General features: G+C 71.8%; 69 protein-coding genes (1 of these 69 running past the window's edge). 21 read left to right on the top strand and 48 right to left on the bottom strand.

Annotated features, from left to right (window positions below; all coding sequences use genetic code 11):
• Positions 1-207: 207 nt before the first annotated feature.
• The 4 genes from ACFWP2_RS24385 to ACFWP2_RS24370 all read right to left on the bottom strand — a co-directional run bounded on the left by ACFWP2_RS24385 (position 208) and on the right by ACFWP2_RS24370 (position 6,729).
• Positions 208-2,448, bottom strand: a complete 2,241-nt coding sequence (locus ACFWP2_RS24385; protein ID WP_380454860.1) for an RICIN domain-containing protein — start codon at positions 2,446-2,448, stop codon at positions 208-210.
• A gap of 376 nt (positions 2,449-2,824) precedes the next feature.
• Positions 2,825-5,023, bottom strand: coding sequence for a M4 family metallopeptidase (locus ACFWP2_RS24380; RefSeq protein WP_380454868.1), 2,199 nt, complete (start codon positions 5,021-5,023; stop codon positions 2,825-2,827).
• 430 nt (positions 5,024-5,453) lie between these two features.
• Positions 5,454-5,741 carry an antibiotic biosynthesis monooxygenase family protein gene (locus ACFWP2_RS24375; protein ID WP_380454858.1) on the bottom strand — a complete coding sequence of 96 codons (288 nt, stop codon included), beginning with the start codon at positions 5,739-5,741 and terminating at the stop codon, positions 5,454-5,456.
• Between the two features lie 61 nt (positions 5,742-5,802).
• Positions 5,803-6,729 carry an NADP-dependent oxidoreductase gene (locus ACFWP2_RS24370; RefSeq protein WP_380454856.1) on the bottom strand — a complete coding sequence of 309 codons (927 nt, stop codon included), beginning with the start codon at positions 6,727-6,729 and terminating at the stop codon, positions 5,803-5,805.
• A 233-nt stretch (positions 6,730-6,962) separates the two neighbouring features.
• On the opposite strand from ACFWP2_RS24370, the gene ACFWP2_RS24365 reads away from it, so the two are divergent.
• The gene (locus ACFWP2_RS24365) at positions 6,963-8,762 is read left to right on the top strand and encodes an amidohydrolase (protein ID WP_380454854.1); all 1,800 of its coding nucleotides are present in this window, start codon (positions 6,963-6,965) and stop codon (positions 8,760-8,762) included.
• Between the two features lie 195 nt (positions 8,763-8,957).
• On the opposite strand, the gene ACFWP2_RS24360 is transcribed toward ACFWP2_RS24365, so the two are convergent.
• Together ACFWP2_RS24360 and ACFWP2_RS24355 are read right to left on the bottom strand one after the other, a co-directional pair.
• Positions 8,958-9,953, bottom strand: coding sequence for a TauD/TfdA family dioxygenase (locus ACFWP2_RS24360; RefSeq protein ID WP_380454852.1), 996 nt, complete (start codon positions 9,951-9,953; stop codon positions 8,958-8,960).
• Between the two features lie 40 nt (positions 9,954-9,993).
• On the bottom strand, positions 9,994-10,980 hold the full coding sequence (locus ACFWP2_RS24355; RefSeq protein ID WP_380454850.1) for a hypothetical protein: 987 nt from the start codon (positions 10,978-10,980) through the stop codon (positions 9,994-9,996).
• 872 nt (positions 10,981-11,852) lie between these two features.
• Between ACFWP2_RS24355 and ACFWP2_RS24350 the strand changes: the two genes are divergently transcribed.
• Positions 11,853-12,905: a hypothetical protein gene (locus tag ACFWP2_RS24350; protein ID WP_380454848.1), complete on the top strand. Its 1,053-nt coding sequence runs from the start codon at positions 11,853-11,855 to the stop codon at positions 12,903-12,905.
• Positions 12,906-12,972: 67 nt separating this feature from the next.
• On the opposite strand, the gene ACFWP2_RS24345 is transcribed toward ACFWP2_RS24350, so the two are convergent.
• The 4 genes from ACFWP2_RS24345 to ACFWP2_RS24330 form a co-directional block, all read right to left on the bottom strand.
• Complete coding sequence (locus ACFWP2_RS24345; protein WP_380454846.1) at positions 12,973-14,805, bottom strand: alpha-keto acid decarboxylase family protein; 1,833 nt, start codon at positions 14,803-14,805, stop codon at positions 12,973-12,975.
• Positions 14,802-16,919, bottom strand: coding sequence for a flavin monoamine oxidase family protein (locus ACFWP2_RS24340; protein ID WP_380454844.1), 2,118 nt, complete (start codon positions 16,917-16,919; stop codon positions 14,802-14,804). The genes ACFWP2_RS24345 and ACFWP2_RS24340 overlap by 4 nt, the downstream gene beginning before the upstream one ends.
• A 16-nt stretch (positions 16,920-16,935) precedes the next feature.
• Positions 16,936-17,106 carry a hypothetical protein gene (locus ACFWP2_RS24335; protein ID WP_380454842.1) on the bottom strand — a complete coding sequence of 57 codons (171 nt, stop codon included), beginning with the start codon at positions 17,104-17,106 and terminating at the stop codon, positions 16,936-16,938.
• 225 nt (positions 17,107-17,331) lie between these two features.
• Positions 17,332-18,564, bottom strand: coding sequence for a LuxR C-terminal-related transcriptional regulator (locus ACFWP2_RS24330; protein ID WP_380454840.1), 1,233 nt, complete (start codon positions 18,562-18,564; stop codon positions 17,332-17,334).
• 670 nt (positions 18,565-19,234) lie between these two features.
• Here ACFWP2_RS24330 and ACFWP2_RS24325 point away from each other — a divergent pair.
• A complete protein-coding gene (locus ACFWP2_RS24325; RefSeq protein WP_380454838.1) occupies positions 19,235-20,023 on the top strand; it encodes an SDR family oxidoreductase in 789 nt (262 codons plus the stop codon).
• Positions 20,024-20,095: 72 nt separating this feature from the next.
• Here ACFWP2_RS24325 and ACFWP2_RS24320 read toward each other — a convergent pair whose 3' ends face one another.
• Positions 20,096-20,881, bottom strand: coding sequence for an SDR family oxidoreductase (locus ACFWP2_RS24320; RefSeq protein WP_380454836.1), 786 nt, complete (start codon positions 20,879-20,881; stop codon positions 20,096-20,098).
• 188 nt (positions 20,882-21,069) lie between these two features.
• On the opposite strand from ACFWP2_RS24320, the gene ACFWP2_RS24315 reads away from it, so the two are divergent.
• From ACFWP2_RS24315 to ACFWP2_RS24285, 7 genes are all read left to right on the top strand, one after another.
• A complete protein-coding gene (locus ACFWP2_RS24315) occupies positions 21,070-21,573 on the top strand; it encodes a nuclear transport factor 2 family protein (RefSeq protein ID WP_380454834.1) in 504 nt (167 codons plus the stop codon).
• A gap of 181 nt (positions 21,574-21,754) precedes the next feature.
• Positions 21,755-22,201, top strand: a complete 447-nt coding sequence (locus tag ACFWP2_RS24310; RefSeq protein WP_380454832.1) for an RrF2 family transcriptional regulator — start codon at positions 21,755-21,757, stop codon at positions 22,199-22,201.
• Between the two features lie 85 nt (positions 22,202-22,286).
• Positions 22,287-23,783, top strand: a complete 1,497-nt coding sequence (locus ACFWP2_RS24305; protein ID WP_380454830.1) for an MFS transporter — start codon at positions 22,287-22,289, stop codon at positions 23,781-23,783.
• 79 nt (positions 23,784-23,862) lie between these two features.
• Positions 23,863-24,606: a class I SAM-dependent methyltransferase gene (locus ACFWP2_RS24300; RefSeq protein ID WP_380454828.1), complete on the top strand. Its 744-nt coding sequence runs from the start codon at positions 23,863-23,865 to the stop codon at positions 24,604-24,606.
• 150 nt (positions 24,607-24,756) lie between these two features.
• Positions 24,757-25,335, top strand: coding sequence for a TetR/AcrR family transcriptional regulator (locus ACFWP2_RS24295; protein ID WP_380454826.1), 579 nt, complete (start codon positions 24,757-24,759; stop codon positions 25,333-25,335).
• 132 nt (positions 25,336-25,467) lie between these two features.
• The gene (locus ACFWP2_RS24290; RefSeq protein WP_380454824.1) at positions 25,468-26,307 is read left to right on the top strand and encodes an SDR family NAD(P)-dependent oxidoreductase; all 840 of its coding nucleotides are present in this window, start codon (positions 25,468-25,470) and stop codon (positions 26,305-26,307) included.
• 70 nt (positions 26,308-26,377) lie between these two features.
• Positions 26,378-27,574 (top strand): cytochrome P450, encoded by a 1,197-nt coding sequence (locus ACFWP2_RS24285; RefSeq protein WP_380454822.1) that lies wholly within the window; start codon positions 26,378-26,380, stop codon positions 27,572-27,574.
• Between the two features lie 125 nt (positions 27,575-27,699).
• Here the strand turns inward: ACFWP2_RS24285 and ACFWP2_RS24280 are convergent, their stop codons facing one another.
• From ACFWP2_RS24280 to ACFWP2_RS24210, 15 genes are all read right to left on the bottom strand, one after another.
• On the bottom strand, positions 27,700-27,912 hold the full coding sequence (locus tag ACFWP2_RS24280; RefSeq protein WP_380454866.1) for a ferredoxin: 213 nt from the start codon (positions 27,910-27,912) through the stop codon (positions 27,700-27,702).
• A gap of 8 nt (positions 27,913-27,920) precedes the next feature.
• Positions 27,921-29,171 carry an MFS transporter gene (locus tag ACFWP2_RS24275; protein WP_380454820.1) on the bottom strand — a complete coding sequence of 417 codons (1,251 nt, stop codon included), beginning with the start codon at positions 29,169-29,171 and terminating at the stop codon, positions 27,921-27,923.
• Positions 29,164-30,192, bottom strand: a complete 1,029-nt coding sequence (locus ACFWP2_RS24270) for an LLM class flavin-dependent oxidoreductase (protein WP_380454818.1) — start codon at positions 30,190-30,192, stop codon at positions 29,164-29,166. The genes ACFWP2_RS24275 and ACFWP2_RS24270 overlap by 8 nt, the downstream gene beginning before the upstream one ends.
• Before the next feature lie 33 nt (positions 30,193-30,225).
• Positions 30,226-30,450, bottom strand: a complete 225-nt coding sequence (locus tag ACFWP2_RS24265) for an acyl-CoA carboxylase subunit epsilon (RefSeq protein WP_380454816.1) — start codon at positions 30,448-30,450, stop codon at positions 30,226-30,228.
• A complete protein-coding gene (locus ACFWP2_RS24260; protein ID WP_380454813.1) occupies positions 30,447-32,021 on the bottom strand; it encodes an acyl-CoA carboxylase subunit beta in 1,575 nt (524 codons plus the stop codon). Before ACFWP2_RS24260 ends, ACFWP2_RS24265 begins: the two co-directional genes overlap by 4 nt.
• A gap of 25 nt (positions 32,022-32,046) precedes the next feature.
• On the bottom strand, positions 32,047-34,077 hold the full coding sequence (locus tag ACFWP2_RS24255) for an SDR family oxidoreductase (RefSeq protein ID WP_380454811.1): 2,031 nt from the start codon (positions 34,075-34,077) through the stop codon (positions 32,047-32,049).
• Positions 34,078-34,080: 3 nt separating this feature from the next.
• Positions 34,081-35,019, bottom strand: coding sequence for an aromatase/cyclase (locus ACFWP2_RS24250; RefSeq protein WP_380454809.1), 939 nt, complete (start codon positions 35,017-35,019; stop codon positions 34,081-34,083).
• Positions 35,020-35,050: 31 nt separating this feature from the next.
• Positions 35,051-35,839, bottom strand: a complete 789-nt coding sequence (locus ACFWP2_RS24245; RefSeq protein ID WP_380454806.1) for an SDR family NAD(P)-dependent oxidoreductase — start codon at positions 35,837-35,839, stop codon at positions 35,051-35,053.
• Between the two features lie 13 nt (positions 35,840-35,852).
• Positions 35,853-36,122 (bottom strand): acyl carrier protein, encoded by a 270-nt coding sequence (locus tag ACFWP2_RS24240; RefSeq protein WP_380454804.1) that lies wholly within the window; start codon positions 36,120-36,122, stop codon positions 35,853-35,855.
• A gap of 13 nt (positions 36,123-36,135) precedes the next feature.
• The gene (locus ACFWP2_RS24235) at positions 36,136-37,356 is read right to left on the bottom strand and encodes a ketosynthase chain-length factor (RefSeq protein WP_380454802.1); all 1,221 of its coding nucleotides are present in this window, start codon (positions 37,354-37,356) and stop codon (positions 36,136-36,138) included.
• Complete coding sequence (locus tag ACFWP2_RS24230; RefSeq protein WP_380454800.1) at positions 37,353-38,636, bottom strand: beta-ketoacyl-[acyl-carrier-protein] synthase family protein; 1,284 nt, start codon at positions 38,634-38,636, stop codon at positions 37,353-37,355. Before ACFWP2_RS24230 ends, ACFWP2_RS24235 begins: the two co-directional genes overlap by 4 nt.
• Entirely contained in the window at positions 38,636-38,959 is a 324-nt protein-coding gene (locus tag ACFWP2_RS24225) for a TcmI family type II polyketide cyclase (RefSeq protein ID WP_380454798.1), read from the bottom strand. The genes ACFWP2_RS24230 and ACFWP2_RS24225 overlap by 1 nt, the downstream gene beginning before the upstream one ends.
• Positions 38,960-38,966: 7 nt before the next feature.
• Entirely contained in the window at positions 38,967-40,442 is a 1,476-nt protein-coding gene (locus tag ACFWP2_RS24220; protein ID WP_380454796.1) for an FAD-dependent monooxygenase, read from the bottom strand.
• Positions 40,443-40,500: 58 nt separating this feature from the next.
• Positions 40,501-40,926 (bottom strand): MarR family winged helix-turn-helix transcriptional regulator, encoded by a 426-nt coding sequence (locus tag ACFWP2_RS24215; RefSeq protein ID WP_380454794.1) that lies wholly within the window; start codon positions 40,924-40,926, stop codon positions 40,501-40,503.
• 324 nt (positions 40,927-41,250) lie between these two features.
• A complete protein-coding gene (locus ACFWP2_RS24210) occupies positions 41,251-42,678 on the bottom strand; it encodes a LuxR C-terminal-related transcriptional regulator (RefSeq protein WP_380454792.1) in 1,428 nt (475 codons plus the stop codon).
• Positions 42,679-43,343: 665 nt separating this feature from the next.
• Here ACFWP2_RS24210 and ACFWP2_RS24205 point away from each other — a divergent pair.
• From ACFWP2_RS24205 to ACFWP2_RS24165, 9 genes are all read left to right on the top strand, one after another.
• Positions 43,344-44,834, top strand: coding sequence for an APC family permease (locus ACFWP2_RS24205; RefSeq protein ID WP_380454790.1), 1,491 nt, complete (start codon positions 43,344-43,346; stop codon positions 44,832-44,834).
• Complete coding sequence (locus tag ACFWP2_RS24200) at positions 44,831-45,268, top strand: hypothetical protein (protein WP_380454788.1); 438 nt, start codon at positions 44,831-44,833, stop codon at positions 45,266-45,268. The genes ACFWP2_RS24205 and ACFWP2_RS24200 overlap by 4 nt, the downstream gene beginning before the upstream one ends.
• Complete coding sequence (locus ACFWP2_RS24195; RefSeq protein WP_380454786.1) at positions 45,261-46,637, top strand: dipeptidase; 1,377 nt, start codon at positions 45,261-45,263, stop codon at positions 46,635-46,637. Before ACFWP2_RS24200 ends, ACFWP2_RS24195 begins: the two co-directional genes overlap by 8 nt.
• Before the next feature lie 339 nt (positions 46,638-46,976).
• Complete coding sequence (locus ACFWP2_RS24190) at positions 46,977-47,228, top strand: phosphopantetheine-binding protein (protein WP_380454784.1); 252 nt, start codon at positions 46,977-46,979, stop codon at positions 47,226-47,228.
• Positions 47,222-50,464, top strand: coding sequence for an amino acid adenylation domain-containing protein (locus tag ACFWP2_RS24185; protein WP_380454782.1), 3,243 nt, complete (start codon positions 47,222-47,224; stop codon positions 50,462-50,464). The genes ACFWP2_RS24190 and ACFWP2_RS24185 overlap by 7 nt, the downstream gene beginning before the upstream one ends.
• Positions 50,461-51,177 (top strand): alpha/beta fold hydrolase, encoded by a 717-nt coding sequence (locus ACFWP2_RS24180; protein ID WP_380454780.1) that lies wholly within the window; start codon positions 50,461-50,463, stop codon positions 51,175-51,177. Before ACFWP2_RS24185 ends, ACFWP2_RS24180 begins: the two co-directional genes overlap by 4 nt.
• Positions 51,174-51,947, top strand: a complete 774-nt coding sequence (locus tag ACFWP2_RS24175) for an SDR family NAD(P)-dependent oxidoreductase (RefSeq protein WP_380454778.1) — start codon at positions 51,174-51,176, stop codon at positions 51,945-51,947. The genes ACFWP2_RS24180 and ACFWP2_RS24175 overlap by 4 nt, the downstream gene beginning before the upstream one ends.
• A gap of 70 nt (positions 51,948-52,017) precedes the next feature.
• A complete protein-coding gene (locus ACFWP2_RS24170) occupies positions 52,018-53,592 on the top strand; it encodes an AMP-binding protein (protein WP_380454776.1) in 1,575 nt (524 codons plus the stop codon).
• A 115-nt stretch (positions 53,593-53,707) separates the two neighbouring features.
• Positions 53,708-55,057 (top strand): condensation domain-containing protein, encoded by a 1,350-nt coding sequence (locus ACFWP2_RS24165; RefSeq protein WP_380454774.1) that lies wholly within the window; start codon positions 53,708-53,710, stop codon positions 55,055-55,057.
• A 121-nt stretch (positions 55,058-55,178) separates the two neighbouring features.
• Here the strand turns inward: ACFWP2_RS24165 and ACFWP2_RS24160 are convergent, their stop codons facing one another.
• The 15 genes from ACFWP2_RS24160 to ACFWP2_RS24090 form a co-directional block, all read right to left on the bottom strand.
• A complete protein-coding gene (locus ACFWP2_RS24160; RefSeq protein WP_380454772.1) occupies positions 55,179-57,263 on the bottom strand; it encodes a BTAD domain-containing putative transcriptional regulator in 2,085 nt (694 codons plus the stop codon).
• A gap of 17 nt (positions 57,264-57,280) precedes the next feature.
• A complete protein-coding gene (locus ACFWP2_RS24155; protein ID WP_380454770.1) occupies positions 57,281-58,627 on the bottom strand; it encodes a lysine N(6)-hydroxylase/L-ornithine N(5)-oxygenase family protein in 1,347 nt (448 codons plus the stop codon).
• 78 nt (positions 58,628-58,705) lie between these two features.
• Entirely contained in the window at positions 58,706-60,754 is a 2,049-nt protein-coding gene (locus tag ACFWP2_RS24150) for an FAD-dependent oxidoreductase (protein WP_380454768.1), read from the bottom strand.
• Positions 60,747-62,339 (bottom strand): methionine--tRNA ligase, encoded by a 1,593-nt coding sequence (locus tag ACFWP2_RS24145; protein ID WP_380454766.1) that lies wholly within the window; start codon positions 62,337-62,339, stop codon positions 60,747-60,749. The genes ACFWP2_RS24150 and ACFWP2_RS24145 overlap by 8 nt, the downstream gene beginning before the upstream one ends.
• Positions 62,336-62,701, bottom strand: coding sequence for a cupin domain-containing protein (locus tag ACFWP2_RS24140; RefSeq protein WP_380454764.1), 366 nt, complete (start codon positions 62,699-62,701; stop codon positions 62,336-62,338). The genes ACFWP2_RS24145 and ACFWP2_RS24140 overlap by 4 nt, the downstream gene beginning before the upstream one ends.
• Before the next feature lie 70 nt (positions 62,702-62,771).
• Entirely contained in the window at positions 62,772-63,638 is an 867-nt protein-coding gene (gene ddaH / locus ACFWP2_RS24135; RefSeq protein WP_380454762.1) for a dimethylargininase, read from the bottom strand.
• Between the two features lie 165 nt (positions 63,639-63,803).
• Positions 63,804-64,667: a hypothetical protein gene (locus ACFWP2_RS24130; protein ID WP_380454760.1), complete on the bottom strand. Its 864-nt coding sequence runs from the start codon at positions 64,665-64,667 to the stop codon at positions 63,804-63,806.
• Positions 64,668-64,783: 116 nt separating this feature from the next.
• Positions 64,784-65,374 (bottom strand): cupin, encoded by a 591-nt coding sequence (locus ACFWP2_RS24125; RefSeq protein WP_380454758.1) that lies wholly within the window; start codon positions 65,372-65,374, stop codon positions 64,784-64,786.
• Positions 65,375-65,418: 44 nt separating this feature from the next.
• The gene (gene asnB / locus ACFWP2_RS24120) at positions 65,419-67,260 is read right to left on the bottom strand and encodes an asparagine synthase (glutamine-hydrolyzing) (RefSeq protein ID WP_380454756.1); all 1,842 of its coding nucleotides are present in this window, start codon (positions 67,258-67,260) and stop codon (positions 65,419-65,421) included.
• Between the two features lie 5 nt (positions 67,261-67,265).
• The gene (locus ACFWP2_RS24115; protein WP_380454754.1) at positions 67,266-68,006 is read right to left on the bottom strand and encodes an SDR family oxidoreductase; all 741 of its coding nucleotides are present in this window, start codon (positions 68,004-68,006) and stop codon (positions 67,266-67,268) included.
• Between the two features lie 14 nt (positions 68,007-68,020).
• Positions 68,021-68,719, bottom strand: coding sequence for an SDR family oxidoreductase (locus tag ACFWP2_RS24110; protein WP_380454752.1), 699 nt, complete (start codon positions 68,717-68,719; stop codon positions 68,021-68,023).
• Positions 68,720-68,776: 57 nt separating this feature from the next.
• Positions 68,777-70,513 carry an HAD hydrolase-like protein gene (locus ACFWP2_RS24105; RefSeq protein ID WP_380454750.1) on the bottom strand — a complete coding sequence of 579 codons (1,737 nt, stop codon included), beginning with the start codon at positions 70,511-70,513 and terminating at the stop codon, positions 68,777-68,779.
• Positions 70,514-70,519: 6 nt separating this feature from the next.
• A complete protein-coding gene (locus ACFWP2_RS24100) occupies positions 70,520-70,906 on the bottom strand; it encodes an L-rhamnose mutarotase (RefSeq protein ID WP_380454748.1) in 387 nt (128 codons plus the stop codon).
• Positions 70,903-71,823: a dihydrodipicolinate synthase family protein gene (locus tag ACFWP2_RS24095; protein ID WP_380454746.1), complete on the bottom strand. Its 921-nt coding sequence runs from the start codon at positions 71,821-71,823 to the stop codon at positions 70,903-70,905. The genes ACFWP2_RS24100 and ACFWP2_RS24095 overlap by 4 nt, the downstream gene beginning before the upstream one ends.
• A gap of 90 nt (positions 71,824-71,913) precedes the next feature.
• Positions 71,914-72,924 carry an NAD(P)/FAD-dependent oxidoreductase gene (locus ACFWP2_RS24090; RefSeq protein ID WP_380454864.1) on the bottom strand — a complete coding sequence of 337 codons (1,011 nt, stop codon included), beginning with the start codon at positions 72,922-72,924 and terminating at the stop codon, positions 71,914-71,916.
• Here ACFWP2_RS24090 and ACFWP2_RS24085 point away from each other — a divergent pair.
• Entirely contained in the window at positions 72,817-73,143 is a 327-nt protein-coding gene (locus tag ACFWP2_RS24085) for a hypothetical protein (protein WP_380454870.1), read from the top strand. The two genes, ACFWP2_RS24090 and ACFWP2_RS24085, sit on opposite strands and share 108 nt — an antisense overlap.
• Positions 73,144-73,324: 181 nt before the next feature.
• On the opposite strand, the gene ACFWP2_RS24080 is transcribed toward ACFWP2_RS24085, so the two are convergent.
• From ACFWP2_RS24080 to ACFWP2_RS24055, 6 genes are all read right to left on the bottom strand, one after another.
• Positions 73,325-74,641 carry an MFS transporter gene (locus tag ACFWP2_RS24080; RefSeq protein WP_380454744.1) on the bottom strand — a complete coding sequence of 439 codons (1,317 nt, stop codon included), beginning with the start codon at positions 74,639-74,641 and terminating at the stop codon, positions 73,325-73,327.
• A 35-nt stretch (positions 74,642-74,676) separates the two neighbouring features.
• On the bottom strand, positions 74,677-76,029 hold the full coding sequence (locus tag ACFWP2_RS24075; RefSeq protein WP_380454742.1) for a hypothetical protein: 1,353 nt from the start codon (positions 76,027-76,029) through the stop codon (positions 74,677-74,679).
• Positions 76,030-76,202: 173 nt separating this feature from the next.
• Positions 76,203-77,432 (bottom strand): pyridoxal phosphate-dependent aminotransferase, encoded by a 1,230-nt coding sequence (locus ACFWP2_RS24070; protein WP_380454740.1) that lies wholly within the window; start codon positions 77,430-77,432, stop codon positions 76,203-76,205.
• Positions 77,432-78,682: a glutamate-5-semialdehyde dehydrogenase gene (locus ACFWP2_RS24065; RefSeq protein WP_380454738.1), complete on the bottom strand. Its 1,251-nt coding sequence runs from the start codon at positions 78,680-78,682 to the stop codon at positions 77,432-77,434. The genes ACFWP2_RS24070 and ACFWP2_RS24065 overlap by 1 nt, the downstream gene beginning before the upstream one ends.
• 2 nt (positions 78,683-78,684) lie before the next feature.
• Positions 78,685-79,767 (bottom strand): glutamate 5-kinase, encoded by a 1,083-nt coding sequence (proB, locus tag ACFWP2_RS24060; protein ID WP_380454736.1) that lies wholly within the window; start codon positions 79,765-79,767, stop codon positions 78,685-78,687.
• Positions 79,768-80,034: 267 nt separating this feature from the next.
• On the bottom strand, positions 80,035-80,655 hold the full coding sequence (locus ACFWP2_RS24055) for a TetR/AcrR family transcriptional regulator (RefSeq protein WP_380454734.1): 621 nt from the start codon (positions 80,653-80,655) through the stop codon (positions 80,035-80,037).
• A gap of 152 nt (positions 80,656-80,807) precedes the next feature.
• On the opposite strand from ACFWP2_RS24055, the gene ACFWP2_RS24050 reads away from it, so the two are divergent.
• Positions 80,808-81,758 carry an alpha/beta fold hydrolase gene (locus ACFWP2_RS24050; RefSeq protein WP_380454732.1) on the top strand — a complete coding sequence of 317 codons (951 nt, stop codon included), beginning with the start codon at positions 80,808-80,810 and terminating at the stop codon, positions 81,756-81,758.
• 33 nt (positions 81,759-81,791) lie between these two features.
• Here ACFWP2_RS24050 and ACFWP2_RS24045 read toward each other — a convergent pair whose 3' ends face one another.
• Positions 81,792-82,540: the 3' portion of a proline hydroxylase gene (locus ACFWP2_RS24045; RefSeq protein WP_380454730.1), read on the bottom strand. Its footprint extends 58 nt past the window's final position; only the last 749 of its 807 coding nucleotides appear in the window; the start codon falls outside the window, past its right edge; its stop codon occupies positions 81,792-81,794.

The raw sequence follows: 82,540 nt of genomic DNA, 5'->3' as shown, positions 1-82,540 counted from the left end.
GGTGCGGGGGGGGTTGGTATGGGGGGGTTTCCTGGGGTGGGTGGTGTTTTCACAAATCCCTTATACGCTTTGGTGAACGGGGCCCGGGGGGCGGGGCCCCCCCGGAACGGGTGGCCGCGCCCGGCGCGCGGGTCGGGCGACGTGCGGGACCGGGCCACCGGGCCCGATCCTCGGGTGCGCGGCCCGCGGTCGGTCGGAGGTGCCTGCTTACGTGGTCTTCAGGAGCGACCAGTTCTGCTGCGGCCGGCCGTTCGCCTGCTGCAGCTCCAGCAGCCAACCGCCGTAGTACCAGCGGGTGCTGAGCCCCAGCACGAGCGAGCCGCCGTCCGCGGTGACGGTGAACCCGCCCTCGACGGCGTCGAGCCGCCACTTCTGCGCGGCCGTGTCGGAACACGGCTGCTGGGCGACGTACTGACCGGCCACCGGGGCGCCGCCGAGCTGCAGGCACTTGCCGGAGCGCGCGGACTTGATCCGCAGCGCGCCGTTCCCGGCGTCCTCGAACTGCCACTTCTGGTTGGCGTAGCCGGTGCGCTGGTAGGCGATGGCCACGGTCCCGTCGTTCATCGAGCTGCCCCACAGGTCGGCGGCCTGCCCGGTCAGTCCGTTGACCATCGTGTAGCGCGTGCCCGGCTGCGGGCGGCCGGCGTCGGCGACCGTGCGGAAGGTGGCGGTGCGACCGGGCTTGCCGACCACGCCGGCGGCGTCGCGGACGGCCACGGCCACGGTGTACGAGGTGCCGGGGGCGAGGCGGACCACGCCGACCACCGTCGAGCGGACGGTGCCGATCGCCTGGCCGTTCAGCAGCACGTCGTAGCCGGCCGCGGCGGGTGCGGCGGTCCAGCTGAGCACGGCGGAATTCTGGGTGACCTGGCTGACGCTCACCGCGGGGCCGGTGTTGCCCGCCGTCGGGGTCGCGGTCGGCGTGGGGGTCGTGGTCGGGGTGGCGGTCGGGGTCGCGGTCGGCGACGGGGAGCCGGTCGGCGTGGGGGTGGTGCTGCCGGTGGGCGTCGGGGACGGCGAGGGCGTGCGGGTCGGCGTGCCGGTCGGAGTCGGGGTGGGCGTCGGGGTGGGCGTCGGGTCGGGGCCGCTTCCGCCACCGGCGATGAGGAAGCGGTTGCTGGCGACGTTCCAGTGCGTGGTGAGGTAACTGCCCGGCGACGGCGAGGTGTTGTAGTAGTCGTCGTGGTTGCAGTCGAGCCGGTCGTCATGGGCGCGGTCCGGGCAGACGGTCCGCATCTGCGGGTAGTCGGGGGCGTCCGAGTAGCACATCACGTCCCACTCGTCGACGCAGTGCCCGGCTTTGCTGGAGTTGGGCGCGCTGTTGTTCACCGCGCCCAGGTTGTGGCCGAGTTCGTGGGCGGCGGTGCTGCCGCTCCAGCACCCGGAGTCGGTCCGGCCGTACGAGGGACCGAAGTTGCTCAGGTTGTCCTGGCCGGGGCGCTCGTCGCCGGCGAAGGTGCCGATCCCGCAGTACACCTTGGCGTCGGTGAACATCATGTACTTGCGGTCCTTGCGGTTGAACCCCTGCGCGGCGAGGGCCCGGTTGCTCGCGTTGAAGTCCCGGATCTCGGCGTCGGAGATCTGCACGTTCAGCACCGAGGCGCTGCAGTCGGACTCGGTGACGAAGCGGACGTGCCGTTCGCCGCCGGTCTCCGCGGCGCTGGCGTTGTAGATGACGTCGACGTCGGCGGCCCACTTCTTGAACGAGGCGAGGTACTGGGCGAAGCGGTCGTTGCCCGGGCCGTGGACGTACACCACCTGGACGCGGTTGCCGCTGCTGCCGTCGCCCTCGCAGACCAGCTTCGACCCCGCGGGCGCGGCCGCTGCGGCCGGGGCGGCGTCCGCGGCGGTGCCGGAGCCGCCGAGCAGTGCCTTCTGCGTGGCGTCCAGGACGGGCGCGGAGCCCTTCAGCAGGTCGGCGGCGGCGGGTGCCTGGGCTCCGGCCGCGGGGGTGAGCGCGGGCGGCTGGGCGACAGGCGCCACGACCGGCGGGACGTCCTGGCGGATGTCCACGCCCTTGGGCGGCACGTCCGGGCCGTGGCTGCACTGGGTGCTGCCGGTGACCTCCAGTGTGCCGCCGCAGCGGTCGCTGCCCGGCAGGCTCAATCCGGCGTAGACCAGGCCGCGTTCGGGCTCGTCCTTGGGTATCGCCTTGAGCGGCGCGGCCTTCTGGTCCCGCTTCGGGGCGGGCGCCTGGGTGGCCCCCTCGGCGGTGCCGGTCTCCCCCGGTGCGCCGTCGTAGCCGACCAGCCCGGCCTGCGTCCCCGAACCGTCGACCCCGTCGGCCGCGGCCGTGACGGCGCCGTTCGGGGCCGTCGGCTCCAGCGCGGTGCGGATGCCGAGCGTTCCCGCCACCAGCCCTGCCGCCACCGCCGCGGCGACCAGGGCGCTCCTGCGGGTGAGCCTGCGGCGCTTGCGCCGGCGAAGCCCGGTGCTCCGGTGTCCCATCGCGTTCCTTTCCTCGTGCGATGACCCGGACCCCGTGGTGAGGGGGTCCGGGCCTTCCGACACTCCGGAGAGCACGGGGGACGTCCGGCGATAACAGAAACGTCTTGCGAAAACCTTCAGCGCGTTCGAATCGCGGGCGGCGGCGGCGCCGAGCATCGCGCGCGGCACGTCGCACGTGACGGCGAGCGTGTCCACTGCGGCCTGCTGCTGTTCGGCCGTCAGGTGGTTGTTCAGCCCGGGTGGTCCGGAGTCCGGCGACGGGCCGCGCCGTACGGCCGAGAGGTGATCCGGTCGGCGAAGTCAGTGCCTTCGCCGACCGGATCACCTCAGTGCTCAGCCGATCGGTGCTCGGTGCTCAGTGCTCGGTGCGCACCGGTCAGAAGATGATCTTCCAGCCGTCGATGCGGCCCGAGTCGGTGCGGTACATGTCCTGCACCCGGAGCCGCCAGGTGCCGTTGGAGGGCTGGGCGGAGGCGTCCACCGTGTAGGTCTCGATGACGTTGTCGCCCGAGTCGCCGATGTTGCTCTTCTTCAGCGGGTACACCGTGCCGTTCGGGCCGACCAGGTCGACGGCCAGGTCGCCGCGCCAGGTGTGCTTGATGTCCACGCTCACCTTGAGGTCGCTCGGCGCCTGGCCCAGGTTCCGGTCGACGACGATGTCGGAGAAGACCGCCGGGCCGCCGTCCGGGATCGGCAGGGGGGTGGTGTTCGCGAAGATGCCCGGGGAGACCCTCCAGGTGAACGTCGTCGCGAGGCTGCTGTGGTGGGAGGCCTTGGCGGTGACGGTGACCGTGTACGTGCCCGGGAGGGCCGGGACGCCGGTGACGCGGCCGGTGACCGGGTGGAGTGTCAGGCCCAGCGGGAGGCCGGTCGCGTGGTAGGTGACCATGCCGGGGTTGAAGTTGGTGGCCTCGATCCGGAGATCGGCGCCGGTGCCGATCGCGGTGATCTGGCTCGCGACGGGGTCCAGCAGGAGGCCGTCGACGACGCGCGGGCCGACGTTGATGGCCGCCCAGGCGTTGGCGGTGTTCTGGTACGTCGCGCTGGTCTTCCCGTACAGGTCGGCGGCGGCCTGCAGGGTGGCGGTGCGGGCCGCCGCGTAGTTGGTCGACGAGGTCATGTAGGTGGTCAGCGCCCGGTACCAGATCTTGGCGGCCGCGTCCCGGCCGATGGCGGTCACCGGCAGGCCGTCGGAGGTCGGGGAGTCGTAGGCCACGCCGTCGACGGTCTTGGCGCCGCTGCCCTCGGAGGCCAGGTAGAACCAGTGGTTGGCCGGGCCGGAGGAGTAGTGCACGTCGACGGAGCCGAGGTCGGACGACCAGGAGTCCCGGGACTTGCCGTCCTTGGAGGGCTTGTCCATGTAGCGCAGCGGGGTGCCGTTGCCCCTGATGTCGATCTTCTCGCCGACCAGGTAGTCGCCCTTGTCCTCGGGGTTGCCGGCCCAGAACTCGATGGCGGCGGCCATGATGTCCGAGGTGGCCTCGTTCAGGCCGCCGGACTCGCCGCTGTAGATCAGGTTCGCGGTGGCGGAGGTGACGCCGTGGGTCATCTCGTGGGCGCCGACGTCGATGGAGGTCAGCGGCTTGACGTTGCCCGCGCCGTCGCCGTAGGTCATGCAGAAGCAGCTGTCTGACCAGAACGCGTTGACGTAGTTCTTGCCGTAGTGGACCCGGGTGTAGGCGCCGACGCCGTCGTCCTTGATGCCGTTGCGGCCGTGGACGTTCTTGTAGTAGTCCCAGGTGAGTTGGGCGCCGTAGGCGGCGTCCACGGCGGCGGTCTCCCGGTTGGCGACGGTGCCGTCGCCCCAGGTGTCGGTCGGATTGGTGAACAGCTTCCTGGTGGAGGTGGTGCCGTTCAGGTCGTAGGTGCTGTGGCCGCCGCGGGTGTTGTCGGTCATCGCGAAGCCGCCGCCGGCCGCCGAGGTGCCGATGGTGACCTGGCCCGAGTACTTGCTGTTGCCGATGCCGGTCTCGACGCCCTGGTACTCGAAGATCTTCTTGCCGGAGTTGGCGTCGGTGATGACGTGCAGCTCGGACGGCGTGCCGTCCTCCTGCGTGCCGGTGACCACCGTCTCCCACGCGAGGCGCGGGGTGCCGGACGCGGCCCAGACCACCTTGCGGGCGCCATCGGCCGCCGGCTCCGCGACGTTCGCGCTGCCGGCGCTGTCGAGCGCGAGGCCCTTCGCCGCCTCGGCGCTCTCCTTGGCGGTGGTGTCGACGGCGATGTCCGCCTCGGTGGCCTTGGTGACGCCCTTCGTGGTGCCGTCCGCGGCGGTGTGGACGACCAGGTCGCCGCCGAGCACCGGCAGTCCGTCGAAGGTCCGCTCGTAGCGGGTGTGCACGCTGCCGTCGGCGTCCTTGGTGACGCCCTTGACGACCAGTGCCTCCTTCGCGTCCAGGTTCAGCGACCTCGCGGTCTGCGCCAGGGACGCGTCCGCCGAGGCCAGCAACTCGCCGCGCTGCTCCGGCGACAGCTGCACCGGCAGCGCGCCGGCGGTGACCCGGGCCTCGGCGGGGGCCTCGGTGGGGGTCTCGTCGGCGATGGCGACACCGGATGTCAGAACGGCCACGATCATCGCGGCGCCGGCTGTCAACGCGGCTGCGCCGGTGGTCTTTCGGGAGGATCGAGTCACACTGAACTCCTTCTGCGACGGCCGCGCGGGTACGGCCGGGTCAGCCGGGAGGGCAGGGATGGCGCCGCCCGGTAGAGCTGGTGGTTCGAGTGGGGGACAACCTCCACGTGATCACCGCAGCGAGTGGTGCGCGTGCGACTGCAAGGGCCGCTGCAGCGATGGGACGGTACAGTGCCACCTTTGTTGGAGACACGTCACCAGTGCGGCGACAAGTTGGCCGGAATGCTTCGCCATAGACGTAATGTCGAGGTAATCCGCCGTCAGAAGGCGGGTAATGCGGGGGAAAACAGAACGGAGCCGGGGACGGCTCCGCGCCGTCCCCGGCCTGTCCCTCCCGGAAGACCTACCCTCACGGAAGGTCCGGCGGCCCGCGTCACACGAGGGCGTAGGCCTCGGCCTGGCGGTCGATGAGGTGAGGGGTGATGCCGGCGAGCACCAGTCGCTGGTAGGGCGCGCTCTCCCGGTGCGCGACCAGCGCGTGCTCGTCCTCGTACTCGGCGAAGACGACGAAGGCGGCCTGGTCGCGCAGGGAGCGGACCACCCGGAAGGAGAGCACGCCGGGCTCGATGAGCGCGGCCTCGGTGACGGCGGGGAGCAGATCGGCGACGTGCTGCTGGGCGCCGGTGTCGGCGAGCCAGTCAGTGATCACGACGAGGGACACGACGGGTCCTTCCGGGGTGGTGCGGGACGGTCCTGGTGATGGGGGCGGTTCGGGCGGAGGGTCAGGGGATGGTGACGACGATCTTGCCGCGGCTGTGGCCGGCGGCGTTGAGGCGCTGGGCGTCGGCTGCCCGCTCCAAGGGGAATGTCGCCGCGACCTCGACAGTGAGCCGGCCGCTCTCGGCGAGGTCGGCCAGGACGGTGAGGTCGGCGGCGTCGGGGCGCACGAAGACGTAGCGACCGCCGAGGGCGAGGACGGCGCCGTCGGCGACGGAGGCGAGGCGGCCGCCTTCGGCGAGCAGCGCCGGCGAGATCCGGAGGGCTTCGCCGCCCACCAGGTCGAGTACGGCGTCGACGCCGCCCGGAGCCAGCGCGCGGACGCGCTCGGCCAGACCGTCGCCGTAGGCCACCGGCTCGGCCCCGAGACCGCGCAGGTAGTCGTGGTTGCGATCGCCGGCGGTGCCGATCACCCGGGCGCCGAGGGCGACGGCGATCTGGACGGCGAGTGAGCCGACCCCGCCGGCCGCCGCGTGGACCAGCACGGTCTCGCCCGGCTTGAGTTCCAGGGCGCGGGTCAGCGCCTGGTAGGCGGTGAGGCCCGCCAACGGCAGGCCGGCAGCCTGGACGAAGTCGAGCCTGGAGGGCTTGCGGGCGAGCGTGCGCACGGGCGCGGCGACGTACTCGGCGAAGGTGCCGCGGCGCACCATGTCCTCGCGGACGTAGCCGATCACCTCGTCGCCCGGCGCGAACTCGGTGACTCCGACGCCGACCCGCTCCACGACACCGGCGACGTCCCAGCCCGGGATCACGGGGAAGACCACGTCCAGCGCGCCGTCGAGGTAACCGGCCTGGATCTTCCAGTCGACCGGGTTGACCGACGCCGCCGCCACCCGGACCAGGACGGAGTCCGGGCCGAGCTTGGGCTCGGGCACGTCCCCGTACTCCAGGACGTCCGGTCCGCCGTAGCCGCGGTAGGTGATGGCCTTCATGGGTGGTGCTCCTCGCAAGAAGTGTTGAGTCACTCGATGGTTCATCTCATTAAGTAACGCAGAGACGGTAGGGCTGAACAGTTGAGGATGTCAAGTAATTCTTGACGGCGCCGTACGCCGGAACCCGCGGGCCACCCGGCTCCGCGTCGGCTCGCAGGTGGCACCCGGGTTCGTGCCCCGGTAGCCATGGGTAGGCAGAGATGCACCGAACGTGGGCGACAGGAGGGACCAGGATGAGCGGTCAGCCGGCAGGGACGACGGACGGCGGCGGTGCCCAGGGTGCGGCGCCGTACGACGAGGCCGATGTCATCTTCCACGGCGGTGAGATCGTGACGGCCGCCGCCGACTCCCAGGAGACCGACCCCCGCCCCGAGGCGGTGGCCCTCAAGGACGGTCTCATCGTCCACGTCGGCGACCACCAGGAGGCCGTCGACCGCTGGCGGGGACCGCGCACCCAGGTGCGCGACCTGGCCGGCCGCGCCCTGCTGCCCGGGTTCATCGACGCCCACGGCCACCTGGGCGGCATCGGGTTGCAGGCCACCCTCGCCAACCTGCTGGCCGACCCCGACGGCGACGTCACCGACATCGCCTCGCTCCAGGAGAAGCTGCGCGCCTGGGCGAAGAGCCCGGTGGGCGCCGCCTCCCAGTGGATCATCGGGTTCGGCTACGACGACGCGATGCTCGCCGAAGGCCGCCACCCCACCCGCGAGGACCTGGACAAGGTGTCCACCACCCGGCCGGTGCTGGCCATCCACCAGTCCTTCCACCTCGGGGCGGTGAACGGCCGCGGCCTGCGGGAACTGGGCTACACCAGGGCCACCGCCGACCCGGACGGCGGCGTCATCCGCCGCCGAACCGGCCCCATCGCTCGACCGTTCGGCGAACCCAATGGCGTGCTGGAGGAGACCGCCTTCAACCCGGCCTCCGAAAAGGCCACCGCCGGCCTGCCGTTGACCGCGCTGGCCGCCCTCTTCAGCAAGGGCGTCGCCTCGGCCGCGAGCTTCGGCTTCACGACCGTCCAGGAGGGCGGTGCCACGCTGAAGAACCTCAAGGCCCTGCGGGACGCCGCCGCCCTCGTACCGTTCAAGATCGACGTCGTCGCCTACGCGCGGGCCGACGAGGCGACGGCCTCACCGGAGGAGGACCCGGTCGGCGCGAGCCAGGACTACGAGCGGGGCGTGCGGGCGGCCGGCGTGAAGATGTACCTGGACGGGTCCCCGCAGGGCCGGACGGCCTGGCTCACCGAGCCCTACAAGGAGCGGCCGGAGGGTACGCCCGAGGGCTACCGCGGCTACCCCACCGTCGAAGACCCCAAGGTCGTCCTCGACCAGGTGCGCACCGCGTACGCCAAGGGCTGGCAGGTGCTGGCGCACGTCAACGGGGACGCCGCGATCGACCAGTTCGTCGAGGCGGTCGCGACCGCCGCCGAGGAGGCCGGACCCGGCGACCGGCGGACGGTGGCGATCCACGCCCAGACCGCCCGCGAGGACCAGATCGACGACTTCGCCCGCCTGGGCGTCATCCCGTCCTTCTTCTCCATGCACACCTACTACTGGGGCGACTGGTACCGCAAGACCGTCCTCGGCGAGGAGCGGGCCGCGACCATCTCCCCCGCCCAATGGGCCGTCGACCGGCAGATGGTCTACACCTCGCACCACGACGCGCCGGTGGCCCTGCCCAACTCGATCGCCATCCTCTCCAGCCAGGTCACCCGTCGCACCCGCACCGACCAGGTCGTCCTCGGGCCCGAGCAGTGCGTGTCGGCCCTCGACGCGGTCAAGTCCGTCACCATCCACGCCGCCCACCAGTACTTCGAGCAGGACCGCAAGGGCAGCATCGAGGTCGGCAAGCTCGCCGATCTGGTGATCCTCTCCGCGAACCCGCTGACGGTCCCGCCGGAGGAGATCAAGGACATCAAGGTCGCCGAGACCATCAAGAGGGGAACCACCATCCACACCGCCGACGCGAACTCCGACGACCCCGAGCCCGGGATCGAAGCCCCGACCGACTACCAGTGGCACGGCTGCTGCTGACGGTCCCGCAGTCACAGACGCTTTCCGCGCTGCGGCCGCCCTGGGACTCTGCCCCGAGGCGGCCGCACCACGCCGGCCGTGGACGTCGGCCGGGAGTGTGCCGCCGAGCGGCAGACACCTCGCCGGCCGCAGCGAGGAGCACGCCGAGCAGCACCTCGACCAGGGTGGACCCGCCGACCCCGTTGGGGGTGGGAGTCAGCGGGTGAGGACGTGGCCGTCCCGGGGTCGGTGGTCGCGGGAGCGGCGCAGGTCGGTGGTGACGTAGGTGCGCTGCAACCAGCGGTCCGCTCCGTCGTAGCGCGGCCGGAAGGCGGTGCGGCCGTGGACGGTGACGCGGTTGTCGATGACGACCAGGTCGCCGGGGGTCAGGCGCAGGGTGCGGGCGGTCGCCTCGCAGGCGCGGCCGAACTCGGCCAGCGCGGCGGTGGCCCGAGGGGTGAGCGGCGTGGTGACGAGCTGGGCCATGCGGATGTCGGGGTCCTCGGCCGCGCCGGACAGCACCGGCCGGGGTTCGGCCTGGGCCTCGCTCGTGGCGTCGGGGCCGAAGGACGGCGGTGGTGCGGTGAGGAACTCCGGTGCGAACAGGGCCTCACGGCCGGCCGGGGTGAGCAGCGGCAGCGCTTGGCGGATGCCGGCGACGCGCATGCCGGCGATCCCGTCGTGATCGGCGCGCAGGCACAGGAAGACCACGTAGTCGGGCGGGTGGGGGTGGAAGCCGTTCTCGCTGTGGAAGGAGAGCGGCACCGACCCGGCGTTGCCGTGGAAGGACTCCTGCCCGGGCACCGGCACGACGTCCTGCACGAGGGCGCCGGACTTCTCGGCCAGGTAGGCGAATGGCTCGCCGAGCCCGCAGGCCACCATGGTGAGCAGCGCGGCTGGGACGGTGACCCGCCGCTGGACCGAGCCGGAGACGGAGGGGGTGGCGGGCAGCGTCGCCCGGTCGACGGGCAGGCCGCCGATCACCAGGGTGCCGTGCGGGCCGGACTGCCGGCGGAACCCGCGTACCGCGCGGCGCAGTGGCAGCGGGAGTTCGTCCCAGGCGTCCCGGGCCCGGTCCACCCACTGGGGGTCGTCGACCTGGTCGTCTCCGCCGGTGCACAGGGTGCGGGCCAGGCGCTCACACACGTCCGTGTCGGCCGGGTCCAGAGTCCAGTCGGCGGTGACGGCGGTGTGCTGCGTGGTGCCGGACATCAGGTCTCCTACCGGGAGTGCGAACGGTGGGCGCGCGGACTCAGGAATGGCGCAGGCCGGCCACGGCGTCGGCGATGTAGTGGTCGCCGAAGCGGATCAGCGGGGCGTACTGGGCGGCGCGGCGGTGGCGCATGAGCCGGAGTTCGGCGACGGCGTTGTCGGGGCCTTCGGGCCGCTGGGCGATGGAGCGACGCAGGTGGACCATCGAGTAGGCGAGGGTGACGTGCCGTTCGGCGTCCACGATGTCGGCTTCCAGCAGGGCACCGCGCGCATCGGCCAACTCCGGAGACCAGTCGGCCAGTTGATCGTAGGAGTCGGGCAGCACCGTCAGGAGGTCCTTCATCGCGGCCCGGAACAGCTTGTAGCCCCGGTGCTGGCGCCCGCTGAGCGGGATGTCCGTCGACGGCGGTGCCATGGTCTGTCGGATCGCCGCCATGTAGTGGTCGACCGGGATCGTACTGGCGTGGTTCATCGCCGCCGGGAAGCCGCGTACGTACACCGTCGCGTCCGCCAGCCGGGCCAGTGCGGCGTCGGCGCCGCCGTGCCGCAGGTGGCGGGTGGCGTCGGCCACGGCGACGGCCGCGCAGATGTTGAACAGGACGTGGACCTGGTGCCCGATGAGCCAGCGAGCGCTCCACACGCTCTCCAGTGACGGGCCCGATCCGGGTTCGGACACGGCCGCCAGTGGGGCGGGCTCGGGACCGGCGCCGGGCACCGTGCCGGTGAGGTCGAGCACCGCCAGTCGCATCCCGGCCGTCTCCTGCGCCAGGTCGGCGCCCGACAGCGGCGCTTCGCACAGGTCCGCCAGACCGCGGTGGATGACCAAGGCGCCATGCAGGGCCGCCTGTTGATCCGACAGCTCCACCTCACGGACCCGGAAGTACGACTGGCTCGTCGACTCCGCCGGAACGTCCTCGCCTGCCACCGCCGGAGCCAGGTCCGACAGCGCGGCCACCAGCTCCCCCGCCGTCGCGGCGGCCCGCCACAGCGTGGCACTCCGCTCGACGGGCCCGGCATGGGTCGCCACCCCGGCCAGCACGCGGGCGGTCCGCCGCGCTTCGACGTCGACTTCCGGGCCCAGCGCCGGAGAAGGCCGCCCGGCCCGGGGTTCGCGGAAGACAGCGACGGCAGGGTGATCGGCAATCGAAGGCAAGCCCATGGTTGACATGGTTCGCCAGAAACATGCCACCCGAAACCTTGCTGTGCGGGTACTTCCGTGCCGGGAGCCGGAGTTGACCGATTCGACCGGCGTCGGCGCGGAGATCGCCGATCGCGACGATGCCTCCCGGCGGGCCGGGGGGCGAATTGCCGGAGCGGGCGCACGACTTCGCGGCCGGGCAGCGCGTCGTGCAGCGGGCCGCCGCGGCTCCCGCCCGGGCAGTGCCTCGTTCCCCGCGCTTCATCGACCGCGGCCCCGGGGCATCCGTACGGCGTCCCGCCCTGGTGGGAAAAACAGCGTGGGGAGGCCTGGCGTTCCTGGTCGAGCTGATGGGCTGGACCCTGCTGTCCGCCGCGCGAGGGGCCAGGAGCCTGTGCCCACCGGTGCGGCCCTGCGGCTCCTCCGCCTCGCCGACGCTTCCCGGTCGAGCCCGCCAGGCAGAAGGCACGGGCCGGCGCCCGGGCGGTCCCGGCGTCCCGGCGTCCCGGCGTCCCACAACACCGTTTCCAGCACGTGGTCGGAGCGAGCGGCCCCACGCCCCTCGCATCCCTCACGTCCCGCCAGGCGGCTGGTGTTCAAACGGCTGTCACCCGATCAGGTGAACGCCTGCCAAGATTCGGGCCCATGTGATGCCAGCTGGGTGAATCGTTGCCTCCGCCGGACATGGACGCGTACCTGCCAGGGTGCGGTCCGCTCCGGCGCATCCGTGTTGTGCAGTGCGAGCGAGGGGATTTCCCGCCATGGCGCCTTCGACCACTCCCGGTCTGGTGTGGGCTTCGCCGTTCGGCCTCGGGGGAGGCACCACGTTCAACCCCGCGGTGGTGCCGAACGCGGACGACCGCCTGTCGGTCTTCGTGCGGGGCAACGGCCCCGATCTGTACGTCAAGTCGCAGAAGCGCGACTGGAGCTGGGAAGCGAACTGGACCCGGATCGCCGGCGCGATCGGCAATGTCGCGGGTACGCCCGCCGCCGTGCGCGGCCCCGACGGCATCGTCAACGTGGTCTGGCGCGGCCCCGACGACGGCGTGTGGGCGCTGCGGCAGAACGTGATCAACAGCAGCGGCTACGTGGTGTCGCGGATCGCCTCGGACGCGGCGTCGGACCCGGCGGCGGTCCTGAACGCGGACGGCCGCGTCTCGGTGTTCTACAACGGCACCGACCGGGCCCTGTGGCACGTCCACCAGACGGACGTGGACTACGCCTCCTGGGATCCGGCCGAGAGCCTGGGCGGCGACACGCTGGCGAACAACGTGCTCGCCCCGGCCGCGGCCCTCGGCGGTGACGGCCGGGTCCAGGTCTTCGTCCACGGCGCGAACGACGAGGTCTGGGGCATCAGCGAGAAGGACCCGGACAGCACCGACAACTGGACCAACTACTTCCCCGTCTCCGCACGCAACGCGGGGGTCGTCGGCAGCCCCACCGCCGTCACCGACGCCGACCGCCGGATCCGCGTGTTCTGGCGGGCCGGCACCACCGGCTTCCACGCTGTCCAGCCCGCCGGCTACGGCACCTCCTACACCACGCCGGGCACCACCCAGGGCACCATCGTCGAGGCCCCGGTGGCGATCCTGGCGATGGACGGCCGCCTGGAGGTCTTCGTCGTGGCCACCGACCGCAGCCTGTACGTCTGTGAGCAGAAGCAACCCGACACCGACGCCTTCGCCGACGCCGCACCGCTGGGCGGTCACGTCGCGGGACTGCCCGTCCCCGCCAGGTACCACGACAACCGCCTCCTGGTCCCCCACCGAGGCTCCGACAACGGTATCTGGGCCTACCAGCAGATCTTCACCTGACACCCCGGCAATGGGGGCGGCCCCGGCCCCGGTCTGGGACCGGGGCCGGGGCCGGGGGACGATCGGACTATCCGCAGTTCTCGTCGATCTTGTACTGGAGCGCCCTCGGGTAGTCGTGCCGGCTGAGCCGGACGCGGACCAGGATCGGCGCGTGGTTGATGTCGTTGCCGGGGTCGGCGATGTCCTGCAGGAGCGCGTCGAGTTCGGCGTGGGTGGTGATCTCGTACCCGTGCATCCGGTCCTTGTCCGTGCCGAACACCTCGGCCAGCTTCTCGTACCGCCACGGGTGCAGGACGTTGTAGAAGTCGGCTCCGTCGGACGGCCTGTCCTTGTAGTAGCAGGGGCTGATCAGCATCTGCTCGATGCCGTAGAAGCCCTCGTTGTCCAGGACGAACACCACCGGCCGCAGGTGGTGGCGCACCTGGGTGGACAGTTCCTGGCAGATCTCCTGGAACGAACCGTCCCCGACGAACACCAGCGGGCGCTTCAGGGGCTGCTGCCGGCCCAGTGCCACGCCGGTGGCCGCGCCGACCGAGTAGCCGATGGACAGCCAGCTGTTCTGCGCCAGGAAGCCGGCCCGCTCGGTGATCCGCAGGTTCATCGAGCCGAGCAGCGCGAACGCCGCGTCCGAGACCACCGTGAAGGGCGAGGGGGCCTGCGGGTCCCCGCCGGTGGCCTGGTGCTCCAGGAAGAAGTTGACGTGCTCGAAGAAGCTGTCGTAGGTCAGCTCCTCCGGGTACCGGTCGGTGCTCAGCGAGTCGAGGAAGTCGGCCGTGCTGGCCGGGACGTCCAGGCCCGCCGCGTGGGCCAGCGCGAAGTGGTCGGCGGGGAAGGTCTGTCCCGCCAGGGCCTCGCGCAACGCGCGGATGAACCGGCCGAGTTGGACCTCGGGGAAGTAGGTGGCGCCGACGCTGACGCCCTCGCGGGCGGCCACGATCCAGTCGTCGCCGATGGACTGCTCGCCAGCGAGGTTCTTGGACGTGGACCAGGTTCCCAGGCCGATCCGGCACCCCGCGTTCTTGAAGGCCGCCCGGATCTCCGGCAGGCTCGCCCTGCCGTTGTAGACGCCGGCGAACAGCGGGTTCCGTTCCGACACCACGGACTTCGCGCCGACCGTGGTGCAGAACTGCATCCGGGTGGCCTGCACGAACTCCAGCAGCTCGTTCTCCAGCCGCCGGCGGACCAGTTCCTCCCCGGCCCAGACGATCGGTGTGCCGAGCTTCCTGATGAGCTCCACCGATGCCGTGACGGCCTTCTCCAGCATGTCCTTGTTCCGCTTGGTGAACGCCCGCTCGTGAGCGCGGAGTTCGCCCTGAGGGGGCTCGCACGGGGCGTGCCAGAGGTCCTCCATGACCTCCAGGTAGACCGGTTTGCGCTCGGTCAGGCACGCGGTGATCGCGCTGTCGATCTGCGAGGGCGCGAGCCCCGGGTTGGAGAGCACCTGTGCGTCCACCGTGACCTGCCGGTAGACGTTCAGGTTGCTCTCTCGGCGCGGGCTCATGTGCGAGGTGAGCAGGCCGACCGCCTGGTAGTTGAGCCACTGCTCGTACGAGGGCGCCGCGTTGATCGCGATCAGCGGCACGTCCTCGACGTACGCGCCGCCGATGGTGTTGAGCAGGCTGAACGCGCCCACCCCGTAGGTCACGGCGACGGCACCGACACCCAGGTCGGCCTTGTCCGGGTCGGCGTCGGCGGTCCGCACCCGGGCGTAGGCGTCCGCGGCGTAGCCGCCGCCCATCTCGGTCGGGGTGCCGATCCAGCGCACGCCGGTGGTGTCCTGCATGATCGTCAGGAACGGGCCGAGGAAGTCCCCCGGCACCCCGAACAGGTACCGGATGCCCAACTGGTCCAGCCTGGTGGCCAGGTAGCGGGCCACCGTCCATTCGTCGTCGCCGCTCACCGGCTCATCGCCTCCTGTTCCTGTCGGCCTTCCCTACGGGCCAGCGCCTCGGGCCGGATCTCCTGCTGAGCCGGAGGCGGCGGCGGTGGCGCCTCGTGGACGGCGATGGCCGCCCGGACGGCGGTCTCCACCGAGCCCTCGATCCAGGCGTGCTTGAGCGAGACGTGCTCGCCGGCGAAGTGCACCGGGCCCTCCGGCTTGACCACGTCGAGGTGGAAGCTGGTCATCTGGTGCGGGGTGTACACCGCCGCCTCGCCGAAGGCGTACGGGTCGCGCAGCCAGCTCTGGGTCTTTCCGTAGCCGGTGTAGAACACCTCGATCCGGCGGCCGTGCACCGTCTGGAGGTTGCGCAGCGCGTAGACGTACCGCTCGTCGTCCTCCATGGAGTCCCAGCGCACCGCGTCGTCCGACCAGCTGTAGCTGGCCAGCACCACCCCTCCCCCGTCGCCGCCGGGCACCGGGTGCGAGGGGTAGTACATGAAGCGGTTCGGGTTGTCGGTGGTCGAGCCGCCGCCGAAGCAGTCGGTGGCGGGGCGCACGCTCGCCCGGAGCAGCGGGGTGTGCCGGTAGACCTCGCGCTGGCCCTGGCTGATCCGGCGCTCGTCCACGCTCGCGTGGGCGCCGAGCAGCACCTCCGGCAGGTTGCGCGGGGGCCGGTGGCCGTTGTGGGCGGCGGCGACGGCCGCCTCGGCGTCGTCCTCACCGGCCCGCTGGTAGTACTCGTACAGTCCGGGGGCGATGGAGTCGAGTTCGGCCTTCCAGTCCGCCTCGGTGAACTCCCACCAGCGGCGGGAGAACTCCAGCAGCACCTTGGTGGCCTGGTCGTAGTGGGTCTCGATGATCGCCCGGCGCTTCTTGTAGGAGAACGGGGGCGTCACCTGGACGAACCGCAGGGCGGAGAACGGGACCGTGACGATCGCGAAGTCGCCCTTCCAGACGGTGGGTTCGGCCTCCGGGTCGTCCTCGGGGACGGTCTGGACGGCGACCTGCGGCCCGATCGGGCCGACGTTGCGGGCGCCCCCGCCGTCCCGACGCGAGTCCCAGTACTCCATCCGGATCATCCGCTCGCCCATCCGCAGCTCCTCCCGGAGCTCCTCGGCGAGCACGTGGGGCAGCTTCCAGCTGCCGCCCGCGATCTCCCAGTAGGTGGCGTTCGGGTTGATGTCGCTGCGGCCCAGGAAGGTGTGGAAGAAGGCCAGGTGCAGCCGCGAGGTCATGTTCTCGATCGTGCCGATCGCCTCGATGGCCTCGTCGCTGAAGCCCGCGTACTCGCGCAGGAAGCGGCCCATCGAGTAGCCGTCGAAGTCGCGGACCACCCGGGCCCAGCCGTCCAGCCACTCGGCGAACGGCTTGTTCACCCGTTTGCCGTCCCTGATCACCGAGTAGTAGTCGCGGACGGGCTCCAGCGCCTGGTTGACCATGTCGGCGGCGGTGATCCGCGCCTCGTCGCCGGTGAGGTGGAAGCCCTCGTTGATACAGCTGGGGTCGGCGGCGTACTCGCGGCGGCGGGCCTGGATCCGGTTGGTGCGGATCCAGGAGTCGAAGCGCTTGGCCGGCTCGCGGAAGTCCGGGCTGTCCGCGCCGTACTTCCAGGTCTTGCCGGGCTCGAAGGACTCGTAGACCACCGGCGGGACGGGCGCGTTCTGGTTGCCGGTGTCCGGATCGACGTCGACGTTGAAGAACAGCTGCCGGTCCAGGCCGAGCCTGTCGACGAGCGCCAGGGTGAGCGGGTGGAAGCTGGGCAGCCGCATCGCCCCGGCCTCCGCGTACTGCTCCGGGTCGTAGAACGGTCCGTCGGACTCGTCGTCGGTGGTGCGGAAGGTCTTGATCCGCCCGCCCACCCGGCTGGCGTTGGCCTCCAGGATCGTGACCTTGTGCCCGGCGTCCTTGAGCAGCTTCCCGGCGACCAGGCCGGCGATGCCCGCTCCGACGATCAGCACGTCCTTGGGCTCGTCCGTCGGCGGGATGCCGTCCTTGATCAGGACGTCGAGGTAGCGCAGTTTCAGGTCCTCGTCGTCCGGACCGACCAGGAGCAGCTCGCGGGCCAGCTGCTGGCAGGTCTGCCAGCGGGCACGGTCCTTGGGCGTGCCCTCGATGGTGGGGTTCTCGCTCATGGCTTCTCCTCGCCACTCAGGAGCTGATCGACTTGTTGGGAAGGTCGTTGCCCTCGGCGAGCAGCCGCAGCGTGGTGATCGAGGGGGTGAAGGCGTGGAGCGCGACCGTGGTGTGGGCGAAGCGCTTCATGTCGACCGTGCCGTGGGTGCCATCCGCGAGCTCGTACACGGATGATGCGGTCGCCATCGATCACAAAAGGTGACGAATTGGACACTTAACGTAGACTCGCCGCCGCCATGGACCCTGTCAACCGGAGGTCGGCCCCTCGACGGATGGCCCGCCCGCAACACACCGCGTGGGGGTGCGGCGCGGAGCACGGTGCACCCCCACCCTCACCGCCGTCAGGCGCCGCCCGGGCCGGAATCGGCGGACGGCGCCCGACGGAGCGAAGCGCCACGACGGAACGAAGCGCTACGACGGAACGGAGCTCAGCGCGGTGACGAGTTCCCGCCTACCGGAGATCGAGAGCTTCCGGTACACGCTGGACAGGTGGAACTCGACGGTCCGGACCGTCAGGCAGGTCATCTGCGCGATGTGCCGGTTGCTGTGTCCGGCGCGGGCCAGGTAGGCGATCTTCTCCTCCTGCCGGGTGAGCTTCGAGGTGCCGGCAGGCTCCTGGAGGCGCTCCAGGGCGAAGCGGATGCGGTCCTGCCAGAAGGCGTTGCGGCACTCGTGCGCCACCATGGCCGCCTCGACGAGCCGCCTGCGCCCCTCTGCCACCTCCCGTCGCCGGATCTGCATCGTGCCGAGGTCGTAGAGGGCCTGCATGAACTCGGTGCGCGCATGGCCCTGGGCCAGCAGCGCCACGGCCTCCTTGAGCACGGCGACCGAGGTGTCGTCCCGGCGTGCCACTCCCACGGCGTGCAGGGCGATGCCGATGCCGCGCGGCGATCCCCACTTCCTCGCCGCGATGAGCTCCTCCTCGGCGAGGGCGAGCGCCAGGTCGTACCGGCGGATGCCCAGCGCCCCGAACACGGCCCTCGAACGCCAGGGGATCACCGCCGGGTTGACCACGAAGCAGGTGTCGAGGACCCAGCCGCAGGCCATGTAGTCGTCGATGGCGTGCCGGAACTGCCCGCCGGCCATGTGGAGGGCTCCACGGGCGGCCAGGATGTGCGCACGGTCCGGCAGGTCGGGGTCCAGCGGGCCGGCCAGCTTCCTGTCGAGCAGCACCTGGTGTGCTCGGTCGAGTTCGCCGAGGTGGACCAGCGACTCGATCAGCCAGGCGACCGCGAGACAGGTCGACTGCGTCGACGTACCGCGATTGAGCATGGTCTGGAGCATGTCCGCGGCCCGGAAGGACTTTCCCGCGAGCAGGCTGCTCCGCGCCTGGAGCAGCGTGAGCAGTTCCCGGCACACGACCGAGCCCGACCATGCGGGATCGTCCTGGAGCCGCCGGCACCGCGCGTCGGCGGAGTCGAGGTCTCCGGCGTAGAGCAGGGCCAGGATCGCGAGCCAGGTGCGGTGCGGGTTCCTGTGCGGCTCCGCCGCGTCGAGCACCCATTTGGCCTGCTCGTTGACCATCACGCGGTCGACTCCGCGATTCGCGAACTCGATGGTGCTCAGGGCGAGACTCAACTCGTCGGGCGGCAGCAGGGCGCGGTCTTCGGTGAGGGAGATTCCCGGAACGTAGGTGTTCGCCACGGTCCTGGCCGTGAGAAACGCGGGGGGCCCGTCGGCTCTCGCGTCGGTCTGTGTGGTTGGGCACTTCCTATCGTCTCCGGCCATTTCTGCCACCCCCATAGCTGACGAATGGTGCCACTGCACGACACGATGCGGACGGGGCCGCGCCGGGCGGAGAGAAGGGGAACGGTTCGGCGGAACGGGGCGGTCACGACATGACTCCGTGGCTACCGGCGCCGGCAGGAGATCCGGCAGTGGAGTCGATCAACGGTGTCGTGAGGCTGCCACCCCGCCCTTGGGCAAACCCTCTTGCCGAGAACGGTCCCTGGTTCCGAGAGCTCCGCACGGTGACTCTCTCCCGATACCGGACCGATCGGTCCGCATCCCAATCCGGAACGTTATCACACGATCGAGCTTCCGTTAAAAAGTGAAGTACCGAGCGGGGCGTCGCGCGGACTCGACCGTCGACCGGCAGCCGGCGATGCGACACCTGCTCCCTTCGTGCACCCGTGCATGACGGACCCTCGCAGCCGGTCCCGGTGTCCGCAAGAGGGCACTCCGGGCCTCCGACGGGACACTCCCGCGGGGAGGGGCCGGGAATCTGGTGGAGACCCGTAGGGACAACGCGGCGGCTCCCGGTCCAAGGTCACGTGACGGGCAGACCCCGGACGCCCGGAACCAGGGAGGAAACGTGGAGCAGTCACAGCGGGTGGTGCTGATCAGCGGCGCGAGTCGCGGGATCGGAGCGGCCACCGCGCGGGAGATGGGAAGGCGCGGCTACCACGTGGTCGTGAACTACCGTCAGAACGCCGACGCGGCAACGGAAGTGGTGAGCTCGATCGAGGCCGCCGGCGGCTCGGCCCAGGCCGCCCAGGCCGATGTCTGCGACCCCGAGCAGGTGTCCGGGATGCTCGACCGCATCCGCGCCGACCACGGCCGCATCGACGCCCTGGTCTGCAACGCCAACACGGTGAATCCGCCGTTCCAGCCCCTGCTCACGCTCTCCTGGGACGACTTCATCGGAAAGGTGAACGGGGAGTTGGCGGGAGCGTACTTCCTCACCCAGGGCGTGCTGCGCGGCATGACGGAGGAACGCAGGGGCCGGATCGTCTACGTCTCGAGCACCGCGGCGGATGCGATCGGCACCGTCGCGGCCCACTCCACGGCCAAGGCCGCGCTCAACACCTTCAGCCGGCACGTCGCGGGAGTCGCCGCGCAGTACGGGGTCGTCGTCAACACGGTCGCGTTCGGCGCGGTGCGCACCGACGCCACCGCGGGTGTCATGACGGACGAGCTCCGCACCTTCATGGAGAGCCGATCGGCGTCCGGCAGGCTGCTCGAGGCCGACGAGGCGGCCCGCAGCATCGCGTTGCTCGCCGACGAGGACTTCACCGCGTCGGTGGGCCAAGTGCTGCGATTGGACGGCGGCTTCGAGATTCTGGACCGCCAACTCAGCCCGATGGTCCGGCACTTCGAGTAGACCGGCGGACGTCCGCGTCGCACCGGGCGTCCCGTGGGGCCGGGCGACGGCGGCCGGCCCCACGGGACGCCGTCAGCTCAGACTGCGCGCCAGCGGATGCAGTTGCTGGTCGAGGACCTCGAATCCGCCGTCGACCCGGATCACCTGGCCGGAGGTGAAGCCGAAGCCGTCGTCGGCGACGAGGGCCACGGCGCGCGCGGCGTCCGCCGGTTCCACTCTGCGCGCCGCCACCGAACGCTCGGTCGTGTACTTCCAGAACTCCTCGCTGAACTCCGAGGTGGCATCGGTGTGCACGGCGCCGAGGGCGACGGTGTTCACCGTCACTCCGTGCTCGGCGGCGATGCCGGCGATGTGGCGGCTGAAGGTGTTCAGCGCCGCCTTGGCGACGGAATGGGGCAGGGCCATGCCGATGGTGTCCGACGCCGTGCTGGAGATGTAGATGATCCTGCCCGACCGCTGTTCGCGCATGATGGCGAGCGTGCGCTGGGTGAGGAAGAAGGAGCCGGCGAGTTCCCCGTTGACCTTCGCGGCGAACGCGTCCCAGTCCAGCTCTTCGAAGGACACGAAGGGCGGTGTCACGGTGTTCGCGTTGCAGATCAGCAGGTCGATGCGCCCGTGGTCGGCCCGCACCCGCTCGACGAGGGCGCCGACCTGGCCGGCGTCGCAGACGTCGGCCTGGAGCGCCTCGGCCGTGCCGCCGCGCGACTCGATCTCCGCGACCACGTCCGCCGCCGCGTCGGCGTCGCTCCGGTAGTTCACGATCACGTGGTAACCGCGGCCGGCCAGTTCCTTGGCCGTCGCGGCCCCGATGTTGCGGCCCGCACCACTGATCAGGGCTATGCGCTTCGACTGCTTCACGGTCTCTCCCGTCGGGTGTCACCGGCGTTCCTGCCGCTCGACCCTAATCGCGTGGGGGAATCCGAGGATTGCGGACCGACCACAGGAAAGACGTGTGGGCCTTGTGGCCCGTGTCCTGCGGCTGCGACTCTCGGTCCGGTTTCGGCAAGAGGCGGAACGGGATCCGGCGACGCTCGGGAGGACGCACGATGACGGACGAGGTGGACCTGGTGGCCCGGATCGACGAACTGTCGGCCAGAGTGCGGGAGCTCGAAGCCATCCGTGAGCTCACGAAGCTGCGCAACGCCTTCCACCACTGCCTCAACTCGCAGGACTGGCAGGGTCTCGGTGCCCTGTTCACGAGGGACGCGCACCTGGCCTACGGCAGTTTCGGCGATGCCCGTGGACGCGCGGCGATCCAGGAGTACTACAGTGCGCTGCTGCCCAAGATGGTCGAGCTCCAGGGGGCCTCGGAGGTCGCCCTGAGGAACTTCAACCAGGTCCACCAGGTGGAGGTCGACGGCGACCGCGCGTCCGGCGCCTGCTTCTTCGTGGAGCACGTCAGGTTCGACCAGGCGGACCTCGTGCACCAGAGCGTCGGCCGGTTCGCCGACACCTACGTGCGCGAGGACGGACGATGGCTGTTCGAGCGCGTCGAACTGGACCACTACTGGGTGGTTCCGCAGAACAAGGAGTGGCGCTGGCCCTGGTGACGTCGCACGCGCGCGGTCCGGTCGCCGTGCTCGTCCGCGGGCCCGACCGGTCCCGGGGCGGCGCGCTCCGGGCCGCGCCCGGAGGCCCCCACGACCGGCGGGCCGGATTGACACCCGGATCAAACTGCTACTAGCGTTGTTGCAGTTCGATTGGCGAGGCGACCGTCGCGAAGGGGTCACAGTGAGCATCAGCAGCAGGAGTGCGGTCGCGATCCACGCGCTCACCATGCTGGGACGCTGGGATCGCTCGCTGACCTCCGCGGAGATCGCGGAGAGCCTGGCCAGCAATCCGGTCCTGGTGCGACGGATCCTCGGCAGCCTGCGGGACGCCGGTCTGGTCTGGTCCGTCGAGGGACGCAACGGCGGCTGGTCGCTCGCCCGGCCGGCCCGCGAGATCACGCTCTACGACGCGTACACCGCCGTGGAGGCGGGGCCGATCCTTTCGCGGCACCCGCATCCGCCGAGCGCCGAGTGCGAGGTGGGGCGGATCATGCAGAAGCTGCTCGAGGTGGAGTTCCAGGACGCGGAGCGGGCCATGAAGGAACGACTCGGGCGGACGACGATCGCCCACCTCGTCCGGCAAGTCCTGGCCAGTGAGCACGAGATCGCGCAACGCGTCACCAGCTGACCGAAGGCGGAGGCAGTGTCCTCCGCCTTCCTTTTGCCCTAACTGTAACTATCATGGTGGCGGAATGTCACCCGAAGGGCCTCGCATGACTTCCACGTCGACGACGACCGGGCGGACCGGCTCGGAACTGGCCTTACTGGCCGTCCTGATGCCGGCGATCCTCGCCACGGTCACGGCCAGCGACATGGTCAACCTGATGCTTCCGACGATCGGGTCCGAGTTCGGGGCCTCCGAGGCGGAACTCGCCTGGGTCGTCACCGGCTTCCTGCTGATGTTCTCGGTCGGAATCCCCCTGTACGGCCGCATTTCGGACCGGGTGAGCCTGCGCCGCCTCTTCGCCTTCGCGCTCCTCACCTACGCCCTCGGGAGCCTGATCTGCGCGATCTCCCCGAATCTGGCCGTGCTCGTGGCCGGGCGGATCGTGACGGGGATCGGCGCGGCCGCGATCCCGGTGCTCGCGATCATCGCCGTCACGACGCTGCTGCCACCGGAGCGGCGCGGTGTCGGGATCGGCGTCGTCTCCGCCGGCGCGGGCGTCGGCACCGCCGCCGGACCGGCGTTGGGCGGCGGCATCGGGGAGGCTCTCGGCTGGCCGGCGCTGTTCTGGATCATGCTCGTGGTCTCGCTGCTGCTGCTCGTCCCGGCCCTGCGCGTGCTCCCGGACGAGACTCCGCAGGGCTCGGGCCGGCTCGACCTCCCCGGCGGCATCCTCCTCGGCCTCGGAGCCGGTCTCGTCCTGTTCGGCATGACCCGGGCGCAGGTCTCCGGCTTCACCGACCCGCTGTCCTGGGGCAGCCTCGTGGTCGCGATCGCGGCGCTCGTGCTCTTCGGGGTGCGCACCGTCCGGGTCGACCAGCCGTTCGTCCCGCCGACGCTGTTCACCAACCGCGTCTACCGGACCGGCATCCTCGTCGCGTTCCTGGCCATGGTCGTCAACCTCGGCGGTCTGGTGTTCGTCCCGCTGCTGCTGGTGGAGGTCAACGAACTCAGCCCGGGCAAGGGCGCCTTGGTCATGATCCCGGCCGGAGTCGTGACCGCGCTCCTCTCGCCGTGGATCGGACGCCTCGCCGGCCGCGTCAACGCGCGGGTCCTGGTGCTCTCCGGGCTCGGCCTCATCGGGCTGTTCTCGCTGTTCCTCTCCTCCTTCACCGGCGGCTCCTCGGTGCTCTTCGCCGGTGTCGGGATCCTCGGGCTGAGCATCGGCTTCATGCTGGTGATGACCACCATCATCGGCGCCGCGGCCGGCGAACTGCCCCCCGAGCAGGTCGGTGTGGGCCTCGGAATCCTCCAGGGGGCCCAGTTCCTCGGGGCCGGGACCGGCCCCGCCGTGTTCGGTGTCCTGGTGTCCGCGAGGCAGCAGGGCGGCAGCAGCGCCATCAACCCCCTCTTCTCCGGCCACGACGGCGCGGCCTACTCCGACGTCTTCCTGGCCATGGCGGCGGTCGTCGTCCTCACGCTCATCGTCGCGTCGAGGATGCGTCCCGCGGCCGGCTCCGCGGCCGAAGCCGGAGCCGGCGCCGGACCGGACGCCGAGGCGGCCCCCGTGGCCGCGGCGGGGCAGGAAGCGAACAACGTCCCGTAGGGACACGACTGCCCCGCATCGGGCACATCGGATCCACCACGTGTTGGTTGACGAGCTTGCGAGCGACAAGGGGATCGGCATGACCACGCAGCGGACTTTCTCTCAAGAGGACAAGGAATACGAGGCGTTGTACGCGGGACGCGCGTCCTTCGACGGCGTCGCCGCCGGCGAGGTGCTGATCCCCTGGGACATCGGTGAGCCCCAGCGGGCCGTGGTGGACCTGGCGCGCGCGGGAGGCTTCAGCGGCAAGGTCCTCGACGCGGGCTGCGGACTGGGTGAGAACGCCATCCTGCTGGCGGGCCTCGGCCATGAGGTGACCGGCGTGGACGGTTCGCCCAGCGCGATCGAGCAGGCGGCGCGGCGGGCCGAGGCCCGCGGCGTGCGGGTGCGGTTCCTGACCTCGGACGCCACCGAACTGGACGGTGTCGGAAGCGATTTCGACACCGCGCTCGACAGCGGCCTCTACCACTGCCTGAACGGCGAGCAGCGGTCGGCGTACGCCGCCGCGCTCCACCGGGTGTGCCGGCCGGGTGCCACGCTCCACCTGTTCTGCTTCGCGCCGTCCATGCCGTCGGGGACGCCGATCGTGGAGGAGGCCCTGGTCAGCGAGGCCGATCTGCACGCGAACCTCGGCCGGCACTGGGAGATCCAGGACATCACCGAAGCCGTCTTCGCCACGAGCTTCACCCGCGAGATCCTGGCCAAGCTGGGCACGGCGGGTGCCCCGGACACCGGTGCCAGGCCGGGCCCGGACGCCATCCGGGTGGACGAACGCGGGCGGGTGCTGACACCGATGTCCTACGTGCGTGCGCAGCGCAGGTGAGGCTCCGCCGTCCTGGGCCGCGTGAACGGCGCGGCCCGGGGCTCGGGGCCCGGACGCGGTGGACGCGGTGGGCGCGGTGCGGCGCACGCGCGGTCGTGACGATCGGCGTTCGGCCCGGGCCGGGACCGATCGGTCTGCTAGCCTCGGCCCATGGCCCGGAAACCTGCTGCCGGTATCCGCGAGCGCATCCTGGACGCCGCTGCCCGCCTCTTCGACCAGCGGGGCGTGCACGCGGTCGGCATGCAGCAGATCATCGACGAAGTCGGCTGCGGCAAGCAGTCGCTCTACCGGGAGTTCCCCGGCAAGGACCAGCTGGTGGTGGCGTATCTCGAGCGGTCCGCCGAGAGCTGGGACCGCATCGTGGCCGATGTGTGTGCCGCGGTGGAAGCGCCCGAGGACCGGCTCGTCGAGTTGGTCCGGACGGTCCAGGGCATGGCGCCGAACGCCAGGGGCTGCCCCCTCCGCAACACTCACGCGGAGTTTCCCGACCCGGACCATCCGGCGCACCAGGTTTCCCTGAAGCACTTCCGGCGCGTGCGCGAGCAACTGCGGGACCTCGCGCGCAGGACTCCGGCCGCGGACCCGGACCGGCTCGGCGACCGGATCATGCTGATCATCGACGGGGTCTACGTGAACGGGTGGACCTCGGGTTCCACCGGTGCCGCGGAAGCGGCCGTCGGACTCGCCAGTGACGTGGTGCGGGCGGAAATCGCCGCCGCGGCCGGCTGAGTTCCCTTCTCCGACGCCCGCTCCCGCTTTCTCTCCCTTTCCGCCACCCCGTCCAGGGGTGAAGTCTGCCCGCCGGCAGGTGTCTTCCGGCCGCGCAGAATTCCACGACCCAGTGTTCCGAGGAGGATCACGGTGAAGACCATTGTTGTCACGGGGGGCACTTCCGGTATCGGGCAGGCGCTCGCCAACACCTATCTCGGGCGGGGCGACCAGGTGGTCGTCATCGCTCCGGATCCGGTGAAGGGGAGGAAGTTCCTCGACACGGCGCGGAAGGTGGGTGCGGCCGACCGCGCCTTCTTCATCCAGGCCGACCTCAGCCTCGTCAGCGAGAACCGGCGCGTCATCGCGGAGATCGAGGACCGGTTCGCGGCGGTGGACATCCTCGTGCTGTGCGCGCGGTACTTCCGCAGCCATCGGCTGGTGACCTCCGAAGGGATCGAGCACAACTTCGCGCTGTACTACCTCAGTCGGTACCTGCTCGGATACGGCCTGGCCGACCTGATGAACAAGGCCCCGGTGCCGGTCGTGGTGAACATCGCCGGTCCCGGTGTGGGGGCGCCGGGCATCTACTGGAACGACCTCGGCCTCGAACGCGGCTACGACGGCTGGTCGGCGATGTTCCAGGGCGGCCGGCTCAACGACCTCCTCGGTGTCTCGTTCGCCGAGGGGGGGAGCACGCGTCGCGCCCGGTACGTGCTGCTGTTCCCCGGGGGGACGCGCACCGGCTTCGCGGGCGAGTTCGACGCCGCCACCGCGGCGCACATCGCCCAGATGAAGCTGGCCGCGCAGCCCGTCGAGTTCACCGTCCCGCCGATCCTCGAGATCATCGACGCTCCGCCCCGGGAACCGCTGAGCGCCTTCGTGGAGGGCACGCCGCTCAGTCTCCTCCGCCCGGCGTTCGACAAGGGCGCCGCGGCCCGGCTCGACGGCATCACGCGGGACCTCCTGCGGGACAGGACGGGCGCCTCGTGACGAACGGCCCGCAGCCGGTGCCCACGTTCCGCCGAATCGCCCTCGTGCCGTCAGGAAGGTAGTGAACGCCGTGACCGAACCGGTGTCGATGCCCCACAACCAACGTCAGGCCGAGTGTCCGTTCCGGCCCGGGTCCGATCTCCTGGAGTTGCACGCGGACCCGTCGCTGCACCGGGTTCCGGTGCCGAACTCCCAGCTCGGCGAGGTGGGGGCCGTCCTCATCACCCGTGAGGACGATGCCCGCACGGTGCTGGCCGACGCCCGCCACGAGGTCGGGTTCGCCTTCGATCCGCACTGGACCGGCCCGCGCTCGGTGATGAACCAGCCGGGCGTCCTGCTGAACTACGACGGGGACGAGCACACCCGGTACCGCCGGATGCAGGCCGGCGCCTTCACGATGAAGCGGATCCGGGCGCTCAGCGGCGTGATCGAGCAGATCGTCGAGAAGCACCTCGACGCGGTGGAGCAGGCCGGTCCGGGCGCCGACCTAATCAAGACCTTCGCCGAACCGCTGCCCCTGATCGTGATCTGCGAGCTGCTGGGGGCACCGCTCGAGGACCGGGCGGGCATCCTGGCGCGCAGTTCGATCGCGAGCAGCGTCGACACCACGCTGGAGGTCCAGCAGGAGAACTTCGCGGCCATGATCGACTACATGGCCCAACTGGTCGCCGCACACCGGTGGGATCCGGGCGACAACATCCTCGGGGACCTGGTGCGCAAGCACGGGGCGGAGCTCAGCAACGACGAGCTGATCGGCATGGGCCTGGACGTCCTCGTGGCCGGCCACGGGACCCTCTCCGGCATGATCGGGCTCAGCGTCCTCGCCCTGCTGTCGCACCCGGAGCAGCTGGCGGTCCTTCGGGACGAGCACGAGCTGTCCGGCGGCGCCGTCGAGGAGCTGCTGCGGTTCCTCGCGGTGGCGCCCCCGCTGGTCAGGAGGGCGAGCACCGACCTGTCGGTCAACGGCCAGGAGGTACGCGCCGGCGAGTACGTCGTCGTCTCGACGCTGATGGCCAACCACGGCGCCGCCCTGCCCTCGCCCGCGGACGCGCTCGACCTGCGCCGCAAACCGGTGCCGCACCTGGCCTTCGGCTACGGCCGGCACCAGTGCGTCGGTCAGCAACTCGCCCGTCTCGAACTGGGCATCGCGCTGCCCGCGCTGTTCCGCCGCTTCCCCGGCCTGCGGCTCGCCGTCCCGTTCGAGAAGATCGAGTACCGCACGGAATCGCTGGTGTACGGGGTCAGGAGCCTTCCCGTCGAGTGGTGACCGCGTGGGGTTCCGCCCGGGGGACACACTCCGGGCGGAACCCCACACACGTGGGAGCCGCCCTCCTGGTCGGAGGGCGGCTCCCCGGGCATGTCCCCGGCCGCTCGCGACGGCGCGGTCGGGGGTCAGCCGCCCGGCCGCTGCCCCTGCGTCAGGCGGATGGCGGCGGCCGGGCAGAGGGCCACGGCCGCGCGCACCCCGTCATGGGCCGCGGCGGGCGGCCGGGCGTCGAGCAGGACGACGACACCGTCCTCGTCACGCTGGTCGAAGACCTCCGGCACGGTCATCACGCACTGCCCCGAGGCCACGCACCTGTCCTCCTCGACGGTGATCTCCAGGGAAGCGGTCATGGCGAGTTCCTCCCCTCGCGCGGCCCGGGGCCGACGCGGTCGGGCCCCGGCCGGCCGGCGCGCGTTCCGCTGACCGCGATGCCGACCCCGGCCGCACCGGCGAGCGCGACGGCCAGGAGCGCCGGCCGGTGGCCGCCGAAGCAGGTGAGCAGTGCGGCGGTCAGGGGCAGCATCAGGACGCCGCCGAGCTGCACGCCCGTCTGGAACAGCGGCACCGCCGCCGCGCGCAGGCCCGGTTCGACGTCCTGGGTGGCCTGCATGTTCAGGGAGGCGAAGGACAGCGCCATGGCGGCACCGACGAGGAGGAGCGTCGGCAGCAGACCACCGACGTACGAGGCGGGTTCGGGGCGCAGCAGCAGGAGCAGCTGGCCCGCGAACGCGGCCGCCGCCCCGGCGGCGATCTGCCGCCGGGTACCGAAGCGGGCGACCAGGCGTCCGGCGAACGGCACGGACACCGCGAGCGGCACGCACGCGGGGAGCAGTGCCAGCGCCACCTGCCAGGGCCGCCACCCGAAGCGGTCGTGCGCCTGGAAGGTGACCAGGAGGAGCAGGGCCGCGTAGGTGCCGTTGAGGGTGGCCGCGCCGAGCGTCGCGCGGATCAGCGAGCCGTTGCGGGCGAGTTCCGCCGTCAGGCGCGGCGGCGTCCGGCGTCCGGTGTCCGGGATCACCCGCAGGCCCCACACCAGGAGCACCAGGGCGAGCGGCGCGGGGAACAGGAACGTCCAGCGCCAGCTCGCCGCGGTGAGGACCCCGGAGAGCAGCAGGCCGAGGGTGAACCCGGCCGCGCCGAACAGGGAGTACACCGACACGGCCCGCCGCTGCGGCGGGCCGTCGGGGACCGTGGTGGTGATCAGGGCCAGTCCGGCGGGTGCGGTGAGCGCGGCGCAGCCGCCCTTGAGGACGCGCGAGGCGATCAGGAGGGCGGTCGAGTCGGCCAGGCCGCCCGCCACCGACGCCGCGGCGAACACCAGCATCGCCACGAGGTAGCAGCGGCGCAGGCCCCACCGGGCGGTGGCGCGGGGGCCGAGGAGCAGCACCGCGGCGAATCCGGCGGCGAATCCGCCCATCAGCCACTGCACCGTCCACACGGACAGGCCGAGGTCGGCGCCGATCCAGGGCAGGGCGACGAGGACCACCGAGACCTCGATGGCGTCGAGGACCATGTTGCCCGACAGGATGAACAGGAGCCGCCAGGTGCCGTGCCGGGCCGGCGCGGAGAGGGTTCGCGCGGCGGGCGCCTCAGTCACCGGCGGGCACCTCGCCCGGGCGGGATCCGGCGGTGGCGTCGGACCCGGCGGCCTCGGCGAGCAGCGCGGGCAGGCGCTCGCTGACCAGCTCGATGTTGCGGACGACGAGGTCGTCCGGCATCCCGCCGATGCTCGCCCAGAAGATGAGGTGCTTCACCGGGAGGCCCTTGGTCCGCTCGTGGATGCGGGCCGCGGCGTCCTCGGGCGTGAGGATCTCCAGGGTCGACCAGGAGCCGTCGGCCTTCGGGGCCTCCGGGAAGTCGTCGGGGCCGAGCAACGGCGGCCTGGGGTGGTCCGTGCCCTCCACCGAGCCCTGCCGGTAGGTGTTCATCTGGTGGGCGAGGTGCGGTGCGACGCGGGGCCACGCCGCTTCGGGGTCGTCGGCGAGGATCACGGGGAGCAGGTCGGAGACCCGGGCGAGCCCGGGGTCGTGGCCGCCTTCGACCAGGCCCTCGCGGTAGTGCCCGTACAACGCGTGGGAGATGTGCAGGAGGCCGATGCCGAGCCGACCCGCGATGCGGGCGCCGCGCGGACCGTAGAAGCCGCCCCACAGCGGGACGGACGACTGGAGCGGTCCCGGGGTGATGCCGCCCTCCTCCCACAGCCGCCTGACCTCGGCGATGTTGCGTTCGATCTGGGCGAAGCGGGTCTTGAAGTCGGCGTCGAACAGGTCGTACTCGGGCACCCGGTAGCCGGCGCCGAAGCCCATCTCCAGGCGGCCGCCGCTGATCAGGTCGACGACCGCGGCGTCCTCGGCGAGCTGGGCGGGCTTGTGGAGGTTGGGGAGCACGACCGCGGTGCCGATGCGGGCGTTGCGGGTGCGGGCTGCGGCGGCCGCGGCGAACGTCAGGGGCGAGGGCAGGTAGCCGTCCTCGAAGAGGTGGTGCTCGGTGAACCAGAGGCCGTTCGCGCCGCGCCGGTCGGCCTCCTCGCAGAACTCGAGGGAGCGGGCGTAGTGGTCGGCCCAGGGCCGGTGCCACTGGTCGGGGTTGCGCAGGTCGAAGAGAAGTCCGACATCCATGCTCTGGTCTCCGTGTCTGGTGGGGTGCGGTGCTCAACTGGGGCCGTGCTGCCAGGTCCTGGGGCCCCGGAAGCCGGGCGCGCGCTCGAGGCGGCGCCAGCGTGCCGACGGGTGCCCGGCCTCCTGCGGCTCCTCCTGGGCGGCGGCCAGCCGGGCGTACAGGACGGTGGTGAGGGCGCCCAGCTCGATCGGGTCCGGGCTGCCCCGCTCCACACGCAGGAACGGGGGCCCGTCGTAGCCGGCCGGCGGGCCGCTCACTGCGGGGGGTTGCCGTGCTTGCGCTGCGGCAGGTCGACGTCCTTGCGGCGCAGCATCGCGAACGCGCGGATCAGGACGGAGCGGGTGTCGCCGGGGTGGATGACGTCGTCGACCAGGCCGCGTTCGGCCGCGTAGTAGGGGTGGACGAGCTCCCGCCGGTACTCCTTGATCTTCTGTTCGCGGGTGGTGGCCGGGTCCCTGGACGCGGCGATCTCACGGCGGAAGACGACGTCGGCCGCGGCCTCCGCGCCCATCACCGCGATCTCGTTGGTGGGCCAGGCGAAGGACAGGTCGGCGCCGATCGAGCGGGAGTCCATCACGATGTACGCGCCGCCGTACGCCTTGCGCAGGATCACCGAGATGCGGGGCACGGTCGCGTTGCAGTACGCGTACAGGAGCTTCGCGCCGCGCCGGATGATGCCCTCGTGCTCCTGGTCGACACCGGGCAGGAAGCCCGGCACGTCGACCAGGGTGAGCAGCGGGATGTTGAAGGCGTCGCAGAACTGGACGAACCGCGCGCCCTTCTCGCTGGCCTTGATGTCCAGGACGCCGGCGAGCGACGACGGCTGGCTCGCGACGACGCCGATCACCTGGCCGTCGAGCCGCGCCAGGGCGCACACGAGGTTGGCGCCCCACTGGGCGTGCACCTCCAACACGTCGTCGTCGTCGACGAGTTCGGTGATCACGTCGCGGATGTCGTACGACCGGTTCCCGTCCGCGGGCACCAGGTCGAGCAGTCGGTCCACGCGCCGGTCGGCCGGGTCGCCGTTCGGTGAGGCGGGCGGCAGCTCCCGGTTGTTGGACGGCAGCATCGACAGCAGGAGGCGTACGTCCGCGAGGCAGCTCTCCTCGTCGTCGTGCACGAAGTGCGCGACGCCCGACACCCCGCCGTGCACGTCGGCGCCGCCGAGCCCGTCCTGGGTGACCTCCTCCCCCGTCACCGAACGCACCACGTCCGGGCCCGTGATGAACATCTGCGAGATGCCGCGGACCGCGAACACGAAGTCGGTGAGCGCGGGCGAGTAGGCCGCGCCGCCCGCGCAGGGCCCGAGCATCACGCTGATCTGCGGGATGACCCCGGAGGCGCGGGTGTTGCGCTGGAAGATGCCGCCGTAGCCGGCGAGCGCCGAGACGCCCTCCTGGATGCGGGCGCCCGCTCCGTCGTTCAGCGAGACCAGCGGCGCGCCGGCCGCGATGGCCATGTCCATGATCTTCTGGATCTTCTGGGCGTGCGCCTCGCCCAGCGCGCCGCCGAAGATCCGGAAGTCGTGCGCGTACACGAAGACCGTCCGGCCCTCGACGGTGCCCCAGCCGGTGACCACGCCGTCGGTGTGGGGGCGCTTCGCCTCCAGGCCGAAGCCGGTCGCGCGGTGCCGCCGCAGCTGCTCCACCTCGGTGAAGGTGCCCGGGTCGAGCAGGAGGTCGATGCGTTCGTGCGCGGTGAGCTTGCCCTTGGCGTGCTGGCGCTCGGTGGCCTTCGGGTCGGCTCCGAGCCGCGCCAGTTCCTTGAGTTCGTTGAGTTCGCCGAGCCGGTCGGTGGCGGTGGTCACGGGTGCCTCCGCGGTGGTCATCGTCACTCCTGGTGGTCCGGTCGGGCTAACCGAGCAGGGTGCCGCCGCTGGCGTCGACGAAGGACCCGGTGATCCAGCGGGCCTCGTCGCCGGCCAGGAACGTCACGACGTCCGCGACGTCCGCGGCCTCGCCGACCCGCTTGAACGCGGACAGCTGGGCCATCTGCTCGACCGCCTCGGGGATGTCGAAGACCGCGCTGCCGTTGTTGGTGATGCCGGGCGCCACGCTGTTCACCGTGATGCCGCGCGGGGCGAGGTGCCGGGCGAAGTGAAGCGAGAGCTGCTCGATGGCGCCCTTCGTCATGGCGTACGCCACCTGGTCGGGGCTGGCGAAACGGGTGAGCCCCGACGAGATGTTGATGATGCGGCCGCCGTCGGACAGCAGCGGGAGCGCCCTCTGCACGATGAAGAACGGGGCCTTCGCGTTCACGGCGAAGAGCCGGTCGAACTCCTCGGCCGTGACCTCCTCGGGGCCGAGCCCGGCCGGGGTCGTGGCGCCCGCGTTGTTGACCAGGATGTCGAGCCTGGTCTCCCCGGTCCGCTCCTTCAGGCCCCGCTCCACGCCGAGGAACAGTTCGTGCACGTCACCGGGGACGCCGAGCCGCGCGCGGACCGGGAAGGCACGGCCGCCCTCCCGCTCGATCAGCTCCACGGTCTCGTCGGCGGACGCCTGGTCGGAGGCGTAGTGCACGATGACGAGGGCGCCCTCGCGGGCGAGGCGTTGCGCGGTGGCGCGGCCGATGCCCCGGCTGGAACCGGTGACCAGCGCCGTCTTGTCGGTGAGCCTGCCCATCTTCGAACTCCTGTCGGTCGATGCGGTCGGGTCGTGCGGGATCCCCTCGGAGGGGGACGGGTGCTGTGCCGCGGAGGCGGGGGAACCGCTGAGGCCGCTGATCATGCGGGCCAGGTGGCGGCGGACCGGGCCGAGGCCGAGGAGTTCGCCGAACACGTCCCGCAGGGGCTCCACTTCGGGTCCGCCGAGCAGCAGCAGCGACTGCGCCCGGATGTTGTCGAGGGTGTGCGCGCCGATCGGCCTGCGCACCAGGTCGTAGCCGTCGAGCAGGTCGTCGCGGTCCTGCGACCGGACCCGCCCCGCGAGGCGTCCGCCGAGTTCGGCGGCGTCCTGCAGGCCGAGGTTGAGTGCCTGCCCGCCGACGGGCATCTGCGCATGGGCGGCGTCGCCGGCCAGCAGGACCCGGCCCTTGCGGTACCGGGTCGCCTGCCGGCTGGTGTTGTCGAACGCGTTCAGCCACAGGGGCGTCCCGTGGCCGATGTCCTCGCCGGTGACCTCCGCCCACGCGGTGACGACCTCCTCGAACGCGGGGGGCCCGGTGCGCTCCTTCGGGGACGCGCCGTGGACATGGACCATCACCCGGGTGCTGCCGTCCGGCCAGCGGTGCGCCACGGCCAGGCCGTTCGGGAGCCGCTCGAAGCGCCGGGCCGGCACGTCGATGCCCGCCACATCGGCCCGCAGCATCTCGAGCGTCGCGGCCCGGCCCTCGAAGTCGAAGCCCGCGAGCCGCCGCACGGAGCTGTCGCCTCCGTCGCACCCGACCACGAACGCGCAGGTGACGGAGGTGCGCCCGCCGTCGTCCGCGACGGCCTCGACCAGGACGTGCCCGCCCCGGTCGGCCAGGGACACCACGCGCAGGCCGCGCCGCAGCCGCGCCCCGAGCTCCAGGGCCCGCTCCTGGAGGACCGACTCGATGCGGGTCTGCGGGCACTTCCACTGACCGGCGTACCGGTGGCCGGGGTCGGCGGCGGCCAGATCGAGCGGTAGGCCGCCGAAGTGGCCGCGGCCGCCGTCCGGCAGCTCACCGAGCCGGTCGAGGATGCCGCGCTCCTCGAACACCGTCATGGTGCGGGCGTGCAGCGTGGACGCCCGTGACTCGGTCATCGGCTCGCCGAGCTGCTCCAGGACGGTGGTGCGCACACCGTGCGTTCGCAGGTCCCCGGCGAGCAGCAGACCAACGGGCCCCGCCCCGACGATCACGACATCGGTGTCCGTGGGGGGAGCCGAGTCGGTGTCCGTGGGGGGAGTCGAGGTGGGCGGCATGGGTCAGCGCCGCGCTTCCGCGTACCGCTTGGCGTGCTCCAGGGTGGCCCGGCTGTTGGTGCCGAGCGCGTCGCGCAGGAACTTCCTGGCCTGCTCGACGTCCGCGTCCGGGCCCAGGATCCCGGTGATGTTCTCCGCGTTGACGACGACGGTGTGCTGCGAGGAGGCCGTGACGACCCCGTCGTCGCCCTCCTCGAACTGCCAGGTCCCGGTGTGCAGCGCCATGAGCGCGGGCAGCGTGGTCTGCTTGTACGCGATCAGCCGCTGCGGGAAGCACACCCGCACCGATTCGGTGGTGTGCGTGGAGCCGTCCTTGGCGACGGTGTCCATCCGCAGGACCTGCAGGCCGGGGGTGTCCTCGGTGAGCTTGACGGAACCGACGTGCGGCAGGCGCTCGACCCAGCGGTCGGCCTCGTTGACGAAGTCGTACAGGTCCTTCGCGGACCCCTCGACCCGCACCGAGTCCGTGAACGACAGCGTCAACTCCGCGGTCCGCGCGGCCTCTTCGAGCCCGGCCTTGAGCGAGGGCAGCTCGGCGCGGCTGTTGCTGCAGACCGCCTCGTCGATCCAGGCGAGCGAATCGGGGTCGTCGTCGATGGCCCGGTAGGAGTGCAGCAGCCGCAGCCGGGTCTCCCCCGCGCCCAGCGGCTCGATGATCCAGGTGCCGCTCATCTCGGCGATCGGCGGCGACGACACCTCCTGCCGGAAGGCGATGCGCAGCCCCTCCGGGTCGAGGTGGCGGCGCGAGGTCCAGTTCTTGGCCTCGCCGTTGGCGGTGGCCCAGATCCGGATCCGCTCCTGGTCGCCCTCCCGCTCCAGGTACTCGACGTACACGTTCGGCGGGAAGAGGCGCGGCCAGTTCTCCACCTCGGCGAGCAGGCGGTAGACCTCCTTCGCCGTCGCCGAGACGGTGATCTCGTGCTCGACCTCACGGGTCGTCATGATGCGTGCTCCTCAGTCGGGTCGGGCGGGATCAGAAGTTGCCGAGGCCGCCGCACACGTTCAGGGCCTGGGCGGTGATGGAGCCCGCCAGGTCGGAGGCGAGGTAGCCGACCAGGCCCGCGACCTCCTCGGGCGTCGAGTACCTGCCGAGCGGGATCTTCGACCGGAACTTCTCCAGGATCGCGTCCTCGGTGGTGCCATACGCGTCCGCGTAGCCCTGGCGGACCCGCTGCGCCATGGGGGTCTCCACGTAGCCGGGGCACACCGCGTTCACCGTGACGCCGGTCGGCGCGAGCTCGTTGCCGAGGGCCTTGGTGAAGCCGACCACGCCGTGCTTGGACGCCGAGTAGGGGGCGCCGAGCACCACGCCCTGCTTGCCGGCGGTGGAGGCGATGTTGATGATGCGGCCGCGCGCCTTGGCGCGCATCCCGCCGGCGTTCAGGACCTCGCGGGTCACCAGGAACACGCTGGTGAGGTTGGTCGCGATGACGTCGTCCCACAGCTCGTCGGCCAGGTCGGCGGTCACCCCGCCGCCCGAGCGGCCCGCGTTGTTCACCAGGACGTCGATGGGCCCGAAGCGGGCGACCGCGGCCCGCACCACATCGGCCACCTGCTCCTTGGAGCGCACGTCGCCGGTGGTGCCGTCCACGTCGAGGCCCTCGTCCTGCAGGGTCTTGACGGTCTCCGCGACGGCCTTCTCGTCGCGGGCGCACAGGAAGACCCGGTGCCCCTGCTCGGCGAGCAGCCGGACCGAGGCCAGGCCTATTCCGCTGGTCGCGCCGGTCACCAGGGCGACCCTGCGTGCGGTGGTGTCGGTCATCTTCGGCTCCCGGTCAGGCGGCGTGGGCGGCGGACAGGTGGGCGGTGACGAGGTCGATCAGGGCGCGCGGGGTGCGGGCCTCGCCGAAGGCGTCCTCGTCGAGGCTGATCCCGTACTCGCGCTCGATGCGCCCGGCCGTCTCCAGGAGGGCGAGCGACTCGTAGCCGAGGTCGGCGAACTCGGCGTCGAGGATGTCCCCGTCCAGGTCGGCCTCCGCGTCGGCGCCGGCGGCCTCCAGGAGGATCCGCTTGAGCTCGGAGAGGGTGAAATCGGTGGTGGACACGGGGTTCCTTCCGTCAGTGGTGGGCGGCCCGCACGACCATCGCGGAGTTGAATCCGCCCTGGCCGCGGGCGAGGACGAGGGCGGCGCGCACCGCGTGGGGGCGGGGGCCGCCGGTGACCAGGTCGATGTCGTAGTCCGGGGACAGGGTGGAGCCGGTGGTCGGCGGGATCACGCCGTCGCGCATCGACAGGAACGCGGCCGCCAGGTCCAGCGGTGCCGCGCCCGAGTACAGGCGGCCCGTCATCGTCTTCGGCGCGGTCACGGGCACCGCGCGCACCCCGAACACCTTGGTGATCGCCTCCGCCTCGGCCCGGTCCAGGTCGGGCACGGCCGCCGCGTCGGCGAACACCACGTCGATGTCGTCCGGCGCCAGACCGGCGTCGGCGAGAGCGAGTTCCATGGCGCGCTGCAGCGTCGGCGCGCGGTCGCTGCCAGGCCGCGGGTCGACCGTGGAGGCGTGCCCGGCGATCTCCCCGTACACCTGCGGGGCGCCGCGCTCCCGGGCGTGCTCCGCGTTCTCCAGGACGAGCAGCGCTCCGCCCTCGCCCGGCACGTGGCCCGTGGCCCGGTCGTCGAAGGGCAGGTAGGCACTCTCCGGGTCGTCGCTGGTGGTCAGGCGCCCACTGGTCAGCTGGGCCACCCAGCCCCACGGGCAGATGGAGGCGTCGACGGCCCCGGAGATCACCATGCGGGTGCCCTTGCGGATCTGCCGGCGGGCTTGCGCCACCGCGTCGAGGCCGCCGGCCTGGTCGCTGACCACCACGCTGCTCGGGCCGCGCAGTCCGCCGCGGATGGAGATCTGGCCGCTGTTGACCGCGTAGAACCAGGCGAACGACTGGTAGGCGCTAACGTACTGACCGCCCTTGCTCCACAGGGCGCGCAGCTCGTTCTGCCCGAACTCGAAGCCGCCGGAGTGGCTCGCCGTGATGACGCCGACGTCGTAGTCGGGCAGTTCGGACGGGACGACGCCGGCGTCCGCGAACGCCCAGTCGGCGCCGACCAGGGCGAGGCGCGTCATCCGGTCCGTCTGCGGGAGCAGCCTGCCGGGAAGGTGTTCGCCGGCGTCGAAGCCGTGGATCTCGCCCGCGAGCCGGGAGGCGTACGGCGACGGGTCGAACCGGGTGACCCGGCCGATCGCGCCCCGTCCGGCGAGCGTCGCCGCCCAGTAGTCCGCCAGGCCGAGGCCGGTGGGCGCGACGACGCCGAGTCCCGTGACCACCGTGCGCGAGCTCATCGGGCACCCGCCCGGTCGGGGGCGGCGAGCACGATCGCGCTCTGGAAGCCGCCGAACCCACTGCCCACGGAGAGCACCGCGTCGGTCTTCCACTCCCGGGCCGTCAGCGGTACGTAGTCCAAGTCGCACTCCGGGTCGGGATGGTGGAGGTTCGCGGTCGGGGGTACGACGTCGTGGGCCATGGCGAGGACCGAGGCGGCCACCTCGATCGAGCCGATCGCGCCGAGCGAGTGCCCCACCATCGACTTGATGGAGCTGACCGGCGTGCGGTAGGCGTGGTCGCCGAGGCTGCGCTTGAACGCGGCCGTCTCGTGCCGGTCGTTCTGCTTGGTGCCGGAGCCGTGCGCGTTGATGTAGTCGATGTCCTGCGGGGCCAGCCGCGCCTCGTCGAGGGCGACCCGGATCGCCTCGGCCATCTCCTTGCCGTCGGGCCGCAGCCCCGTCATGTGGAAGGCGTTCGACCGGGTCGCGAAGCCGGCGACCTCGGCGTAGATCCGCGCTCCGCGCCTGCGGGCGCTCTCCAGCTCCTCCAGGACGAAGACCGCCGAGCCCTCACCCAGGACGAAGCCGTTGCGGCTGTTGTCGAAGGGGCGCGAGGCGTGCTGCGGATCGTCGTTGCGCGGCGTGGTCGCCTTGATCGCGTCGAAGCAGGCCACCGTGATGGGCGAGATGGGCGCGTCGGCGGCGCCCGCGATCATCACGTCCGCGGAGCCCTCCCGGATGACGTCGGCGGCGTATCCCACCGCGTCCAGACCGGAGGTGCAACCGGTGGAGACCACCGTGCTCGGGCCCTCGGCGCCCACCGCCCAGGCGACTTCCGTCGCGAAGGAGCTGGGCACCATGTAGTTGTAGAGGTGCGGCACGGCGTAGGCGGGGTCGACCAGTTCGAGGCGGCCGCCGTCGCTGACGGTCCGGTACTCCTGGTCGAGGCCCATCGTGGCGCCGACCGCGCTGCCGATCGTCACTCCCGTGCGGTGCGGGGCGAGCGTCTCGAACTCCAGGCCGCTGTCGGCGACCGCCTCGCGCGCCGTGACCACCGCGAACTGCGCGGCCCGGTCCATGCGCCGGATCTCCTGGGGGGTGAGTCCGGACAGCTCCGCGTCGAAGTCGACCTCGGCGGCCACCTGCGAACGGAACGGCGACGGGTCGAAGAACGAGATGCGGCGCGTTGCCGTGCGGCCGTCCGTGAGCAGCTTCCAGAAGCCCTTGGTCCCCTGCCCGCCCGGCGCGGTCACCCCGACACCGGTGATCACGACCCGCCGGCCGTGGGTGTCGCCCATCACGCGCTCCATTCGTAGAAGCGGCGGGCCATGGCGTCCGCGGGGGAACGCCAGGTCGCCGGGTCGTACGCCTCGATGTACGGCTTGAGGTCCTCGCTGATCGCGGTGAACAGCGGATCGGTCTTGGCCTCCTCGATGCGGCTCGCGCCGTTGTCGTCGTCGAAGTCCTGGAGGTGGAAGTACAGGCCCCGGTAGGCGAAGAGCTGCCGGCGGCGCGTGCCCATGCGGCCGGGCATGTCGGTGCGGTCGAAGGCGCCGAAGAGCCCGGCGACGTCCTGGGCCGAGGAGGGGGCCATCCTGGCCACGATCAGAGTGCTGTGCACGGTTTTCCTACTCCCTTGCTTGTCGAGCGGGCCCGAACCAGCGGTCCAGGGCCATCGGTAGGTCGTGGTGGCTGCCGGGAGCGGCCCAGGCGACGTGTCCGTCCGGGCGCACGAGCACCGCCGAGGTCCCCTTCAGGTCACTGCCGTCGGGTACGCCGACCGGGGTCGCCGTCACGATGTCGATCCGGTCCCGCCAGGCGTCGGCGCGCCCGCGCAGCGTCGCGTTGCCGTCGAGGTCGAGCAGCACGCCGCGTCCGGTGCGCAGGAGCGCGGTGCTCGTGGTGCGCCCTCGCTCCCCGGCCAGGTCGAGGTGCGGAAAACGCGCACCGAGCAGCGGACTGCGTCCGCTCCCGACGTCGTACCGGATGTCGAGGCCGCTGACCCGCGCCGCGAGATGGCGGACCACTTCGGGGTGGACGAGGAGTTCGCCGAGCGTCTCCCGTAGGGGGGAGACCTCCTCGCCGCCGAGGATCAGCAGGCTCTGCGCCCGCGTGTTGGCCAGGAGCCTGCGGCCGACCTCGTACCGCTCCCCGTGGTAGGTGTCGAGCAGGGCCTCGTGCGCCGTACCCCGCACCACCGCGGCGAGCTTCCAGCCCAGGTTGACCGAGTCCTGGACGGAGGTGTTCATGCCCTGGCCGCCCGCGGGGAGGTGGACGTGCGCGGCGTCCCCGGCGAGCAGCACCCGGCCTCGCCGGTACTCGGTGGCCTGCCGGGCGGCGTCGCTGAACGAGCTCACCCAGACCGGCTCGGCGCCGGTGAGGTCGATGCCCGTGAGTCGCTTCCACACGTCCGCGACCTCGCCGAACTCCGGCGGCCCCGAACGGCGTTGTGGAGGGGTTCCGCGCTCGCCGACGATGATCCGGTGGATGCCGCCGGGCAGCTTGGCCACCATCACCAGGCCGCCGTCGGTGGGCTGCCCGGTCATCCGGGGCTCCAGGTCCACGCCCTTGAGGTCGGCGAGGAACAGCTCGGTGGTCGCGGGCGTGCCGGGGAAGTCGAATCCGGCGAGCTTGCGGACGGTGCTGCGACCGCCGTCGCAGCCCACCACGTAGCGGGCCCGCAGCGCGCGGGCCGAGTCCCGGACGATCACGGTCACGCCTTCGCCGTCCTCGGCGAGGCCGGTGACCTCCACGCCGCGCCGGATGTCGGCGCCCAACTCCCGTGCCCAGGACTCCAGTACGGACTCTGTGGTGGACTGGGGAACGGCGCGCGCCGAGGCGTGGGCGGCGTTCAGGGCCGCCAGGTCGAGCGGGAGGCCGCCGAAGTGCCCCTCCTCGCTCGTCCGGATCTCGCCGAACCGGGGCAGCAGGCCGCGCTGGTCGAACACCTCCATCGTGCGGATGGTGAAGCCGATCCCGCGCGACTCGCCGGTCCGTTCCGGCAGCCGGTCGAGCACGATCGTGTCGACGCCCGCCAGACGCAGTTCTCCGGCCAGCATGAGCCCGGCCGGCCCGGCGCCGACGACAATGACTGAAGCGTCCATGTGAATCTCCAGAGCGTCCGGGGAGCCGATCCCCGCTGGTGGCGGGTGTCGGAAATCCCTACTCGGTCTCGATGTTGGCGGCTATGCGGGCCAGTACGTCATTGGCCGCGAGGAATTCGGCTTCGGATATTCCGGCGAGCGACCTGGCCGCATGCGCGTTCACCAGGACCTCGGCCCGCACGTGCGCCGCACTGCCGGATTCCGTGAGCGTCACCGCGCCCCCCTGAATCAACACCCAGCCACGGTCGACGAATCCATCGACCACCGACCGGTAGGAGTCGGCACGGTCCGCGGCCAGGAACGGGGAGAATGCCGCGTCGATGTCCTCGACGGTCCGCACACCGATACTGATGGCGTGCAGGACCTGCCACTGCCGCCGGTTCAGATTCTCTCCGGCAAGGGCCTTCGCAGTTGCCTCGTCGAAGAGCCCGTGCAGATGCAGAAGCCAGTATCCGATGCGCTTGGTGGTGTTCTGCTGGAGCATGGAGCGCCTACTTCCTCGCATACGGGGGAGAGATTCTCGACCCTCGTGTCCGGACTCGCGGCTGAATTCCCGACCACTAGACACTCGCATGATCGGCTGTCGCGCTACAAGGCTCCACGGGCAAGCCTACGGGCGACCCGCAGGGTCCCTTGCGGGTCACCCGTAGGGCCCTTTGGAGGAAACCCCGAAAATGCGGTTCCGCTGGGGCGGCCACGGGTGTGACGACGCGGATCGGCGACGCGGACGGAACGGAAGAGCCTGGAACGCGAGACGCCGCCCACCCGACGGGGGTGAGCGGCGTGTGGACGCGGGGGCCGGCCGGGGCTAGACGGCGGAGGACAAGTGGTCGACCCCGAGGGGGGAAAGGCGCTCGGTGTGGAGTGCGGCGTGCAGCTCGTTCCGGCCGGAGATGGCGAGCTTGCGGTACACGCTCGACAGGTGGAACTCCACGGTGCGGGTCGCCAGGAAGAGGGTCTCGGCGATCTGCCGGTTGCTGTAGCCGGCGCTCGCCAGCTGGCCGATGTGCAGCTCCTGACTGGTGAGGCTGGGGACGTCCAGGCGCTTCAGCGCGGATTCCAGGCTGTGCTGCCAGAGCCGGTTGCCGCTCTCCCGGGCCACCATGAGGGCGACCTCCAGGTGGCGACGGCCCGCGGACAGGTTCCTGCGGTCGATCTGCAGGGTTCCCAGGTCGTGCAGGACCCGGATCAACTCGCCTCGGGCGTAGGCGAGATGGAGCAGTGCCACGGCCTCTTCCAGGAGCGCCACCGAGGTGTCGTCCCGGCGGGCGACCGCGACCGCGTGCAGCGCCAGGCCGATACAGCGTGGCGAGCCCCAGGTGCGTGCCACGGCCAGTTCCTCCTCGGCCAGGGCGAGCGCGAGGTCGCCCTGCTGGGTCGCGAGCGCGGCCGACGAGGCCCGTGAACGCCACGGAATGACAGCGGGGTTGGCGACCTGTCGCTCCGCGAGCAACCGTCCGCACGCCATGAAGTCCTTCAGGCTGTGCTGGAACTGGCCGGCCGCCTGCTGCAGTGCGCCGCGCGCGGCCAGGATGTGGACAAGGTCCGGAGGGTTGGTGTCGAGCCGGCCCGCCAGGCCGTGCGCCCGCAGTACCTGGTGTGCCTGCCCCAGTTCACCGGACAGGACATGGGCCTCGATGAGCCATGCGACGGCGAGCCCGGCGAGGTGCGGCGAGAGCCCACGGGTCAGCTGTGCGCCGAGCAGCCCGGACGCCTCGGCGCCGTGGCCCCCGAGCAGACTGATCCGCGCGCGCAGCAGGGTCAGTACTTCCTGGTGCCGCGGTGATCCCGACCAGCGGGCGTCCTTGGCCAGTCGGCGGCACTCGGCGTGCGCGGTGACGAGGTCGCCGGTGTAGAGGAGCGTCAGGATCGTCGGCCACATGCCGTGCGGATCGCCGCGGCCGTCCTCCACCGCGAGGACCGCCTCGACCTGCTGGTGGACGAGGGCACGCCTGATCCCCAGGTTGGCCAGTTCGATGCTCTGTAAGGAGACGCTCGCCCCGGGCGGCGATATGTGTTCGTTCTCGACGGAGTCGAAGCGTCCCGGTATGTAAATGTCCTGGTCTTCCCGGAGGACCCCGGCCCTCGCCCCGGCCGCCTGAGCTGCGGCGAAGTGTCTCTGCCGAGGCTTGTTCCTGCGGTCGTGCTCGATCATCTTCTTTTCCCCCTCGCTGTTCATCCGGTCGCTGGCTTCGATCTGCTGCCGGGTGGTCCTCGGGACGGAATTCCGCGTCATGGAGGCCTCATCCGCTTCCACGCTACAGGGCATCTATTGCATACGCATCAACAGTCCCAGCCACCGGAAATCTCCCCCATTGGCGCGCACCGGCACGCCGAGGCAACGCCCGGCGCGCTGACCTGGTGATTGCCGGACGGGCTCGGCGCGGCGCCGAGTGCACTCCTTGCGACTTCCTGACGCGGGCGAGATGCCCAAACGTGACCGTTGCCACAATTCGTCGACCGCGCACCGACAGCGCCTTCGACAGAAGCGCGCGGCACGCCGTCAGGAAATTGGAACAATCGATTCCACCCGGGCCGGACGGTCATTCACGGACGCGGCATCGCCCCATTGGGGCCGTGCCCGCCGGGTCACCGTTCATGTCGACACGGTGGCCCCCAGGTGAAGAATTCGGAATCGCACGGACGAAACTCCCGCCGCATCTCAGTCCTTGAAACGGGAGTTGACATTCCCGGGATCGACTCGGCATCATGCGCCGGCATTGGAGTCCGGAAGAGCGGGGGGATCCGCACCCTCCCCGGCCGCGCCGGTTCGGGCCGCGCCGGTTCGGGCCGCCGGCGACCACTCCATCCGGCCTAAGCCGACAGGGCGGCGGCACGCATCGCGACGATCCTTCTGTGTGAGGTGCCAGCTCACAGCCGCTCGCGGCGGAGGAGGATCCGATGAGCAGTGCGGACGTGCCGGCGGACGATGCCGAACGGTCGAGCAGCGCCCGGGCGGCGGAGGCCGCGCGGGCGGCGGCCGGATCGCAGAAGATCACCTGGCTCACGCTGGCGCTGATGACGACGAGCTCCGTCGCGAGCCTGCGCGCCTCGCCCACCATGGCCGTCTACGGACTCGCGTGCGTGTTCCTCTACCTGCTGCCGGCCGTCGTGTTCCTCATCCCCACGGCCCTGGTGTCGGCGGAGCTGGCGTCCGGGTGGAGCGGCGGGGTCTACAACTGGGTGGCGCAGGGGCTGTCCAAGCCACTGGGGTTCCTGGCCGTGTGGTGCCAGTTCGCGATGACGATCTTCTACTACCCGAGCCTGCTCGCCTACGTCGCCAGCACCATCGCCTACGTCGTCAACCCCGCCCTGGCCAGCAACGGCGCCTACACGGCGATCGTGATCGTGGTGGTCTACTGGACCGGCGTGTGGGTCTCCTCCCGCGGCACCAACGCGGTCGCGGGGCTCGCCTCCTGGGGGCTGATCATCGGCACGCTGATCCCCGGTGCGCTGCTGGTCGTCCTGGGCTTCGTCTTCCTCGGGCAGGGCAACCCGTCCGCCGCGCCGATGGACGCCTCGCACTTCTTCCCCCAGTGGACCGGCGTCGCCAGCCTGGTCCTGATCGTCAACAACTTCCTCAGCTACTCCGGCATGGAGATGAACGCCGTCCACGTCAACAAACTGCGCGACCCGGCCCGGGAGTTCCCCAGGTCGATGTTCCTGGCCATGGGCATGGTGCTGCTGATCTTCATCCTGCCCGCGCTCGCCATCAGCTGGGTCATCCCCGCCGACCAGCTCAGCCTCACCGCCGGCGTCATGCAGGCCTTCGACGCCTTCTTCCAGTACTTCCACATCGGCTGGCTGGTGCCGATCATCGCGGTCGGACTGTGCGCGGCCTCCGTCGGCGGCATGCTCACCTGGCTCGCCGGCCCCTCCAAGGGCCTGCTGCTGATCTCCCGCCAGGAGGGCTACCTGCCGCCCTTCCTGCAGAGGCTCAACGCCCGCGGTATCCAGCAGAACATCCTCGTCACCCAGGGCCTCGTCACCACCCTGATCGCCCTGCTGTACGCGCTGATCCCCGACGTCTCCAGCGTCTACTGGATCTTCTCGGTGATCACCACCCAGGTCTACCTGATCGTGTACCTCCTGATGTTCGTCGCCGCGATCCGGCTGCGCCGCAAGCAGCCCGACCACCCCCGCGGCTACCGCGCACCGCTGCTCACCACGCTCTGCGTCACCGGGTTCATCGCCTCGGCGCTGGCCATGGCGATCGGCTTCGTGCCCTCCTCGCAGTTCGGCGGCAGCAGCGCCTGGTCCTACGTCGCCATCGTCGCCGGCGGTCTGCTGCTGCTCGGCCTGGTCATCCCGGTCGCCTTCCTCAAGGCCCGCAAGCCGGGGTGGCGCCTGCCCGACACCGCCGACGCCCAGGCGGAAGGAGGCGAGGCATGAGCCGCACCCGAATGGCATCGCAGCACCGGTGGATCTACATCGGGGCGATCGTGGTGCTGGTCGGCCTGGTGGTCACCGCACTGCTCACCTACACCCAGCAGAAGGCCACCAACGAGGCCCACCGGAAGGCGAACCAGCTGAACGAGGCCCTCGTCGCCCAAGGATTCGCCTCCCGCGACACCGGCAACATCGCCGACACCCTCGGCACCGACGGCGGCGCGGTCTGCAAGGACCCCGTCTCGGCGCTGAAGCAGGGACTGTGGCTCGTCCAGCTGGCCAACGGGGCCGGCGGACCGGGCATGCGCCCGGTCATCGTCGACAAGAAGGTCCTGGAGGCGGGCGCCGAGGTGGTCAAGGTGTACTGCCCGGAGAAGCTGGACGAGTACCAGCGCAAGATCAACGACCTCAAGACCTCGGATGTGATCAATGACTGAGGCCCCGCCCGGGAGCGGCCCGACCGACGACCTCGCCGCCCGGGTGGCCGCACTGATGCCCCGGGCGAAGGCCGACCTCGCCGAACTGGTCGCCATCCCCTCGGTCGCCGACCCCCGCCAGTTCCCGCCCGAGCACTGCCGGCGCGCCGCCGAGTGGGTCGCCGCGGCCTTCGCCGAGGTGGGCCTGCGGGACGTCCGGCTCGTGAAGACCCCGGACGGCAGCCACGCGGTGCTCGGCCACCGGCCGGCCCCGCCCGGCGCCCCCACCGTCCTGCTCTACAGCCACTACGACGTGCAGCCGCCCCTCGACGACGCCGCCTGGCAGTCGCCGCCGTTCGAACTCACCGAGCGCGACGGCCGCTGGTACGGGCGCGGCGCCGCCGACTGCAAGGGCAACATCGTCATGCACCTCACCGCGCTGCGCGCACTGGGCGGCGACCTCCCGGTGGGCCTCAAGCTGGTCGTGGAGGGCTCCGAGGAACAGGGCACCGGCGGGCTGGAGGCCTACGTCCCCGACCACGCCGACGAGTTGCGGGCGGACGCGCTGCTCATCTGCGACACCGGCAACGCGGCGGTGGGCGTCCCCACCGCGACGACCGCGCTGCGCGGCCTGGCCAACGTCGTCGTGACCGTCTCCACACTCACCGGGGACGTGCACTCGGGCATGTTCGGCGGCCCCGCCCCCGACGCCCTGGCCGCGCTGATCCGGATCCTGGACTCGCTGCGCGACACCGACGGCAGCACCCGCGTCAACGGCCTGGACGGCACCGGGACCTGGCCGGGGATCGGCTACGACGAGCAGCGGTTCCGTACCGACGCGGGCGTGCTGGACGGGGTCGAGCTGCTCGGATCCGGCAGCGTCGCGGACCGGCTGTGGGCGCGCCCGGCCGTCACCGTGCTCGGCATCAACTGCCCGCCGGTGGTGGGCTCCGCGGCCGCCGTCCCCGCCCGGGCGAGGGCCCGGGTCAGCCTGCGCGTGCCGCCCGGCACCGACGCCGCCACCGCGGCCGACGCCCTGACCGCCCACCTCAGGGCCGCGGCGCCGTGGGGCGCCAGGGTCGAGGTGGAACGCGAGAGCACCGGCTCGCCGTTCCGCGCCGCCACCGACGGCCCCGCGTACGCCGCGCTCGACCGGGCGATGCGGGAGGCCTACGGCGAACCGGTCTCCTTCCTCGGCCAGGGCGGCTCGATCCCGCTGTGCAACGTCCTCGCCGGCACCTTCCCCGACGCGGAAGTGATCCTGATGGGCGTCGAGGAACCCCGGTGCCTGATCCACGCGCCGAACGAGAGCGTCGAGCCGTCGGAGATCGAGCGGATGGCCCGGGTCGAGGCGCTCTTCCTGCGCCACTACGGCGCCGGCCGGGGCTAGCCCCGGCCCGTCCGGCGGGGGCCCGCGCCGCCTGAATCCACCGGCCGCGCGGTGACGACCGTGTTCCACCGGTCCGGCGCGGGCTGTTCGAGGACTGCGCCGGCCGCGCGACGACGTGCGCCGGAACCTCGACCCCACCTCGGCCCCGCCCCGGCACCGGGCGCTCACAGGGCAGGCGCATCGACAGCACATCGAGCGAACAACTCGGCTCGGAAGAATCGCCGTGCAGGCGTCGCGAGCGCCCGGCGGAGCCTCTTCGCGGGCCGTACGCACCGTTGCCTGTTCGCACGAGCGGACCCGCGCTCGGCGTACGAGCCATCGGCATGAGGTGGAGACAACGTGCTGACCACACCGCCAGACCTTGATTCGACGATCGCGCGATATGCCACGGCAGACTTCGACGACTCCACGCTGATCCAGGAGGCCGGCCTCGAGTCGCTGTCGCTCCTGCGCCTCGCCGTCGAGGTCGCCGACGAGGACGTGGAGATCGACGCCGAGGGCCTGGTCCGGGTACGGACCGTCGGGGATCTCAAGGTCTGGCTCACCAGCCTGCTCCCGTCCGGCGCGGACCAGCCCGGTGCCGCATGCTGAGGAACGACTCGGCCTCCGGCACGGCGGACCCCGCCCTGCTGCCCATCACAGACCCCCAGAAGGGCCTGCTCGTCGTCGACAGCAGGGTGTCGGCCCGCGAGATCTACAACCAGATCATGCGGTTCGACCTCGATCCGGGGCTCTCGGACGACGCCGTCGGCCATGCCCTCACGGTACTGGTCACGGTTCAGCCGGCGCTGCGCCAGGTCTTCGGCCACCTGCCGAGGATGCACGCCCGGTTCACCCCCGCGCCGGAGCCGGGGCAGGTGCCGTGCGAGCGGTCGGACGTGGCGCCGGACGAGTTCGCCGAAGCCGTCGAGGCCCTGGCCCTGCGGCTCGGACGGATCCCGTTCGACCTCGCGACGGGGCCGGCGTGCCGGTTCGCGCTCGTCCGCGCCACCGACGGCTCCGCGGCCGCCCTGCTGATGATCGGCCACCACCTCATCGGGGACGGCGTCTCCGCGGAGCCGCTCGTCCGTGACCTGGAGTCCGCGCTGACCTCGCAGCGCACCGCCGAGGCCGCCGAGGCCGTCGAAGCACTGCGCGTGGCACGCGAATCCGCCTTCGTCCGGGAACTGGAGGCGCAGAACCGGGCCTCCGGCTCGCCGGAGACCGCCGAGCACGTCAGGGTCTGGGCCGAGCGCCTGCGTGACGTCCCGCCGCTCGTGCTGGATCCCCGGCCGGGGCGGCCGGAGGAGACGGACTTCACCGGTGCGCGCCTCTCGTGGCTGCTCGACGAGGGGGAGGCGGCCGCTTTCCAGGAGACCTGCAAGCGGCTCTCCGTCACGCCCTTCGTCCTGCTGAGCGCGGTGTACGGGGCCGTCCTCGCCCGGCACGGCGGTGTGCCCACCGTCCTGATCGGCAGTCCCCTGTCGGCCAGGCGCACCGTCCGCTCGTACGACCTCTGCGGCTTCTTCGTCAACACCCTGCCCGTCACGGTCGACGTGGACTGGTCGCGCCCGGTGGACGAGCACATCACCGGGACCGTCCGGGAAGCCGTCGACTACTGCCGCGCCAGGGTCGCCGTCACCCTCAACCAGCTCGTGGCGAGTGTCGGACAGGACCGCACCAGCAACCGCAACCCCCTGTTCTCCTGCATGCTCGCGATGCAGGACACCTTCGCCGGCACGACGGACGGTGCCGTCCGCGGGGTGCGGGAACCGGGCAACGGAACGGCGAAGTTCGACCTGTGGCTCGGTGCCACCCAGGTGGACGGCCGCTGGCTGCTGGAGCTGGAGTACGACCGGCAGCTGATGGCCGAGCCCGTCGCGGACGCGCTGCTCGCGTCGCTGCGCACGGCCCTGCGACGCACGCTGGAGGACGGCACCCGCTCGCTGGCCGACCTGTTCGTGGACGGTGACCTTCCGGGCACGGCCGTCGGGTCGGCGGACGCCGGCGTTCCGGCTCCGGCCCGCGGTCTGACCGAGTGGATCGAGCGGGCCGCCCGGCGGACGCCCGATGCGGTCGCCGTCGAGGAGCCCGGGCGCGAGCTGACGTACGGCGAGCTCCTGGCCGCCGCGGAACGGGCCGCCGACGGGCTGGCCCGGCAGGGCGTCACGCCGGGGCAGGTCGTCGGCCTGTCCCTGGGCGGGCTGTGCGAGGCCTCGATCGCGATCCTCGCGGTCCTGCGCTGCGGTGCCACCTATCTGCCGCTGGACCCGAGCCTGCCCGCCGAACGCCTCGCCCACATGGTGGAGCAGGCGGGCTGCCGCCTGATCGTCGGCCACGGCCTGGACCTCCCCGGGACGCGCACCACCGACCTGGCCGGACTCTCCGTGCCCGGCGACGGACCCCGGGCCCAGGGCGGCTCCGCCGACTCGCCGGTGTACCTGATGTTCACCTCCGGATCGAGCGGCACCCCCAAGGGGGTGGTGATGGGCCACCGACCGCTGCTGAACCTGGCCGCGTGGCAGATCTCCGCCCTGGAGCACGCCGCGACGACGCGCTTCCTCCAGTACGCGCCCCTCGGCTTCGACGTCTCCTTCCAGGAGATCGTTCCGACGCTCGCCTCGGGCGGCACCGTCGTCTCCCGCGAGCCCGCCGACCGGCGGGACTTCCCGGCGCTGGTCCGGCGCGTCGAGGAGACCCGGGTCAGCCACGTCTTCCTGCCGGTGGCGGCCCTGCGCCCGTTCGTCCAGGCCGCCCAGCGCGCCTCGGCCCGCTTCCCCGACCTGCGGCGCGTCTGCGTCTCCGGTGAGCAGCTGCTCGTCGACGACGAGATCCGCCGGTTCTTCGTCGACCACCCGGCGTGTGTGCTCGTCAACCTCTACGGCCCCACCGAGACGAACGCCGCCACGGTGCACGAGCTGCGGGGCGAGGACGCGCACTGGCCCGCCCACGCGCCGATCGGCCGCCCCCTGCCGGGTGTGGCGGCGTACGTGGTCGACACGACGGGCCACCTCGCGCCCGTCGGCGTGCCCGGCGAGCTCCACCTCGGCGGCGTCAGCCCGGCGGACGGCTACCTCGACGCGGAGCGGACCGCGGCGAGCTTCCTGCCCGACCGGTTCTCCGGTGACGGCACCTCGCGGATGTACCGCACAGGTGACCAGGTGGTGCGCGATGCCGAGGGGACGCTGGTCTTCCTCGGCCGTCAGGACAGCCAGACGAAGATCCGCGGTTACCGGGTGGAACTCGGCGAGATCGAGGCCGTCGCCAACGCCGCGGCCGGCGTCCGGCAGTCCGTCGCGGTGGCGCGGGGGCTCGGAGCCGACCGCGAACTGGTCCTGTTCCTCCTCGCGGAGCCCGGCGCCGACCCCGACCACGCGGAGGTCCGGGCCCGGATCACCGCGGCACTGCCCTCGTACATGGCGCCGTCCTGGATCCTCGACACGGACCGGATCCCGACATCGCGCACCGGCAAGACCGACCGGGACGCCCTGGTCGCCCTGGCGGACCGGCTCGTCGCCGAGCAGCGGACGACCGCGGCCACGACCACGGTCGCCTACGCCTCCGAGCTGGAGCGCGGACTGGCCGTCATCTGGTCGTCGATCCTGGAGACCGACGGCATCGCCCGCGACCGGTCCCTGATCGACTACGGCGCCCACTCCCTGAACATCTTCTCGGCCCTCGCCGAGATCGAGGAGGAGTACGGCACGGCGGTCCCGGTTCCCGAGTTCTTCCGGTCGCCCACCATCGCGACGCTCGCCGGACTCGTCCGAGCGGCCCTGGCCGAGGACGCGCGGGACGCCGAGGAGGCCGGCGAGGCCGGCGAGGCCGCGGACGGGACCGCGGCGTGACGGCCGCGGCGGCGCCCGGCCGGCTGATCAGGATGGCCCGGGGCAAGGACCGCCCCCGCTGCCTGATCCTGCCCGGAGCCGGCGGCGGCCTCACCCCGTACCTCCAGCTGTCCTCGGCGCTCGGCGGGACCCATTCCGTGGACTTCGTGCGGCCCCTGGGCCTCATGCCGGACGAGGAGCCCGAGACCACGGTCGCGCAGATGGCCGCGTCGGTGCTCGGCATCGTCGAAGGAGCCGCCGCCGTACCGCAGTTGGTGGTCGGCTGGTCGCTCGGCGGCGTCGTGGCGTGGGAGCTCTGCGTCAGGCTCGCCGAGGACGGCCACCGGCCCGACCTCGTGATCGTCGACAGTTCTCCGCTGCCCCGGGTCCCCGGGCCGGGCGAGGACGAGGAGATCCGGGACAGGATGACGGCCGATCTCGGCCCGAAGGCGGATCCGCGGACCGTCGGCCGGGTGCTGGGCACCCTCGCGGCGCAGGCCGCCGCCCTCGCCGGCTACGCGGCCGGGACGGCCTACCCGGGCAGGGTGCTGCTCCTCGTCTGCTCCCCGTACGACGGGGACGGCCGGGAGGCCGCCGTACGGCGCTGGCGGGAGCTCGCGCCGGACCTGGAGGTCGTCCGCCTCGACGCCGGCCACTACGACGTCTTCGAACCCGCGCACCTCCCCCAGGTGGCCGCGGCCATTCACGAGTTCCAGAACCAGGACGGGCGATGACAGAGGAAACAGGGACGACGGCGACGGCACGGCCTCCGGTGGCCGTCGTCAGCGGCGGCACCCGCGGCATCGGGCTCGCGTTCAGCCGCCGGCTGGTGAAGCTGGGCTTCCGGGTGAGCGCGCTGTACCGCTCCGACGAGGAGGGCGCGCGCGCGGCGGAGCGGGAGTTGGGCCCCCGGCTGAACACCGTGCGGGTGGACCTGTCCGACGGTACCGCGGTGGCCGGGGCCGCCGAGGCGCTCCTGGCGGAGTACGGGCCGCCGACGGTCCTGGTCAACAACGCCGGGATGAACATCGACCGCCCGTTCCTGGAGATGAGCCACGACGACTGGCGGCGGGTCATCGACACCAACCTCTCCGGCGTCTTCTACCTGACCCGCGCGCTCGCGCCGGCGATGGTGGCCTCGGGTGCCGACGCGACGATCGTCAACGTCGGCGCCACCACCGGCATCCGCCCCCGCCTCAACGGCGCCAACTACTGTGCGAGCAAGGCGGGTCTGCTGCACCTGACCAAGTGCCTCGCGCTGGAACTGGCACCCCGTGTCCGGGTCAACTGCCTGATCCCCGGCAACACCGAGACCGAGGAACTGGTCGAACGGTTCAACCTGAACGACCCGGACGCCCGGAGCCGGATGCTCGCCGAGGTTCCGCAGCGACGGATCGCCGACCCGGAGGAGATCGCGAACGCCCTCGAATTCCTCGTCGGCCCGAACAGCGCGTACATGACGGGACAGAAGCTCGTCGTGGACGGCGGGCAGTTCATGTGGTGACGGGCACCACGACACCGTTCCCAGGTCAGCGCGACCTCCCGCCCAGCGTCTCCTCCGAAAGGGAAGCAGCATGACGACCCGTTCCCTCTACGACTGGTTCCGCGCCTCGGCCGAGGCGACTCCGGACGCCTCGGCCCTCGAGGTGCTCGACGTCACCCTCAGCTACGCCGAACTGCGGGCCGCCGCCGAATGGATGTCGGCCCGGATGGTCGAGGCGGCGGGGGGCCGGCCCGACCGGGTGGGCCTGCTCACCTCGCGGACCGTGGTCAGCTACGTCGCCTACCTGGCGGCGCAGCGGCTCGGCGCGACCGTGGTGCCGCTGAACCCCGCCGCACCGGCGTCGCGCAACCTGGACATCACCCAGGAGGGCGGGCTCGGTCTCGTGGTGCTCGACGACACCGCGGGTGACGGCGCGGCGGACTACCGGCGCGACGCCGGGGTACCGCTGCTCGACATGACGGGCGACACGTGGCGCCCCCTGCTCGCCCCCGGGCCTTCGGAGGACCTCCCGGACCAGGGCCGCCCGGCGGAGACCGGCACGGCGTACATCATCTTCACCAGCGGGACCACCGGCAGGCCCAAGGGCGTGCCCACCACGTACGCCAGCATGAACGCGTTCCTCACGGACACCATCGCCCGCTACGAACTCGGCCCCGGCTCCCGGGTCTCGCAGAGCTTCGAGATGTCCTTCGACGGCTCGGTGTCCGAGATGTTCAGCACCTGGGGTTCCGGCGCGACCCTCTGCGTGGCGCAGCACGGCGACGTGTTCACCCCGGTGCGGTTCATCAACGCCAAGCGGATCACCCACTGGATGTCGGTGCCGTCCGTCATCTCCTTCGCCAAGCGCCTGCGCGCGCTCGCCCCCGGGAGCATGCCGACGCTGCGGCGTGCCATGTTCGGCGGGGAGCGGCTCGCCTTCGACCAGGCCGAGGCCTGGACCGCCGCGGCGCCGAACGCGATCATGAGCAACTGCTACGGCCCGACCGAGACCACGATCGTCATCACCGGGTACGAGGTGCCGCGGGAGCGGGCCGACTGGCCGGAGAGCACCGAGCGGTCCCTGCCGATCGGCATCCCGAACCCGCACATGGACTGGCTCCTGCTGGACGAGGACCTCAGGCCCACCGACGACGGAGAGCTGTGCGTACGGGGACCCCAGCGGTTCCCCGGCTATCTGGACCCGAGTGACAACACCGGGCGCTTCGTCCTCATGGCTCCGGGTGCGGACGGCGCTCCGGAGCGGGGCCGCCTCCTCGACGGAGCGGAGCCGCTCACGCCGGAGCACTACTACCGCACCGGCGACCGGTGCCGACTGGAGCACGGCGAACTGTTCCACCTCGGGCGGATCGACGGGCAGGTCAAGATCCGCGGCAACCGGATCGAACTCGGTGAGATCGAGACGGTGCTGCGGCGCCACCTCTCGATCGACGAGGCCGTCGTCCTCGTCGTGCCCGCCGCGGACGGCGAGAACGATCTGCGCACCGTGTACACGGGCAAGGAGGTCCCGGCGGAGGAGTTCACCGAGCTGGTCTCCGTCCTGCCCCGCTACATGCGTCCGCGCAGCTACCACCACCGCGACGCGCTCCCGCTGACCACCGTCGGGAAGGTGGACCGCAAGCGGCTCACCGACGAGTTGGCGGTCTGATGTCCGTCCGACGCCCGACCCGACGGGTCATCCCAGTCGACCCAGTCATCCAGGTCGTCCGAGCCGGCCGGGTCGCACAGGTTGTACAGGTCGTTCAGTGACCGAGGAGACGAGCATGACCACCAGCTCTCTGGCCATCCCGGCGACAGCCCAGCAGGCTGCCCGGTGGCACACCCTGCGGACCACCAGGGACCGGTCCGTGTACCACATCACCTGGCGCCTGGGATGCGCCGGTCACGTCGACTTCGACGCGCTCGCCGCCGCCTGGCAGACGGTGACGGACCGCCATGAATGCCTGCGGTCCCGGTTCGAGGTGCGCGACGGCGAGCTGACGATGATCACCGAGCCGACGGTGGACGCCGCCGCGCTGCTGATCGAGCCGGACGTGCGGGAGGCCGGTGAGGCCGCCGACGAGTTCGCGCGCGTCGCCGCGGAACTGCACCTGCGGGAGTTCCGGCTCGACGAGGGCCCCATGGGCCGGCTGGCCCTGGTCAGGATCGGCGCACAGGAAGAGATCGTCCTGATCATCCATCACATCGCGGTGGACGGCTGGGGAATGAACGTCCTGTTCGACGAGCTCTCCGCCGCGTACGCGAGCCTGGCCCGGGGCGAGGAGCCGTCCTTCCCCCACGACGCCGTCAGTTTCCACGCCTACGCCGAGAAGCTGCGCGCCCAGGAGGCGAAGGGCACCTGGCGGCGGACCATCGACCACTGGCGCACGGCGCTCGACGGGGTCACCCTCACCACGGTCGCCCACGACCGCGAGCTGGGCCGGCCCACGGCGGTCGGGGACCCCGGCGCGACCGTGGACTACCGGTTCACCGAGCGGGCCGACGCCGCACGTGCGGCACTGGCCCAGGAACTCGGCGCCACGCCGTTCTCCGTGATGCTGGCCGCCTGGCAGATCGTCCTGGCGCGGGGTGGGGAACAGGAGTCGACCATCGGGGTCCGCAGCATGAACCGGACCACCCGGAACGAGCTGGCCCTGGTCGGACTCATCAGCAACGCCTGCCTGGTCCGTGCCACGGTCGGCGACGGTGCGTCGTTCCGTGAGGTGATCGGGGAGGCGCGGGACGCGACCTGGAACCTGCTGGGCCACCAGGGCGTGCCGTACCCGGTCGTGCACGCGAGCCTCCCGGAGGAGACCCGGGCACGTCTGACCAACGTCAAGCTGACCCTCAACTACCTCGGGCCGATCGCCCGGGACCTCAGCCTCGGCGACATCCGCCTGACCATGCTGGAGGCGCCGAACCGCGCCGCCCGCGCCGACATGGTCGTCAGCTACTGGGACGGCGAGGACGGGATCCTCACCGTGACCGAGTACAACACCGAGGCGTACGACGAGGAGACCGTGCTGGGGATGATGCGCGACCTGGACGAGGTCCTGGTCGCGGCCGCGGCGGACCCGGACCGGCCGGTGGGCGATCTGCGGGTGCGGACCCGGTCCGCTCCCGCCGCGCGGTAGCCCCCGCCCCGGTCCGTCCCGCAACGGAAGAGGCCCGAACGGGAAGGGCCCGAACGGCTGTCACCCCGTTCGGGCCCTTCCCCGCCGGCCGCTCCCCCGGCGGGAGTCCGCCGGCCGGGCCCTACGACGGCATGAGTGCCGAGCGGGATCCGCTCACGCGCAGCACGTACCGCGTTCCGCCGAGGGACTCCGCCAGGGCCCCGGTCCGGTCGCGCGGGACCAGCGCCCTGAGCGTCTCCCGCTCCGCCCGGTCCCAGGCTCCGTGAGCCGGTCCCGGCTGGTCCTGAGCGGCGCCGGCGTAGTGGTCGACGACGCGCCGTACGGCCTCGGCGTCCTCGCGGTCCGAGCCCGCGAGCTCCCGCGCCAGGGCCCGGACGCTCTGCGGAACCCGGTAGCGGTCGATCGCCAGGGATTCGAGGAGACCGACATCGACGAGCCGTTCGGCGATCCGATGGGCCTCGCCCTCCGACGAACCGAGGAGCACGGCCAGCGCCTCGACGGTGACGACGGTCCGATCGAGGAAGCCCAGGCGCCGCAGTGCCGTCACCGCCGCCGCGTCCCTCCCGCCGGACCGGCCGTCCGTGTCGCTCTCGCCGGTCCCGCCGGCCAGCAGGCGGACGCTCGCCATCAGCGAGTCCCGCAGGCTGACGTCGCCGTCGGCCAGGAAGTCGAGCCGCTGGTGCGGCTCGGCCACGTACCGGGCGAAGTCCGCGACCGTCCAGTCGGGCCGGGTCGCGAGCCGGTCCGCGGCGAGCCGCAGGGCGAAGGGCGAGTAGTCGCAGGACCTCACCAGTTCGGCGGCGGCGGCGGGTTCCGCGTCGACGCGCGGTGCGCCGACGCTCCGCCTGAGCAGGTCGATCGAGGCGGACTCGGTCAGCCCTCCCAGGCGCAGGTGGGTGAGGCCGTCCGTGCCCGCGATGGGCGACCGGCTCGTGACGAGGAAGGAGATCCCGGGCGTCGCGGGCAGGAGCTCCCGGATCTGCGCGGAGTCCCGGACGTTGTCGAGCACGACCAGGGCCCGGCGGCCGGCCGGACCGGCGCCCGTGCGCAGCGCCGCCGCCTCCCCGCTCCCCGGTTCGATCCCGAACGAAGCCAGGATCACCTCCATCGCCTGCTCGGGCCGCAGCGCGGAGCCGCCCGCCGTGCCCCTCATGTCCACGTGGACCTGCCCACCGGGGAACTCCCCCGCCGCGGCGTGCGCGGCCGCGACGGCCAGGACGCTCTTGCCCGACCCGGCCGGCCCGTGGATCGCGACCGCCGGGCGGCCTTCGGACAGCAGCCGGACGAGCCCGTCGAGTTCGGACGTCCGGCCGACGAACGGCGCGCGCTGACGCGGGAGCAGCCGCGGTGCCGCCCCCGCGGGCACCGCCGCCGCGCCGGAGGCGGACACCACCGGCTCGCCGGGAGCGGACACCGTCACCGCCTGGTGGACGGCCCCGTCGTCGTTGAGGCGCGGGTCCTCCTCCAGGATGCGCTGCTGGAGCTCGCGCAGCGGCCGGCTCGGGTCGATGCCCAACTCGTCCGCGAGCAGGTGGTGCAGGTCCCGGTACACCCCCAGCGCCTCGGCCTGCTGCCCGGTCCGGTACAGCGCCGTCATCAGGTACTCGTGGAGCCGTTCCCGCAACGGGTGCTGGGCGACCAGGAGTTTGAGCTCGGGCAGGATGTCCTCGTGTGCTCCCAGGGCGATCTGGACGCCGAGCTTCGCCTCCATCACCGCCAGCCGGGACTCCTCCAGCCGCGCGGACTCGGCCATGATCGAGGAGGTGAGGGCGACGTCGGCGAGGGGGGCGCCCCGCCAGAGGTCGAGCGCGGCGCTGAAGGACCTCAGGGCCTCGACCGGGTTCCCCGAGGCGCGCTGGGTGCGTCCGGAGGCGACGAGCGACTCGTACGCGTGAAGGTCGAGTCCGCCGGACGGCACGGCCAGTTGGTACCCGGTGGGCCGGGTGAGGAGGGACTTCCCCTCGGAGTCGCCGATGGCGGCGCGCAGCCGCCACACACAGCCGGCGAGCAGGCTGCCCACGTGGCTCGACGATCCGTCGCTCCACAGTTCCGAGTGCAGCTGCTGTGCGGGTACCAGGTGGTTGGCGTTCAGGAGCAGGACGGCCAGGAGCGCCCGCTGCTTGGCGGCCTTGACGGCGACCCAGTTCTCCCCGTCGTGGTACTCGACCGGTCCCAGGACGCGGTACTTCACAGGTGGTTGACGCATCGTTCGCCTCACGCCTCTCAGGCCGGGACGGTGACCGAGGCCCGGCGGCGGGCGACCAGCGAGGCTCGGATCTCACCGGCCCGGACGGCGACCATGGACAGCAGGTTTCCGGTGATGCCGTGGGTGTGTTCCGTACCGCCCTGCAGGTAGATGCCCGTCTCGACCGTCTCGTCGGTGTGGATCCGGTAGTCGCGGTGGACCAGCGGGCGGCCGCTCTCGTCGCGTCGGCAGGTCCCGGCCAGGTCGCCGAGCAGCACGGAGGGGTCGGGCTCGGTGTAGCCGGTGGCGTACACGATGGCGTCCGCGGTCAGCTGCTCCACGGATCCGTCCGCCAGGTTCCGCACGTGGACGGTCACCGCGTCGGTCCCGTCCTCGATGTGCGTGACCCGGGCGGTGCCCATGATGCGCAGCCGGTTCTCGCCCCGGACCTTCTCCTGGTAGGCACGCCGGTACAGCTCGTCGATGAGGTCGATGTCGACCACGCCGTAGTTGGTGTTGCGGTGGTAGTCCATGAGCCGGCTGCGGACGGAGGGGTCCGCGCCGTGGTAGAGGTCCACCGCCTCGGGGTCGAAGATGCGGTTGGCGTACGGGCTGTCGTCCGCCGGGCTGTAGCCGTAGCGGGAGAGCACGGCGCAGACCTGGGCCCCGTCGAAGGTGCGGTGGAGGTGGTCGGCGACCTCGGCGGCGCTCTGCCCGGCGCCGACCACGACGAAGCGGCGCGGCGCCTCGGCCGGGAACTCCGCGAGGCGGTGCAGGAACTCGCTGGAGTGCCAGACCCGCGGCGAGCGGACGGCGCCTTCGGGCATGCAGGGGACGAGCCCGGTCCCGAGAGCGAGGTTGCGGGCCCGGTAGGTGACCCGCTCGGTGCCGTCGACGCCGTGTGCGGTCACCTGGACCTCGCGGACCGGGCCGTGCTCCGCGCTGTCCTCGACCGGCTCGACGACGGTGACCTCCAGGCCGTAACGCACCATGTGGTCCACGCCGGCGGCGCTCCAGCGCAGGTAGTCGTGGAACTCCTCACGGCTCGGGTAGAGCACCTTGTGGTTGATGAAGTCCACCAGGCGGCCCTGGTCGTGCAGGTACGACACGAAGCTGAACCGGCTGTTCGGGTTGCGCATCGTCGCGAGGTCCTTGAGGAAGGACACCTGCATGGTGGCGCCCTCGAGGAGCATGCCGCGGTGCCAGCCGAAGGTCGGCTGCTTCTCCAGGAAGGCGGCGGTCAGCCGCTGGTCCGGGGCCACGGTCTCGTTGTGTTCCTCGATGGCGATGGCCAGGGCGAGGTTGGCCGGGCCGAAGCCCACGCCCACGATGTCGTAGACGGTGTCCGGCTGGTCGAGTTCGGGCAGCGGGTTCAGGTAGGTCATCGTTGAGCGTCTCTCGATCGTGAAGCCCCGGCGGAGGGCTTCTGGTGTGCGGTACCGGAAGGGCGGAGGCGGGTCACCTCACCCGAGTGCCTCGACGACGTGGGCGGCTGCCGACTCCGCCACGGCGGGAGCGGTCTTGAAGCCCGCGCCGGAGCCGCCCGTGGCGAACACGAGGCGCGGCTCGGAGGGGTCCCGGCCGATCAGCGGGCGGCCGTCGGCCGTGAACAGGTCGACGCCGTGGCGCCCGCCGAGGAACTCGGCCCGCTCGATCCCGGGCCAGCGCCGGACGGCGGCCTCGCGGATGTGCTCGGCCTGGGCGGCGGTGACGGCGTCCGCGCCGCCGGGCGGGACGTCCCACTCGTCCACCGGGCGGCCCACCAGCCAGCCGCCCGCGCCGAGCCCGGTGTGCTGCGGGCGGGCCCACAGCCCCGTGACGAGGTCCGTCACGGTCGGCGTGGCCGGGTTCCCGGGGAGCCGGAAGAAGGCGTAGCGGATGCGCTTGGTGCGGGGCGTCGCGACGGGCGCCTCCGCGGTCGCCGAGAGGCCGTGTCCGCGGATCCACGGGGTTCCGGCGCCGGCCGCGAGGACCACGGCGCGTGCCCCGGCCTCGCCCTGTTCCAGGGTGACCTGGACGTGGTCCGGCCGCCGGTCCAGCCGCCGGACCCGGCCGGGCAGGACGAAGGCCCCGTGCGTGGCGGCCTCCTGGCGGTACCCGAGGCAGGCGGCGGCCGGGTCGGCGTAGCCTCCGCCCGGTTCCCACACCGCGCCGGCCACGTCCTGGGTGCGGAGTCCCGGGAAGCGGTCGTCGAGTTCGCGCGGGGCGAGGAGGGCGGCCTCGATCCCGGCGCCGGTGAGCTCGGCCACGCCCTTCGCGGCCTCGTCCAGGTCCGCCTCGCCGAGCAGGACCAGGGAGCCGGTCCGCCGGAAGCCGCTCGGGCCGCGCCGGGCGGCGCCTTCGCGCCAGGCCAGCCGGTGGCTGCGCAGCGCGAGCTCGCGCAGGGCCGGGTCCGCCTCGTAGGCCCGGACGAGCCCGCCGGAGTACCGGGTCGCCGCCGGGTCCTCGGCCGACGGGGCCGTCATGGCGACGCGCAGGCCCTGGCGGGCCAGGAGGTCGGCGGTGGCGGAGCCGAGGACGCCGGCCCCGATCACCAGCACGTCGTAGGTCTTGCCGTGGTGCCCGGCGCCGTCGTGCCCGGAGCCGTCGTGCCCGGCGCCGTGCTGGGCCGCCGCGGGCCGGGAGGGCGGCGGGTCCAGCGGGACCACCTCCCAGCCGGGGCCGGTCGCGCTCGGTTCCGGGTCCCCCTCGGGGGTGAAGCGGCGGTCCGCGTGGGCGCGCAGGGCTTCCAGCAGCGCCGTCCCGGTGAGCTCCGGGCGCGCGGTGAGGACGGCGGCGGCGGTGGCGAGGGTCGACTCGACGTAGGCGGGGGCGCCGCCGCGCAGCCGGACCACGCTCGCGGTGCCGCCCGCGTCCCCGAGGAGTCCGGGGAACTCGTCGACCGCGCAGTCGTCGGTGAAGTACAGCGTCCCCGGGAAGCCCGCCGCCCGCCGGGCCCGGGCTTCCCGCGCGGCACCCACGTGGGTGCCGCAGACGACGAGCGCGTCGGCCTCGGCCACGTCCACGAGCCGCAGACCGTCGGCGGGCAGGCCGCGCAGGAGCTGGGCGAGGACGGCGCCGTAGGTGCCGCCGTCGTCCACCACCGCGAGGCGGGTGTGCCCCGCCTCGCGGACCGCGGAGCGCAGTTCGACGAGCTGGGCCAGGTCGTCCGGGCACCAGCGCAGTGCGGCGCCGGCCGGCCCGTCCAGCAGGCGCGGCGCGGTCGCCAGCGGGAGCAGCAGCGGCAGGCCCGCGGAGCGGTAGACCGGGAGGGCGAGCCGGGCGCCGGCACTGTTGAAGTGGCCGACGACCAGGGCGTGGCCGCCGTCGGCGGCGATCGTCTCGGCGACCTCGCGGGCGACGATGGCGTCACCCCGGTCGTCGTGGAACTCCCACCGCACGCCGTCGTGCGCCGCGGCGGCGTGTTCGAGGAGTTCGCCCCAGGCGGCGCGCGGACCGGAGAAGGGGCCGACGACCGCGACGCGCGCCGGGCGCGCCGGGCGGTCGTCGGCCGCGGTGCCCGCCTCAGCCACCGAACACCGCCGTGTCGGGAACGGCGAGCGGGGTGCCGGCCGGCGGGGCGGCCATCGCCGCCGCGTCCACCCGGCGGCCCGCCGGGACGCCGAGGAGCTCCGCGAGGCGGGCCGAGGCCGCGGGCAGGACCGGGGCGGCCCAGGCGGCGAGGCCGACGGCGACCGCAAGCTGGGCGACGACGGCCGAGCGGTGTGCGGCCGCCCCCTCGGGGCGGTCCCGCTCGTGGCTGTGGACGTGCCCGAAGTCCGTGGCCAGGGCGACGACTTCGTCGAGCAGGGCGACGGCGCGGCGGGTGTCGTAGCCGGCCACTCCGTAGGCGTCCCGCAGCTCGTCGGCCAGTCGGGCCAGCCGGCCCTGGAGCCGGTTCCAGGCCGCTCCCCGCGGGCGCTCCTGCGGCACGACGCCGCCGAACTCCTCGGCCACCGTGGTCAGCAGGCCGTGCAGCCAGCCGTCCCAGGCCTCGGCGAGGTGCTGTCGGCTGCGTTCGAGCGCCGCCGGGGTGAAGTTGGTCTGACGGCCGTTGGGGCGGTCCGACAGGACGTGGTAGCGCAGCACGTCCGCGCTGGTGCGGGCGAGCTCGTCCCGGGCCCAGACGGCGTGGCCGCGGCTGGTGGAGAACTTCAGCCCTTCCAGGCGGTAGAACTCATTGACGACGAAGGCGCGGGGCAGCGCCGCGTCCGCGGAGCGGGCCAGGAAGGCGGCCGGGTTCAGCACGGCGTGGAAGTAGCCGTTGTCGAAGCCGAAGAACTGCACGGGCCCGGGCGCCGGGTGGCCGGTGCCGCACTGCTCCCACTCGATGAGGTATCCCGGGGCCATCTCGAACCAGACGTACACCCGCTGGTCGCGGAAGCCGTCGACGGGGACCGGCACGCCCCAGTCGGAGGGGTGGCTGACGGCGATCTCGGGCAGGCCGTCGTGCAGCATCCGCTCGCACAGGGCGCGCAGGTGCGGCGGCATGTCGACGCGCTGCCAGAAGTCCTGGAGCTGTTCGGCGAAGGGGGCGAGCGGGAAGTAGAGCCGCTCGCAGTCGCGCGGTTCGGCGGGGGCGCCGCAGCCGGTGCAGACGGGGTCGCGCAGGTCGCCGCAGTCGTTGGGGCGGCCGCACGGCTCGCAGGCGTTGCCGTTGGAGGCGGAGCCGCAGTGCGGGCAGTCCCCCTTGACGTAGGCCTCGTACAGCCAGCGCTCGCAGCCGGTGCAGTACGGCAGCGGGCGGGTGCGCGCGACGATGTGGCCGGCGTCGTGGAGCTCCCGGAAGAAGTCCTGGACGTGGGCCTGGTAGCCGGCGGTGCGGCGCGGGCGGACGATCGTGTCGAAGTCCGCGTGCGCCCGGCGCCACACGTCCTCGATGGAGTCGCCGTAGTGGTCGGCGACCTCCTCGCCCTTGAGGCCGCCGTCCTTCAGGCCGCGCACCGGCACGTAGCTCTGGTGGTCGTCGAGGCCGGTGGTGTAGCGGACGTCCACGCCGTCGGCGGCGAGGAAGCGGCGCAGCACGTCTCCCGCGAGGTACGGGCCCGCCATGTGCCCCAGGTGCAGGGGGCCGTTGGGGGTGGGCGGCGTGGCGGTGATCCACTCGGCGGTGCTCATGCGGAGACCTCCCCGTCCTTGGCGGGCTCGTGCAGCGGCCAGTAGAAGGAGACCCACTGGAGCTCCGAGTCGCCGGTGCTGTGCACCACGTGCTCCTGGTTGCGGGGCAGTACCACCACGTCGCCGGCGCCGCAGGACGTGTCCTCGCCGTCGAGGGTGATCCGGCCGGTCCCGGACATGACGATCATGACCTCGTCCTGGTCATGACAGTCAGGAGCGGAGCTGCTGCCGGCCGGCAGGAAGCAGGCCATGGCGCCGACCGGCGGCTCCTCCCCGGCGCCTGCCCAGGGGATGATCCGCTGGCAGCGCATGCCGAACTCCTCGGCGGCGGAGTTCCGGTCGATGCGGATCTTCGTGATCAACGGTCGAGTCCTCTCACTACGTACGGGCGGTGAATCGGTGTGCGGGTCTTCTCAGGCGCCGGGGATCACGTCAGCCGCGCAGTTCCAAGGTGCAGCACTTGGCGCCGCCGCCGGCCTTGAGCAGCTCGGGCAGGTCGATCCCGATGGGCTCGAAGCCCCGCTTGCGGAGCTCCCCGGCGAGGTGCGTCGCGGCGCTCGGCAGCAGGACGTGCCGGCCGTCGCTGAAGGCGTTCAGCCCGAACACCTCGGCGTCCGCCTCGGTCGCGAGGATCGCGTCCGGGAAGAGCTCGCGCAGCACGGCCTGGCTGCCGGCGGAGAACGCCTCGGGGAAGTACATGACCTCCTCCTCGGACAGCACCGCGAGCGCGGTGTCGAGGTGGTAGAAGCGGGGGTCCACCAGGGTCAGTCCGGTGACGGGGACGCCGAAGAACTCCTGCGCCTCGAGGTGCGAGCGGGGGTCGCTGCGGAACCCGGTGCCGGCCAGCAGGCGGCGTCCGGCCAGCAGGTAGTCGCCCTCGCCCTCGTTGATGAACTCCGGCCAGTGGACGTCGGTGTAGCCCTGCTCGCGGAACCACTCCAGGTAGGCGGGGCCTTCCGCGGTGCGCTCCATGTGGCGGAAGCGCGCCCCGAGGACCTTGCCGTCCACCACGGTGGCGCCGTTGGCCGCGAAGACCATGTCGGGCAGTCCGGGGATCGGTTCGACGAGTTCGACGGTGTGGCCGAGTTCCCGGTAGAGGTCGCGCAGCCGCTCCCACTGGACGAGCGCGCTGCCGGCGTCCGACGGCTTCTCCGGGTGCATCCACGGGTTGATGGAGTAGGTGACGTCGAAGTACCGGGGAGCGCACATCAGGATCCGCTTGGGCGTCGCGGTCCGCTTCGGCCGCTTGGCGAGCGATCCGGGTCGGTCGGTGGGGGCGATGGGATCTGAGTACGGCATGGTTGTTTCCCTTTGCGTAGACGAGAACCGGCCCACCGGAGGCCCGGGAGGGTGGACCGGGCGATGGGCGCGAGACAGCCCGCCTCGGCGGTGCGATCGGCACCGGGGCGTCTGTGCGGGGTGAGGCGTCTGTGGAAGGTGGAGAGGGGGCGGACGTCGGCCGGATCAGTCGACGACGAACACCCCGGAGCGGTTGAGCTCCTGGAGGAACGCGATGTCGCGCAGGAGCACGCTCTCGTCAGCGTGCCTGAGCAGGACGATGGCGCCGGCGCCCTCGTCCACGGTGCGCTCGACGGGACCGCCGAGCGCCGGCATGAAGAGGTCCTCGCGGTACGAGGCGAGGCGGCGCACCTCGTCCAGACGGGTGATCTCCCTCAGGGTGCCGCCGCGCCGCACCTTGAAGGCGTAGTCGGCCACGAACCCGTCCGGGGCCTGGGCGTCCTGCCCGGACTGGCCGGCGATGCCCACGTGTGCGCAGAGGTCCGGCAGCGGCGCCCCGGCGACCCGGTGCGCGAACTTCACCACCTTGACCTGGTCGCCGCCGAGCACGACCTCGAAGCAGACGGGCCCGTCGCCGTCCGTCGTCGCCGCGGCCAGCGGCTGCAGCCGGTCCCGCAGCAGCCTGACCTCCGCCGAGTCGGGCAGGACGTTCACCACGGAGGTGAGGAGCGAGCGCGGCCCCACGTCCATGGTGTAGCAGCGCCAGGTGTCGGTGAGGCACAGCCGCCCGTCCACCATGACGCCGTTGGCGAAGTAGGGCGTGCCCGGGACGTGGTCGTGGACGACGACCCGGCCGCCTTCGCGCCACAGCCCGTCGAGCTCGTCGTCCGGCAGCGGCCGGTCCGGGCCGGTGAAGAGCGCGGACCCGGTGTCGGCCGAGAACTCGGGCCGGAGCACCTTCAGGCTGCCCGCGGCGTCCGCCAGGTACCGGTCGAGCGCCTGCCGGTCGCTGAAACAGGTTGTCTCGAAGGCGAGTTGGGGATCGATGTTCCGTACGGTCTCGTGTTGGACCACTTTGCTGTTCGTCATGACGTGATGAGCTCCCCCGATTGAGCATTGGAAAGGTGTCCGGTGGACGCGCCGGACCGCCGCCGGTCACGGCGGTCCGGCGCGTCCATCCTCGAAGTGCACGTCGGCGACCCGGGTCACCCCGTCGTCGCGGGGTCCTCGCGGACGACGTCCTCCACGTACGGGAACCCGTCCGCGATCTTGTTCCCGGTGAACTCGCCGTCGAATCCCTCCGACGTGAGGTACAGACGGATGGCGCGGTAGTCGGGGCGCAGCCCCATGTCGAACCAGTGACGGGTGCCGGCGGGCAGCGACAGCAGGTTGCCGTCGGAGGCCACCAGGATGTGGACCCTGCCCTGCGCCCGGATGTAGAAGCAGGCTCCGCCGTCGGCGAAGAACCAGATCTCGTCCTCGGAGTGGGTGTGCTCGTTGAAGTACTTCCGGCGCGAGGCCAGGACGTCCTCGACCCACTCCTGGTTGGTCTCGTCGAGGCGCACCGTGATGGTCTCGGCCTTGCGGGCCCGGCCGTCGGAGTCGAAGGACTCGATCTCCGGGCGGTAGGCGTCGATCAGTGCCGCGTCGGGGGCGTCCCGGTCGACCCGGCCGGTCTCCCAGTTCTCGAACCGCACGCCCAGCGGGGCCAGGACCTCGGCGATCCGCCGGTCGTCCCGGGTGCGCAGCAGCGTCCGGCCGGCGTCCGTCTCGGGCGTGACGTGGAGCAGTGCCATGGGTGTCCCCTTCTCTGTTTCCCTGTGGGGCGGACCGCCCGGGGTCAGGCGGGTTGCAGCGTGGGGCGGTGGATGTCCAGCCAGGTCGCCATGTCGAGCCAGCGTTCCAGCCCCGTCCGCAACCCGGGGGACACCTCCTCCGGGCGCCGGCCCAGGGCCTCCTTCAGCACCCGCCGGTCGGTGAGCTCCTGGACCGGGTGGCTGCCGTCGGCCAGGACGTCGGAGGCCTGCCGCAGCAGCTCGCCCGTGTACGCCGGGTCCTGCGTCGAGGGGTAGGGGGCCTTCCTGCGCTCGATCACCGACCGGGGCAGCTCGTCCCTGGCGGCGGCGCGCAGCAGGCTCTTCTCCGCGCCGTCGAAGGTCTTCATGGACCACGGCGTGTTGAAGACGTACGACACCAGGCGGTGGTCGCAGAACGGGACGCGGACCTCCAGCCCGGCCGCCATGCTGAGCCGGTCCTTGCGGTCGAGGAGGATGCGCATGTACCGGGTGAGGTGCAGGTGCATCTGCGTCCGCATCCGGGCGTCGAGTCCGCTCTCCCCCGCCAGGCGCGGGGCCCGCGCCACGGCGTCCGCGTAGCCCTGCCGGATGTACTCCGGCAGGTCCAGGGCGGCGCGCAGTTCGGGGGTGAACACCTCGATCCCGGTGTGCGGACTGGTGACATGGGTGTGGTTCACCCAGGGGAAGTCGTCCGCGTGCTGGGCCGACGGGTCGTGCATCCACTTGTAGCCGCCGAAGACCTCGTCCGCCGACTCCCCCGAGAGGGCCACGGTGGAGCCCTTCCTGATCTCCTGGAAGAGCAGGTAGAGGGAGTTGTCGGCGTCTCCGAAGCCGGTCGGCAGGTCGCGCGCGCCCACGACCGCGCGGCGCACCTCCGGGGCGGCCATCCGCTGCGCGTCGAGGACGACGTTCGTGTGGAGCGTGCCGGCCCGTTCGGCGACCTCACGGGCGAAGGGGGCGTCCGGCGAGTCCCGGAACCGGTCCGCCGTGAAGCGCTCGCCGTGCTGGGCGAAGTCCACGGAGAAGCTGCGGATCCGCTCGGCCTCGCCCAGCTCACGCTGGGCGAAGGCGGTGATGACACTGGAGTCCAGGCCGCCCGAGAGCAGGGTGCAGCGCGGCACGTCGGTCACCAGCTGGCGTCGGATGATGTCCGACAGCAGCTCGTGGACGCGCTCCACCGTGGTGTCCGTGTCGTCCTCGTGGGCGGTGGCCTCCAGTTCCCAGTAGGTGTGCTCGCGCAGCCCGTCGCGGTCCACCGTGACCAGGGTGCCGGGCCGCACCTCGGACATCCCCCGCCACACCGCGTGGCCCGGGGTGCGGATCCAGGAGAACGCCTCGCGCAGGCCCGCCAGGTCGACGGCGCGCGGGACGGCGGGGTTGGCGAGGATCGCCTTGGGCTCGGAGCCGAACAGGACGTCGTCGCCCAGGCGGTAGTGGTAGAGCGGCTTGACGCCGAGCCGGTCACGGATCAGCAGCAGCCGCTCCGTGCGCCCGTCCCAGATCGCGAACGCGTAGATCCCGTTGAGGCGTTCGACGAAGGCCTCGCCCCACTCCAGGTAGGAGCGCAGCACCACCTCGGTGTCACTGGCGGTGCCGAAGCGGTGGCCGCGCCGGCGCAACTCGTCGCGCAGCTCACGGAAGTTGTAGAGCTCGCCGCTGTAGGTGAGCGCCACCTCTCCCCCGGCCGCGTCGACGACCATGGGCTGCGCCCCGCCCTCGATGTCGATGACGGCGAGCCTGCGGTGCCCGAGCGCCACCCGGGGGCGCAACCACACGCCCCCGGCGTCGGGCCCCCGCAGGGCCATCGTGTCGGTCATGGCCTCGACCGTCGCGCGCTCGTGGACGAGGTCGCGGACGGGCGAGTACCAACCGGCTATTCCACACATGTCGGCTATTCCTTGGTGGCCTTGGACACCGGCTCGAAGTTGAAGGAGCGGATGAAGCAGTCCCTGGGCTGGTTCACGGCGAACAGCACGCAGTCGATCAGCGACTGCGCGGTGAGCGGCGCTCCGGCCCGGCGGTCGGTGGTCTCCCAGTCCTCGCCCAGCGGGTCCACGTTCTCGAAGTCCGGCGGGTACAGCGAGATGACGCGCACGCCCTCCGGGCGCAGCCGCTGGGACAGGATCTCGGCGGCGTTCGCCTGGGCGCCCTTGGCGGCGTAGAAGGCCGGGCTGCCCGTGCACGAGTCGGAGCGCTGGGTGCCCGCCACCGAGACCATGTTGACGATGTCGGGGCGCTCCGAGGCGCGCAGCAGCGGCAGGAAGTGCTTGACCATCAGGACGGTGCCGGCGCCGCCGGAGGTGACGGTCGCCATGATCTGCTCGTCGGTGGCGGTGCCGAGGTCGTAACCCTCCAGCCACATGGCGCCGTTGTTGAGGAGGATGTCCACCCGGTCGGTGAGCTTGCCGACCTGCTCGGCGAACTCCCGCACCGAGGCCGGGTCGGTCAGGTCGCAGGAGAAGGCGTGGACCTTGTCGTGGCCGAGCGCGAGTATCTCGTCGCGGGTCGCCTGCGCCGCCTCCAGGCTGCGGGCGGACAGGTAGACCTCGGCGCCCAGCTGGGCGAACCGGATGGCCAGGGTCCGGCCGAAGTCACGGGCGGCGCCGGTGACGACAACGCGTGTGTTGTTCATGAGTGCGGTGTTCCTCAGTCGATGGTGAGGCCGGTCGCATCGCTGTGCGCCGGCAGGCGGTGGAGTAGGTAGTCGACGGCGTTCTCGGCCCACTGGTCGGCGGTCGGGTAGGTGTGGTGCTCCTCGGGCAGGCAGGTCGCCAGCATCGCGGTGTCCACGCCGCCGCCCGGGTCGACGGCCACCACCCGGACGCCCGGGCGCAGTTGGGCCGCCTCCTGGGCCACGGCCCGGGTGAACCCCTCGACCGCGAACTTGCTCGCCGTGTACGCGGCGAGCATGCCCCGGGGGTTGCGCCCCCAGCCCGACGAGATGGTGACGAGGGCGCCGCCGTCCGCGATGCGCGGCAGGAACGCCCGCGTCATCGCGTAGACGCCGCCCACGTTCACCCGCATCACCGTGTCGAAGTCCTCCGGCGGGACCTCCCAGACCGGGGCCTGGCCGGTGATGGCGCCGGCGTTGGCGATGACCAGACCAGGTGCCCCGAGGTCGCGGTGTACCCGCTCGGCCCAGGCGTCGACCCACTCGGCGTCGGTGACGTCGACCCGTTCGAAGCGGTGGCCGTCACCCAGCTCGGACGTCAGCTCGCTCAGCGCGTCGGCGCTGCGGCCGCACCCCGCCACCGGATGGCCCAGTGCGGCGAAGCGTCGGGCCAGGGCCCGTCCGAGCCCTTTGGTCACCCCGGAGATGACCACCGGCTGCCTGCTGTCCGTCACTGTGTTCCTCCTGTGTGGCTCGGTGCTCTGTTCCGCCGACGCCCGGACCGTCCTGGGTCAGTCGTCCTGCCCGGCCAGGAGCCTGACCGGAGCGTTCGGACCCAGTTCGGTGACGATCCGGGCCGGGCGCCCGACACGGTCCTGGAGGACCTGATCGGGTGGGAAGAATCCGTACCGGGTCACCAACACGAAGTCAATTCCCGTCTCGTCCGCGGCCAGGACGTCCTGCCGCGAGTCCCCGACCAGCACCACGTCCCGCGCGTCGACCCCGGCGTCCCGCAGGATCTCCGCGAGCCGGCGGGACTTCGGCTCCTCCCCGCCGAGCACGGCGCGGAAGGCGCCGAGCAGTCCGCCGGCGGCGAGCACCTTGTCCGCCTCGCCGCGGGGCGTGCCCGTGGCGACGTAGAGCGGGACGTCCCGGTCGGCCAGGTGCCGGACCGTCTCCGCGGCTCCCGCGCACAGCGGCGCCGCGGGGTAGAGGTGGGCCAGCCGGTCCGCGTACGCGCCCGCGTACCGGTCGTAGAACTCCTCGAAGTCCGGGCCCGCCAGGCCGTGTTCCACGCTCACGCGGTGGAACTCGACGAAGTGCTCCCGCCGGGACCGGCCGAACGTGCGCCGGAACTCGTCCGTGAACCGCTCGACCAGCTCGGCCGGGAAGCCGTCGAACGCGGCGCGGACGCACTCGACCTTGAGCTCGTTGGAGTCGACGAGCACACCGTCGAGGTCGAAGACGACCACCCGGTAGCGCGCCAGGACGTCCGCCAGGCGCTCTCCGGCCGCGTGGGCGAGGGCCTCGTCCAGGAGGGCCGCGGAGAACCCGGCGGACGGGACCCCGGCGAGGAAGCCGATGGCCTTCAGCTTCTCCTCCGCGCCCAACGAGGCGTTCTCCTCGACGCGTTGGACGTAGGTGGGGTGGATGTCGCGCATCCCGGCGATCGCGTAGAGGCCGCTGGGGCCCCACCGGTACCGGTCCATCAGCGGGTGGAAGTGCCGCACGATGAGTTCCAGCAGCGGCCGCATCCGGTCCGCGCCCTCGCCCAGGACGGCGAGCAGCTGCTCGATGCGCGTGTTGCCGGCGCCGCGGCCCATGCCGTACGCGGTGCCGTCCAGCCACAGGGCGCCGTGCTCCGCCGCGACGACCGTGTTGTGCAGGGCGAAGCCCTGGTTGTCGTGGGCGTGGATGCCGACCGGGGCGTCCTGTCCGGTGCGGAACAGCTCGACCAGTTCGGCGGTGCGCTCCGGCCGCAGGGACCCCAGCGAGTCGGCGATGTAGACCGCTTCGAGCGGGCCCATCGCGACCACGGCGTCCACGCAGGCGGAGAGTTCGTCCGCGGTGGCCAGGTCGATCTGCATGAGGTTGACGCAGACCCCGTACCCGGCCTCGCGGAGCGAGTGGACCGCGTCCGCGGCGCCGGCCGCCTTGTCGTAGCGCACCGCGACCCGCACCAGGTCCACCGGAAGCGAGCCGGGGGCCAGCTTCTCCCTGAGCAGGCCGCCCACGTCCGCCTGGGGCAGAGCCACCATGTCGGTGGCGTCCACCATCACGGCGAAGCGCAGCGCGTGGTCCGCGGGAAGAGCCTCGCGCAGGTTGGGGGTCAGCCCCTCGGGAAGCTGTCCGTACGGCCCGAACCCGTCCTTGGCGAAACGGACGTAGCCCAGCTCCACCACGTCGATGCCGAGCCCCGGACAGGCGGCCAGGTACTCCTCGACGAGCGCGGTGTCGAAGTTCCAGTTGGTGTAGTAACCACCGTCACGCAGCGTGCAGTCGAGAACGGTCAGCCCGACGCGGTCCATGGGGGCTCACTTCCCGTCGAGGTCGGGCAGCGTGTTGGTGAAGTCCACGTGGTGAATGCGCTGCATCTCGGCCCAGTTCAGCTTGTTGCCGTGGTTCTCGTGCCGGACGAGGAGGCCGCCGTCGGCGTGCATCATGTCGTCCCACTCCTGCACGGCCGGGTGCAGGTCGTTCGCGCGCAGGAAGTCACGGGTGGGGTCGAAGTGGTCCTCGGCCTCGACGTACATGAACAGCATCAGCGGCTCGATGAAGAAGATCTGCAGCTTGCGGACGCCGATGGTGTCGAGCGCGCCGCCCGGGGCGACGATCTCCGGGATGACGTCACGGTGCAGCCCGATGTACTTCTCGGCGGCGGCGGCGTCCTTGAGGCGGATGGTGAAGGCGTGGTTCTTCATCGGTTGAGCTCCTTCGCGAGAGAAACGAGGTTCTGGTAGGTGTGGTGGACTTCGGTCCAGGTCTCGTCGTCGAGCACGTGCCGGCTCGGGCCGCGCACGTGCGTGCTCTTGACGATTCCGCGCTCCTTGAGGAAGCGCTTGGCGATGGACACGTAGTAGTCGGTGCTGTTCATCATGTGGCACATGAGGTAGGACAGCGGGTGCCCGATCCGCTCCGCCTCGGCGCGCTTGCCCTGCTCGAGCAGGTTCCAGAGCGCCACGACGATCTCGGCGATCTCGGTGGCGGGGATGGTGCCCGTCAGGCCGCGTCGGTGGCAGTCGAGCAGCATCATCCCGCCGTCGCCCTCGAAGATGCGGGCCCGGCCCCCGGTCGCGTCGCGCAGCAGGCTGACGCGCGGCGGCGTCGGCTGCGCCTCCGGCTTGAAGAGCACGCGGTCCTCGCCGTACTCCTCCAGCAGCCGCACCTGGGCGGCGATGCTCAGCGGCTGCTTCGCCAGGCTCTTGGCGTGATGGATGATCACGGGGATGTCGACGGCCTCGATGACCTCGCTGTAGTAGGCGACCATGCCGTCGTCGTCGAGCGGGATCGTCGCCGGGTGCATCACGAGAAGGGCGTCGACGCCGGCTTCCTGCGCGTGGCGGGAGTACTGCACCGCCGCCTGGGGCGTCTCGGCGCCGGTGCTCATGATGGAGACGCCCCGGCCCTGGGCCGCCTTGGCCGACAGCTCGGCGACCCGCAGCCGCTCCTCGTGGGTCAGCCGCAGCACCTCGGACACCTGGCCCACGACGAAACCGTTGCAGCCGGCCTGGAACATGAACTCCGTCTGCGAGAGGAAGTCGTCCTCGTCGACCCTCGATCCGTCTTCGGTGTACGGCATGAGGACGACGGGGAGAACTCCCTTGATGTCCTGGGACATCGATCCACCTTTCATGTGGGCATGGCGGAGGCACGGCAGTCGGAGATGGACTGCCGTGGAACTGAAGTGGGGACTGCGGCGGTCGGGTGCTCAGCCGGCCAGCAGCCGGGCTGCTTCCCCGGCGGCCCACGGGGCCAGCTTGAACGCGCCTCCGTTGAAGCCGGTGGCGAGCATCAGGCCGGGCTCCTCCGGAACCCACCCGACGCGGCCCCGCCCGTCCGGGGCGTAGCACTCCGCCGCTCTGAAGCCCCCGAGTGGCACGCTCGCGTCGACCCAGGTGAAGCGCCGCCGCCCGGCCGTCACGGCCAGCCGGGACTGCTGCGGGTCGACGGCGGTGCGTTCGATCGCACCGTCGATGCGGTGCCCGGTGGGGTGGCCGAGCAGCATCCCGTTGGAGTCCGGGTCCGGTCTGCCGTTGACGGACAGGACGTCGTCCATGTACGCGGGGTGGTCCTTCGGCGCCGCGTCGACGCCGCGCAGCTCGACCTGGATGGCCTGTGCCCAGAGGTCGTGCGGGATGCCCCAGGAGTCGAGGAGCCGCGGCGTGTGGGCGCCGGCGGCGAGGACCACCGCGTCGGCCGCCAGCACGCCCGTGCTCCCCCGCACTCCGCGGACTCGCCCCTCCACCCGGTTCAGGCCGTCGACCCGGACGCCTTCCAGCAACCGGCCGCCCTTGCGGACCGCGGACCGGACGAGCGCCCGCGTCACCTGCGTGGCGTCGAGATAGCCGGCCTGCGGTTCCCACACCGCGAATTCGGCGGATTCGCCGAGGATATGACCGAACTTGCGGTCCAGGTCGGCGGCGGAGAGCAACTGCGCGGGGAAGGACTGTGAGATGCGGTCCGTCAGGATCCGGGCCTGCTCATACCTGTTCGGGTGCGGTATGTAGAGGAATCCGGTCTCGGTGAAGTCCGCGTGGATCCCGGTTCGCTCCGCAAAGCTTCGGAAGAAGGAGAGCCCCTGTATCCCGCGCTCCACGAGGACCGGATCGTCATGGTAGCAGCGCACGATGCCGCCGCTCCATGCCGTGGTTCCGAGCCCCGTCCGATCCTGCTCGACCAGGCACACGCGGGCGCCGCGATCTGCGAGTTCATGGAACACGGCGGCACCCACGATGCCGCCGCCGACGATGACGGCGTCCAGCGTTTCAGACCTACCGACAAGCAAAGCTTTCCCCTCTCCCCCCCCAGAGACCGGCTTTTAACCTACCGTCAGACGAACCAGCTGGCCTGCTGTTTTCCTGACCCTCACTCAATTCTCATGAAACCGGAGCGAGTTGGTGAGTTGACGAACTGGCGTCAAGACGGCAAGCCGAAGTAGATCATGACACCCCGGCCTCTGCAAGAGATCTAGGTCACATTGTCGCCCTCCATTGAACCCTGATGGATCGTCAGCGATCTGGATGGTGCGCGGACGACGAGTGCGCGCAGCGGCGTACCGCCCCGATGAGCGGAGCGGCACGCCGCCGGCTTGTCCGCACACACGGGTTTGAAGACGGCTCCTACGGGAGAGTTCTCATTCGCCGGAGCGGTGAGAAGACGTAGGGGAGCCAGGCGACCGCCAGCCCGACCGCCCCGACGTAGAGCGACGCGCGGACGCCGAAGAACTGTCCGACGAGCCCCGAGGCCCCCGCACCCAGCGCGGTGGCTCCGGTCAGGGCGAACCGCATGGTCGCGTTCATGCGGCCCAGCAGCTCGTTCGGGGTGACGCGCTGCCGGAAGCTCACCAGGACCACGCTGTTCATCCCCATGCGGTACGTGACCACCAGCCAGCAGACGGCGGACACCCAGTACATCGCTCCATCACCGATCAGCGGCACCAGGCCGGCGAACGGCGCGGTGACCAGACCGGCGAGCCACAGCACACGGCCCTGTCCCACCCGCTCCGCCAGCCGCGGCCCGGTGTACGCGCCGATCAGCGAGCCGATGCCCCCCACGGCCAGGTACAGGCCCAACCTCCACGCGGAGAGGTGCAGGACCTGCTCGAAGAGGAGGGGCAGCATGATCGTGACCATCTGGAGGGAGAAGTTGGTGATCGCCCCGGCCGTCGCGATCGGGCGGAGCAGGGGGTGGGAGAAGACGAACCTCACCCCGTCCCAGATCCCCCGGTACAGCGCCTTCTTCTCGGCGACCGTGTGGGACTCGTCCACCCGGTCGATCCGGGAGATCAGTAATCCCGACAGGAGGAAGCCGAACGCGTCCACGACGACCGCGACCGGGGCCGCCATCAGCTGGAGCAGCAGACCGCCCAGACTGGGCCCGGCGACTCCGGAACTCTCCCTGACGCTGCCGATGTACCCGTTGGCCTGGAGCAGGCGCTCCCGCTGCACGATGGAGGGCAGGAAGCTCTGCGCGGAGATGTCGGAGAAGACCGTCAAGGTCCCGCTCACGAACACGACCACGTACAGCTGCGTCAGGGTCAGGGCCCCGAGGAGCCACGCCACGGGTATCGACCCCAGCAGCAGTGCCCGCCCGAAGTCGGCGGTGAACATGATCGGGCGCCGGGGCATGCGGTCGACCCAGACGCCGGCCGGGAGGCCCACCAGGAGGAAGGAGACCGTACTCAGCACCCCGAGCAGTCCGACCTGCGCCGGACTCGCGTCGAGCACGGTGACCGCGGTGAGCGGCACGGCCAGGTAACTGACCTGCGAACCGTACAGACTGACGGTGTTGGCGGTGAAGAGCCGTCTGAAGTTCCGGTTCCCGAAGATCGACGGTTCGCCGGCGGCGCCGCTCTCCCGCTCCGCTCCGCCCGCGATCGGGGTTTCCGTTCCCACCGCCTGGGGAGGCTCGCCTCCGCCGGTCCGGGATCGAGTCATTCGTGGAGTCCTCCGCTGTCTCAGGAATCGCAGTCTCAGGAAGCGTGACGGAACACGGGGCCCACCTTGACACGCCGGTCGGCGCCCAGGTTGATGACCGCTTGACCACCCGACGGGGTGGCCCTCACCTGAGCCCCTCCGTATCCCTCCGGAGTGACGAAGACACCCCAGACGGAGTCGTAGTCCTCGACCGTCCCGCTCTCCGGATCGACGATCGGTTCCGGATCCGGGACGACCCTCTCCTGGACGATGTACCCGCTGCCCAGGGCCCCGTCCAGGAGCTCCCGCCACTCCCGGTCGGACTTCTCCCAGCCGGCGTGGCTGCCGATCCCCGAATACCCGTTGACCGGCTTGATGATGAGCTTCTCGCGGTGCTCCCCGCAGTAGTCGAGCAGATCCACCGTGGTTCCCCCGGCCTCGACGGTCCCGGAGTCCAGCACACGGGTCCAGGGCAGGATCCGGTCGATCAGCGCCTTCTCCTCGGCCGAGAAGGCGTCACGCCACCGCTGGTCGGACAGCATCGCCAGGCAGCCCTTGTTGTGCACCAGTCCGGTGCGCATCGTGGTCCACAGGACCACGCGTCCCTCCTCGTGCGCCCGGAAGATCGGCTCCAGCGTCCTCTCGCCGTCAGGACTCGCCACCACCTCCTCCACCGTGAAGTAGCGCGCGATGACGTCCAGCGGCCGGCCGTGCAGGTACAGCCTCCCGCCCTTCTCCCGCACCTCGCTCAGCTCGCCGAGGACCATCTCGATGCCGAAGCCGCGCATCATCTCCTGGAGGCTCAGGTACATGCTCCGGTACTTGGCCATGGCGCCGTCGCAGTCGACCGCGCCGACGACGGGTGCCGCACCGCCGGTGACGGGCTTCGCCGCTTCGCGCAGGGACCGGACCAGACGCTCGCCCGTGTGGACGTAGTCGAGGCCGTGCTCGTCGGCGAACTCCCGGAACTCCGGCACCTCCAGCATGTACTTGGCGATGTCCGACCAGGAGACCCCGCCGACGGTGCTGTTGACGTTGAATTCGAGGAGCTTGAAGGAGTCCTCGACCCGGTAGAGGTCGGCGCGCCCGTACAGGGTGATGTCTCCGCCGAGCCGCTGGATCAGCGCCGCCCGCCTGGGGTCGATGCCCAGTTCCCGGGCGTACCCGTCGACGTCCCCGCCGAAGAGCCGGTCCGGCAGCGAGGTCAGCACCCGGAACAGCGCTGCCAGGTCGTCGGCGCACCTGGCGATGGACCGGTCCGGCACGAAGACCGGCCGGGGCAGGATGATGCTCCGGTAGTCGGCCTCGGCTTCCTTGGGGAACGGCACACGGCTCGCGAGGTCCCGCAAGGCGCTGCCCTCTTCCAGGCACCGCTCGACGTAGCTGCGTGTGACGGAGTCCCTCGTCATGGGCCTTCCCCTCGGGTTGCTGTCGGATGAACGAGTCCTCTCCGGCCTCGCGGTCGGGTTCGCGAGGCCGGAAAGGACTCAGGACTGCTGCTTGCTCCTCGGCCGGGCACGACCGGCACGACGCGGAACGGGGAGGGGCGCGCTCGGGGCGGCCGCACCCGGCTCCGTCCGGGTCACACCCCGGACTCGACCCTCGGACGCAGGCCGGCGGTCAGGTGCTCGGGAGTGGTGCTCTCGATCAGGTCCCGGATCGCGGCCACGGCACGGGCGATGCGCTCCTCGGACTCGCTGCCCACGGAGACCCGGATGTAGCGGTCGCACGAGTCCCCGTACCCGATGCCGGGCACCACACTGATCGCGCTCTCCCTCAGCAGCCGGTCGGCGAACCCGGTGGAGTCCAGGGCGGAGGCGCCCAGGTGGACGAAGAGGTAGAACGTCGACGTGCCGGGCATGGTGTCGATGCCCGCGTCCGCGAACCAGCCGGCGACCCGGTTGCGCAGCTGGACGGTGCGCTGGATCTGCGGCCGGGTGACGTCCAGGAGGTCGTCGAAGCGCTCGGACAGGTACGCCGCCAGGATGGTGGGCGCACAGGTGACCAGATGCTGGTTGATCTTCAGGATCTGCTCGGTGAGCCGCTCGTTGGCGATGAGGTAGCCGATCCGCCAGCCCGAGACGCCGTAGTTCTTCGACATCGAGTTGACCGTGACCGTGTGCTTCTTCTCCGGGTCGAGCGACCCGGCCGCGAGGAACTCGGGGCCCGGCGGCACGAACTCGTTGTACGCCTCGTCGACGATCAGCAGGAGACCGTGGCGGTCGGCCAGTTCGTGCAGGTGCTCCAGCTCGGCACGGGTGTAGACGTGCCCGCTCGGGTTGTTCGGGTTGTTGATGATGACCGCGCGGGTGCGCTCGGTGACGAACCGCTCGAAGTCGAAGACCGGCACGTCGTGGGCGACCATCACCGGCTCGCCCTTGCACAGGCGGATCTGCGCCGGGTAGCTCAGCCAGTACGGCTCCGGCACGATCACCTCGTCCCCGGGGTCGAGGATCGCCATCAGCGCCATGTAGATGGCGGCCTTCGATCCCGCGGTGACGATCACCTCGGTGTCCGGGTCCACCGGGAGCGCGAACTTGGACTCGTAGTACTTGCCGAGCAGCCGCCGCAGCTCCGGCAGCCCCCGGGAGTGCGAGTAGTGGTGCAGGCCGGGCGTGGTGAGCCCGCCGAACTCCGGGAGCGGCAGGTCGAAGAAGGCCTCACCGAGGGACAGCGTGATGACGTCCTGTCCGGCGGCCTTCATGTCGTAGACGACGTTGTTGTGCTGGACCGACAGCGCCTGGGTGATGCCCTCCATCAGCCGGGAGGCGCGCAGCGGCTCCTTCGTCGCGGTGCGCGGCTGTCCGGCCATCAGACGATCCTCGTCTGGCCACTGCCCCAGACCACGTTCTTCACCGTGGTCAGCGACTCCAGACCCATCGGTCCGCGCACGTGCAGCTTCTGGGTGGAGACGCCGATCTCCACGCCGTAGCCGAACTCGCCGCCGTCGGAGTACCGGGTGGAGGTGTTGACGAAGACGCTGCCGGAGTCGACCTCCCGGGCGAAGCGCCGCGCCACGTCGATGTCCTTCGCCACGATGCCCTCGGCGTTGGACGTGCCCCACCGGCGGATGTGCGCGAAGGCGGCGTCGGCGTCGGGAACGACCTTGACCGCGAGGACGAGCCGCAGGTACTCGGTGCCCCAGTCCTCCTCGGTCGCGGCGACCGCCTTCGGCCAGACCCGCTGGACGGTCTCGTCGCCACGGATCTCCACCCCCGCCTCGGCCAGCTCGTCGAGGATTCCGGGCAGCCAGGACTCCGCCAGGTCCGCGTGGACCAGCAGGGTCTCCATCGCGTTGCACACGCTCGGCCGGGAGGTCTTCGCGTTGATCGTGACCGCGGTCGCGATGGCGAGGTCGGCGGAGCCGTCGATGTAGGTGTGGCAGTTGCCGGCGCCGTCGATCACCGTGGGCACGGTGGCGTTCTTCTCGACGGAGGCGATCAGCTCGGGGCCGCCTCGCGGGACGAGCAGGTCGACGTACCCCTTGGCGCGCATGAGCTCCAGGGCGGCGTCACGGGACGGGTCCGAGATCAGCTGGACGGCCGCGGCGGGCACGTCGTCGTGCTCGGCGATGGCCTCCGCCAGCGCCGCCATGATCGCGGCGTTGGTGGCCGCGGCCATGGACGAGCCACGCAGCACCGCGCAGTTGCCGGTCTTCAGGCAGAGGGCGGCGACCTCGGCGGTGACGTTGGGCCGGGCCTCGTAGATCACCGCGATGACGCCCAGCGGCTCCCGCACCTGCTCGATCAGCAGCCCGTTGGGCCGCGTCCAGCCCTTGACGACCTCGCCGACCGGATCCGCCAGCGACGCCACCGTGTGGATGGCGTTCACCAGACCGGCCATCCGGCTGTCGGTCAGGGTCAGGCGGTCGATGAGGGTCGGGGTGATGCCGGCCGCACGGGCGGCCTCGATGTCCTGCTCGTTCGCCTTGATGATCGAGTCGCGGTTGCGCTCGACGGCGGCCGCCATGTCCAGGAGCACCTGGTTCTTCTTCGCCGTGGTGAGCCTCTTGACGGCGGCGGTCGCCTCCGCGGCAGCACGGCAGATGTCGATTACCGACACAACTAGCCTCCAAAGATCCGTACGTAGTCACAGTCGTCGATGAGTTCCGAGGCGGACCGGTCACCGGCCCGGGCCTGCGCCGCGCCGAGACGGACGGTGCCGCGGGCGATCACCCGGGCGTCCGGGCCGACGACGTCCACGACGTCGCCGCTGTCGAACGACCCCGTGATCGCGTCGACGCTCCCGGCGAGCAGGGCCCGGTCCGACTCGATGGCCTGCCGCCCCGCGGCGTCGCAGACCACGGTCCCGCTCGGCGGGTACCGGAAGGCCCGCCAGAGGCGCCCGAGACCGGGGGCGGCGGAGTGGGTGGTGCGGGGCGGGAAGACGGTCCCCTCCACCTCGTCGCCCCGGGCGGCGGCGATCAGCACGGTGGAGTCCATGGCATCGGCCACCACGGTGCGGACCCCGGCGTGCGCGGCGATCCAGCAGGCGCTCAGCTTCACGAGCATGCCGCCGGTCCCGCCGTCCCCGGTGGACCCCCCGGCCATCGCCTCGACCTCGGAGATCGGCCCCGTCACCTCGGCGATGCGCACGGCGCCCTCGCCGAGCATCGGGTTGCCGTCGTAGAGGCCGGCCACGTTGGTGAGCAGCAGCAGGAGTCGCGCCTCGAGGAATCCGGCGAGCAGCGCGGCCAGCACGTCGTTGTTGCGCACGCCCAGCGCGTCGTTCTCGTTGACGATGGGCACCATGCCCAGCGACAGCATCAGGTCGAACGTGCGGCGCACTCCCCCGCCGCGCTCCGGCGCGACGAGATCGTGCGGCGTCAGCAGGATCTGACCCGTCTCCAGACCGTTCGCGGCGAACCGGGCACGGAGCGCCGCGTACAGCATTCCCTGACCGAGCGCCGCCGCGGTCTGGGCGGCCTCCGCCGTGTCCCGGGTCAGATCGCCGTGCCTGGTGCGGCCCAGTGCGATCGCCCCCGAGGTGACGAGCACCGGCGCCAGACCGGCCTCGATGCCCTTCGCCACCGTGGTGCAGAGGGTGTCGAGCTTGACGGGGTCGACCTCGCCCTGAGTGATCAGGGACGACGTTCCCACCTTGATGACGACGCGGTTGCCCGTGCCGTCGCTGATTCCGTTCCGCATGGTCTCCTCGCCTGAACCTCGGCAGTCGCGTATGAGAGAGCGGAGGGGCGGCCGCTTCCGAGAACAGATGGTTGCCGGAGGCGGTGTTCTCCCAATGTGCTGGCGATTCGCCGCCGTTGTCGGGGCCTCGCGGAGCACGGGCGGGCGCGGAGAGGCGGCCGTCCGGCCGCCGCGGAACGCGGGTGGAGGTGGTGAAGACGGTGGAGGCCGTGTGGCGACGGCCGCCGCGGGACGGCGGCGGGCCCGGGTGCCGAGTGCCGGCGCCCGTCAGTTCGGAGCGTCGTCCGTCCCGGATGCCGCCGCCGCCCGGGCGAGGGAGTCCGCCACCGTCGCGCAGGCCAGCCGGGTCACGGACCGCAGCTCGTCCCCCGAGGCGCCGGCCCGGCTCAGCACGGCCAGCGACTGGTTGACGGCGACGACGAAGGTGGCGAGCTCGTCGAGCGTCCGGGCGTCGGCCGGGGAGTCCGCCAGGGCGGCGCGGACCCGCTGGTGTTGCAGGTCGAGCAGGCCGCGCACCCGGGTGCCGCTCTCCTCCGTCAGCGTCGGCGACTGCGCCGCGGACTGCGCGATGAGGCACCCCGCGGGAACCGACGGGTCGGCGATGCGCTCCAGGACGACGTCGAAGAACGCCTCGACGGCGCGCACCGGATCACCGGGGTGAGCGGCGAGCGCCCGCTCGTACCGGGCGCCGTAGACCGACGCGTAGCGGTCGAGGCACCGGTGGAACAGGGCCTCCTTGCCGCCGAAGGTGCCGTAGAGCGAGCCGCGGCCGAGGCCGGTGGCGGAGCCGAGGGCGTCCAGTGAGGCATCGGCGTATCCGCGCTGCCAGAACACCCGCATGGCCTGGTCCAGGGCCGCGTCGACGTCGAACTGCTTCCGGCCGGCCACCGCGCGCACCTCCCGTCTCACCTGTCGGGGGTCTGTCGGGGTGAGCCTACCCGCATCTTGGACCGGCCGGTCAAACAATCTTTGACCGATCGGTACAAGATGGCTACGGTGACGGCCAGTGGCCCGGCGTCAGCACCACGAGAGGAAAGACCATGAGCCTGTCGTCCACACCCCCGCCCACCCCTGAGGGCCCGGGTTCCGTCACCGGGGCGCCGGAGCTCCCGGCCGGATTCACGCGGACCTTCACCAGCCGGTACGTCGACACCGGGCGCCTGCGCCTGCACGCCGTCACCGGCGGCGAAGGCCCCCCGCTGCTGCTGCTCGCCGGCTGGCCGCAGAGCTGGTACGCCTGGCGCCTCCTGATGCCCGCGCTGGCACGGGACTTCCGGGTCGTCGCGGTCGATCCGCGCGGCGTCGGACTGTCCGACAAGCCGCTGGACGGGTACGACACCGGCACGCTCGCCCGCGACCTGGTGGAGCTGATGGACGCCCTCGGGCACCACCGCTTCGCCATGGTCGGCCACGACGTCGGCATGTGGACCGGCTACGCCCTGGCCGCGGACCACCCCGACCGGCTCGACCGCCTCGCCGTCGCCGAGGCCGCGATCCCCGGGCTCTCCCCCACCCCGCCGCTCTTCGGCAGCCAGGACGCCAACGACCGGCTCTGGCACTTCGCCTTCAACCGCCTCGACGGCCTCAACGAACAACTGGTCAGCGGACGGGAGCACCTCTACTTCGGCCACCAGTTCGCCACGAAGTCCGCGAAGCCGCTGCCCGACCACGCCGTCCGGTACTACGCCGAGCTCCTCGCCGCCGACGCGCAGGCCCTGCGCTGCAGCTTCGAGTTCTACCGCGCACTCGACACGACCATCGCCCAGAACCAGCGGCGCGCGACTCGGCGGCTCTCCCTCCCCGTCCTGGCGATCGGTGGGGCGCGGAACCTGGGCGCCTCGGTCGGCGCGACGATGAAGCTCGCCGCCGACGACGTGGAGAGCCTGGTCCTCCCCGACTGCGGCCACTACCCGCCCGAGGAAGCCCCGGAGGCGATGCTGGCAGCCCTCACCGCCTTCCTCGCGCCGTACCGCGGCGAACGAACCGGGTAGGTGGGCGGCTGCCGCGCGGGCCGAACGCGGAGGTCAGGACCAGGCGATCAGCTCGCCGGCCATGGTGAACCCCAGGAAGAGGGAGAGGGTGATCCGGCGGCCGCCCGCGAAGCCCTGGACCTGGTGGAAGTTGCGGCAGTCGAAGAACACGCCTTCGCCGGGCTCGGCCAGCGCCGTGGCCGAGGGCACGTCGGCGACGGCCTCGGGGGCCCAGCCGTAGCCGTCCCTGAAGCCGTCGTCGGCGGGGATCCAGCGGTGCCGCCAGACCGTCAGCGCACCGCCGTGTTCGGCGACGGTGAGGTGGAGGTTGAAGGCGAGCTGCACGATGGGCTGGTCGTCGAGGCGGCCCGGGAACTCCCGTGCCACCTCGTCGTAGTGGATCTTCGAGCCGGTGGGGAACTCCCGGAGGATGCCCACGTGCAGCGGGCGCCCACCGATGGTCGCGGGGCGCACCGGGATACCGAGTTCGGTGTTCAGCCGGCGCATGACGGCCGGCGCCGGATCGTTCCCGCCGTAGATGTCGAGCCCGGCCTCGCGGGCCCGTTCCGCCTTCTCCCAGTAGGCGTCCCGGAGTTGGCCCTCGGTGTAGTAGTCGTAGACCGCGGGGCCGAACTTCAGGATCGGCGGGTCGAGCCGCTCTTCGTCGTAGGGCTCGAAGTCGGCCCGCTCGATGCGGGCGACGAGGCGGGCCAGGTCGCCCTGGAGCAGGTCCGGCACCCGCACGATGGCGCAGGTGCCGGCGGCCAACCGCTGCAGGGCCTCCCGCAACTCCCCCTGCCGGG

Source organism: Kitasatospora sp. NPDC058444, from assembly GCF_042721415.1.
Lineage (GTDB): Bacteria > Actinomycetota > Actinomycetes > Streptomycetales > Streptomycetaceae > Kitasatospora.
The sequence above is the reverse complement of the archived record's forward strand: the minus strand, read 5'-3'. Positions and strand labels throughout refer to the sequence as shown.

Coding starts and splice junctions, on each gene's coding strand:
- ACFWP2_RS24230 (WP_380454800.1), bottom strand. CDS start 38,636: ATGGGCGACACCCACGGCCGGCGGGTCGTGATCACCGGTGTCGGGGTG.
- ACFWP2_RS24075 (WP_380454742.1), bottom strand. CDS start 76,029: ATGACGAGGGACTCCGTCACACGCAGCTACGTCGAGCGGTGCCTGGAA.
- ACFWP2_RS24305 (WP_380454830.1), top strand. CDS start 22,287: ATGACTTCCACGTCGACGACGACCGGGCGGACCGGCTCGGAACTGGCC.
- ACFWP2_RS24095 (WP_380454746.1), bottom strand. CDS start 71,823: ATGTCCCAGGACATCAAGGGAGTTCTCCCCGTCGTCCTCATGCCGTAC.
- ACFWP2_RS24300 (WP_380454828.1), top strand. CDS start 23,863: ATGACCACGCAGCGGACTTTCTCTCAAGAGGACAAGGAATACGAGGCG.
- ACFWP2_RS24295 (WP_380454826.1), top strand. CDS start 24,757: ATGGCCCGGAAACCTGCTGCCGGTATCCGCGAGCGCATCCTGGACGCC.
- ACFWP2_RS24350 (WP_380454848.1), top strand. CDS start 11,853: ATGGCGCCTTCGACCACTCCCGGTCTGGTGTGGGCTTCGCCGTTCGGC.
- ACFWP2_RS24205 (WP_380454790.1), top strand. CDS start 43,344: ATGAGCAGTGCGGACGTGCCGGCGGACGATGCCGAACGGTCGAGCAGC.
- ACFWP2_RS24365 (WP_380454854.1), top strand. CDS start 6,963: ATGAGCGGTCAGCCGGCAGGGACGACGGACGGCGGCGGTGCCCAGGGT.
- ACFWP2_RS24155 (WP_380454770.1), bottom strand. CDS start 58,627: ATGACCTACCTGAACCCGCTGCCCGAACTCGACCAGCCGGACACCGTC.
- ACFWP2_RS24070 (WP_380454740.1), bottom strand. CDS start 77,432: ATGGCCGGACAGCCGCGCACCGCGACGAAGGAGCCGCTGCGCGCCTCC.
- ACFWP2_RS24245 (WP_380454806.1), bottom strand. CDS start 35,839: ATGACCGACACCACCGCACGCAGGGTCGCCCTGGTGACCGGCGCGACC.
- ACFWP2_RS24340 (WP_380454844.1), bottom strand. CDS start 16,919: ATGAGCGAGAACCCCACCATCGAGGGCACGCCCAAGGACCGTGCCCGC.
- ACFWP2_RS24170 (WP_380454776.1), top strand. CDS start 52,018: ATGACGACCCGTTCCCTCTACGACTGGTTCCGCGCCTCGGCCGAGGCG.
- ACFWP2_RS24130 (WP_380454760.1), bottom strand. CDS start 64,667: ATGACGAACAGCAAAGTGGTCCAACACGAGACCGTACGGAACATCGAT.
- ACFWP2_RS24080 (WP_380454744.1), bottom strand. CDS start 74,641: ATGACTCGATCCCGGACCGGCGGAGGCGAGCCTCCCCAGGCGGTGGGA.
- ACFWP2_RS24385 (WP_380454860.1), bottom strand. CDS start 2,448: ATGGGACACCGGAGCACCGGGCTTCGCCGGCGCAAGCGCCGCAGGCTC.
- ACFWP2_RS24050 (WP_380454732.1), top strand. CDS start 80,808: ATGAGCCTGTCGTCCACACCCCCGCCCACCCCTGAGGGCCCGGGTTCC.
- ACFWP2_RS24105 (WP_380454750.1), bottom strand. CDS start 70,513: ATGGACCGCGTCGGGCTGACCGTTCTCGACTGCACGCTGCGTGACGGT.
- ddaH (WP_380454762.1), bottom strand. CDS start 63,638: ATGCCGTACTCAGATCCCATCGCCCCCACCGACCGACCCGGATCGCTC.
- ACFWP2_RS24160 (WP_380454772.1), bottom strand. CDS start 57,263: ATGCGTCAACCACCTGTGAAGTACCGCGTCCTGGGACCGGTCGAGTAC.
- ACFWP2_RS24165 (WP_380454774.1), top strand. CDS start 53,708: ATGACCACCAGCTCTCTGGCCATCCCGGCGACAGCCCAGCAGGCTGCC.
- proB (WP_380454736.1), bottom strand. CDS start 79,767: ATGCGGAACGGAATCAGCGACGGCACGGGCAACCGCGTCGTCATCAAG.
- ACFWP2_RS24255 (WP_380454811.1), bottom strand. CDS start 34,077: ATGCCGCCCACCTCGACTCCCCCCACGGACACCGACTCGGCTCCCCCC.
- ACFWP2_RS24115 (WP_380454754.1), bottom strand. CDS start 68,006: ATGAACAACACACGCGTTGTCGTCACCGGCGCCGCCCGTGACTTCGGC.
- ACFWP2_RS24215 (WP_380454794.1), bottom strand. CDS start 40,926: ATGCTCCAGCAGAACACCACCAAGCGCATCGGATACTGGCTTCTGCAT.
- ACFWP2_RS24200 (WP_380454788.1), top strand. CDS start 44,831: ATGAGCCGCACCCGAATGGCATCGCAGCACCGGTGGATCTACATCGGG.
- ACFWP2_RS24335 (WP_380454842.1), bottom strand. CDS start 17,106: ATGGCGACCGCATCATCCGTGTACGAGCTCGCGGATGGCACCCACGGC.
- ACFWP2_RS24260 (WP_380454813.1), bottom strand. CDS start 32,021: ATGACCACCGCGGAGGCACCCGTGACCACCGCCACCGACCGGCTCGGC.
- ACFWP2_RS24085 (WP_380454870.1), top strand. CDS start 72,817: ATGGTAGCAGCGCACGATGCCGCCGCTCCATGCCGTGGTTCCGAGCCC.
- ACFWP2_RS24370 (WP_380454856.1), bottom strand. CDS start 6,729: ATGAAGGCCATCACCTACCGCGGCTACGGCGGACCGGACGTCCTGGAG.
- ACFWP2_RS24380 (WP_380454868.1), bottom strand. CDS start 5,023: ATGATCGTGGCCGTTCTGACATCCGGTGTCGCCATCGCCGACGAGACC.
- ACFWP2_RS24145 (WP_380454766.1), bottom strand. CDS start 62,339: ATGAGCACCGCCGAGTGGATCACCGCCACGCCGCCCACCCCCAACGGC.
- asnB (WP_380454756.1), bottom strand. CDS start 67,260: ATGTGTGGAATAGCCGGTTGGTACTCGCCCGTCCGCGACCTCGTCCAC.
- ACFWP2_RS24125 (WP_380454758.1), bottom strand. CDS start 65,374: ATGGCACTGCTCCACGTCACGCCCGAGACGGACGCCGGCCGGACGCTG.
- ACFWP2_RS24360 (WP_380454852.1), bottom strand. CDS start 9,953: ATGTCCGGCACCACGCAGCACACCGCCGTCACCGCCGACTGGACTCTG.
- ACFWP2_RS24315 (WP_380454834.1), top strand. CDS start 21,070: ATGACGGACGAGGTGGACCTGGTGGCCCGGATCGACGAACTGTCGGCC.
- ACFWP2_RS24235 (WP_380454802.1), bottom strand. CDS start 37,356: ATGAGCTCGCGCACGGTGGTCACGGGACTCGGCGTCGTCGCGCCCACC.
- ACFWP2_RS24185 (WP_380454782.1), top strand. CDS start 47,222: ATGCTGAGGAACGACTCGGCCTCCGGCACGGCGGACCCCGCCCTGCTG.
- ACFWP2_RS24270 (WP_380454818.1), bottom strand. CDS start 30,192: ATGGATGTCGGACTTCTCTTCGACCTGCGCAACCCCGACCAGTGGCAC.
- ACFWP2_RS24250 (WP_380454809.1), bottom strand. CDS start 35,019: ATGACGACCCGTGAGGTCGAGCACGAGATCACCGTCTCGGCGACGGCG.
- ACFWP2_RS24220 (WP_380454796.1), bottom strand. CDS start 40,442: ATGGACGCTTCAGTCATTGTCGTCGGCGCCGGGCCGGCCGGGCTCATG.
- ACFWP2_RS24100 (WP_380454748.1), bottom strand. CDS start 70,906: ATGAAGAACCACGCCTTCACCATCCGCCTCAAGGACGCCGCCGCCGCC.
- ACFWP2_RS24175 (WP_380454778.1), top strand. CDS start 51,174: ATGACAGAGGAAACAGGGACGACGGCGACGGCACGGCCTCCGGTGGCC.
- ACFWP2_RS24210 (WP_380454792.1), bottom strand. CDS start 42,678: ATGACGCGGAATTCCGTCCCGAGGACCACCCGGCAGCAGATCGAAGCC.
- ACFWP2_RS24195 (WP_380454786.1), top strand. CDS start 45,261: ATGACTGAGGCCCCGCCCGGGAGCGGCCCGACCGACGACCTCGCCGCC.